The following is a 113,446-nucleotide window of genomic DNA, read 5'->3' on the forward strand; positions in this document are numbered from 1 at the left end:
CGGGATCCTCCTCCACGGTGATTTCGTTCACCAGTTCGGTGACGTCGGGCGTCGACCAGACCAGTTCCGCCGCGCGGATGCTTTCTTCCTGCCGCGGAACTGAGCCCGTCAGAAGGACGCGCCCCTCCACCACCTCGGTCGAAATGTCTGCGAAGAGGCCATAATCCTCGTTGAGGAACTTGTTGTTGATCGTCAGCTGGATTTCGGTGTCTGTCAGCGCCTGTCGCGTCGATCGCTCCTGCGCAACCGACACGCCGGTCGTCGCCAGAGCGCCGCCGACCAAGGTCGCCGCCACGCAGCCGGAGAGACTCGTAGCCGCCAGAAGCGCGACGCCTGCGGCGCGCGCGAACGCAATATCTTTGCCCATTTTCTCGCCTCTAGCCTCTGATGCGGGCGTTTCTGATTATCTCCGCCGACCCGTCCACGCCCACGAGGGCGAGGTCGAAGCGCAGCGGGATGTCGCCCGTTCCACTCTCCACCATATACGTTTCCGCCGCAGCCTCCAAGCGCCGCCATTGTCTTTCGCCGACAGGGTCTTCACCGAGCGACTTCTCGCGACGCTTCACCTCAACGAAAACGATGGTTTCAGGTTCGCGGAAAATCAGGTCGATCTCACCCGCGGCGCAGCGCCAGCGCCGCGCGAGGAGCCCGGCGCCGGCCGCTGCGTAGAGCCGTGCGACGCTGTCCTCCGCCGCCAGCCCGGTGCGGTGGTTCAGCCCGCCCCGCCAAGCGCGGCTCATGTTTCGTCCGTCTCCGTCGTCAGCGCCAGCGCGCGGGCGTAGACCGCGCGGCGCGGCAGGCCGAGCGCGCCGGCGACCGTCGTCGCGGCGTCCCGCACCCCCATCTCGCGAAGCGCGGCGCGAAGCGCGGCGTCGGTTTCATCCGCCCCCGGCGCGCATTCCTCCGGCGGGCCGACGCAGACCACGATCTCACCCTTCGGCGCCGACCCGTCATAGTTCTCCGCGAGCGCGGCGAGCGTTCCGCGCCGCACCTCCTCGTGAAGTTTGGTCAACTCCCGACAGACCGCCGCGCGCCGCTCGCCACCGAAGACGTGCGTCATGTCGGCGAGCAGCGCCCCGAGCCGGCGCGGGCTCTCATAAAAGACCAACGTCGCCGGCACGGCTTTCAGCGCCGCCAGATCGGCCCGCCGCGCCGCCTGCTTCGGGGCTGTGAACCCGGCGAACATGAACCGGTCGGTCGGCAGCCCGGCGACAGACAACGCCGCCAGAACGGCGGACGCCCCCGGCAGAGCGACGACCTTGAGGCCGCGCCCGATCGCCGCCTCGGCCAGCTTCCAGCCCGGATCGGCGATCAGCGGCGTGCCGGCGTCGGTGACGCAGACGACGCTCTCCCCCGCCTCGATCCGCGCCAGAATACCGGGGCGCACAGCTTCGCCGTTATGGTCGTGGTAGGCGATGAGCGGGCGCCCGGCGCGCGGAACGCCGTGGATCGACATCAGCTTCAACGCCCGACGCGTGTCTTCCGCCGCGATGGCGTCGGCGCGCGTCAGCGCGTCGAGCGCGCGCAATGTCACGTCGCCCGCCGCCCCGATCGGCGTCGCCGCCAGATAGAGCCCGGCGGGAAGCCGGTCGCGGCTGTAGATAACCGCCGGGGGCGCGCCCGAACCGGAGGTTTCACCCGCAGGCCCGCGTTTACTTTGTTTTGTCCGGGCCATAGTCTCCTCCCGCGTCGTCGTCTCGCGTCAGGCGGTCGGCCGCCGGACCGCCTGCTGCGAGGAGACCCAGAACATGCGCCAGAGCGCAACCACCGTAGCCGATATTTTCTCACGCGCCGCGCGCACCGCGCTGCGCATCGCCACAGTGACCATCGCCGCCGGCGCCCTCGCCGCCTGCGCCTCCGCGCCGCCTTCGGCGCGCGTCTCTGATGGCGGATCGGGGGGCGGCGGGTCCTCTCGCGCCGCCGACGCGCCGACGCCGCGAGTCGATCCGAACGCACCGATCCGCATCGCGCTTCTCGCGCCGACGACCGCCGCCAGCCGGACGGCGAGCCGGATCGCGCAGGACCTGACCGCAGCGGCGCAGATCGCGCTCTCGCAGCACGGCCCCGCCAATCTCACGATGAAAGTCTACGACACCGACGGCACCACCGCCGGGGCCGCGACCGCCGCCGGCCACGCCGTGCGGGAGGGTGCGACGCTGATTCTCGGTCCGCTGACAGCCGAGTCGACCGCTTCAGCGGCGCCTGTCGCCGCCCGCGCCGGGCTGAACATGATCTCCTTCTCGAGCGACCCCAGCGTCGCTGGCGGCAATGTCTGGGTGCTCGGACAGCTGGTCGGCGACGAGATGCGCCGCGTATTCGGCTACGCCGGATCGCAGGGCGTCGGCGCCATCGCGGTGATCCACCCGAATGACCGCTATGGAAAGGCCGTAGCCGCGGCTTCGGGCGCCGCCGCGAGGGACGCCGGCGTCAGGGTCGGCCCCGTCCTCGGCTATGAGCGCAGCTTCGAAGGCATCGAAGCCGCCACCAAGGCGAACGCCGGCTCGATCCGCAGCTCCGGCGCAGATGGCGTCCTGATCGCGGATCACGGCGACGGGCTGCGCTCCACGGCGTCGTTCCTTAGCTATTACGACGTCTCCCCGCGCAGTTTCCGCTTTCTCGGGCTCAGCCGCTGGGACGACCCGAACAACGCGTCCGAGTCGCCGCTCCAGGGCGGCTGGTTCGCGGCGGCGGACCCGGCGCGACACGCCGCCTTCACGGAAAATTTCGCGATGAAGTTGAGCCGCCAGCCCTCTCCGCTCGCCACGATCGGATATGACGCCGTGGTCGCCGCCTCCGACATCCTCAAGGCGGCGAAGACGGGCGGCCCGCCCGCCTTCACAGCGGCGGCGATCTCCGCCGGCGTCCATGAAGGCGCGACCGGAACATTCCGGCTGACCGAGGACGGCCTGAACCGCCGCGCGCTCGCGGTCATGGAGATGACCGCCGATGGTCCGGCCGTGCTCGATCCGGCCCCCTTCGCCGCGCCCGGCGCCTGATACGCGCGAGGACGGGAACGATGGCGGGCGCGATGGACGCCGGGGGCGCGATACCCGGCCCCGGCGACGGAGAAGCGCCCGTCGTCCCGGCGGCGCGTCCCACACGCGAATCCCTCGCCGCGGCGCTGGAGGCGGCCGCGGGCGCCGAAGATTCCCGCGCCGCTGCGATCGAGGCTCTGAAAGCCGCGCTGAACGATGGGCGCAGCGCCGCGCTGGCGCTCCTCGGCGGGGCCCGCGACGGCGGCCCGCGCACCGCGCGCGCGCTTTGCGAGGCGATCGACCTCGTCGTGACCGGCGCGCTCGACTTCGCGGCGAACGCATTGCATCCGAACCACGCCCGTGGCGCCTCGGAATCCTTCGCCGTCGTCGCCACCGGTGGCTATGGGCGCGGCGAGATGGCGCCGTTCTCCGATGTCGATCTGCTGTTTCTCACGCCCTACAAGAAAACGCCCTGGATCGAACAGGTGATCGAGGCGACGCTCTACATCCTCTGGGATCTGAAGCTAAAGGTCGGCCACGCCACGCGCTCGGTTGCGGAATGCCTGCGCCTGTCGAAGGAAGACATCACAATCCGCACCTCGCTGCTGGAGAAGCGCTATCTCTGGGGCGACAGGACGCTGGCGGAAAAGCTCCGCATCACGCTGCGGAAGGAGGTATTCCTCTCCACCGGAGCCGAGTTCGTCGAGGCGAAGCTCGCCGAGCGCGACGCCCGCCACGCCAAGCACGGCGGCTCGCGCTATCTCGTCGAGCCGAACATCAAGGAGGGCAAGGGCGGGCTTCGCGATCTTCAGACGCTGTTCTGGATCGCGAAATATGTCTACGATGTCGAGGAGGTCTCCGCCCTGATCGAGAAGGGCGTCCTTAAGGCGGACGAGGCGGAAATATTCGCCGCCGCCGCAACCTTCCTCTGGACGGTGCGCTGCCATCTTCATCTCGTCGCCGGGCGGGCGCAGGAGCGGCTGACCTTCGACTTCCAGGTTGAGATCGCCGCGCGCCTCGGCTTCGAGCCGCAGGGCGGCAAGCGCGCGGTCGAGGTGTTCATGCAGCGCTACTACCGCCACGCCAAGGACGTGGGCGACCTCACCCGCTTCTTCTGCGCGGCGCTGGAGGCGGATCAGAAAAAGGCCCGCCCCGGCCTCGGCGCGCTGATCCGCGCCTTCTCGTTCGGGGCGACGCGCTCAGACGCGACCGGCCTGGTGATCCGCGACGGCCGTCTCGACATCAGCGACGAGAGCTGGCTCGACGACGACCGGCTCAACATACTCCGGCTCTTCGAGGAAGGACTGAAGACCGGCGCCCTCATCCACCCGAACGCGCACCGCATGGTGGCGCGCAAGCTCCACCTGATCGATGACGCGTTCCGCGCCGATCCGGAGGCGAACGCGATCTTCCTCAATCTTCTCGTGTCCAGCGGCGATCCGGAGCGCGCCCTCAGACGGATGAACGAGACCGGCGTCCTCGGGGCGTTCATCCCGGAATTCGACCGCATCGTCTCGCTGATGCAGTTCAACATGTATCACCATTACACGGTGGACGAGCACACGATCCTCGCGATCGGCGGGCTCCACAGCCTGGCGAAAGGCGAGTTGGCCAGCGAACTTCCCGTCTCCACCCGCATCGTCGCCCAGGGCGTCGACATGACGGTGCTCACGCTCGCGCTCCTGCTCCACGACATCGGCAAGGGCAGCACCCGCCCGCATGAGGAGGTCGGGGCCGAGATCGCCGCCAGCCTCTGCCCCCGGCTCGGCCTGACGGAGGGGCAGACCGAACTCGTCGAATGGCTTGTCCGCCACCACCTGATCATGTCCGACACCGCGCAAAAGCGCGATATCTCCGACCCCGCGACCGTGCGCGCCTTCGCCGATCAGGTGCGCAGCGTCGAGCGGCTGAAGCTGCTGCTCGTCGTCACCTCGCTCGACATCCGCGCCGTCGGCCCCAATGTCTGGAACAACTGGAAGGCGCAGCTCCTGCGCGCGCTTTACAGGGATACGCTGGGCGAGCTTGGCGTCGGCAACGAACGGCTGAGCCGCGCCGATCTGGTTGAGGAGGCGAAGGACCTGCTTCTCGTGCGTCTCACCACCTGGAAACCCGAGGAGATCGAAGCCTGGTTCGCCCGCCACCAACCACCCTACTGGCTCGGCCTCGACACCGATACGCAGGAGCGGCTGGCGGAGATCGGCCGGAACGCGAAACCCGAACACGTCCATTCCCGCTTCGACAACGACCCGGCGCGCGACGCGACGCGCTGCTGTCTCTATCTCGCCGATCATCCCGGGCTCTTCAGCCGGGTCGCCGGCGCGCTGGCGCTCGCCGGCGCCTCGGTCCGCGACGCGCGCGTCTTCACCGCCTCCGACGGCATGACGACCGCAGTCTTCTGGATGCAGGACCACGACGGCGCCCCGTTCGAACAATCGCGCCACGAACGGCTGAAGAAATCGATCCACCGGGCCCTGCGCGGCGAATTCGTCGCCCGCGACGCGCTGAAGCCGAAACGCGGGATGAAGCGCCGCGAGCGACCATTCGACGTGCCGACGACGATCACCTTCGACAATGACAGCTCCGATCTCTACACCGTGATCGAGGTCGACACCCGCGACCGGGTCGGCCTTCTCTACGATCTCGCGCGCGTTCTCGCGGCGGCGGGCGTCAACACTTCCTCCGCCGTGATCACCACCTTTGGCGAGCAGGTCGTCGACAGCTTCTACGTCAAGGACATTTTCGGCCTGAAGATCCGCTCCGCCGCCAAGCAGAAATCCATCGAGAAAAAGCTTCGCGACGCCATCCGCCGCGCGGCGGACGAGGCCGGGGACGCCGCGTGAGCGAAGCCGGAGCGCGGCCGATCCGTCTCCTGCGCGCTTTCGCCGCCGTCGGCTCCTGGACCATGGCCAGCCGCGTCCTCGGATTCGTGCGCGACGTGATGATCGCCGGCCTCCTCGGCGCCGGGCCGGTGGCGGAAGCGTTCTTCGTCGCCTTTCGTCTGCCCAACATGTTCCGCCGCTTCTTCGCCGAGGGCGCGTTCAACATGGCGTTCGTTCCTCTCTTCGCGAAACGGCTGGAGGGCGGCGAAGACCCGAAGGGCTTCGCGGAGGAAGCGATGGCCGGGTTGATCGCCGTCCTTCTGCTTCTCACCATTTTGGCGCAGATATTCATGCCGACGCTGATCCTCGTCCTCGCCGCGGGCTTCGCGGACGACCCCGAACGCTTCCGCCTCGCCACACTCTACGGGCGCATCCAGTTCCCCTATCTTTTCTGCATGGCGCTCACCGCGCTTTTCTCCGGCGTTCTCAACGCCATGGGCCGCTTCGCCGCGCCCGCCGCGGCGCCGGTCCTGCTCAACATCATCCTGATCGGCGCCATGACGGTCGCGGTCGGGGCGGCGGCGCCGGTCGGATCGGCGCTGGCGCTCGGCGTGCTCGCCGCCGGTTTCGCGCAGGTCTGGCTGGTGGCGCGGGCGGCGCGCATGGCGGGGATGACGCTGGCGTTCCGCCGGCCGCGATGGAGCCCGGCCATGCGCCGGCTGGTCGCGCTCGGCGTTCCCGGCGCGCTCGCCGGCGGGGTGATGCAGATCAATCTCCTGATCGGCACGGCCATCGCCAGCTTCTTCACCGGCGCCATCGCCTGGCTCTCCTATTCCGACCGACTCTACCAGCTGCCGCTCGGCGTCGTCGGCGTCGCGATCGGCGTCGTCCTTCTCCCCGAGCTTTCCCGCCGCGTTCGCGCAGGGGACGATGACGGCGCGCGCAACGCCTTTTGTCGCGCAACCGAATTCTCGATGGCGCTGACGCTTCCCGCCGCCGCCGCGCTCGCCGCCATCGCCGGGCCGCTCGCCTCGGTCCTTTTCGCCCGCGGCGCCTTCACCGCCGCTGACGCCGCCGCGGTCGCCGCGGCCACCGCGATCTTCGCGTTCGGGCTTCCGGCGTTCGTCATGCAGAAGGTCGTCCAACCCGCCTTCTTCGCGCGCGAGGATACGAAATCGCCCCTCCGCTACGCGCTCGCCTCCGTCGCGCTCAACACCGCGATTTCCCTCGCCGGCGCGCCGCTGATCGGCTGGCTGGCGATCCCGATCGGCACGATGCTAGCCGGCTGGCTCAACCTCGCTCTGCTCTGGCGCGGCGCGCGCGCATTCGGCGCCGCCGTGCGGCCGGACGAACGCCTAAGCCGCCGCCTGCCCCGCATTCTCGTCGCGAGCGTCCTGATGGCCGTCGCGGTCCGGTTCGGCGCGGAGATCTTCTCCGGCGCGCTCGCCGCGCCCGGCCTTCGCTACGCCGCGCTCGCCCTGCTCGTCGCTTTCGGCGGCGCGCTTTACAGCGCGCTCGCGCTGGCCTTCGGAGCGGCCTCGATGGCCGATCTGAAGGCCGCCCTTCGCCGCTGACGCCGCCGGGGCTGGCCGCCGCCGCCGCGCACCCTCATAATCCGGCTGGGAACGCCATCGGAGAGGCGGCATGGCGAAAGCTCTGAACATCCTGATCGCAGGCGCCGGCCCGACCGGGCTGACGGCGGCGCTGGAGCTCGCGCGCCGCGGCGTAATCGCGACGGTGATCGAACGGCGCAAGACCCCCTCCCCGTTCAGCCGCGCCGTCGGGATCACCACGCGGTCGCTCCAACTGCTCAACCCGAGCGGCGTCGCCGACCGGCTGATCGCCGAGGGCGTGACCGTCAGGAAAGCCCGGCTCTACCGGGGTGAGCGCCGCCTCCTGACCATTCCCTTCCAGTCGGAGACCGCATTCTTCCCGCATATCCTCGCCCTGCCGCAGGATCGAACCGAACGCGCCCTCGCCGACGCCTTCCGCGCGCTCGGGGGCGAGGTCCGCTACGATCTCGCGCTGGAAAGCGCCGCGCCCGACCCCGAGGGCGTCAACGTCCGCCTCACGGACGGGGTGGAAGCGCGCTTCGACCACCTGATCGGCGCCGACGGCGTCCACAGCCTGACGCGGAAGGCGGCGGAGGTCGCGTATCATGGCCATGACCTCCCCGGAAAATGGGCGATCGCCGATGTCGACGCCGAGGACTGGCCCCACCCGACCGCCTTCACCGCCACGCTCGGCGCGCCGGGCAAGATCGCGGTCGTCGTCCCGATTGGCGTGAAGCGCTACCGTGTCATCTCCAACACGCCGGATGCGCTGAAGGCGCTCGCCATGCCGCTGGAAGTCACGAACATCCGCCGCGCCGCCGCCTTCACCATCTCGGTCCGGCAGGCCGGGCGCTACTCCACCGGCCGCATCCACCTCGCCGGCGATGCGGCGCATTGCCATTCACCGGTCGGCGGGCGCGGCATGAATCTCGGCATCAGCGACGCCGCCGAACTGGCGCGGCGCCTCGTCGAAGGCGGCCTCGACGACTATTCCCCGCTCCGTGAGAAGGAGGGCCGCGAAACCATCGCCGCAACCGAACGCGCCCGAAAACTCGTCACCGCCCCCGGCCCGGCCCGCCGCGCGCTTTTCACAACCGCGGCGTCCCTCATCGACCGGATCGGCCCCCTCAAACGCCGCATCGGACGCTTTGCGGTGGAGGCGTGAGGGGAACAAAGGGTCTGACAGGAAGGTTAGCAGCTTCGACTTGGAGTTGCGTTCGACCATCGGCGTCACATGCTGCGCTATGGGCGGTCAGACCGGGCGGTCGCCGCAGTTGAAAACCACTTGACGGCCGAACTCGTTTTGCGCAGCCGAAGCCGCCTTCACCCTGGTCGAGAAGGATAACTTTCTTGCTCCGCTCGAAGAGCCGCCTGCGTTTCGAAAGGCGATGGCATAATCCATGATCTCGCCATGACGACCGCCGGATTCGACGGGCGAGAGAGGCGCCTCTCAAACCATTACTTTCCGTTTTTCTCAATAAATCAATTGCTTAACCCCCTTATCGCGTGCGATAATGCGTTTTTCTCCGCTTCCAGCGGCGCGGCGCGGGCGAATCCGTCACCTTTCCCTAAACCGTGCCGGAGGCTCCCATGCTCACCGTCTATCACCGGAACAATTCCCGCGCGCAGCGCATCCTCTGGCTCCTTGAAGAACTCGCCGTTCCCTATGGGCTGAAGACCTGCCAGCGCGACGTCGCCACCAGTCTCGCGCCATCGGCGTTGAAAAAGGCTCACCCGCTCGGCAAGGCCCCGATGGCCGAGGACGAAGGCCGCCTGATTGTCGAAAGCGCCGCCATCGTCGGGTATCTCTGCGCCCGCCACGACCCGCATCTGATCCCGCCCGCCGGTTCCGGCGCCCATATCGATCATCTCGCACTGATGCATTTCGCGTAAGGCTCGGCGATGCTCACGATCCTGCTCAACCCCTACACAGGCCGCCTCGGCGACGCGGCCGCGCCGCTGAAACCGTGGATCGATGAGCGACTGGCCAGCCCATTTCGGCTACATGGAGGCGACCCTCAGTCCCTCAGGCCATTTCGTCCTCGATGATCTTCCGGCCGCCGACGTGATGCTGAACTTCACGGCCGAGATCGCGATCAGCCGGGGCACGGGCGAGCGCCTTCCGAAGCTGGCGGCGTTCGTCGCCACGATTCACGAACGTCCGGCGTGGAAGCGCGCGCTGAAGGTCGGCGGCGACTACGCCTTCGCGTGAACGCTCTGCTTCGCGCTTGAACTCCCACCCTCCGGCTGGTCATATCCCGTTCGAGAGCCGCCCGTTCATGATGCGGCGCGTAAAGGGAGAACAAGATGAAATTCACCAGCATGATCGCCGTCGCGGCGCTGGCGGCCGGCGGCGCCGCGGCGCAGGAGCTGCCGGACCAGCTCGCCTGGACCGCCTACGACACCGGCTCGGCCGGCTATAACCAGGCCGTCGCCATCGGCGCCGCGCTTCAGAACGCCACGGGCACCAGTCTGCGGGTGCTGCCAGGCAAGAATGACGTCTCGCGCACCGAACCGCTGCGCCAGGGCAAGGTCGATTTCTCCGCCACCGGCGTCGGCGGCTCCTTCATGGCGCAGGAAGGCGTCTTTGCTTTCGGTGCGAAAAACTGGGGCCCGCAGAAGGTGCGCGTCCTGCTCGCCAACAATGGCGGCACAGTCGGGCTCTCCGTCGGCGTGGCTGGTGATATCGGGGTCGAGAACTACAGTGACCTGAAAGGCAAGCGTGTCGCTTGGGTCAAGGGCGCGCCAGCACTCAACGTCAATTCAACCGCCTATCTCGCCTATGGCGGACTCACCTGGGACGATGTCGAACGGGTGGAGTTCGGTGGATTCGGCGATAGCTGGAAGGGGCTGACCAACAACCAGGTCGACGCCGCCTTCGCCTCCACGAACTCCGGCCTCGCCTATGAGGCCGCCGCCGGCCCGCGCGGCCTTACCTGGCCGCCGATCGATCCGGACAACGCGGAAGGGCTCGCCGCGATGCGGGATGTCGCGCCCTTCTTCACGGCGATGACCGCGACCGTCGGCGCGGCGATCGATGGCGGCCCGGGTGCGCCCACCGCCAGCTACGCCTATCCGGTGCTGACCGCGATGGATACGCAGGACGAGGATCTCGTCTATGCGATGACAAAGGCGATGGTGGAGCTTTTCCCTGAGTACAAGGACAAGGCCCCCGGCATCAACGGCTGGGCGCTGGAGATGCAGAACTTCGAATGGGTCGCGCCCTATCACGCCGGCGCCGTGCGTTATTTCAAGGAAGTCGGCGTCTGGACCGACGCCGCCGAGGCGCACAACACCAAGCTCATCGCCAAGCAGGAAGCGCTCGGCGCCGCCTGGGAAGAGCTGAAGGCCGAGGACCCCGAAGACTGGGAGGCCGCATGGGCCGTCAAGCGCAAGGAGGCTCTGAAGGCCGGGGGCTTCGCCATCGTATTCTGAACGCCCGCTGCTAATCCCGGGCGCGGCGGTTCGACGTCGCGCCCGGTTGTCGCCATTCTGACGGGCGAGGTGAATGGACCATTCAGAGAAACTCGAGGCTGCAGGGGCGCCGCAGGCGCCTCTGCCGCCGGCCGCGCAGATCGCGGTCGGCGCACTGACCCTGGCGGCGGTCGCCGTCTCGATCCATCAGCTCTTCAATATCCAGCTGTTCGGGATCGTACTGATCGAGGGGCGATATCTCTACGTCCTCGCCGGCCTCTTTCTCGCGCTCGCATTCGTCGTCTTTCCCAACCGCGCCGGCGACCGGCCGCAACTCATGGATTGGGCGCTTCCGACGGCGCTCGCAGCGATCGGCGTCATCTTGCCGGTGATCGGGGCGACCTATCTACTCTCCGGCACGATTCTGTCGCTCGGCGCCCTGACAATCCCGCTACGGTCGGCGCAGATGGCGGCGATCCGCGACTGGACGCTCTTCGCCATTTCGTTGGCGGCCAGCGGCTATTTCATCTGGAACGCGGAGACCGCGCTCGACATGGGGTGGGAGTTCGCGGCCCCCGACTCGGCGCGCTGGCTCTCTATCCTGTTCTATCTGCTGATCCTGGAGGGAACGCGTCGCGCCGGCGGTCTTGTCCTCTTCATCATCGTGCTGCTTTTCTCGCTCTACCCGACCGTCGCCGACCAGATGCCCGGGCCGATCTCCGGCTTCGCGTCGCCGTTCTGGGATCTCGCGCCCTATCACATGATTTCGTCCGAAAGCTCCTTCGGCATCCCGATGCGGGCGTTCGGATCGCTCGTTATCGGCTTCATCCTTTTCGGCGCGGTGCTGCAGCAGACCGGCGGCGGCAAGTTCTTCAACGACCTCGCGCTCGCCCTCGTCGGGCGCTATCGGGGTGGGGCCGCGAAGGTCGCAATCTTCGCCTCCGGCTTCATGGGTTCGATGTCCGGATCGGTGATATCCAACGTCCTGACCACCGGCGCCGTCTCGATCCCGGCGATGAAGCGGACCGGATTCTCCGCTCGCCACGCCGCGGCGACTGAGGCCTGCGCGTCGACCGGCGGCGTCCTCATGCCGCCAATCATGGGCGCGACCGCCTTCGTCATGGCTTCGTTCCTGTCACGGCCCTATATCGACATCGCGCTCGCAGCGGCGATTCCGTCGCTCCTGTTCTATTTTGGCCTTTTCGCGCAGATCGACGCCTATGCGGCGCGGCGCGGTCTCAAGGGGCTGGAGCGGGCTGAGGTCCCGTCACTGCGCGGCGCGATGCGCGAGGGCTGGCCCTACATCCTCGTCTTCGCGGTGCTGATCTATCTGATGGTGGCGCTGCGGATGGAGCGGCTGGCGCCGTTCTACGCGACCGGGCTCTTGCTCCTCATCAACCAGTTGCTGCGCCGCCACCGTTTCAGCTGGGCGAGCTTTGGCGCGATGATCGTCGGCGTCGGCAAAGCGCTGGCGGAGCTCACCGCCGTGCTGCTCGGGGTCGGGTTGATCGTCGGTGCGTTCTCCGCCACCGGACTGGCGGGGACGCTGGTCAACGAGTTGATCTTCATCGCCGGCGCCTCGACCATCGCGCTTCTTCTCATGGGCGCCGTCACGGCCTTCATCTTCGGCATGGGGATGACCGTGACCGCCTGCTACATCTTTCTCGCCGTGGTGCTCGCGCCGGCGCTGGAGCAGGCCGGGCTGAACCAGCTCGCGGTTCATCTCTTCATCCTCTACTGGGGCATGGTCAGCTATATCACGCCCCCGGTGGCGCTCGGCGCCTTCGCCGCGGCGACTATGGCGGGCGCCGGGCCGATGCGCACCGGGCTGGAGGCAATGCGGCTGGGCGGCGTGATCTACGTCGCGCCCTTCCTCTTCATCCTCAATCCGGCGCTGGTCGGGGAGGGCTCGGCGCTGGAGATCATGCTGACGCTCTCCACCGCGCTTTGCGGCATCTGGCTGATCTCATCCGCGCTCCAGGGCCATGTCAGCTTGATCGGCGGGCTCGGCTCGGGCGTCCATGGCGTGGCGCTTCGAGCGACGTTGGCGCTCGGCGGGCTGTTGCTGGCGTTGCCGGGCGGCGGCGTACTCGGGATGTCGCAGGGTCTGCTATTCGGGGCCGGGGTGGCGTTCGCCGCGCCGGCGCTCATGTTCGCCGGCCTCAACCGGCCCGCCCGACCCGCCTGAGCCGCCGGTACGTCCAGCCGGGTTCAAAGGGACCCGCGGCCAAACGGGTCCGAGCGTCACAAAGTCGCGCCGTTCAGGCGGCGGCGACCTCGGCCGATATCGCGGAGACGACGGCGCGGATCAGCGACTCGTCTTCACCTTCGGCCATCACGCGGATCAGCGGCTCCGTTCCCGACTTACGGATCAGCAGACGTCCAGTCCCGGCGAGACGCGCTTCAGCTTCGTCGATCGCAGCCCGCACCGCCGGAGCTGAAAGCGGGTCTGCGCCGGAGGCCTCGAAGCGAATATTCTCCAGCACCTGCGGCATCGCCTCGAACATCGCGCAGACATCGGAGGCGGACCGCCCCTCGGTCTGCATCGCCGCCATCACCTGTAGGGCGGCGATCAGGCCGTCGCCGGTGGTCGCGTAATCGGAAAGCACGACATGGCCGGACTGTTCCCCCCCTACATTCATGCCGCGCGCGCGCATTTCGGCAACCACGTGCCGGTCGCCGACCGGCGTGCGGATCAGACCGACGCCGATACCCTCAAGCATCCGCTCTAGGCCCATGTTCGACATCACAGTGGTCACCACCGCGTCGCCGGCCAGTCGCCCGGCCGCGCGCCAGCCCGCCGCGATCAGCCCGATGATTTGGTCGCCATCCACTACTCTGCCGGTCTCGTCGATCAGAATCGCCCGATCAGCGTCGCCATCGAGCGCGACACCGATATCCGCGCCGTTGGCGACGACCCATTCGGCGCAGATTTTCGGATCGGTAGACCCGCAATTGCGATTGATATTCCGGCCATCCGGTTCGACCGCCAGCGGCAGCACGTCGGCGCCAAGCTCCCAGAGCACCGTGGGCGCGGTCCGGTAAGCGGCGCCATTGGCGCAATCGACAACGATCTTCAGCCCGTCAAGCGAAAGCGATTTCGGGAAGCTCGCCTTCGCGATCTCGATATAGCGGCCCGCGGCGTCGTCGATCTGCTTGGCCCGGCCGATATCCGACGCCGCGGCGAGGCGCGGCTCATCCATCATCGCCTCGATCGCCGCCTCGTCCTCGTCCGAAAGCTTGTAGCCGTCCGGCCCGAAGAACTTCACCCCGTTATCGGTGAAAGGATTATGCGAGGCGGAGATCATCACGCCGATATCCGCGCGCATCGACTTGGTCAACATTCCGACCGCCGGCGTCGGAATCGGGCCGGTGAGCAGCACCTCCATGCCGACCGAAGTGAATCCGGCCTCCATCGCCCCCTCGATCATGTAGCCGGAAAGCCGCGTGTCTTTGCCGATCACCACGCGGTGTCGATGTGCGCCCCGCGTGAAATACCGCCCGGCGGCCATGGCGAGCTTCATCGCCGTCTCGGCCGTCATCACGCCGTTATTGGCCTCGCCGCGCACGCCGTCCGTTCCGAAAAACCTGCTCATTCGTCGTCTCCGTCGAACCACGCCGCCGCACGCCAGACGTCGAGCGCCTGGCGCGTCTGCGCGACATCATGAACGCGGAAGACATGCGCGCCCCGCCCCGCCCCGGCCAGCGCCGCGCCGATGGAACCGGCGACGCGATCCGCCGCATTCTCCACTCCAGTCAGCCTGCCGATGAACGCCTTGCGCGAAGCCCCGAGCATCACGGCGCAGCCCAGCCCGTGAAACGCCGCCAATCCGCCGATCAATGTAAGATTATGCGCCAGGGTCTTGCCGAAACCAATGCCGGGGTCGACGACGATACGCCCGCGGGGCACCCCGGCCTTCACGCAGACTGCGACGCGGGACTCCAGCCAGTCATATACCTCGATCAGGACGTTGCGATAGCGCGGCGCGTCCTGCATCGTCTTGGGGTCTCCCTGAGCGTGCATCAGACAGACGGCGCCGCCAAACTCTACCACCGTCCCCAGACTTTCTTCGTCATGGGTCAACGCCGAGACGTCATTCAGCATTGCGGCGCCGGCCTCGAACGCCGCGCGCGCCGTCGCGGCGTTCCTCGTATCGATCGAGATCGGCGCGGACAATCCCGCCTTTTTCAAACCCTCGATCACGGGCAGTACGCGGTCCTGCTCAGCCGCAGGTTCGAGCGGATCAGAACCTGGCCGGGTCGATTCCCCGCCGACATCGATGAAATCGGCGCCCGAAGCCGCCATCTCGAGCCCGCGCTCGACCGCCGCGGCGACGCTTTCGCCGGGCCGCCCGTCGGAGAAGCTGTCTGGCGTGACGTTAAGCACCCCAAGGATTCTTGGCCTGTCCATCGTTACGCCCATCAGCGGCGGGCGCGGTGCGGCGAGCAGTCGAAGCGCCTCCGGCGCCACTGATTTCAGCGGCAGCCGACGCGCCTCGCGATTGAGCCCCACCGTCTCCATCTTGTTGAAACGGATCGGGCCACCCGCAAGCGGTATGCCGTCTTCGCCGCCCCCGGCGTCGCAAATCGGCCGCAAAAGAAAATCGCGCAAATCCTCGCCTCCATCACCGGCGAATCGGGGTAGCCGATTCCGGCGCGGGGGGCAAACGAGCTTATTCTTACAGTCTATTTTCGTTAATTATATTTGTCTTGACTGCGCTGTGTGCTACATATCGGAAATACTGATAAACGCCCTAATCCGCGATCGTCGCCGGGACGGAAATTCACTATCAACGATCAAACCCGAGCGGTGTCGGAAACCAAGGGGGCGACCAGTTATCAACATCTGCGCAAAAGCGTTGTGACGCAGGGTGACGACTGCGGGACACGCGCCGATATCCGGACGCGAGCAGGCGCGCGGCTGGCGGCGCATTCGATCCTGGAGAGCGCGGATGCCGGAAGCGGGGCGCATAGGATGCAATGCGCATCCATTTCGTCGATGGCGCGGCGTGGCGCCCGCGGCTCTTGGGGAGCGACGGTCGCGACGATAGGCGCTGCTGGGTCTGCGGCGGATCACAATATTCGCACCCTCGACGGCCAGCCACCGGGCCGCCGCAAGGCCAAGTCCATCGCAGAGCCCTGTCACGATCACCACTCTTCCTGCAAATGCGAGATCGAAAGTGCGCCACATCCTCCGCCGGTCCGCGCAGCGCCTAACCCGAGCCGATACTACGCGCGACGAAAAAAAACCTGCGGAAGGGAAACCAGCAGCAACCATCGGGTCCGACCGGATAGGCCGCGCCGAGCGCTTCGTCCCAGCCCGCCTCGAAGCGCGCCCGCTCCGCCGCATCGAGCAGGGCGAGGATGGGTCTTGCGCCGGTGGCGGAGACGAAGGCGCGGACCGGATGGCCGCCTCCATCGGCCGGACCCAGTCGCTGGAGATACTCCGTCTCCCAGAGATCGAGCCCGGCGCGAGGCAGGAGTCCTGCATAATCGGGGAGCGGCAACGGGCCGGGAAAGGGCTTCCAGCCGCAAAAGAGGTCGGGGCGTATCGCCGCCGCCGCCCCGATCATCGTGCGGTGCGAGGGTCTGTCGAGTTGGCCCGGCATCTGTACGGCGAGGACTCCGCCGGGCGCGAGCGCGGCGAAAAGCGCCGGTATCAGCGTCGCGTGATCCGGCAGCCAGTGCAGCGCGGCGTTGGAGAAGATCAGCGCCGCCGCCGCCGGACCCCAGTCCGCGATATCGGCCTCGATCGCCTCATCGAGCAGCGGCGCGGCCTTCGCCAGCATCTCCGACGCCCGATCAACACCGATCAGCCGACGGCCCGGAAACCGCGCGCGCAGCGCCGACGCGGCCGCCCCGGAGCCGCAACCAAGATCGACGAGCGCGCCGGCGGGAAGCTCGGGAACCCGCGCGAGAAGATCGAGCGCGGGACGAAGGCGAAGATCGCCGAAGGCCTCGTAGGCGGCTACTTTCCAGCCGCCGAGGCCGTCCCGGTTCAATTCGGCTGCGGCTCCATCCCGCCTTCGGGCTCGCCTCCGCGTTTCTTTCCGGCCTTCGGCACGGAGGCGAGGCGCGGCTTGCCGTCGCTCGGCGGTGGCGGCGCGTCGTCATCGGCGCGATCCAGCGGTTCGCCGGCGATCACCTTGGTGATCTCGTCGCCGGTAAGCGTCTCGTATTCGAGCAGGCCCTGCGCCAGACGCTCCCATTCCTCACCATGTTCGGTGAGGATGCGTTTGGCGGTGTCGTAGCCCTCATCGATGATACGGCGGACCTCCTCCTCGATGATCCGCTGCGTCGGGCCGGAGATTTTCAGATTGCCGCCGAGCGCGCCAAGATAGGTGTCAGTCTGTTCGGCGTAGTCGATATTGCCGAGTTTATCGGAGAAGCCGAACTGGGTCACCATCGCCCGCGCGATCTTCGAGACCTGCTGAATGTCGGAGGTCGCGCCGGAGGTCACGCTGTCCTCGCCGAATTTCAGCTCCTCGGCCACCTTGCCGCCCATCGCCATGGCGATCTTCGAGGTATATTTGCGCTTGGTGACGGAATACTGGTCACGCTCCGGCAGGCTCATCACCAGGCCGAGCGCGCGGCCGCGCGGGATGATCGTCGCCTTGTGGATCGGGTCATGCTCCGGCACATGCAGGCCGACGATGGCGTGGCCGGCCTCGTGATAGGCGGTGAGGGTCTTCTCTTCCTCCGTCATGACCATCGAGCGGCGCTCGGCGCCCATCATGATCTTGTCCTTCGCCTTTTCGAAATCCTCCATCGTCACCAGCCGCTTGCCGGATCGGGCGGCGTGGAGCGCGGCCTCGTTCACGAGGTTGGCGAGATCGGCGCCCGAAAAGCCCGGCGTGCCGCGGGCGATAACCTTCAGCGTAACGTCTGGCGCCAGCGGCACCTGGCGGGCATGAACCTGAAGGATCTTCTCCCGCCCACCGACATCGGGGTTGTTCACCGTGACCTGCCGGTCGAAACGGCCAGGGCGAAGCAGCGCCGGGTCGAGCACGTCGGGCCGGTTGGTGGCGGCGATCAGGATCACGCCCTCGTTCGCCTCGAAGCCGTCCATCTCCACGAGGAGCTGGTTCAGCGTCTGCTCGCGCTCGTCGTTGCCGCCGCCGTAGCCGGCGCCGCGATGGCGGCCGACGGCGTCGATCTCGTCAATGAAGACAATGCAGGGCGCGTTTTTCTTCGCCTGCTCGAACATGTCGCGGACGCGGCTGGCGCCGACGCCGACGAACATCTCGACGAAGTCGGAGCCGGAGATCGTGAAGAACGGCACCCCGGCCTCACCCGCGATGGCGCGCGCCAGAAGAGTCTTACCGGTGCCCGGCGGACCGACAAGCAGCGCGCCCTTCGGAATCTTGCCGCCGAGGCGGGTGTATTTCTGCGGATCCTTCAGGAACTCGACAATTTCCTCAAGTTCCTCCTTCGCCTCGTCGATGCCTGCGACGTCCTGGAAGGTGACCTTGCCGGTCTTCTCGGTCAGCAGCTTGGCCTTCGACTTGCCGAAGCTCATCGCGCCGCGCCCACCGCCCTGCATCCGGTTGAGAAAGAAGATCCAGACAGCGAAGATGATCAGCATCGGCAGCCAGAAGCCGAGCGTGGAAAGCAGACCGCCCTCTTGCTGCGGCTGGACGACGACGCGCACGTCGCCCTGACGCAGTTCAGAGATAATGTCAGTCCCGAGCGGCTGATAGGTCGTGAAGGCGCGGCCGTCATCGGTGCGCCCGGTCAGCTTCTCGCCGTCGATCGAGACTTCGGCGATCTGCTTCTGATCGACCCGATTCAGAAAATCGGAGAAAGCGATCTGATTGCCCGAGGTCCGCGAACCGCTGTCGCTGAACACATTGAAAAGCGCCACAAGAAGCAGAATCGCGACAGCCCAGAAGGCGAAATTTCTGGCGTTACCCACTAGATCGGAACCTCTCATCAAAGGACGGACCGCGCGGCCCGTCGGAACTGTAGATAATGCATAGCACGGTCGGTTCAATCCGTCAGGGTCCGCGCGCGTCGATACGCCCTCACCCTCCCGCGCCGCAGGCCGCCGGCCAGCCATCCCCCGCCGCCATGAAGCGCGCGGTCGCGCCGGCGCCGTATTCCGCCAGCGGCGCCGCCTTGAGCTTCCCCCCGCGCCAGAGCGCCGGCGTCGTCAACCGCGCGGCGCGGGGCGCGGCCGCCCAGTGCTGCGGGGCGCGCCAGAGTCCGGCGCCGGAAAGCTCCGCGAGGCGTCGGGCGCCGGCTTCGCCGAGCGGTGCGACCGCGGCGTCGCATTCGTCGTCCGCAGATGGTGTGATGGCGACAAGAAACCTTCCGTCCCAGATCAAGCCTTCGGCGCCGAGCGGCGCCGGCGCCGCGTCCACCGCCGCTTCTTCACGCGAGATCACCACATGGAGCGGACCGTCCGGACGAATCAGACAACCATGAAGGCTCCGCCCGCCGCCGAGCTTGTAAGCGAACATCGCGTTCATCAGTTGCGCCTCCGCCTCGGCGCGGGGGCCATATTCGGCGCCGGCGGCGCGGGTCAGCCCGGAGCGGAGCAGCCGGCGCGCCAGCTCACGCGGCGCGGCCCGCAACGGCGGTAGCGCCAGGCGCAACTCGCCGCAAGCGCCCCATTGCGCCGCCTTCGCCGCCAACGCGGCCGCGCCGTGATCCAGCGCTTCGCGGGCGCCGCGCATTCGCTCCGCCGTCGCCGAGAGCCCTTCCGCGGTGACGCCAAGTGGCGCGAGCGCGCTCAGCGAGCGCCGGGCGCGCACCCTGTCGAAGCGCATGTCTTCGTTGGAGGGGTCCTCTATCCAGGCGACGCCCCGGCCGCGCAACCAGTCGCGAAGCGCAGCGCGCCGAATCCCGAGCAGCGGCCGGAGCCAGATCGCGCCCGCAGCCTCCGCGCGCGCGGCCATTGCGGAGAGCCCGTCCACCCCCGCGCCACGGCCGAGCCTGAGAAGCACCGTCTCCGCCTGGTCGTCCATCGTGTGGCCAAGCGCGATCGCCGCCAAACCGCGCCGCGCCGCCCAGGCGGAGAGAAGACGCCTGCGCGCCGCGCGCGCCTCCGCCTGTAGATTGCCGCGGCCGGCCCAGCCGCGCCACTCGAGCGCTTCGTGCGGACGTCCGAGCGCGCCGGCGGCGCCGCCGACCAGCCGCGCCTCCGCGGCGCTTTCCGCGCGCAGCCCGTGATCCACGGTCGCGACCTCGAGCGCGCGCCCCCGCGCGGTGGCCCAGGCGTCCGCGAGGTGAAGGAGCGCCATGCTGTCGCCGCCGCCCGAAACCGCGACGCCCAGCGGCGCCGTTTCGCCGCCGAGCGCAGTGTCGAGCGCTGCGAAAACTTCGGAGATGATCGGGTCGACGGCGCGCGTGAGCATCGGCTCAGCCGCAGCCGATCCGGCGCGCCTCGTCCGCCGCGCGCTTGGCGACTTCAGTCTCCTGTGGATAACGTCCGCGCACCTCACGGAGGGTCGAGCAGGCGACATCGGTCTTGCCGAGAAGGCCGAGCGTGACGCCCAGTTTCAGCAGGCTTTCAGGCGCCAGCGGTGAGCCGGGGTTGAGCGTCGCGCCATCGAGATAGCGCTGCGCGGCGGTCTGATAGGCGCCATCGCTGTAATACGCCTCACCGAGCCAGTAATGCGCGTCGCCAGTCAGCGGGCTGCCGGGATAGTCGGTGAGAAACGCTTCGAGAAGCTGTTTCGCCTCGGCCGTGCGGTGCTGACGCGCGGCTTCGGCGCCGGCCTCCAGGGCCGCGCGCTCGTCGCCCGCGACAGGCGCGGATGAGGTGATAACGCCGAGGGTTCCCCCCTTCGGCTCCGGGGCGGCCTGGCCGGTTTGCTGCTGAGTCTGCGGCACGGGGGCGGGCTGCTCCTGGCTCTCGAAGAGAATGCTCGGATCGCCGCCTTCGAGTTCGATGATCCGGTATTCCAGATCGGTCAGCTTCTGCTTCACCGCCGCCTCATGCTGACGCTGCGCGTGTTCGAGCCGCTCGACCTGGCCGATGATGCGCTTCATCTCGTCCTCGACCGCGTCGAGCCTGCTGGAGGCGGCGCCGCCGCCGATCGCGCCGCGAAGCTGAGATACGTCGCCTTCTAGCGCCTGGAGCTGTTCTCGCACCTGTTGGAATTCGTAGCGATCGACGCCCTGCGCCGCCGCGACGCCGCCGAACGCGCCCGCCGCGAGAACGCCTGCAAGCGCGGCGCAAACGCCCGTCCTCGCTCCATGCCGCGCTCCGAGCCGCATCGTCCACCGCATCACGAACCCTCCTTGCGCTTCATTCGTCGCGGCGCGGCGGATGCGCCGCCGCGCCGCTTCTTGTTCAGCTTGTCGGCGCACCTGCGATCACGGTGACCGCGCGGCGGTTCTCGCTCCAGCAGCTTTCGGCGGAGCAGAGCGCCTCCGGCCTCTCCTTGCCGTAGGAGATGGTGCTGAGCCGGCTCGCCGCCACACCCTGCGCCGCGAGATAAGAGCGCGCCGCCTCCGCCCGGCGGGCGCCGAGAGCGAGGTTGTATTCGCGGGTGCCGCGCTCGTCGGCATGGCCCTCGATCACCGCGTTCACGCCCGGGTTCTGCGCCAGCCACTCAGCCTGCCGGATCAGCGTCTGCTGGCCGGCCTGGGTCAGCCGCGTGCTGTCGGTCTCGAAGAACACGCGGTCGCCTACGGTCTGCTGGAAATAGGCTACCGATGCCGGATCCAGCGTCGATGTCGGCGCGCCGCCCGGCGCCGGCGCCTCCGCATCCGGCGGCTCGCCGGTGCACGCCGCCAGCATCAGCGCCGCGCCGAAGGCGATCGTCGTCGTCAGTTTGTTGATCATTCTCATTCTCCGCCTGTCAGGATCGGCGCATGCCGTCCCATGCCTCTCTTCATTCCGGCCCGACCTAGCCGCCTGCTCACGGCAGGATCGGCGACCAGGCCGGATCCGAACCAGCCCCCGGCGCCGCCAACCTTTTCAGGTTCCGGCCGGTGATGTCCACGCTCCAGAGGCTCGCAGCCCCGTTCGCGCCCGCGCTTTCACGAAAAAAAGCCAGAACACGGCCGTTCGGCGCCCATGTCGGCCCTTCGGAAAGAAAGCTCGAGTCAAGGATCCGCTCGTCCGAGCCGTCGGTGCGCATGACGCCGACCGCGAACTGGCCGCCGCCGGACTTCGTGAAGGCAATGAGATCGCCGCGCGGCGACCAGACTGGCGTGCCGTAGCGGCCCTGCCCAAAACTGATCCGCGTCGCCGGCCCGCCCGAGGCGCTCATCACATAGATCTGCTGTCCGCCGCCGCGATCGCTTTCGAACACGATCTGCGAGCCATCGGGGGAATAAGACGGCGCGGTCTCGATCGCGGGCGAGTCGGTCAGCTGCCGAAGCCTGCGCGAAGCCAGATCCATGACGTAGATATCAGTGTTGGCGCCCTTGGTGAGCGACATCAGCACCTGCCGCCCGTCGGGCGAGAAGCGCGGCGCGAAGCTCATGCCGGGGAAGTTTCCCAAGACCTCCTGCTGTCCCGTCGCAAGGTTCATCAGGAAAATCTGCGGCTCGCCCCGTTCGAAGGAGATATAGACCACCTCCTGATCATCGGGCGAGACACGCGGCGTCACGACCAATTGCCGCCCATCGGTCAGGAAGCGGTTATTGGCGCCGTCCTGATCCATGATCGCCAGCCGCTTGACGCGTTTGCCCTTGGTCCCGCTCTCGTGGACATAGACGATGCGGCTGTCGAAATATGGGCCTTCGCCGGTCAGCCGCGTGTAGATCGCGTCGGCGATCTTGTGGCCGATGCGCCGGAAATCCGCCGGATCGCTGAAGAACTGAAGCCCCTCGACCTGGCCGGCGGCAAAACTGTCGAAAAGCCGGAACTGAACGCGAATCCGGCCGTCGGGCTCGATATTCGCGTTGCCGGTCACAAGGGCGTCGGCGTTGATCGCCTGCCAGTCGGCGTATTGCGGCTCGGCGTCGAAATCCTGAAGCTGCTGAATGTAAGCTTCGGGCGGAATGACGCGAAAGAGACCCGAGCCCGCAAGATCGGCCAGCGCAACATCGCGAATCTGCGCGGCGAGATCCGTGGCGTCGCCCGGCGCGGCGAAGAAACCTGGCGCGGCGAGCGAGATGGGCTTGAATTCGCCCCCCGCAACGGTGATCTCCAGCGCGCCGTCGTCACTGGACTGCGCCTGCGCGCCGAAAACGGAGAGCGCAATGATGCTGAGAGCGGCGATGATTCGGTTCATAGGAACTGGATCTCCCTGGGCGTGAAAATGACGTTCATAACGCGCCAGCGCGCGTATCGATCCTTTGGCAGCCTGGCGAAGACGCCAGCCAGCTCCGATTGCTTGAGCGCCCGCACGCCGGCGCGCTTCAGCGCCTCATGCTGCGCGTCCAATCGACCTGACGGCTCCAGCACTTCCGGGCCGGCGATGATCTTTCCCGCTTCGCTCACCTCGATCCGGAGCTTGACGCGAAGCTGCTCCGGATTGGCGCCGCCGGGCGGCGGGTTGAAATAGCTCTTGATGCCGACGCGGAGCGCATCGCGGTCGCGGAAGGACAACTGACCGACGGTCTGCGTCGTCCCGCCGCCCGAGGGGGCCTCCGCCGCTTTCTTCGCGCCCGTCTCCTCCGGCGGTCTGGCCTCGCGCGCCAGCCGCTCGGCCTTTTTCGCCTCGGCGATGTCGCGCGGTTTGGTCGGCGGCGGCGGGCTCAACTTCGGCGCCGGAATATCCGGGTCGTTCAACTTTTCAGGCTCCGTCTCCTCAACCGGCGTCGGCGAGGCTTCGGCGACCTTCGGCTCCGGCTCGGGTTGCGCCTCCGGCTCGGGCGTCGGCGCGGGCTCCTGCTCCGCCGCTTCGACAGGCAGGGACTCGGCCGCTGGCGGCTCTGGCGTCGTCGCCTCGACCTGCGGCGCGGCGGGACGCGGCGCCGGGGCGGGCGCGATCGGCGTCTCGGCGACCGGTGCGATCTCCGGCGCGGAATCGGAGGCCGCGACAAGAGTGTCCGCTTCCGGCGCGGGCGGGCCGGCGGGTTGCGCGCCGACATCGGCGATCGCGGCGCTCGGCGCCTCCTCGGGCGGCGCCTCGACCACCTCGCCGCGCGTCGGCGCCACGTCCGGCGCGGGTTCGGCCTGAGTCGTCGGCGCGGCGTCCTCCTCGGTCACCTTCACATCAGCGCGCTCGTCGCCGGGATTCGGGGCCTCCGGCGCGGCGGGCAAATTGGCGTTGAATTCTGGCGCGGCGGATTGCGCCGCCTCGAACTCCGCGCCGCTCATTAGCGTCACCTCGGCGATGCTCACCGGCCGTTCCGTCCCGTCGGAAAAGAGCGCACCGGATAGGATCGCCATCGCGATCAGCGCCAGATGCGCGCCGCCGGAGACGCCCGCGCCGAGTTTCATCTCAGTTCTCCGCCGGCGGCGCCGGAACCGCGGCGTCGGTGACCAGCGCGATGGAAGTGAAGCCGGCCGCGTTCAGCGCGCCCATCACCTGCGCGACCGCGCCGTAGGCGAGGCCCGCGTCAGCGCGCAAATAGACCTGGCCGTCCTGACGCTCCTCCGCGATCGCCGGCAGGCGGAGCGCGAACTCGGCGTAATCCATCGGCGTTTTCTGGAGATAAATCTTGCCGTCAGCCGCGAGGTTGACCGTCAGCGGCGCCTCCTGCTCCACCGGGAGCGGCTGCGCGTCGGTCTCCGGCAACTTCAGCGGCACGCCGACTGTCAGGAGTGGAGCGGCGACCATGAAGATGATGAGCAGGACCAGCATCACGTCAACAAAGGGCGTGACATTGATCTCCGACATCGGCCGGAGCGCACGCCGTCGCCGTCCGCGTCCCCGCCCGCCCGAGGAAGGAGAGAGGCTGGCGCCCATCAGTCCGGCTTTCGATCGATCTGGCGCGACAGGATCACGCCGAACTCATCGGCGAAATTCTCCATCGAGCCGGAGAGGCGCTCGGCATCGCCGCTGAGCTTGTTGTAGAATATCACCGCAGGAATGGCCGCCAGAAGGCCGAGCGCGGTCGCCACCAACGCCTCGGCGATGCCGGGCGCGACTGTGGCGAGATTGGTGTTCTGCTGGATCGCGATCTCCTCGAACGCGGTCTTGATGCCCCAGACCGTGCCGAAAAGCCCGACAAAGGGCGAAATCGAGCCCACCGTGGCGAGAAAGCCGAGCCGCGCGGCGGTCGACTCCTCCTCGCGCGCGATGGCGACGGAGAGCGCGCGGTCGATGCGCTGCTGCGCGCCGGGGGCCACGCCGCCGCCAGAGGTGAAGGATTTCCGCCATTCGCTCATCCCGGCGAGGAATATCCGCTCCAGCGCCGATCGCGGCGCGCCGCCGAGCCGCTCAAAAAGCTGATCAAGCGGCTGGCCGGACCAGAACGCGTCCTCGAACATCCCCGCATCGCGGCGCTGACGGCGAAAGGCAATCAGCTTGTCGATGATGATCGCCCATGACCAGAATGACGCGAGCAAAAGCACCACCATCACGATCTGGACGACGAATGTGGCGCGCAGGAACAGCGCGGCCAGTGAAAAATCGAGATTGGCGGCCGCCGAACCGGCTGCCGCAATCGCTTCGGTCTCCATATGCTCGCCTCGCTCTCGCCGTCTCATGCGGCGTCTTAACGGCCGACTGGAAGAAAATCTTGCCAGAATTCTGGTGCGAAGATGAGGTTTTTGGCGGGTTTCGTCAATGTGGCGTCTGCGAAGTGAAACGGACCGACAGAAGCGCGTGAGGAGCCCGCGCGGCGGGACGCTCAGAGCGCTTCGAGCGCAGCGCGCGCCGCCGCCGGCATCCGCAGCGGTCGCCCCTCCAGCCCCATGCAGGCGAAGCGCACGACGGAGCGGAAAAGCGGCGTCTTCTCGCGAAAGACCGCCTGCCGGAGCGTGGCGGAGGCGCCGCGCAGCTCCTTCAGCGTCGTCTCCACCCGGATCACGTCATCATAGCGCGCGGGCGAGAGATAATCCGCCTCGACCCGCGTCACCACGAACACCAGCCCGGATTCGCGCATCGCGCGCTGATCGACACCGGCTTCGCGGAGCGCGTCGGAGCGCGCGCGCTCGATGAATTTCAGATAATTGGCGTAATAGACCACGCCGGCCATGTCGGTGTCTTCATAGTGGATGCGGAACTCGGCCTCATGCGTCATCGCCGTCGCCGTCCTCCGCCGCAACCGCGATCCGCGCCGCGAGACGAAGCGCGAGCGATGGGTCCTTCGAGCCCGCCGGTATGCGCGGATCATAGGCCGCGCGCAGAAGCTGCGCGTGCCAGGGCGAGAGCATCGCGCGCGGCTCATCCTCGTCGAAGCGCGCCATCACCACCGGGCGATCCTCCGCGACCCCCGCCTCGTCATAGACCAACATGCCGAGCGCGGCCTCGGTCAGCGCGATGTAATCGACCGGCGCGGCGCGCATCTGCTCATCATAGCGCAAGAGCGTGATCGCGGCCCGGATCGCGCCCTGATCGTCGAAGGCGAAGACCCGATAGCGATTGGCGTTTGCGGCGGTCAGACGCTCGATCAGCGCCGGCAGATCGGGTAGGAAATTCGGCAGGTTCGGCGCCCGCGCGGCGTGGGCCCAATCCTGCATCACGTAGACAAGGAAATTCGCGCCCATTTCCGGATCGATATCCTCAACCTCCCGGCCGGCGATTCCGGCCACCAGTCTGATCGCCTCGCCAAAAAGCCGTGCGCCGCCCTCGTCCAGCCCGATCACCGTCGGAGCGATCGGGCCGCCCCAGCGGGCGAACTTGAAGCCCCCCGCATCGCCCCCACCGAAAAGCCTGCGGATGCGTTCGATATCCTCGTTCATCTGACCCCTCAGTCCGATTTCACCAGCCCGGAGAATCCGGCGACCGCCAGCAGCGAAAGCGCCCAACCAAGGATGATGTTGAGATACACCACGACCTTCGCAATCGCGCCGACCGTCATATCCTCGTTCGGCGTCCAGTAGCTCTGCTGTTCGATATCGACCAGCGGGAAAAGCACGTCCGCCGCATAAATCAGCGCGTTGAACTCGGGGAAGCCCTGCGCCTCGGGTTGGCGAAGAAAGCAATCGAGCTGCGATCTGCTTCCCTGCCCGCCCCTATAGGTCCAGGGCGGCGCGGTTTCGGCGCATCCGACCCACTCCGGCGCGCGGAGGACGAAGGCGTTGTTCGGCTTCATCGCGTCGACACGCCATGCGGCGAGGAAGATAGCGGCGCCAAGGCCCAGAAGCAGAAAAAGCCAGAGAAAGGCGCGCAGAGGTTGATGACCGAAGCGTACAGTCTGGTCCAGAAGCAGGTCGATGAAGCGCGTCGTCCAGCGCCGCCAGCCGGTCCCGATCCTCCTCCGCCGGTCGGCGCGCTGCAAGCGTTCCTTTTCGATCAGAACCGCGCGGGCGTCTTCGGCATGACCCATCTCGCGCAGCACCTTCGCGCAGTGCTCCCAAGGCTGAGGCCAGAAATCCTTGCCGTAGCGCGTCGCATCCTGCAGTCTCAGCCAACGGATGCGCGACGTCGCATCGACCCCGACGCCGGTGAAGGCGCCGTAGCGGCACCGATTCAGCAACAATTCACGCGACGCCGGCCAGCAGGACGGATCGTCATCGATGGCGCCGAGTCGCGCCGCGGTCAGATCGAGGGCGCCTTCAATCGTCGCCGCCCGGCGGAGAAAGAAGACGCCAGTTACATTGGCGCCGCCCAGATTGAGCGCCTTCTTGCCCGGATTCGAAAGCTGCGCACCCGCGCAATCAATATCGCCGCCAAGCTCCACTCCGGGGAGGCGCACCTCTCCCTCAGCTTCGACCTTTCTCAAGAACACACCGCCCTTCGCGTCCAACCTGTCCGCCGAGAGCGCCGCGCCCGTCGCGTTCGACAGCTTCGCGTTCGAGCATTCAAGGTTGCCGCCGATCTTTACGCCAAGGAGACGCATCTCCCCCACCGATTCCGCGTCCCTAAGGAAAATACCGCCCTTCGCCTGCAGACGGTCGGCGAACAGGGCCGCGCCGGCCTTGTTCGACAGCTTCGCGCCGGGAAGCGACAGATCGCCGCCGAGCGCCGCGCCGGAGAGCCGCACCTCCCCCGTCGTTTCGACTTTTCTCAGGAAAACACCGCCCGTCGCGCGAAGCCTGTCGGCGGAAAACCCAGGCAGCGCCGAGTCGTTGAGAAAGAGATTCTGAAGCGAGGCGCTTCTCAGCAGCGGCGCTACGACGAAACGGCACGCATACAGCCCGAGGTCATGGTCCAGCGCGCAGCCTTCGAGATCAAGACGCGTCTTCCAGCCCGTCCGGCCCGCCGCAGCGTCATTCGCGATCAGCGCGCCGCGAATACGCACCCCGGATTCGTGCACCCGGCGCCCCTCCCCGGCGCCGAGCGCGCACCAGCGCAAGAATGCGGGGCGGATGCGCCGGTCCGGTCCGGCGTCGGCCTCCGGCCGCTTGCCGTCCCCCAACCGCGTGATCGCGCCGCTATCAAGCTCGTCGAGCACCTTTTGTTCGGCCGGGGTCAGACCCCCGAAATCGGCGAGTTTGCGCGGCTCGGTCATCAGCCGTCCTCGAAGAGATCGCTCACGCCCGGCGCGCGGGGGGCGGTGAGGCCGAGATGGCTCCAGCCTTTCGCCGCCAGCATCCGGCCGCGCGGGGTGCGCTGGATGAGGCCCTGCTGCAGCAGGAAAGGCTCGATCACATCCTCGATGGCGTCGCGCACCTCGGCCATCGCGGCGGCGATGGTCTCCACGCCGACCGGGCCGCCGCCGTAATTCTCCGCGATGATGGTCAGGTAGCGCAGATCGGCCCCGTCGAGACCGAGCCCGTCGACGCCGAGCCTTGTGAGCGCCATGTCGGCGATGTCGCGGTCGACCCGCCCGTCGCCCTCGATCAGCGCGAAATCGATCACCCGGCGTAGAAGCCTTCCGGCGACGCGGGGGGTGCCGCGCGAGCGTCGGGCGATTTCGCGCGCGCCGTCGGGGGTGGCCGGGGCTTTCAGGAGTTTCGCGCCGCGCTCGACGATCTGGATCAGCTCGGCCTCGTCATAGAATTCGAGCCTTGTCGGAATGCCGAACCGGTCGCGGAGCGGGGTGGTCAGCAGGCCGAGCCGGGTGGTGGCGCCGATCAGGGTGAAGGGCTGCAACTCGATCCGCACGGTGCGCGCCGCCGGCCCTTCGCCGATCACCAGATCCAGTTCGAAATCCTCCATCGCCGGATAGAGCACCTCCTCGACGGCCGGGTTGAGGCGGTGAATCTCGTCGATGAAAAGCACGTCCCGCGCCTCCAGATTGGTCAGGATCGCGGCGAGGTCGCCGGCGCGGGCGATCACCGGGCCGGAAGTCATGCGGAAGCCGACGCCAAGCTCGCGCGCCATGATCTGCGCGAGCGTGGTCTTTCCGAGGCCGGGCGGGCCATAGAACAGGAGATGATCCATCGCCTCTCCGCGCTGGCGCGCGGAACGGGCGAAAACCTCCAGATTGGCGCGGGCGGCGCGCTGACCGACGAACTCGTCGAGGGTGCGCGGCCGGAGCGCGTTCGTCGGCGCATCCTCGGTCAGCGGCGCGGGGCGGAGCGTCGGGTCGGGTTCGGTCATCGCTCAGGCCCTAGCGAAAAGCGCGTCCATGCGCAAAGGCCCGCTCATCGGGAAAGCGTCTTCAGCGTGGCGCGGATCAGCGCGGCGTCGCTCAAGGCCGGGGCGTCGGGCGCGAGCGCCGCCTCGACGGTGGCGATGGCGGCGGCGGCCTCGCCCTCCTGATAGCCGAGATTGACGAGCGCGGAGAGCGCGTCGGCCCGGATTCGCGCCGCGCCTTCGCTCTGGCCGGCGGCGGGCTTCACCTGCGCGGCTCCGGGCGCAGTTCGACCGCCGAGCGCCATCATCGCCGGGACTTTTCCTTTCAACTCCATCACGATGCGCTGCGCGAGCTTCGGGCCGACGCCAGGCGCCGTCTTCACCGCCGCCGCGTCGCCGAGCGCGATGGCTTGGCCCGCCCCTTCCGGCCCGAGCGCGCCGAGGATCGCCAACCCGACCTTCGCGCCGACGCCCTGCACCGACGTGAGAAGCCGGTGCCATTCTCGCTCCTCACGCGTCAGAAAGCCGAAAAGCTGCAGGAGATCCTCGCGCACCAGGAGGGTGGTGTAGAGCGCCGCAACCTCGCCCGGTGGCGGCAGCGCCGCGAGCGTGCGCGCCGAGCACCAGAGTTCGTAACCGACGCCGCCTGTCTCGATCAGCGCGTGATCGGCGGCGACATAATCGACGCGGCCGGTGATACGGCCGATCACGCCCCGACCCTCAGCCCGGCGAAGCCCGCGTGCTGCGCATGACAGATGGCGATGGCGAGCGCATCGGCGGCGTCGGCGCCGCCGGGCGCGGCGCCGGGCAGCAGGATCTTCACCATATGGGCGACCTGCGCCTTCTCGGCGTGGCCGACGCCGACCACGGTCTTCTTCACTTCGTTGGGGGCGTATTCGAAGACCGACAGGCCCGCCTCCGCCGGAACCAGGAGCGCGATCGCACGCGCATGGCCGAGTTTCAGCGCCCCGGCCGGGTCGCGGTTCACGAATGTCTTCTCGACGGAAGCGATCTGCGGCGCATGCGCGGCCAGCACCGCCCGGAGCCCGGCCGCAAGCACCGCCAGCCGGGGCGCGAGGTCGCCCGCCTGAGTCGCAACGACGCCGCTCGCGACATGGCTCAGGCGCCCGCCCTCCCGCCTTTCGATCACGCCCCAACCGGTACGCCGCAACCCGGGGTCGATTCCGATAATTCGCATTCGACGACTCTTTTTCACCACCAGTTTATCGCCGATAGCACGAAGCGTGAACGGAGGACAGGGAAAAGGCCGAAACCGACGCTCGGAACCCGGCTCGCGACAGCGCCGCGCGACCTATGAGCACCGCGCATGACGGGCATGATCGGCAAGCATTTGCGCAAGGGATTCAGGGTAGCTAGATGCCGCCTCAACGATCAACCTGAGGCGCCGCGAGCGCCCTTTTGGAACCGTGACCATGGCCGCATTCGAAATCAACACCCGCAGCGCGCCGTTCGGCGCCGTCACGATCTCCTCCGTCGTCCAGTCTGTCGAGCGCGCCGCCCGCGCGTTCCGCGCGAAGTTCGTCGCGGATCGCACCTATCGCGAACTCAGCAAACTCTCCCAAAGCCAGCTTCGCGACATCGGCCTCGGCGATCAGGACCTCAACGAGTTCTGCCGACGGATCGCCAGCCGCCGCGTCTGAACCGATCGTAGTTCGCCGGAGGGACCGGCCCCGCCGGGGCGGCCCCTCCACGCGTCAGCCCTGCAAGACAAGCGTCGACCAGTCGCCGTCCCGGCCGATCCGGATCCTCGCGAAACCATGCGCGCGATACACCGCTTCGACGCCTGCGCGCTGTTCGTTCAGGATCCCCGAAAGCACGATCACCCCGCCCGGCGCCAGATGCGCCCGCATCGCCCCCGCCATCCGTTTCAGCGGATTGGCGAGAATGTTCGCGAGGATCAGATCGTAGGGGGCGTCGGCGCGCACACGCGGGGCGGCGAAGCCTGCGGCGCGCGCCGTCGCGATCAGCGGGCCAAGCCGGTTCGCCCGCGCGTTCGCCCGCGCCGTCGCCACCGCCACCTCGTCGATATCGGAGGCGAGGCAGCGGCGCTTCCAAACCGAGGCCGCGGCCATCGCCAGCACCGCCGTGCCGGCGCCGATATCGGCGATCCGGCGAGGCCGAAAGCCGGATTTCGCCAGCAGATGCAGCGCCATCAGGCAGCCGCGCGTGGTGCCGTGATGACCGGTGCCGAAAGCCATCGCCGCCTCGATCTCCAGCGGATGGCGGGCGCGCTTCGCCGCGCCGCGATCATGGCTGCCGTGCACCAGAAAGCGCCCAGCAACGACCGGCGTCAGTTCGCGCTGCACTTCGCTGACCCAGTCGCGTTCGCCGATTTCGGAGAGCGTGAAGGCCCGCGCCCCGAACGCCGCCGCGCAAAGCGCAAGCTGACCGGGATCAGGCCGCTCGGTGAAATAGGCCGCGACCTCGAAAAGGCCGGAACCGTCCTCGATCTCCAGATAGCCGACGCCGTAGGGAGCCGGATCCATTCCCTCCGCGGCCACGGTCATCGCCTCCGCCGCAGCGACGCCCTTGAGCGTGGTGATCGCGCTGTATGTGGTCATGGCGCCAGCCCTTCCCGAAAACGCCGTGCGGCGCATCCGCTTCATAGACCGCGGGCGGCCGCCGGGACACCTGTAAACGACCTCGCTTCACCCCTCGCGCGGCTTCCCCCCCGGGAGACGGGCTGATATAGGCGCTCGGACGCTTAACATGCATTCGAGGTGTCGGCGTGGCGGACCTGACGACCTGGCTGCGTTTCCTGCGTGACAATACCGCGTCGATGGCGACGCAGGTCGTGATTTTCTCCATCCTGCTCTTTGGCGCGTCCGGCATGGTGCTGGATTTCGGCCGGGTCTATTCTGAGCATTCGCGGATGCAGGCGTTCACCGATCAGGCGGCGCTTTCGGCCGCCGCCGAACTCGACCTCGACATCGATTCGATCGACCGCGCGATCGCGGCGGTGTTCGGCCCAGGCGGCGGCGCAGTGATTCCGAAGGGCGCGCTGTTCAGCGATGGGACGAGCGACCAGTTCCGTATCTCGCATCTCTTCTTCCTCTCCGATCTTTCCGACGATGTTCCGGACGCCGGCGGCTCGCGCCCGCAATACGATCTCGCCGGCGATATCGCCGGGCCCAACCTCGTCTACACCGCATTCGCCAATGGGGGCGCCGCCGGGGGCGACATCGCCGCCGCGTCCACCCAGGCCCGGTACGTCGTCGCGGTGGCGGAGGAACGGTCAGTTCGCAACACGCTGATGCGACTTATAAATTCAGCTGGAAGCGACGCCGTGCGCGAAAAAAGCGTCCTCAGGACCATCGCAGCGGCGCGGCGCAAACGGCTTTCCTGCGGCGCGCTCTCCAACCTGGTGATCTGCAACCCGTGGGAAGACGATCCCGGGGCATCGTTCCAGTCGGAAATGAGCGGGCCGGGGGCGACGGGCCGGCAATTCCGCCATGTCGCCGACGGGCTGACCCCGGCCGAGGGCGCGTTGAGCGCGCCGAACGCCCTCGCCCGGCGGCTCTCGCTCGAAGCGCCGGCGGCGGTGGCGCGCATCTGCGCGGATCCGCAGACAATGCCGGGCGCGAACCCGGCGATGTCCGAGGCCGAAGCCGCCACCGCCTACGCGATCTGCATGCTCGCCTCCGCCCGCGAGCATGAGTTCTGCGTCGGCGACGAGGTCGCCTTCGTTCCCGCCCCACCGGAAGAGATCGCGACCGCGCTCGGGACCGCTTTCGACCTCTGGGACGCGCCGATATCCGATGTCCTTTATTGGGACCGTGATGCGGATGGCGACCATAGTCAGGCGGTCGACGAAGCCGGCGTCTCGCTCTTCGACGCGGGAACCGCGCATGTGCTGCGCGACCAGTCGCCGCTTTTTCAGCCCGATCTCAACATCATGAAGGGCCGCGTCCGGGATGAATTGAGGACCCGCGTCAACGCCGCGCTCGGCGTTCCGGAATCTTCGCGACTGAACTATCCGCGCGGAGTCGATTACGAGAGCTATGATCTGCTGCTGAATCCCTGCCTGCGCACCGGCGCCACGACGAATTGCGCGACCACGTCCGCCGGCGAAACGATCGACTACATCTCGAACCCGACGACGCATTCCGCAGTCGCGCAGTTTTTCATCGCGAATTTCCCGTTGCTCTACCAACGCGACCTTCAGACGCCGCCGGAAGACATGACGAGCTTCTATCAAGCCTACCGGACAGGGCGCGAGGACTGGCTCCACGCCCGCGAGGCCTTCACCACCGCGCCCACGACCGCCGTCGAGCCGGGACAGACGCTCACGCTGACCGGCGAGGACGGCTCGCTCGACACGCGGCTCGGCCCGCCCGACGAGAACATCGCGCAGATTCAGACGAAACCCGCCTATGATGAGAACGGCGTGCGCGAGGATGTGAACGGCGATGGCGAGATCGACGCGTTCGATGTCGAACCGGCCTACTCAAATTACACCTACAATCCCGTATCGGACCCGATCGACCGCGCACTGGAGCGCCGCGTCTTCGACGCGACAGTGGTGAACTGCGGCGCGGCGCGGGTCGAGACGGAGGCCGGCGTCCCCGCCAGACGCGCGGAGGTCGCCGGATTCGTGAAGATGTTCCTGTTGCAGCCGCCGCGCGCGCGCTGCCCGAACGGAACCGAGAACTGCCTGAACCGGGACCTCAGCAGCGCGACGCTCTTCAGCGAGTTCGTCGGGCTTCCGGACATGAACGAAACCAGCTACGCGGTGCTCGTCCGCTGACGCGCTTCGCGCTCAGACATTCGTTCCCACAGGGCAGGTCACGCCGGTGCCGGCGACGCCGCAATAGCCGCCCGGATTCCGCGCCAGATATTGCTGATGGTAGTCTTCAGCGTAGTAAAACTCCTGCGCCTCCGCGATCTCGGTGGTGATCGGGCCGTAGCCGCGCTCCGCGAGACGCGCCTGGAAGGCCGTGCGCGCCGCTTCCGCCGCCGCCTTCTGCTCGGGTGAGAACGTGTAGATCGCGGAGCGATATTGCGAGCCGACATCATTGCCCTGCCGCATGCCCTGGGTCGGGTCGTGCCCTTCCCAGAACGTCCGCAACAGCGTCTCATAATCGATGACCGACGGGTCGAACGCGACCAGCACCGCTTCGGTATGCCCGGTCGCGCCGCTGCACACCTCCTGATAGGTCGGATTCGGCGTCTCGCCGCCGGCGTAGCCGGCAGCGGTGACCCAGACGCCCTGCAGGTCCCAGAACATCCGCTCGACGCCCCAGAAGCAGCCCATGCCAAAGATCGCCTTCTCCAGATTCGCCGGAATCTCCTTCAGCGGCCGGCCGTTGACGAAATGCGCGTCGGCAGTCGGTATCGGCGTCTCGCGGCCGCGGAGCGCCTCGCCCGGCGCGGGCAGGTCGGCTTTCTTGAACATGCTGAACATCGGCGATCCCCTTTTTTCTCATCTCAGCATATAGCGCGCTTCGCGCCGACGAAAAGCCCCGGAGCGGATCGAACATTTCAGGAACAGCACTTTCCCTCGCATGTTGTTCCGGGTTAACGTCCCGCGCATGAACGACCCCCTCTTCGATGACGCCTTCGACGATTGGGAGCCGCCGACGCGGCTTTCCGAACTCGCCCGCGCGGGTGTTCCCGCGCCTTATCTCGACGGGTTGAACCCGCCGCAGCGCGAGGCGGTGGAGGCGCTGGACGGCCCGGTCCTGATGCTCGCCGGGGCCGGCACTGGCAAGACCCGCGCGCTGACCTGCCGGATCGCACATCTGCTGTCGACCGGCCGCGCGAAGCCGAACGAGATTCTCGCCGTCACCTTCACCAACAAGGCGGCACGCGAAATGAAGGTCCGAATCGGCGGGCTGATCGGCGGGGCGATCGAGGGGATGCCGTGGCTCGGCACCTTCCATTCGCTCTGCGTCAGGATTCTCCGCCGACACGCCGAACTCGCCGGACTGAAGTCCAATTTCACCATTCTCGACACGGACGACCAGATCCGGTTGATGAAACAGCTCATCCGGGACGCGAATATCGACGAGAAACGCTGGCCGGCGCGCCAGCTCGCCGCCGTTATCGACCGCTGGAAGAACCGCGCGGTGACGCCCGAACGCATTCCGGCCGCTGACGCCCGCGCCTATGGCGGCGAAGGCCCGGCGCTCTACGCGCGCTATCAGGAGCGGCTAAAGGTGCTGAACGCCTGCGATTTCGGCGATCTTCTGCTGCATGTCGTGCGGATATTCCAGGAGAACCCGGATGTTCTGGAGCGCTATCAGCGCTGGTTCCGCTACATCCTGGTGGACGAATATCAGGACACGAACGTGGCGCAGTATCTCTGGCTGCGGCTGCTGGCGAAAGCGCATCAGAACATCTGCTGCGTCGGCGATGACGACCAGTCGATCTATGGCTGGCGCGGGGCCGAGGTTGGCAACATCCTGAAATTCGAAACGGATTTTCCCGGCGCGAAGGTGATCCGGCTGGAGCAGAACTACCGTTCCACATCACATATCCTCGCCGCCGCTTCTGCGCTGATCGCCGCCAACGAGGACCGGCTGGGCAAGACCCTCTGGACGCAGGAGAACGAGGGTGAGCGCCTGCGGCTGATGGGGGTCTGGGACGGCGACGAGGAGGCGCGCTGGATCGGCGAGGAGATCGAGAGTTTCGAGCGGGGCGCGCGCGGGCGCGACCCGGTTTCGCCGGACGAAATGGCGGTGCTGGTCCGGGCCTCCTTTCAGATGAGGGCGTTCGAGGACCGCTTCCTCGCCATCGGTCTGCCCTATCGCGTCATCGGCGGGCCGCGCTTCTACGAGCGCATGGAGGTGCGCGACGCGATGGCGTATTTGCGCGTGGTCGCCTCGCCCGATGACGGGCTGGCGTTCGAGCGGATCGTCAACACGCCGAAGCGCGGTCTCGGCGACAAGGCGCAGCAGGAGATCAACCGGACGGCGCGGGAGAACGGCGTCAACTTGCTGGAAGGCGCGCGGATCGCCATCGCCGAAAAGCGGGTGAGCGCCGCCGCGCGCAACTCGCTCGACAAGGTGGTGACGCTTTTCGATACATGGATCGAACGCGCCGGCGCGACGGATTTCGACCATGTCGAAGGCGCGATGCAGATATTGGAGGATTTCGGCTATCTCGATCACTGGCGCAAGGAAAAGACGCCGGACGCGCCGGGGCGGCTGGAGAACGTCAAGGAACTGGTGAAGGCGCTGGAGGAGTTCGAGAACCTTCAGGGGTTTCTGGAGCATGTCTCCCTGGTGATGGAGAACGAACAGGAGGACTCGGTCCCCAAAGTCTCAATCATGACCTATCACGCCGCCAAGGGACTGGAGTTCGATTGCGTCTTCCTGCCCGGGTGGGAGGATGGGCTTTTCCCCTCACAGCGCTCGATGGACGAGAGCGGCAAACGCGGGCTGGAGGAGGAGCGCCGCCTCGCCTATGTCGGCCTCACGCGCGCGCGAAAACACCTGACCGTCAGTTTCGCCGCCAACCGGCGCATGTACAATCAATGGCAGAGCGCGCTGCCGTCACGCTTCATCGACGAGTTGCCGAGAGACCATGTCGAGGTGCTGACGGCGCCGGGCCTCTATGGCGGGGTCTACGGCGCGGCGGCGAGCGTCCCGCAAGGCTCGGTGCTGGAGGCGCGGGCGGCGGAGGCCTCGGCCTACAACTCCCCCGGCTGGGCGCGCATGCAGGCGCGGGCCGGTCGGCGCTCGCTCCGCTCCCCGACGGAGGCCCGCACGGCAGTTGTGGACGCCGAGGTGGCGCACGGGCCGGGTGACCGCGTCTTTCATCAGAAGTTCGGTTACGGCGCCGTCACCGAAGTGGAGGGCGACAAGCTGACCGTCGCGTTCGAGAAGGCCGGCGAGAAACGGGTTGTCGCCAGCTTCGTCACCGCCGCGGACGAAATTCCGTTCTGAGAGCAGCCAGCGTCTGCACGCAGACGCCTGTGGGCATGGGGCGGCGCGCGTGAAGCGTCGCCGCGTTCACGTCACGCCGCGGCGTTCCGGGGTCCGACGGCGGGCCGGAATTGCGAAAGGGCGGGGCGCCGGCCCGCCCTGTGGCGCCGCCTCCTTAACCCCCCGGGTCAGATCGCGTCGCGCGAAACGCGGGCGATTTCACCGCGGGTCAGGCCGATATCGTTAAGCTCCGCGTCGCTAAGCGCGCTGAGCGCCCGATACGTGGCGCGATAGGAGCGCCAGGCGTTGAAACGGGCGACGAGGCGGGTCAGGGCGGCCACGAGCGCGCTTTCGCCGCGGTGAGTGGCGGCCGCGTTGGTGTCTGTTATATAGGCCATGATTGGCTCCTGCTTCAGTCTTGTTGTTGCTGTGCAGCAGATGGTGCAGCGCAGCGAAAACCTCAACATGTGCAAAGGCAATCCCGCCTTGCACGCCACGCAAGGCTCCCTAGCGTCACCCCGGAATTGGCTCCATCGCCAAGGAGATTGGCCCTCGCGCGGCGGGTTTGCTCGTTCCGCCCGCCCATCGAGTGACCCGCCACGCTGGACGCTGAGCGCAGCGCATCGTATCGGAGACCCCATGCGTCTTCCTCCAGCGCTTCAGGATCCTGCATTCCGGTTGTTCATGGCCGGCAATTTCTTTTCGCAGCAGGGCGCGTGGGCGCAGCGCACGATCTTCGGCTGGCTCGCCTGGGAGCTTTCGGGCTCCTCCGGCTGGGTGGGGGTGATCGCGTTCCTGAGCTTCGCGCCGACATTCATCTCCGGTCCAGTCTTCGGCGTCATGGCCGACCGGGCTGATCTTCGCCGCGCGGCGATCAGCGTGCAGCTCGCGCTGATCTCGGTCTCGTTGCTTCTCTTCGCGGCGCTGGCGACCGGTGCGCTGACGCTCACGATCCTCGCCTTGCTGGCGGTCACGCAGGGCGTCACGACGAGCGCACAGAACCCGGTCCGCATGGCGCTGGTTCCCCGGCTCGCGCCACGCGCGGCGCTCGGCAACGCCATCGCGATCTCGGCGCTCAATTTCAACCTGGCGCGGCTGATCGGCCCGGCGGCGGGCGGTTACGCGATCGCCCATTTCGGCGCCGCGGCGGCGCAGGCGGCCGTGGCGGCGCTGCTGGTGCCGATGTTCTTTTCACTCGTCTCGGTCGAGATCCGGCCGAGCACCGCCAACTACGCGGCGCCCGTCCGGATCGCGGCGGCGCTCGGCGAGGGCGCAGCCTACGCCTGGCGGCGGCGATCCATACGCTCCGCGCTGGCGCTCACCGCCGTCTTCGCCATCGTCGTGCGCGGCATGCTGGAGCTGATGCCGGTGATCGCCGACGGCGTCTTCGCGCGCGGCGCGACGGGCCTGGGCGAGTTGATGGCCGCCGCCGGTCTCGGCGCGTTCAGCGGCGCGTTCTGGCTTTCCAGCGGGGACGCGGTGAAATCCCCAGCGCCGGGCGAAGCGGCGGAGCCCCCGCTCAGAACCTTCATCGCGCTCTTTGGTGGGCTTCTCGGCGTCGCGCTCCTCAGCACGACGCCGGGATGGTGGGCGGCGCTCGCCATCGTCGCGGTGATCGGCTTTTGCAGCACGCTCACAGGCGTCACCATGCAATCGGTCGTCCAAATCACCGTCGACGACGCGCATCGCGGCCGGGTCATGAGCCTCTGGGTCATGGTCGGCATCGGCTCGGCCTCGCTCGGCGCTCTGACCATGGGCGCGGCGGCGGAAATCACCGGACTTGAAGCGACGCTGCGCCTTGGGGCCGCGACCGGCGCCGTCGTCATCGCGTTGCTCAGCGTTGTGGAGTTTCAGCGCCGGCGAAGCTCGCGCTCCAGCGCCTCCAGAAACCTGGAGCGGTCGGCTTTGGAAAAGGGCCGCCCGCCGCCGCCCTGACGCAGCGGATTGGCGGCGCGCAGATCGGTCATCAGATCACGCATCGCCAGCGCCTCGCCGATATTGGCCTTGGTGAAGAGCGCGCCGTCATGCTTCATCGCCCGCGCGCCCGCCGTGACGCAGCGATGCGCGAGAGGAATGTCGCCGGTGACGCAGATATCGCCCGGCTCGATCCGTTCCGCGATCCAGTCGTCGGCGGCGTCCGCGCCCTGCGTCACCACCACGACCTCGGCCAGCGGGTGCGGGTTGGGCCTGATCCCGCCATCCGAGACGTAGATCACCCTGACCTTGTGCCGCTCGGCGACGCGCAGCGCCTCCGCCTTTACCGGACAGGCGTCGGCGTCGACATAGACGATGGTCAACGGAGCGCGCTTTCTGCGCTTTCATCCCTGCCCATCGTCTCCCGTGGTTTCATCAGGGGATCCTCCCGCCAGTCTTGCACGCAGACAGTCGGCGGTTTTGTCCCCTGTCGCAAGCCTCAGGCAAGCGCTCGCGGGTTTTGCGGCCCGAGGCGCCGCGACCGCCGCGCCCCGAGCCGCGGATGGAGCCGCCCGGCAAGCGCCCAGCCGAAGACAAGCGCCGCCGCCGTCACCGCGAAGACCCCGGCGAGCGGCGCAACCGTCAGGACCAGCCGCACCGCACCCGGCGTCAGGATGCCGGAGACGTCGCGATAGCTGGAGTAGATCACCGACATCTCCGTGCGCTCATGCGGGCGCACGGCCATCAGAAACGGCAGCCCGCCGGAGACATCGAGCAGGATCAGAAAGACCGCGCCCGCCGCCAGCAGCCCGATGGTCGCCATGGGCGCGCCGATGGCCGCGAGCGAAGCGCCGGAAAAGCAGAGCGCGGAGCCGAAAAACCCGACCCGGACCGCGACCCGGACCGAGCGCCGACGCATCCAGCGGAGCATGAACGGGGTGAGGAAAAGGCAGGCGTTGGTCAGTGAAACGAAACCGGCGCCGACCTCGCGCGCATAGCCCGCCTCGACCACGAAGATCGGCATGTAGACCACATAAGCCCACCAGCCGACCGAGCGGATCACCGCGAAAAGCCAACCGGCGACCAGGCGCGGCTGCGCGAAGAAGCGCGGCAGATAGCGAAGTGGGCTCGGCGGACGACGGCGGCGCGCCGCCGAGATCAGCTTGCCGTCGCCGAGCCGCATCCACCAGAATACGCCGAGCAGCGTCAACGCGGCGGAGGCGGCGACGTAGAACGGCGCCTCCGGCGCCAGCGCCATCAGCCAGACCCCGGTGATCGGCCCCAGCGTCCAGGCGAGACCGCTGTAGAAGAGCCGCAACGTCTCCGAAGAACTCAACTCCGCCCGCTCGACATAGTCGAGCACATAGGCGTTGAAGCAGATGAAGACGCAGACCACCGCTATATTCGTCATGCAAAGCCCGAGCGGCGTCAGGATCGGCCCGCCCTGCGATGCGGTCAGCGCCCCGCCCGCCATCAGGAGGGCGCCGAGGGTGAAGGTCCAGCGCCGCGAGATCAGCCGCGCCAGCGTCGGCACCGCGAGCGAAGCGAAAAGCGAGGCGACTCCGATGAAGAAATAGACCTCTGAGACTCGCTCCGCGTCACCGAGCGCCTGATACATCGCCAGCGGATAGACCGAGATCATCACGCCGCGCGCGGTCGCCTCGATCGCCGCGAGAATCGCGAACCCCCTGATTCCCGGCGCCGGCGCATGACGCAGGAACTCGGGTATCCGCCGCTCATGAGCCACGTCTCACCCTCCACGCTTCGCCCCGCTATGACAGGCGAGAACGCAGGCGTCTGAGCGCAATGCGACGCGGGCGCCGCTTTCAGACGAGGCGCCACCGCCCGTCCGGGATTTCGACGTGGACCGCGATAGCCGCGGCGGCGATCACCGCGTCCGATCCGCCGGAAGGGCCGAGTCCGGCGGCGGCGACCCCGCCCTTCACCACGTTCACCTCGACCGCGCCATAAGGTGGAATCGCGGCGATCGCCGCGCAGTCCACGCTTTCAGGGTCCGGGGCGCCGATGGTGATCTCGATCCGCATCGCGCCCGGATCGAGCGAAAGCGACCTGAAAAGCGATAGCGAGGAGCGCCGCAAGGCATCCTCGACCGCCCGCCTCGCCGCCTTAGTCTGGTCACCGCCATGAAGATCGGCGCCCGATCCCAGTTCGAGAATGATCCGCCTTTCGGTCATGCCTCCTCCATGTCGAATGAGACCGAAACGACGGCGTTGGCGACGATCGTCGCGCCCGAGGCGGTCGCGACGCGCAAGCCGCCCTCGACCGCCTCCACGTTACGCGCGCCATATGGCGCGGCGGCGGCGACGGCGGAAAGATCGACCGAAGCCGGGTCCGGGACCCCGACGCGGATATCGACCAGCATCGCGGACTTCGGAAAGCCGAGCGCGTCCGCCACCGTCAGGCCGTTGCGATGGAGCGCGTCCCCGACCGCGCGCACCGCGGCCTTTGTGGAATCCTCGCCCCGCAAATCCGTCCCCATGCCGATCTCGATCGCCAGTTGCCGTTTCATCCGCTCTCCTTACTTCGCCGTCGCGACATAGACTCCATCCCAATCATCCGGCGGCGGCGCGACGCGATACTCTCTGATCCGTTCCAGAAACACCTCGATGAGCCCATGAGGCGAAAAAGCGTCGAGCTCATATTCGCCGGCGCGCCGATAGGCGGCTTCGGCGCGGTCCCAGTCCTTCGCCTTGTAGGCCGCGAGCCCTTCGTCCACCGCCGCCTTCAGCGCCTGGTACTCGGGGGAGGCGAGTACGTCGGCCTCGCCCGCGACTGTCCATATCGTCTCCGGCTTCGATCGCCCCTTGACCGCCACCTGGTCGATCCGGATCAACGCGAACGTATGGCCGACGCCTTGCGCCGTGTTGTCGCCGATGCAGTTCCAGAGTCCGTATTGCTTGGTGATGCCTTCGAGGCGGGAGGCGAGATTCACCGCATCGCCGATACATGAGTAGTCGAGCCGCGATTTCGACCCCATGGCGCCGACCGCGCACGGCCCGGTGTTGACGCCGATCCCGATATCGATCTCTGGAAAACCGATGGAGGCGAACTTCTGGTTGATCTCTCGCAACGCCTGACGGAACTGGAAAAGCGCCAGCGTCGCCTGCTCCATATGCATCTCGGATTTCCGCGGCGCGTTCCAGAACGCCATGATGCAGTCGCCCATGTATTTGTCGATCGTGCCGCTGTTGCGGATCACCACTTCCGAAAGCGGAGTGAGAAACTCGTTGATGAAGAGGATCGTCTCCTCCGGCGTCATCTTCTCGGTGATGGTGGAGAATTTCCGCACGTCGCAGAACATGATCGAGAGCGGACGAAGATCGCCGCCGGGCGTCAGATAGCGGTCCGGATCATCGGCGATCTCCTCGATCACCTCGGGGCTCATGAAATGCGCGAACTGGCTGCGGACGGCGCGCTTGTCGCGGTCAGCCCGAACGTAATTATAGATGGTCAGCGTCCCCCAAGGGAGAAATACGCCGAGCGCGGGATAGACCGGACCGAGGAGAAACCCCGCAAGATCGAAGGCGAGCCAGCTGGCCGCAACGACCGCCGCCGCCCCGAGCACCGCCGCCAGACCGGCCAGCGCCGTGCGGTTGAACGCGAGAAGAAGCGAGGCCACGGCGCCGACCAGCAAGATGAACAGCCGCTCCACCCCTTCACCCCAATCGGGCTTGGAGATGAACACGGGCTCGGAAAACCGGGCGATGTCCGCCTCCAGTTCGGCGATCTTCGCACGCGCCGCGGCCTTCTCCTCAGCGGCGAGAGTGGGGAGCGCCGCGACAAGTTCGTCGCGATAGGCGATCCTGTCGGTCTGGAAATATTTCGCGATGATCTGCTCGGCGAGTTCGGCGTGGACGTTGACCCCCGCCGCCGCCTTCTCGAACGGCGTCGCCACGAGGTCGAGAAGACCCGGCGCGGAGGTGCCGATGAAAACCACCTTGCCGCCGATCTTCGCCGCCAGCGCCGGGTCCGGCGCGTCCCCGGCCAATATGTCGGCGGCGGATATCACCCGAGACGCGCGTTTCGCGCTGTTTCCGGAATAATAGATATAGAGTCCGCCATCCGGCTCCACCGGGATTTCCATCGGCCCGACCCGCATCGTCGCGATACCGATGCCGGTCGCGCCGTATTCGCGGCTGGCGTCGTTGCTCTTCACCAGAATGGAGCCCGCTTGGAAGCCGACCCTGATCGCCTCCAGCGCGAGCGTGGGCACGATCTGCTCTTCGACGCGCGTCAGCAGCGGCACCCGACGAATGATATCCGCCCGCTCGTTCCCGAGCGAGAAATTGCCGACTCCGGAGGCGGAATGGCTAAGAAGCGGCAGGTTGACGTTGGCGGAGAGGAAATTCGGGATCACCGGGCGCGGATCGGACCCGGAAAAGGAGATGCCGGCCCGCACCGGCGGCCTTCCGCCGTCCGGGTCGTTGTTGAGAACGACGCCGAGCACCGTTGGCGTCTCGGCGATCGCAGCGGCGAAAATTGCGTCATTGTCGCGGTGCGCCCTGTCCATGCTGATCTTCGCGCCAGGGTCGTATTTCCGCCAGCTTTCCAGCACCCGATCGGGCGAGGTGCGATCCGGCTCGGCGAAAACGACGTCATACGCGATCGAAAGCGCGCCAAGCGCCGCCAGCCGCTTCGTCAGCTCGGCCATTTCGGTCCGCGGCCACGGCCACTGACCGAGCGTCTGAAGCGAGCGAACATCGATATCCACGACCGCGACCGGCACCGACGGGTCGACCTGTCGCGGCTTCTGTCGCTGGAGCTGATCGAATGCGGCCTCGTTGATCGCGTGGAGTCCGCCCGGATTGAAGACCTGGAGCCCGAGCACCAGCGCCGTCGCGAACAGTCCGTAAAAGAACGGCCGCCAGCGAAACTCGCTCCGCCGCCGCTTCTCCATCTTCGCGTTGCGGCGCTTCGCCCGCCGCCAGACGCGATAGAGTCGGATTGGATTGCGTAACTTCATACCGCGTGGGCCCCCGTCAGACGCGATGCGCCGCAATCTAACTTCGGCGCGCCTCAGGCGCCAGCATCAGAGCGGTTTCAATTTCCGCGCCCGAAGCCGTTCGAACCCCGGGCGCGCGCGCGCCGCCACCTCAGCGAGATATGGCGCAAGTTTCGGCGTCGAAACGGATGGCGGCGCGAAACCGGTGGAGGCGACGACAGCCTTGTACCAATGCGCCGCCCAGACACCGTCGCTCGCGCGGGGGCCGGATGGCCAGGAAAGCATCCGCGCATCGAACGGAATGTCGAGCGCGGCGCAAAGCGCGCGCAGCATGCCTTCGGGATTGGCGCGCACATCCTCCGCCTCTATCACCGGCGGCGTCCGGCCGGTCGCGCTCTCGATATCGGCGATCACACCGTCCATCTGCGGCGCGCCCAGATCCTCCAGGGTCGGGCGCGGCCGGCCAGCGTCGAAACTGGCCGCCACCCGCTCCGGCGCGCGGATCAGGATCGCATGGCGACACGCGGCGAACCAGTCGCGCGGAAAGCCCGGCAGCATGTGATGCGGCATGTGTTTCTGGTACCAGACCGGCGAGCCGCCGGGAACCGGGCCGAGAAGATTACGCGCCACAACCTCGGGGTCGTACGGCTGCGACGCCAGAACATCCGCCCTCATCGGATGGTCGATACCGCTCTTCGCGAGATACGCGGCGTAGAATGGCTCGTCGAGCACCGCGCAATCGGCGCGCGCGCCGAAACTCCGCATCATCGCGGTCGAAAGATTCCGCGGCCCCGACCACATCGCGATACGGATCGGCACGCTCATCGGCCGCCGCCGCAGGCCGAACGGCGGCGGACCGCCGCGCGCGGAACGCGGCGACAGGCGAAACGCCGGACGCGGCGCCCGCGCTCAGTCATCGCGGCCCTCGGAGGCGCGAGTCTGCAGGTCGGCGTAAAGCGCCCGCATCCTGCGCACCATCGGTCCGGGGATCTCCAGCGGCGCACCAAGCACCGGGCCAAGCCGCCGCCCGTCCACCTCCCGCACCGGCGAAAGGCCGGCGAATGTCCCTGTCACGAAGGCCTCGTCGGCCGTATAGACATCATGTAGCGAGAACGGCTTTTGATGCGCCGCGATCCCGGCCTCGCGCGCGCAGTCGAGAACCGCGCGCCTAGTGACGCCGCTGAGGCAATACATGCCGGTCGAAGTCCATATCTCACCTTCGCGGACGATGAAGAAATGTGTCGAGTTGCAGGTCGCGACGGCGCCCGAAGGATCGAGCATCAGGGCCTCGTCCGCACCCGCCTTCGCGGCCTGGATACAGGCCTGGATGCAGTTCAGCTTGGAATGCGAATTCAGCTTCTGATCCTGCGCGTCGGGCGCGGTGCGCCTTACCGTCGAGGTGAAAAGCGAAAGCCCGCGCTGATCGACCTTCGCGGCCTTGTACTCGGGGATGATGACGACGGTCGGTGGCGTCACGCAGACGCGCGGGTCCTGATAGGGTGTCGCGCGTATTCCACGGCTGACCATCAGCCGGATATGGACGCCATCCCGCATGTCGTTGGCGTCGAGACAGTCGAAGATGCGCGCGCGCATCTCCGCGGGCGCGATCATCTTCTCGAAATCCAGCACCCGCGCGCCGCCATAGAGCCGCTCCAGATGCCGGGTCAGGAAGGGGATGCGTCCGGCTTTCAACCGCAGCCCCTCCCACACCCCGTCGCCGAGCATGAAATTCGAATCGAAGACCGAGACGACCGCCTTCTCGCGTGGAACCATCTCCCCGTTCAGAGAGATCAGCACGTCCGCGTTGCGCGAATCGGCGTCGTAGGCGTGGGCGCCGTAACTCATGCCGCCACCCCGACCGCATCGGGATGCGCCGCCTCGAATGCGTTCAGAAGCGCGCAATGGCCGTCGATCTCGCGAAGCGTCGGATAGGGAGTGAGATCGACCTTCCAGCGCCGGGCGTTGTAAAGCTGCGGGACAAGGCAGCACTCGGCGAGACCGGGCGCGTCGCCATGCACAAAGCCGCCGGTCCGGTCTTTCTTCACCATCTCCTCCACCGCCGCGAGCCCCTTCGGAATGAATCGCCGCATCCAATCGCCCATCGCTTCCACCGCGCCGCCGGTGACGTATCGGGCGACTGAAAGGTTGCAGACCGGATGTATCTCCATCGCGATGGCCGCCGCGATCGCCCGCACCCGCTGACGCGCGCGCGGCTCAGCCGGAACCAGCGGGTGTTCCGGTCGCGTTTCGTCGAGATATTCGATGATCGGCAATGACTGCGTGAGGGACAGCCTGTCAATCTCCAGCGTCGGGACCAGCCCCTGCGGATTGCGCGCCAGATTCGCCGGCCCGGTTTGCTCGCCCTTCAGCAGGTCGACCGGAACCGCGCGATAGGCGATTCCCTTCAGATTGAGCGCGATGCGGACCCGATAGGCCGCTGATGAACGCCAATAGTCATAGAGAATCACGTCATCCATCGCACCCTCCCGTTTCCCGCGTAGAGTGCTGATTTCCTCGCCGCGCGGCAAGCCGCAGGTCGGTCTTTTGGCGCCGATGTCGGAAACCGGACGGGCGGGCGGCCGGCGAATGACGATAGTCGCTCCAGACAGAGGGAGACGCGCATGAAGATCGGATTCATCGGCCTCGGCAATGTCGGCGCGAAGCTTGCCGGATCGCTCGCCCGCAATGGCGTCGATCTCATGGTCCACGATCTCTCGAAAGAGGCGGCGCGGCCGCTTCACGACGCCGGCGCGACATGGGGTGAAAGCCCGGCTTCAATGGCGGCGGTCTGCGACGCTGTCATCACCTGCCTCCCCTCGCCCGCGGCCTCGGCGGCCGTTCTGGAGGGAGCGCACGGGCTCCTGGAAACGCTTGGCCCCGGCAAGATCTGGCTCGAGATGTCGACGACCGACACGGCGGAGGTCACCCGGCTCGGCGCGTTGGTGGCGGCGAGAGGCGCGGCGGCGGCGGATTGCCCGGTCTCCGGCGGCTGCCACCGCGCCGCGACCGGCAACATCGCGATCTTCGCCGGCTGTGAGCGAACTGTGTTCGAGCGCGCCCTGCCGATCCTCACGGTGATGGGCAGGCGCATCCTCCATACCGGCCCGCTCGGTTCGGCCTCGGTCCTGAAGGTGGTCACGAATTATCTCGCGACGGCGCATCTCATCGCCTGCGCCGAGGCGCTGACGGTGTCGAAGGCGGCGGGGATGGACCTCGGCGTCGCCTATGAGGCGATCCGCATCTCATCAGGCAATTCATTCGTCCATGAAACCGAGAGCCAGGTGATCCTGAACGGCAGCCGCGACATTTCATTCACCATGGATCTGGTGAAAAAGGATATTGGGCTCTTTCAGGCGGTGGCGGACCGGGCCGGCGTCCCCCTGGACCTCAATCCGCGGATAATCGAGATCTTCGACGACGGGATCGCGCGATTCGGGCCGCGCGAGTTCAGCCCGAACATCATCCGACGCCTGGAGGAAGCGACCGGATTGTCGATTCTCTCGCCGGGTTTTCCGTCGGAGATCGCGGATGACGAACCCGAGGAAGCGGGATACGAGGTGAGCGCAAGGAGCGGTTGAGATGAGGAGAGTCCGATGACCCCCGAAGAGATCGAACGGTTCCAGGAGGACGGCGCCATCTGCCTGCGCGGCGTCTTCGCCGACTGGGTGGATGTGATGGCCGCCGGGATCGACAGGAACATGGCGGAGCCCGGCGAATACGCCTCGGAAAACGCGGTGACGGAAGGGCGGTTCTTCGACGATTACTGCAACTGGACGCGGATTCCCGAGTTCGAGCGCGTGGTGCGCGAAAGCCCGGCGGCGAAGATCGCGGCCGAGGCGATGAAATCGCGCTCCGCGCAGTTCTTCCACGATCATGTGCTGGTGAAGGAGCCGGGCACCGCCAAGCCGACGCCCTGGCATCAGGACGCGCCGTATTATTTCGTCGAGGGGCGACAGACCGTCAGCTTCTGGATCCCCATCGATCCCGTGCAGGACGCAACGCTGCGGCTGATCGCCGGCTCGCACCGCTGGGAAAAGATGGTGCGCCCGGTAAGCTGGGCAGACAACAGCGACTTCTACCGAGGGAAGGAGGAATGGACGCCGGTCCCTGACCCGGATTCAGACCCCGGCGAGAGCGGTATCCTCGAATGGGCGATGCAGCCGGGCGATTGCGTGATTTTCGATTTCCGCACCGCGCATGGCGCGCGCGGCAATCCGCACGGAAAGCGCCGGCGGGCGCTCTCCCTGCGCTGGGTCGGCGACGACGCGCGCTATGTCGAGCGGCCAGGCCGGACCTCGCCGCCCTTTCCGGGGCACGGGATGAAACCCGGCGAGCGGCTCAGGGAAGATTGGTTCCCGGTGATCGCGGCCTGAACGGCGCGGCGCCTCAGCGCCGGATCTTCGCGATCACCGCAGAGAGCGGCGCGACCTCGACGGAAACGCCGCCCTTCACGCTCAGCCAGCGGCGAACGCCGGCGATCACCGCCGGGCTCGCCTCCCCCACGGCGACAAAGGCGCCCGTGCGGCGCGCGTCGAACGCCGCGCGCTCCAGCGCCTGATAGACCATGTCGCTGTTCGCGACCTCGTCGATCCGCCGCCCTTCAGACGCCGCCGGCAACCCTCTGGAATGCGCCATCCGATACGGCGCCGCGCCGCCCGCGGCGGTGAGATCGACCAGCGCCGCATTCTCGGCCGCGACCGCGTCGAGCAACACGCCGACATCCAACCCGGAACCGACGTCGAGAAGCGCGACGCCGATCACCGGACCCGCATCATCAAGTGGCGCGGCGGCCGTCGCTTCAGTTCGACCCGCGAGCGCCTCGTAGCCCGCAGAATGCAGTTCCTGCGCCAGCGCCGCGGGATCGGCGGCGTCGGGCGCGATGCTGATCGCCACCGGCCCGTCCAGCAACATGACATCACCGGCCGCGTCCGCGCCGCCGACGCCGGTCAGCAGAATCGCCAGCAGAGGCTGCGAGTCATCGCCGTCGAAAGGCGCGGCGTAGACCTCGTAGCGCGGTCCTTCCGGCGCCGGCGCCGCAACCAGAGGCGCGGTCTCGGCCAGTTCCGGGGTCATCGAAAGCGGGTCGGCGGCGGGCTTCTGGTACCCTGGCGTCCCCACGACGGTCGCCTCTTCGTCGGCCGGCGCGGCGGCGCCCTCTTCGGCCGGGGCCGCCAGTTCCGTCACCTCAGCAGATTCGGGCGCGTTGTCGGACGGCTCGGGCATGATTGTCGGCGCGGTGGCGTTTGTCACCTCCGGCGCGGGCGCGGTGTCTGGTTCAGCTGGCGGTGAAGCCGCGGGCGCCGGCGCGGCGGCGACCTGCGCAGACTCCAATTCTGGCGCAGGCGCGATTTCGGTCTTCGCCTCGGGGGCCGGCGCGACCGCCGCCGCCGGTTCGGGCGAGTCGCTGCGCGGCGCCATGATCGAGAGCGCAGCCACGAGCCCGACGGAAAAGATCAAACCGACCAGAGCGCCGAGCCAAAACGCCCCGCGGCCCGAGATTCGACGCGCCATGCCTGTCTCCTTCAGCCTGATCGCCCGCCTGTCCGCAGAATCGCAGCCGCGCTGCTTCGCTTGACCTGCGGGCGACCTCCGGCGCATCTATAGGCGCGAAGGACACCTTGGGGCAAATCGCCCCTCACGCGCGATTTCGGACCATGGCATGATCCTCCTGATCGATAATTACGACAGTTTCACATACAATCTCGTCCACTATCTTGGCGAGATCGGGGCGGAAATCCAGGTGCGCCGAAACGATGCGCTGAGCGCGGCGGAAGCGTTCGGGATGAACCCGGAAGCCATCGTCATCTCACCCGGCCCGGGGGTCCCGGATCAGGCGGGAATCTGCCTCGAACTGGTGAAGAAGGCGCCCGGCGATCTGCCGATCCTCGGCGTCTGCCTCGGCCATCAGACCATCGGCCAGGGCTTTGGCGGCAGGGTGGTGCGCGCGGGTGCCATCATGCACGGCAAGCTCAGCCCGATCCGCCATCAGGGCGCCGGGGTTTTTGAGGGCGCGCCCGACCCGATGGAGGCGACGCGCTATCACAGCCTGATCGTCGAGCGTGAAAGCCTGCCCGATTGTCTGGCGGTCACAGCAGAGACCGAAGACGGGACGATCATGGGACTCGCGCACAAGTCGCGGCCAATCTACGGCGTGCAGTTCCACCCCGAGAGCATCCGCACCGGCGAAGGGAAGCGTCTGCTCGCGAATTTCCTCCACCTCGCCGGGGTCCGGTTGGCGGCGGCGGCCTGATGTCGGACGCGTTGAAGCCGCTGATCTCGAAGGCCGCCGACGGACCGCTGAGCCGGACCGAGGCCGAAACCGCCTTTCACGCGATCATGTCCGGCGACGCCACCCCGGCGCAGATCGGCGGGTTCCTGATGGCGCTGCGCACCCGCGGCGAAACGGTGGAGGAATATGCCGCCGCCGCCGCGGTGATGCGCGCCAAGGCGACGAAAGTGTCGGGCGGCGCGGATGCGATCGACATCGTCGGCACCGGAGGCGACGGCAAGGGCACGCTGAACATATCCACCGCCGCCGCCATCGTGGTCGCCGGGGCCGGTGTGAAGGTGGCGAAACATGGCAACCGCAATCTTTCCTCGCGTTCCGGCTCGTCCGACGCGCTGACCGAGATGGGCGTCAACGTGATGGTCGAGGCGCCGGTGGCGACGCGGGCGCTGAAGGAGGCAGGACTCTGTTTCATGATGGCGCCGATGCATCATCCGGCGATGCGATTCGTCGGTCCCGCGCGGACCGAGCTTGGCGCGCGGACGATCTTCAACATTCTCGGGCCGCTGACCAATCCTGCGGGCGTGAAGCGCCAGCTGACCGGCGCATTTTCGCCGGCGCTGATCCGGCCCATGGCGGAAGTTCTGGCCGCGCTCGGCTCGACCCGCGCTTGGCTCGTGCATGGCGGCGACGGAACGGATGAACTTTCGATCTCGTTTCCCTCGCGCGTCGCCATGTTGGACGCGGGCGAAATCGAGGAGACCGAGATCGCGCCGGAAGACGCCGGACTGAGACGCCATGCGTTCGAAGCGATCATTGGCGGCGGCGCGAAGGAGAACGCGCTGGCCATGCGCCGACTGCTCGCCGGCGAAAAATGCGCCTACCGCGACGCGGTTCTGCTCAACGCCGGCGCGGCGCTGGTGGTGGCGGAGCGCGCGCGCGATCTCAGGGAAGGCGCCGAGATGGCCGCCGAGAGTATCGACACCGGCGCGGCCAAGGCGAAAATCGAGGCGCTGGCGCAGATCACCAGCGCCGCTTGACTCATCGCTTTTTCAGGAAAGATCGGCGGAATGGGCGCGCAGATCGTCAAGGTTCACCACTTCCAGCGCCCGGACATGGGTCGAGGAAAGTCGCACTTTCGGCGCGCATCCCGCCGCCAGCGCCTGCTCCCAGCGCGCCGCGCAGAGGCACCATTGCGCCCCCGGCTTCAGCCCCGAAAAGCCGAATTCCGGTCGTGGCGTGGAGAGATCGTTGCCGACGCGCTTCGAGAAGTCGAGGAACTCGGCCGTCAACACGACGCAGATCGTGTGCGAGCCCCGGTCCGCCGCACTGGTGTCGCAACAGCCGTTGCGGAAGAATCCGGTGATCGGATCCAGCGAGCAGGGTTTGAGCGCGTCGCCCAGGACGTTGACCGACCGGTCGATGGAAGGCGTCGCCATTTCATTCCTCGTTGGAAACTGATCTCTGCGCTAGAGTAACCTATGTTCGGTCGCATGATAAGGAACAGGCCCATGATCCGACTGACCCGCCGCGCCATGATCGCCGGCCTCGCCGCGTTCGCCGTCGCCCCTTCCGCGTCGGCGGAAACGGCGGCCGAGATCGACTCGAATGTCGATTTCGCGCTCGAAAAGCTCTTCGCCACCGTCCAGGGCTCCAGAGAGTTGGCGGCGCGCGCCCGCGGCGTTCTGGTCATGCCCGACGTGATCAAGGGCGGGCTGATCATCGGCGGCTCCTACGGCGAGGGCGCGCTCAGGATCAACGGTCAGACGACCGGCTATTACAGCGTCGCAGCCGCTTCGATCGGTTATCAGATCGGGGTGCAGAAAACCTCGCACGCGCTCTTCTTCATGACCGAAGCGGCGCTGGAAGGTTTCCGGCGCGCGAGCGGCTGGGAGTTGGGCGCGGATGCGGAGTTCACCGTGCCCGGCGACGGCATTTCGCTAGGCATCGATTCGACCACAGCGAAGAGCCCGATCATCGCCTTCGTCTTTGCACAGGATGGACTGTTGGCGGGCGCCAGCCTTGAGGGCGCGAAATACACCCGTATCAAGCGCTGAAACCCGGCCGGGCGGATCGCGGATCATCACGAAAGGTTCAACCCCGATGCGCAATTCGGGGGCGGGCTATCCGGCCGAGCACGTTAGAATGCCGCGGTGAAACGCGGGGCGTCCGGGCTTCGCCACCGAAGCCGGAGCGGCGTTCATGAATCTCGACCGATCGATCACCTCGCCGACGGCGCAGCGTCTCAGTCTCCTTCTGCTGCGAGCGACGACGGGGTTCCTGCTGGTCTGGTCCGGCCTCAACAAGCTTGTAACCGCCAGCACGCCCTTCGCCGTACACCGGCATTTAGAGGTCGACGCGACGACAGGCGCAGTCCTCGGCGTCGCCACCGGGGGCGCGCAGCTCGTCATCGGCGCGCTTTGCGTGATCGGTCTTTGGCGGCGGGCGGCTCTGCCGCTTCAGGCGTTGATCAACGGGTTCACCGCTGCGAGCGTCTGGTGGGCGATCATCGACCCCTGGCGCTGGTACATCACCGGGGTCGATCGGATCGTCTTCAATTCGGCGGTGTTCTACCCGACCAGCATCACCTTCGCGGCCTGCGTCCTGCTCATCGTCTTCCGTCGCCAGGACACGTTGGCTGTGGATCGCTTGCTAAGCGTGGAGCGGGCGCCCGCCTGACCGCCGCCGCGGGGCGCGACGCCCCGCAACCCGAAACCGAGTTCCGTCAGCGCGTCAGGCGGCGCAGCAGGCTTGACGTGTCCCAGCGGCCGCCGCCCATGTCCTGCACTTCACCGTAGAACTGATCGACAAGAGCGGTCACCGGCAGGCGCGCGCCATTCGATTTGGCTTCATCGAGGCAGATTCCGAGATCCTTGCGCATCCAGTCAACGGCGAAACCGAATTCGAACTTGTCCTCGCTCATGGTGACGGCGCGGTTCTCCATCTGCCAGGACCCGGCCGCGCCTTTGGAGATTACGTCGATGACGTCGGGAACCGAAAGCCCGGCGCGGGCGGCGAAATTCACCGCCTCGGACAGCCCTTGAAGCAGCCCGGCGATCGCGATCTGGTTGACCATCTTGGTGATCTGCCCGGAGCCTGAGGGACCGAGCAGTCGGCGCGAGCGGGCGTAAGCGTCCATCACCGGCGCGACGCGGTCGAATTCCGCAGCGTCACCGCCGCACATGATGGTCAGAACTCCGTTCTCCGCCCCGGCCTGACCACCAGAGACCGGCGCGTCGACGAAGCCGAAGCCGGCCTTCTTCGCCGCCGCGTCAAGTTCGCGCGCGACGTTCGCCGAGGCGGTGGTGTGATCCGTGAAGATCGAGCCCTTCGCCATTGTCGAGAATGCGCCCTCCGGCCCAGTTGTGACGGCGCGGACGTCGTCGTCATTGCCTACGCAGGCGAAAACGAACTCCGCGCCTTCGGCCGCCGCCGCCGGCGTCGGCGCGGCGCGCCCGCCGTGATCCTTCAGCCAAGCTTCGGCCTTGGCCGCGTTCCGGTTGTAGACGACCACGTCATGCCCGGCCTTCGCCAAATGGCCCGCCATTGGAAAACCCATTACGCCGAGACCGATGAATGCCGTTTTGGCCATGTTTTCTCTCCGCTCGATCACAGTTAGACTGGCGCGCACAGTCGCCATCCGGCGCGCGTCGGTCAAGGGCGGCGGCGTCGGACAAGCCGGAGAGCGCGTGAATGCGAACCCTGTTCAGAGTACTGCTCTGGCTCACCGGCGGACTGCTTGCTCTGGCGCTCATCGCCGCCGGGCTCGGCTATTACCTCATTTCGCGATCCAAGCCCGATTACGACTCGGTCCAGACGCTCGCCGGGCTCAATGGCGAGGTGGAGATCGTGCGCGACGCGAACGCCGTCCCGCACATCTATGCGCAGACGGACGCGGACGCATATTTCGCGCTCGGCGTCGTTCACGCGCAGGAGCGGCTCTGGCAGATGGAGCTCTCGCGGCGCGGCGCGCAGGGGCGCCTCTCGGAACTGTTCGGCCCCGCCGCTCTTTCGCTCGACCGTCGGCTTCGCGCGCTCGACCTGCATGCGCTCGCGCGCGCGTCGCTTCGCTACCAGTCCGCTGAAACGATCGAGGCGCTCGACGCCTATTCCGCCGGCGTCAACGCCTGGATCGGCGTCGTGAACGAGTCCGCGCTCGGCCGCGGCGCGCCAGAATTCTTCCTGTTCAACGAGGGACTGGCGCCCTGGACGCCCGCCGACAGCATCGCGATCCTCAAGGTGATGGCGCTGCGGCTGACCAACGCCGCCACCATGGAGACCAAGCGCGCCAAGCTGCTGCGGCGCTTGACGCCGGAACAACTCGAAGATCTCTTCCCGGTCTATCCCGATCCCGGCATTCTTTCCCTGCCGACTTTCGCGAAAGGCCATCCGGAGCCAGGAGCGCCAACCGTCACCCGCCGCGCTTCACGCGACGAGGACGACGCGCTCGGCGAACTGGAGGAGCTCTTCTTTCCACCCGCGCGCCGGGCCGGCGCTTCGAATGTCTGGGCGGTCGACGGCGACCGCACCGCCACCGGCGCATCGCTTCTGGCGAACGATCCGCATCTCTGGCTTTCCGCGCCGAGCGTCTGGATGCTTGTCCATGTGGAGTTTCCCGGCGAGGGCGTGATCGGCGGCTCGCTCGCGGGCGTTCCGGCGGTGCTCGTCGGGCGCAACCGTTCGCTCGCATGGGGGCTCACGACCGCGGGCATCGACGATCAGGACGTCTATATCGAGAAGCTCAATCCCGAAAATCCCGACGAATACCTGACGCCCGAGGGCTGGGCCCGCATGACCTCGCGCACCGAGACGATACGTGTGAAGGGCGCCGACGATGTGGCGACGACGCTGCGCTGGACGCGGCACGGCCCGGTCCCGCCCCCGGATCTTTACGATCTCGGGGCGGTGACGCCCGAGGGCCATGTCGCGGCGCTGGCCTGGACGGCGCTGAGCGCCGAGGATCGCTCGCTCGAGGCGGCGTTGAACCTGATGCGTGCGACGACGATCGAAGCGGCGGTGAAAGCCGGCGAGAAAGTCCTCGCCCCCGGGCAAAATGTCGCTGTCGCGGAGAAATCCGGCGTCGGCGTCTTCGTCACCGGCCGCCCCCCGAATCGGCGCATCGGCAGCCGCAGCCACGGCCGGCTTCCGTCGCTCGGCTGGATCGCCGAGAACGACTGGGACGGGCTTGCCGATCCCTCCGCCACGCCGCGTTCGATCCGACCAGCTTCGGGCGTGGTCGCCAACGCCAACAACCGCACAACCAACGCCCCCTTTCCCGATCACCTCTCCTTCGACTGGGAGGCGCCCTATCGCATCCGTCGAATTGAGCAGAAGCTGAACGCGCGCCAATTCCACACTGCGGAAAGTTTCGTCGAGTTACAGAACGACACGGTTTCCGAAATGGCGCGCGCAGTGCTGCCGCTGATCGCCTCCGATCTCTGGTGGACGCGAGACGAAGGCGTCGGCGACGCGCGCGGCGACCGGCGCGACGCAGCGCTGAAAATGCTCGGCGCATGGAACGGCGAGATGAGCGAACATGCGGCTGAGCCGCTGATCTTCGCGGCTTGGATGCGCGCGCTGACGCGGCGCATCGCCGGAGACGAACTGGGAGAGGACCTGTCGGAAATAGAAGGAGCGCGCCCCCTCTTCATCGAGCGGGTCTTTTACGATGTCGACGGCGCCGGACGCTGGTGCGATGTCGACAAGACCGCGCGCGTGGAGACCTGCGCGGAAATTTCCAAGCTCGCACTGGACGATGCGCTCGACGAGCTCGTCGCCGCGCATGGCGCGGACATGTCGACCTGGCGCTGGGGCGAGGTTCACCGCGCGCGCCATCTGGCGACGCCGCTCGGCCTGCGCTGGCCATTCGATCTATTCGTGAATATCGAACATGAGACGTCCGGCGGCGATTATACCGTACAGCGCGCGCAGACGCGTGGGCGCGGGCCTGAGCCCTATCTCAACGTCCATGCGGCGGGCTATCGCGCGGTCTACGATTTCGCCGATCTCGACCGGTCAGTCTACATCATTTCGACCGGAGAATCCGGCCATCTCCTCTCGCGGCATTACGACGATCTGGCGGAACTCTGGCGGGCCGGCGAATATATCCCGATGTCGATGGCCGATAGCGACATCCGCGCCGGCGCGCTCGGGGTGATGAGGCTCCTCCCCGCCGAGGAGTAGCTCTCGGCGCGGCGCGGGGAGCCGGAATCGTGAGCCGGCCCCTTCAGCGCTCGGCGGCGGCGGCGCGGCGATAGCGGCGATGCAGCGTGCGGATCTCATCCGCCAGTTCGGGAACCGGGCCTTCGACCGCGATATCGCGCACGACTTCCTGAATGGACAGGTTGCGCACTGGCGAGGGCGGAACCCCTAGTTCCTCCAGCCAGGCGTGCAACTGTTTCGAGGACGTCGCGTAAACGATCCGCCCCAGCCCCACCCAGCCATGCGCGGCGGCGCACATCGGACAATGCTCGCCCGATGTGAAGACCGTGGCCGCCGTCCGTTCCTCGAGCGTCAAGTTCGCGGCGGCCCAACGCGCCAGTTCGAACTCGGGATGACGGGTGTGATCGCCGCCGGCGACGCGATTGCGATCCTCGGCGAGTATCCTTCCATCCGCGGCGACGAGGACGGATCCGAAGGGCTGATCGCCATGCTCCAGCGCTTCGGCGGCGAGTTCTACGCAGCGGCGCAGATACCGCAATTCGGATTTAGCCAGCATGCGGCCTCCTTGAATTCATCCGACGGCGCGTATCGGCGTCGGACGCTTCCCTCTCATCATGGCGCGCGCGCTCAGCAAGGCCACCCCACGGACCGCCGACAAGGGCGTCCGGAATGCGCGCACCCGGTCTCAGCCAAGGAGTTCGCGACAGAGCCCAAGCGCGTCCACGAGCGCGTCGACTTCCCCGCGCGTGTTGTAAAGGCCGAAGCTGGCGCGGCAGGTCGCGGAGACGCCGAGCGCGTCCATCAGCGGCTGCGCGCAATGGTGGCCGGCCCGGACCGCGACACCCTTCCGATCGATGATCGTCGAGATGTCGTGCGGATGCCCCGCCCCTTCCATCACGAAAGAGAAGATCGCGCCTTTCTCCTTCTGGTGGCCGTGCACGGTCAGCCAGTTCAACGCGCCGAGCCGCTCGGCAGCATAGTCGCGCAGATCCGCCTCATGGGCCGAGATCGCCTCCATGCCAAGACCGGTCATGTAGTCGAGCGCGGCGCCGAGACCGATGATCGGCGCGATGCCGGGGGTGCCGGCCTCAAACCTGAAGGGCGGATCGGCATAGCTGACGCAGTCCTGGCGCACCTCGCGGATCATGTCGCCGCCGCCGAGGAAGGGCCGCATCTCCGCCAGCCGTTCCGGCGCCGCCCAAAGCGCGCCGGAGGCCGAAGGTCCATAGAGCTTGTGCCCCGTGATGGCGTAGAAATCGACGTCCAGATCGTTCAGGTCGACCGGCAGGTGCACCGCCGCCTGGCTGCCGTCGACGCATACCGGGACGCCGCGCTCATGCGCCGCCGCCGCCAGCGTCTTCACGTCGATCACCGCGCCGGTGACGTTGGACATATGGGTGATCGCGACCATCTTCGTTCTCGGCCCGATGGCGTCGATCACCTCGTTCACGTCGACGGACCCATCGGGCGCGAGGCCGACCCATTTCAGCACCGCGCCCTGGCGCTCGCGCAGGAAATGCCAGGGGACGATATTGGCGTGATGCTCCAGAACCGAGAGCACGATCTCGTCGCCAGGCTCGATCCGCGGCGAAAGCCAGCTCGACGCCACCATGTTCAGCCCGAAGGTGGAGCCGGTGGTGAATATCACCCCATCCTCATCAGGCGCGTTCAGAAAGCGGGCGATCTTGCCGCGCACCGCCTCGTAATTGTCGGTCGCGAGATTGGAGAGGAAATGCAGCCCGCGATGCACATTCGCGTATTCCTCGGAATAGGTTTTCGTCACTGAATCGATCACGACCTGCGGTTTCTGGGCCGAAGCGCCATTGTCGAGATATACTAGAGGTTTGCCATGAACCTCGCGCGCGAGAATGGGAAAATCCTTGCGGATCTCCGTGACGTCATAGCGTGGGGCGGCAAGGTGGGTCATGATGTCGATATAAGGTTCGGGAGCAGCAGGGAAAGCACGAAGCCGACGATGAACACGCCGCCGAACAGCCCGCCGGCGACGCGGAGCGCGCTCGCAAAGCCATGCGCCTCGGCGACGAAATTCGCGAGCAGCCAGAGCACGACGCCCACCATGACCAACTGCGCGATGGCGAGAAGGCCGGCGGCGCCGGCGCCGATATCGGGCAACGTCGCCGCCGCGACAAGCGGCGCGAAGATCACCGTCGCGAAACTGTGCCACGCCACTGTGGCGGCGATGTCGCGAAGCGAACCGCGCCCGCCGAGCGCCGCGCCGATCCGGTGAATCAGGATGACCGCGAGCCCGTAGGCGACGAGGCTGAAAGCGAGATTGGAAGCCACGAAGCCAAGCCCCGCCCCACTCTGCCCGCCCGCCACCGCCACGATGACGACAAGGATGGTGTTGAGCGCGAAGGCGAGCCCGAAGATCAACGCCACGGCCTCGTAACTGTTCACCGCGTCTAGTACGCGCCGGATCGCGACGCGGGGCGCGCGATAGCTTTGCAGCAGGAGTTCGATCAGGAGAGTCAGCATCTGGCGCCTGTCAGACGGCGAAAGGCCTGTGCGCCCGGCATGGGCGCGATGGTCAGAACGGCCGTCACGGCCATGACGGGACAGGTGTAGCCGATGGCCCGCGCCGCCGCGACCCCCCGGCGGGCGCAAAGCGGGGTTTCCGCGCCGGCCACCATCGCGCTCACCCGACGAGCGGCAGAAGAAACGCCGCCGCCGCCAGCGCCGCAAACGCCGCGACCACGCGCACGGCGCGAAACCCATGCGCCGCCGCCAGCATCGGCGCGAGCAACGAGACCCAGGCCAGCCCGGCGGCCACCCGCGCCGCGCCACCGAGACCAAGAGCCGCGCCGAAACCGAGCAGAAGCGCCGCAAGCGGGCCGGAGACGAGACCGGACCAAAAAAGCGCGAGCCGGGTTTCACGCCAGCCGCCGACGCCGCCGAAGGCGCGCGCCGCGAGCCGGATCAGCGCCGCTGAGGCGTAGAGCGCCAGAGGAAAGAACGACAGCCCGGCGAAAAGCCGCGCGGCGAACCAGGCCTCGCGCGCCTCACCCACAGCGAGAACCGGGCGGATGGCCTCCGCCGCCATCGCGCCCACGGTAAGGAAGGCGGAGGCGCCGAAAGCATAGGCGAGGAGCCGCGGCTCCCCCGCCCCATCGGCCCATTCCGCGCGCCAGGAAGCGCCCGGCGCCGCCCACGCGGCCGCGATCCGGCCAAAGAGTCCCCGCGCCACGGCGTCAGCCAACGCGGCGGTCGAGCCAGCCGGCGACGCGAGAGCGAATCACATCCGCGATAGCCTCATCGTCGATCTCGGCGACCGCCTCGTCGACGAAGGCGAGAACCATGAGCGCGGTCGCCTCGTCCTCCGGCACGCCGCGCGAACGGAGATAGAAGAGCGCATCCTCATCCACCTCGCCGCAGGTCGAGCCGTGCGAGCAGGCGACGTCGTCGGCGTAAATCTCCAGCTCCGGCTTGGCGTCGAAGCGCGCATCCTCGTCCAGTAGCAGCGCCTGGCTGATCTGGTAGCCGTCGGTCTTCTGCGCATCCTTCTTCACCAGGATCTTGCCCTGAAAGACGCCCTGCGCACCAGATTTCAGAACCTTCTTGAACACCTGCCGGCTCTCGCAGCGTTCGGCGTCATGAGTGACGAAAACCGTATCGTCATGGCGAAAGCCTTCGGCCCCGATGGCCGCTCCGGCGACATGGCCGATCGCCTCGTCACCGGTGAACTCGACCACCGTCTCGTTCCGGGTCAGCCGGCCGTTCACCGTCAGGGTGAAACTCTTGAACAGGCTTCGCTCCGCCAGCCGCGCGAAGATATGCGAGGCCGAAACGCGGTCATGATCGCGCCCCTCGGCGCGCACGTGATGGCAGGTCGCGCCGGCGGCGACATCGATCTCCATCGCCTTGTTTATGCGCGCGGCGGCGGGGCCGTTCTCCAGGATCGTCACCTCCGCGCCGGACTCGACCCGCACGAGATGACGAACGACGGCGTCCGATGTTTCGCTCTCGTGAAGATAGCGGAAATTGATCGGCCGGGCGGACTTCCCGGTGACGCGGACGCAGAAACCTTCGCTCGCGCGCGCCGTGTTGAGCGCGGCGAGCGGGCGCGCGACAGGGTCCTGTCCCGCCGCCTCCAGCGCGCCGAAAAGCCCCTTGGCCCAATGGATATCGGCGCCAAGCGCATCCTGAAGCGGCTGGATCTCCACCCCGTCCAGCGTCGGATCGTCGGAAAGGTCGGCGCGGAATTCACCATCTACAAAGATCAGCCGCAGCGCGTCGACCTCGTCGAAGATCGGGGTTTCGTCCAGAACCAGCGCGGCGGCGCGCGGCGCGCCGTCCACCAGCGGTGCGGGGTCAGTGCGCCGCCAGTATTCGTCACGTCGCCCCGGCCCACCCATGGCGAGCAGGCGCGCGCGCGCCGCATCACGCGCAGATTCGGCCCATGCGGCGCCCTTAGCCGGCGCGGGGTGACGAGCTAGCAGCGTCTCGGCCAACTCGGCCTTCACCGCCTGCGTTCTTGCGCGCGCGTCCATTACGCCACCTGCAACTTGAGATCGGCGTAGCCGTTCGTCTCGACCTCGATCGCCAGTTCCGGACCGCCATTGGCGATCATCCTGCCCTCGGACATGATGTGAACGACATCGGGGCGGATATGGTCCAGAAGCCGCTGATAATGAGTGATGACGAGGAAGGAACGGCCCTTGTCCCGCAACGCGTTCACCCCGTCCGCCACCAGTTTCATCGCATCGACGTCGAGACCTGAATCGGTTTCGTCGAGAATGCACATCTTCGGCTCCAGAAGCGCCATCTGCATGATTTCATTTCGCTTCTTCTCACCGCCGGAGAAGCCGACATTGACCGGCCGCTTCAACATCTCCGCGTCGATCTTCAAATCCTTCGCCGTGGCGCGGATCAGCTTCAGAACGGCGCCGGCGCTCAACTCGGGTTCGCCGCGCGCCTGCCTCTGCGCGTTGAGCGCGGTCCTGAGGAAGGTCATGTTCCCGACGCCCGGAATCTCCACAGGATACTGGAAAGCGAGGAACAGCCCCGCCGCCGCACGCTCCTCCGGCTCCATGCCGAGAATATCCTCGCCGAGCAGCGTCGCGGTCCCGTCCGTCACATCGTAGCCGCTCTTGCCCGCGAGCACATATGAGAGCGTCGACTTGCCGGAGCCGTTCGGCCCCATGATCGCGTGCACCTCTCCTGCGCCGATGTTCAGATCGACGCCTTTCAGGATCGTCTTGTCCTCGTCTGCGAGCTTCACATGCAGGTTTGATATCTCAAGCATAAGTCCCTTCCCGGCGCGTCGCGCGCCACATCATCTGAATACCGGCGCCGCAATCGGCGCGAACCCGGTGAGCACGCCCCAACCGAGGCTTTCCTCTTGGAAGTCCATCGCGTCGACGATGAGAACCGTCCGCGCGACAACCTTCCGCATCGTTTTCGTCCCGGTCGCCGACACGGCATGAGCCTTCATGCCCCATGGATACGACAGCGACCATGTTCCGAACTCTGATCAATCCGGGCCGGAGCGTCGGCCCGGCCCCCGGATCAGAGCCAGCATGCACGCGCTCCACAGCAGGAAGAAGACCAGCCCGAGCGTGATCTCCAGAACCGAAGCCTGCGCCGGAACCAGATGGAGCGGGGCCGCGATCCACTCGACGAACTCGTCCACCATCTGCGAAGCGACGAAGATCACGACATGCGCGAAGATCAGCCACCGCGTCCGCCACGTCACCTCGAGTCGGCCCACATGGCCAACCGAGACGCGCGGCAGCGCGGGCGGCGCGCTCACCTTCTGCGGCGGCGCGCTGGGGGGATCGTCCCGCAGTTCCGCGATCATCCCACCGATCCTTCGAGGCTGATCGCGACCAGTTTCTGCGCTTCGACCGCAAATTCCATCGGTAGCTCCTGCAGCACCTCCTTGCAGAACCCGTTGACGACGAGCGCGACCGCCTCCTCCTCGGTCATGCCGCGCTGGCGGCAGTAGAAGAGCTGATCGTCATCGACCTTGGACGTGGTCGCCTCATGCTCCACCCGGCTCGAGTTGTTGCGGCACTCGATATAGGGAACCGTGTGCGCGCCGCAGTCGCCGCCGATCAGCAGGCTGTCGCACTGCGTGTGGTTGCGACTCGATTTCGCCTTCGGGTGCATCGAGACCAGCCCGCGATAGGTGTTCTGCGCGCGCCCGGCGCTGATTCCCTTCGATACGATCCGCGAGCGGGTGTTCTTGCCGAGATGGATCATCTTGGTGCCGGTGTCGGCCTGCTGGGCGTTGTTGGCGATGGCGATCGAATAGAATTCGCCCTGGCTCTCGTCCCCGCGCAGGATGCAGGAGGGGTATTTCCAGGTGACGGCGGAGCCGGTCTCGACCTGCGTCCACATCACGCGGGAGCGGTCGCCCCTGCAATCGGCGCGCTTGGTGACGAAATTGTAGATGCCGCCGCGCCCCTGTTCGTCGCCCGGATACCAGTTCTGGACAGTCGAATACTTGATCTCCGCGCCCTCGAGCGCGACCAGCTCGACCACCGCCGCATGAAGCTGCGCGGTGTCGCGTTTCGGCGCCGTGCAGCCCTCAAGGTAGCTCACCTTGGCGCCCTTGTCGGCGATGATCAGCGTGCGCTCGAACTGACCGGTGTTCTCCGCGTTGATACGGAAATAGGTCGACAGCTCCATCGGGCAATGCACGCCCTCGGGCACGTAGACGAACGAGCCGTCTGAAAAGACGGCGGAGTTCAGCGTCGCATAGAAATTGTCGGAAATCGGCACGACGGAGCCGAGATATTTCCGCACCAGCTCCGGATAGTCGCGGATCGCCTCCGAGATCGGACAGAAGATCACCCCGGCCTTCGCCAGTTCGTCCTTGAACGTGGTGCCGAGCGAAACGCTATCGAACACCGCATCGACCGCGACCCTGCGCTCCGGCGCCTCTTCGGCGCCCTCGACGCCGGCGAGGATCGCCTGTTCGTTCAGCGGAATGCCCAGTTTCTCATATGTCTTCAGCAGCGCCGGATCGACCTCGTCGAGCGATTTCGGTTTCTCCAGCGCCATGGAGGCCGGGCGGGCGTAGTAATACTGCTTCTGAAAGTCGATCTTCGGATAATCGACCATCGCCCATTTCGGCTCTTCTTTCTCAAGCCAGCGCCGATAGGCGTCGAGACGCCAGTCGGTCATCCATTCCGGCTCGCCGTTCTTCCCGGAGATCAGCCGCACAATGTCCTCGGAAAGGCCCATCGGCGCAAATTCCGTGTCGATCTCGGTCGAGAAGCCGTATTTGTAACGCTCGCCAACCGTGCGGACGGCTTCCACCGTCTCGTCATCGACACCTTCCTTCACACGCAGATCGTCCTTCACACGCATTTCTTCGAGCGCCATCATAACTCCTTCCGGCCTTCAGGCCGCTTTCGCCCGGCGCCGTTGGTAAGCGGCGGTCCAGGCGCCGGCGAAGGCCATGACCTCCGCCTCATCCGTCGTCGGGCCGATCGAGACGCGCAGCGCGCTCGAGGCCGTAATCTTGTCCGCGCCCATCGCCAGGAGGGTGCGGCTCGCGCGGTTGACCTTGCCCGATGAGCAAGCCGATCCGGCGCTGACCGCGAACCCGGCGAGGTCCATCGCCATCACCTGCGTCTCTCCCGGCCAGCCGGGCGCCGCGAAACATGTGGTGTTAGGCAGGCGAGGCGCGCCCCGTCCTATTATGTCGAGCCCCGGCGCCCCGGCTTCAAGGGCATCCTCGAGCCGATCTCTGAGCGCGGCGACATTATCCCATACGCCGGCCTCGAACTCCCCCCGCGCGGCGGCGGCGGCGGCGGCGAAACCGGCGATTCCGATCACATTCTCGGTGCCGGCGCGGCGGCCTTGCTCCTGCCCGCCCCCTTTCAGCAGGGCGCTGGGGGCCGCGGCGGCGATCAGCGCGCCGACGCCTTTCGGCCCGCCGATCTTGTGCGCGGAAAGGAGCGCGAAGCGCGTCTCCGCGCCGAGCCGCCAGCCCGTCCGTCCGACCGCCTGAACCGCATCGACAAGCGCGCCCTGACGGGTCTGCATGACCCCCGTTTCCGGGTTGGCCGCCTGCGCGGCGAGAGGAACGCCGGCGGGCGCCGCCTGCAGCGCGCCCGACGAATCGACAGGAACCGCGCCCGCCAGATGCGCCGCGACGCAATCATGCTCGATGCCGCCGCCGACAAGGCCCGGCAGACTGGCTGCAGCCAACGCCGCCGCCTCGGTGGCGCCGGAGGTGAAGACCACCTGCTCGGCCCCGCACCCGACGAGAGCGGCGATTTCGATTCGCGCCCGTTCGACGATCGCCCACGCGGCGCGGCCCTCCGCATGAACGGATGACGGATTGCCGACCGCGTCCATCGCCGCCAGCATCGCGGCGCGGGCCTCCGGCCGCAGCGGGGCCGAGGCGTTCCAGTCAAGATAGACGCGCGCAGCGGTCACGCCGTCGCCCCCTCCGCGTCTGAATCGCTTTCGAGCATCGTGCCGAAATCCGGCACCGCCGGACAGGGCGCCATGCGATCCTCGATCACATCGGCGATCGTCGTCTGATTCAGGAACACGTAGACATGCGAGGAAAGCTGCTCCCAGAGGTCATGCGTAAGGCAAGTCGCGCGCGACCCGCTGCAACTGTCTTTGCCGCGACTCTCGCATCCCATCGCGTTCAGCCGCTCATCAACCGCCATCATCACCTCGGAGATCCGCGTTCCCGCAGCCCCTTTCGCCAGCCGGTAACCGCCCCCCGGCCCGCGCACGCTGTCGACCACGCCGGCCTTGCGGAGCTTGACGAAAAGCTGCTCGAGATAGGCGAGCGAGATATTCTGCCGCCCGGCGATGTCGGCGAGGCTGACCAGCGCGGCCTCGCCCTGAAGCGCGATGTCGGCGAGCGCGGTGACCGCGTAGCGACCCTTGGTGCTGAGCTTCATATCCGGGCCTCCCAGCCTGCGGCGAATGAGCGCGAATCGTTGACCTTGCAGGCCCGGACCCCCTAATCACAGGGTCGTGCGCGGGGCCTGTCAAACTTTGGAACGGTTCTAAATTGGCTGAGCGCAACAGTCAACGATTCCCCGCCGGTGTTGAACAGGATGCCAGATGCCCGAAGTAATTTTCCCCGGCCCTGATGGGCGTCTCGAAGGCCGCTACCATCCGCAGAAGGAGCGCGACGCGCCGGTGGCGCTGGTGCTGCACCCGCATCCGCAGTTCGGCGGCACCATGAACAACAAGGTCGTCTACAACCTGCATTACATATTTCATCGCCTCGGCTATTCCGTGCTGAGGTTCAATTTCCGCGGCGTCGGGCGCAGCCAGGGGGAGTTCGACCAGGGAATTGGCGAGCTGTCCGACGCGGCAGCCGCGCTCGATTATCTGCAGAGCCTGAAGCCCGACGCCAAGATCACCTTCATCGCCGGATTCTCTTTCGGCGCCTGGATCGGCATGCAGCTTCTGATGCGACGGCCGGAGGCTTCAGGCTTCATCTCGGTCGCGCCGCCGGCGAACATGTATGATTTCACCTTCCTCGCGCCCTGCCCCTCGTCCGGGTTGATCATCAACGGCGAAGCCGACCGAATCGCGCCGCCCGAAGACATCGTGAAACTGGTCGAGAAGCTCCAGTCGCAACGCGGCATCACCGTCACGCACACCACCGTGCCGGGCGCCAATCATTTCTTCGAGGACGGCATGGACGAGATGACCGCCACCGTCGAGCAATATGTCGACCAGCGAACGGCGGAACTGAAGGCGTCGCTGCCGGAATAGACCCGGTGCCGCCCCCGGGCGCGCAAGGCGGCCCGGAAACCGTCTCGGGAACCATCGCTGCGCATCGGGCGTTCCTTCCCGAGAGTGGCGCACGACCGCCCTCGCCGACCGCGACGCCGGGTGACGCACTCGGCTTGCAAGCGTGCGTCTCTCTCGCAAAGAAGGAGACGAGAGATGATCGAACCGGAAGAAAACCCGCTGCACCTGAAGGACAGGCAACCGAAGCAGGGCGACCCGCATGACGAGCCGGCGATCGGCGGCCTCTATCCCCTGGCCGGCGTTTTCGTCTCCGGCGCGCTGCTCGGCGGGATTCTGGTTCTCGTCGCTATGACCTGGACCTGAGCGGGGTTCCGATCCGACCTTGATATCCGTCCGCCGGCGACCGGCGCCGCGCAGCCCGTGGTCGCCGGGGCGGAGATCGGCAGGCCGCGCATGACCCTGACGGCGAGATAGGCGAAAGCCTGCGCCTCGATCAGGTCGCCGTCGAGGCCCACAGCCTCCACCGGATCGACCGGAGCGTCGATCCGTTCCCCCAGCATCCGCATCATCGCGCCGTTCCGCCGCCCGCCGCCGCAGACCAGCCAGCGCGAAGGCGGCGCGGGCATGTGGCGCAGGCTCTCCGCCACGGTTTCGGCGGTGAGCGCGGTCAGCGTCGCCGCACCATCCTCGACTGATAGTCCGTCCACCGCCGCCAGAACCGCCGCAAATTCGTTGCGGTCGAGGGATTTCGGCGGCTTACGGTCGAGATAGGCGGCGGCGGCGTTGGAACGCAGCGCCGCGCGACTCACCCGGCCGGCGCCCGCCGCCGCGCCATCGCGATCCAGCGGCGCGCCGGTTCTTCGCGCCATCCAGTCGTTTATCAGCGCGTTGCCCGGCCCGGTGTCGAAGGCGACAAGCGCGCCCGCAGTCTCGGGCGCCGAAAGCGCCGGATTCACCCAGGTGACGTTGGCGACGCCGCCGATATTCAGAAAGGCGACCGGCACCGCTGCGCCGATATGCTTGGCGAGCGCGAAATGAAAGAACGGCGCGAGCGGCGCGCCCTCACCCCCCGCCTTCATGTCGTCGGAGCGAAAATCCCAGACGACCGGCCGGTTCAGCGCCCGCGCCAGCGCCGCCCCGTCGCCGATCTGCCATGTCCAGCCCTCGTCGGGCGCATGGGCGACGGTCTGACCGTGAAAACCGATCACCGCGGGGGCTTCTGCCGCATCGGCGAGCAGCGCCGCAGCCGCGGCGGCGTGGGCGCGAAGAACGTCGCGCTCGGCTTTCAGCAGCTTGTCCGCGCGCGCCGCGCCGGCGGGTGGGCGAAAGGCGCGCCAGTCCCCCATCACCGCCTCGACATGGCGCATCTCGCCGGCGCGGAACGGGGTTTCGGCGCCCGGCCCGAACGCGGAGATGGTCTCGCCATCGGTGAGGACGAGCGCCGCGTCAATTCCGTCCAGCGAAGTGCCGGACATCATGCCGAGCGCCCAGATCGGTTCCGCCATGCACTTCCCTTTCAGGCCCGCTCCGGTATAGAGCGACGCAACCCGCCCCGCCAGACGCGACCGATCCAGCCGAGACCGAACATGACCTTTTCGCCACGCTCAGACTTCCTCCACACGCTGACTTCGCGTGGGTTCATCCAGGACTGCACCGATCTGCAGGGGCTCGACGACGCGCTGCGCGCCGGGGGCGTTCCCGGTTATGTCGGCTATGACTGCACCGGCGCTTCTCTCCATGTCGGGCATCTGGTGAACATCATGATGCTGCGCTGGTTCCAGAAGACTGGGAACAAGCCGGTCACGCTCATGGGCGGCGGGACGACGCGGATCGGCGACCCGTCCGGCAAGGACGAGGCGCGCCAACTCCTGACCAACGAGCAGATCGGCGCGAACATGGAGGGGATCAAGAAAGTCTTCTCCGCCTACCTGACGTATGGCGGCGGGCCGACCGACGCGATCATGCCCAACAACGCCGACTGGCTGGACGCGCTGAATTATGTCGATTTCCTGCGCGATTTCGGCCGGCATTTCACCATCAACCGGATGCTGACCTTCGACAGCGTGCGCCTCCGGCTCGACCGCGAGCAGCCGCTGACCTTCCTCGAATTCAATTACATGCTGCTTCAGGCCTATGATTTCATGGAGATGAACCGCCGCATGGGCGTCCGGCTCCAGATGGGCGGCTCCGACCAGTGGGGCAACATCGTCAACGGCGTCGATCTCACGCGTCGGGTGAACGGGGCGGAAGTGTTCGGGCTGACCTCGCCGCTCCTGACCAAGGCGGACGGGACGAAGATGGGTAAGACCGCCGGCGGCGCGGTCTGGCTGAACGAGGAGATGCTGCCGGCGTATGATTTCTGGCAATTCTGGCGCAACACCGCGGACGCCGATGTCGGCCGCTTCCTGAAGCTCTTCACCGAATTGCCGCTCGACGAGATCGCCCGGCTCGAAGCGCTCGAAGGGGCGGAGTTGAACGAGGCGAAGGAGATCCTCGCGAACGAAACCACCGCCCTCTCGCGCGGCCGCGAGGCGGCGAAGCGCGCGGCGGCGACGGCGGCGGAGACTTTCGGGGCCGGCGGCGCGGGCGCCGACCTGCCCCGGGTCGATTTCAACGCGGCCGAGATCGCCGCCGGACTCAGCGCCGCGCAGCTTTTCGTCCGCGCCGGGCTCGCCGCCAGCGGCAAGGAGGCGAAACGGCTGATCGCCGAGGGCGGCGCTCGCGTTAACGACGCGCCAGTGACGGATCCGGGACGGCTTTTCGGCGCCGGGGATTTCGAGACCGGGCCGTTGAAGCTCTCCGCCGGCAAGAAGCGCCACGCGCTGGCCGGACGCGCCTGATCCGGATTAGCGCTCCGTGTCGTCCTTGAGCGGCGTGAGGCTGGTGGAGGCGTCGGCCTCCACCTCCGCCGCACCTTCGAATATCCGCCGCAGGATGCCCGGCGCGAGAACGGAAAGCGGGTTGACGTAGACATCCGGCGTCGCGATCGGTCCATTGACGGAAAACGTGAAGGCGAACAGCCCCTGGCCATCGCCGCCGGTCAGAAGTTTGCCGATAAGTGGAATACCGCCAACCGCGCTGTTGATCCGGTAGAGCGGCGTGAAGACGCCGCTCATATCCAGCCTGTCCTCCCCAATCACGTAGTCACCGGAGATATTGACGCCGATCGACGGTCCTTTCGCCACGGCATCGTCGAGCGCAATCCGTTCGTTTTCATAACTGAAGGGCGCGAGAATGCTGTCGAAGACGATTCCGTTGTCGCGCATCTTCTCGCGAAGATCGGAAAGCTCCGCGCCCTCCAGCATCTGCTCCAGCTTGGCGTCCTTGTGAATGACGATATTGCGCACCCGGACATCGCCCGAGAGACGCAGAGGATCGCCCTTGGCGATATCGGCCCGAAGAACCAGAACCCCGCCCGAGCCGTCCTCGAAGGCCTTGGCGTCGCGCAGAAAACGCCCGGCGTCGTCGATGCGGAGCCGCATCCGCCCGCCCTCCGGCCCGCGCATCAGGTTGGCGCTGACCGGCGCGCCCTCGGCGAGTCGCGCATCCGCCGCCGCGACCACCTCATTGACCACGGTGCGACGCAGGAACCCTTCGACATCGTTGAAGGCCCGGTCCTCAGTCACCCGCAGTTCGCCGATTTTCGCGTCGACGCGGAACGGCGCGATCGGACCGGCCTCGGCCTCCGGCGCGTCGAGACCGTCGGAGATCGCTTCGTCGATCAGATCGTCGAGGCTGGTGAGGTCCAGAAAAGGCCCATTTACGGCGATTCGCCAGAAGCGGCCCTCGCGCTCGGCGTTCAGCTTCAGGTCGACGCCGCCACGATATCGGAACTCGGTAAGCTCAACGCGCTCCGGCGCGCCCTCCGCATCGGTCGCGCCGGCGCCGGCCGCGACCAGATCGGCCGAGCGCAGCGCGAACTGGTCGAGCGTGAGCCGGCTTCCCGCAAGCACCCCGGCGGCGGAAAGCGATCCCTTGGCTCCGGCCGGCTTCGACCAGCCGATCTCGGGGATCGAAAGCGTAGCGCCATCGAGCGCCGTCTCGATCGAGAACTGCGTCGAAACGGCGGTGGGGGAAATCGTCGCCACGACCTGCGCGCGCCCGTCGGAGAACCACGCCTGATCGATCCCGAATTCCGCCAGCCGCGCCGGCGTCACATCCGCGCGCGCGGTGATCGACCGCTCGGACGGCGAAAATTCCTCACGCCAAACGATCTCCGCCGGGATCGTCCCGACGATAACGTCGCCGGCAAGCAGGAAGCCCGTCGTGCTCGCGTCCAGCGTCAGCGTATCGGCCGAGGCGAGCCGCTCCAGCCCAGGCGCCGTCAGCGCGACGTCGTGAAAGACGGCGGTGGCCGAGGCCGCGACATCCTCCAGCAACAAGTCCTTCAGCAACGGGATCGTGGTGACCGCTTCGATCTCCGCCGTCCCTGCGACCTCTCCAAACGGCACGCCGAGCGCCGAGGTTAGCTTCAGCGGCTCGCTGTCGATCAGCGCCAGCGCATCCGCAACGGCGCCGGTCGCCCGTATGGTCGCGGTTCCGGGCGTCGCCGGATGGTCGAGATCGGCGATCACGAAGGTCGAACCGGCGAGCTCCAGCACGCCGCCGCCCACGGGCCTCACATGCCCTTCGTCGAGCGACAGCGAGAACCGCTTGAGATCGACCTGGCCAGAGCCGACTCCGCCGCGGATCGGCGGCATCGGCCTGAGCGGATAACCGACCGCGTCGCGAAAGGTGAAATCGATCTTCAACTCCTCCTCGGCGCCGCCACCGAGTCGCACCACGGCGTTCGCGTCGACGATCTCCGCCGCCTCCATGTTCGCGAGCATCCATTCGCGCGCGCCAGGGGCAGCCTGGCGCGGCCAGTGCGCCATCATTTCGTCCAGCGTGAAATCACCGCCATCGATCGTCATGTCGGCGCGCCAGCCGCCGACCTCCGGCCAGAGCCGTCCCGCGGCCGCGAGACGCATTCGCTCACGATCGAGCCGCAATTCGCCGATCTCGATCAAGAGCGGGTCCAGCGTAACCCGTCCGGTCAATCGTCCTTCGCCGTAAGCGAGCGGCGCATCGAAAAACTCAGGCGCGGAGACCCCTATGTCATCAAAATCGAGCTGGGCGACGACGTCGCGCGGCGCAGAATCATCGCCCCGGTTAACCTGCACGAATCCGGCCGCGCGAAACCGGGCGCGCTCGGCGTCGAGCGAAGCTTCATCGATCTGAAACCGGCTGGTTTCCGGCTGATAGGTGAAGTCCAACGCGGCGGCGCTGATCGGCTCCGACGTCTCCTCATCGAACGCGATGCGTCCGACGCCGGCCTCGAACCGCCCGGTGAGGGCGCGCAACGTTCCCTCCATGTCCATCTTCAGATCGATCTCGCCATCGACCGGCGCGTCGAACGCCGCGAGCCAGTCGAGCGCGACGATCTGTCCCGCGATATCGCCCGGCGACGCATTCTCGAACCGAACCGACAGGTCGATTTCGTCCGCGCCGACGCGTCGGCCACGTATATCGCCCGAAACCTGACCATGCCGCCCGCCGTCGAGCGCGACGCGGGCGCGCGCCGCCAGTCCGCGCCGCCCGCTCCAGAAGGTGATCTCCACCCCTTCCGCCCGGTAGACCCGGTCGGCGAACTGGTCGAGATAGAGGATCGAGGCGTCACGCAGCTTCAATCTTCGCCGGCCCGGAGCATCAAACAGATCGTCCCCCTCGCCATCGTCCGCCCCATCCGAATCGGCGCTCGGCTCTGCGGCGGTCGCGGCGAGAAGGATCCTTTCGAACGCCGCCGCGCCATCGCCGGACGCATCGTCCGAGAGGCCCCCAAAGCCGAAACGGAACGCGCCGGAAGGCGCCCGCACCAATCGACCGGATAGCCCGGTCAGGACGACGTCGCTGGGGATGAAACGCCCGGCGATCAGGTCCGATGTACGGAACCGCGCGGAGAGTTCGGGCGCCAGCGCGAATGGCCCGGTCTCATCGTCGATCAGCACGGCGTCGCTAATCGTTATCATCGCGCCGCCGCGTTCGTCCTCCGTCACGAATTCAATCCGCGCCGATCCGATCGAAAGGCGGGCGCCCGGCAGCCGCGCGGAGGCTTCACGCTCAATTAGCGGCAGCAGCGGATCGAGGTCGATCGGCCCCGCGACGAGCCTGAGATAGACTGCGCCGGGCGCGAGAATGGCGACGAGGAGAAGCGCGCTCAGCACCCCACCGACAATTCGTCCGAGTCGCGAGGCGAGACCGCGGCGTTCGCGCGGCGTCCGGGCGCTCTTCTTCTCTTCGCTCATCGTCCGCATCGCGCCATGCGCTCTCCTGTCGCCGATACCCCCCTTGACGCAAGGCCCGGCGAAATCCCTATGGTCGCGATGGGCGCGCCGCGGAGCGGCGTCTCCCGGCGGCGGTCCCGATCAGGTTCCCGGCGCACCTTAACCATGAATCCGATCCGCTTGAAGGAGCGACTGATGCCAAATCTCCAAGGTCCGAAGCCGGGCGACGCGGCCCCCGCGTTCACATTGCCCGCCCCCGGCGGCGAGGTCGCCCTCGGCGCGGGAACGGGCGGCAAAACCGTCCTCTATTTCTATCCGAGGGACGACACGCCCGGCTGCACTACCGAGGCGCTCGACTTCACCACCGAAGCGGCGGCGTTCGCGGCCGCCGGCGTCACGGTGATCGGAGTCTCCAAAGACAGCGTTCAGAAACACGAGAAGTTCATTGCGAAACACGGGCTCGGGGTCGTTCTCGCCTCCGACGAGCACGGGACCACCGCCGAAAATTACGGCGTCTGGGTCGAGAAGAACATGTATGGAAAGGTTCATATGGGGGTGGAGCGCGCCACTTTCCTGATTGACGCCGCAGGCGTCGTCCGGCAGGTCTGGCGCAAGGTGAAGGTGAAGGGCCACGTGGCCGACGTTCTCAGGGCGGCGCAGGCGCTTGACTGATACGCCGCACCTGACCCAGCTCGCGCTTGGCGTCCTGACGGAGAGCGACGCGCGCGAAAAGGCGCGAAAGGCGCGGGCGGCCGCGGCGCTCTGGCGGGACGCCCGCGCCCGGGGCGAGGCGCGGATAGGCGACACTCCGCCACCCGACGCGCCCGCGCGCCCGGCGACGCCCTTGCTGCTTCCGCCACGCGATATGCCGAAGCGGCGCCGGGGCGGGGCGGCTGGCCGCGCGGCGCTGCTCCACGCCATCGCGCATATCGAGTTGAACGCGATCGATCTGCACTGGGACATGGCGGCGCGTTTCGCCGACCGCGACCTGCCCACCGGGTTTTTCGACGACTGGGTCGCCGCCGGCGATGACGAGGCGAAGCATTTCGGCCTGGTCGCCGACCGGCTGGAGGCGATGGGAACGCATTACGGCGCCCTGCCCGCTCACGCCGGCATGTGGCGCGCGGCGAAGGACACGCGGGCGGATATCATGGCGCGGCTCGCGGTCGTGCCGATGGTGCTGGAGGCGCGCGGGCTGGACGTGACGCCGGGGATGATCGCGGCTTTCGAGGCGGCCGGCGACGAGAAAAGCGTCGCCGCGCTTCGCGTGATCTACGCCGAGGAGGTCGCGCATGTCGCCTATGGCGCGAAGTGGTTCAATTTCCTCTGTGGCCGGCGCGACGATGACCCGAAACCCGCATTTCACGCCCTCGTTCGCAAATATTTCCCAGCCGGTCCGAAACCGCCCTTCAACGAAGAAAAGCGCGGGGAGGCGGGCCTGCCGCCCGATTTCTATTGGCCGCTCGTCAATGACGCCGGGTGAGGCGAGTAAATTCTTGATGCTCGCCCGCCGATCGCGTAGGCACATCGGCAACGCGGATCAAAAATCCGCGATAAGAACTAGGCGAGAGAGAGTGGCGGAGGCGGAATGCTCCAGAGACTAAGCGAAGGCGTGAACCGACGTCTTGCGTTCTTGTTTCCGGAACGACGGCTGATTCTGCGCTCGGAGGCCAGCACGCGCTATTTCCGGGTCTCGCCGCTCGCGCAGGTCTGCGCGGCGGCGCTCGTCGTCGCTGGACTCGGCTGGACCGGCTTTGCAAGCCTGAAGCTGGCGCAGACCGCGATCCGGGCTTCGGCCGCGACCGAACGGCTGGCGGCGACAGAAGCCGCCTACGAAGCGCGGATAGCAACCCTGACGCGAAAGACGATCCAAGCCGCCGAAGCGCTCTCGATCGCGAGGAGAGCGGCGCATCTTTCCACCGCGCGTCTGGCGGAAGAGCATGAAACACTGACCAATGCGATGGCGAATGGGCGCGAACTCGCCGCCCGGCTTCAATCCGAGCGCAGTCGTCTCGTCAGCCTCGCCGAAGAGCATGACGCCGCGTTGACGCTCTGCCAGGCGACCGAGAACCGGGTCGCGACGCTGGAGGCCGCGCTCGCCGAAAAGAGTCGCGAGGCCAAGTCGCGCGCCGACATGCTCGCCGCGCTCAACGCGACGCTGGACGACGTCGTCACCGCCCGCGACGACGCCGCCGAGACCACGCAGTCGCTAACCCTTCAGATCGACGAGCTAAGCGAAGAGATATCTGAACGCGCCGCGCGCCAGGACCGGCTGTTCACCCAGCTCGAGGATGCGGCCGCGGCCAGCCTCGGCTCGCTCGAGAGCGTATTCGAGGAGACCGGAGTGAAGCTGGATCCGATCCTCGACGCGGTTCGCCGTGAGCATGGCGGCGCCGGCGGCCCGTTCCTGCCCGCCGATGAGGTAGAGGCGCTGAGCGAAGATGCGGACGACGCGCCGCGCCTGGCGGCGCTGATGTCGAATCTCGAGCGCGTCAATCTGCTCCGCATCGCGGCTGATCGCATGCCGTTCGGACGGCCGGCGACCAGCGTGCGCTATACGTCGCCTTTCGGCGTCAGGCAGGACCCGATCAACGGCCGGCGGGCGCGTCATACCGGCCTCGACATGGCCGGGCGGCGGGGCTCGCCCATCCATGCGACCGCGGCAGGAAAGGTCGCCTATGTCGGCTGGCGTCGCGGTTACGGCAAGGTGGTGGAGATTGAACATGCGTTCGGCTACGAAACCGTATACGCTCATCTCAACCGGACCCGCGTGAAAGTCGGCGCTCACGTCGAGCGCGGCGACCGGATCGGTGATATGGGCAGCACCGGGCGCAGCACCGGCACCCATCTTCACTACGAAGTCCGAATTGACGGCACCCCCGTCAATCCCGTGAAATATATCGAGGCCGCACGAAATGTTCTCTAAGAGCAAGACCAACGAACCCGCTCCGAAACACGAAGCGCACACCATTTCTCCGAAATCGTCGACGCCGGGCGCTCCGCCTGCTTCGTCCGCCGCCCCCTCCGCCACGGCGTCGTCATCCGCGGCGAAACCGAAGGCGGCCCCCTCTGTGATCTCGACCGATCTGAAGATCACCGGCAACCTCACCACGAATGGCGACATTCAGATCGAGGGCACGATCGAGGGCGACATCCACGCGCATCTCGTAACCGTCGGTGAAACAGCGGTGATTTCGGGTGAGGTCGTCGCCGACGACATTGTCGTCAATGGCCATGTGAAGGGACGGGTGCGCGGGCTCAAGGTACGCCTGACATCATCCGCCAAGGTCGAGGGCGATATCATTCACAAGACCATCGCTATCGAGAGCGGCGCCCATTTCGAAGGCTCGGTGCAGCGCGCCGAGGACCCACTCAAGACCGCCGGCGCCGCGCCAGCGGCTACCAAACCGGCGCACGGCGGCAACTGAACCGGATCGCGCCCGCCCGCCGGCCGGCCGGGCGCGTGATGTCGTCGCATGTTCCATGAGCTTGCGACAGCGCGTCGACATCGATCGCATTTTATGTAAGATCTATTCAATCACGATGTGTGTGTAGTGTGTGCGACCGTATCTGTCGCCGTTGTGAATCAATCGAGTGGAAGGGGCAATTCCATGAAGGCACTAATACTGGCAGCCGCGCTTGCGGCTGGCCTTCCGATGGCGGCGAACGCCGTCAGCATCACCGCCAACCAGGGCCTGAACGGCGCCGGCGGCTCCGTCGCGGCTGATCGGTCTGACCTCGGAAAGATCAGCGACGGTATCGCAACGAATCAGTCGATCTTCTCGCTCGGTCTCGGCGGGTTTCTCTCGGCTTCCGTCGACCCGCAGGCGCTGGCGAACCCGATCATGGTGATCGAGATCACCAACAACACGCCGAACCCGCTGTTCCCGGAAGCGGTCAATCTGTTTCTCGGCGGCAGCGTCAGCGGCCCAGGCGGGCTCGACGGCGCCAACAGCTTCGACAGCACAGGCGCCATCCAGATCGGCACGCTGTCGAACGACGGCGCGCCGACCGCGATCGAAATGAACGGCGCCTTGATCACGAAGACGCAGACCAATTCATCGACGAAGTTCACGATCGACATCGCCAATGTCGGCAATGGGATTTTCAGCCGACTGACGCTGGTCGACATCACGTCCGGGACGGGAGCGTCCGTCGACGGGTTCGACATCGGCGAACTGACGGTCAACGCCGTGCCGCTGCCGGCCTCGGCGCTCCTGCTGCTGTCCGGCCTCGCCGGTTTCGGCTTCGTCTCGCGCCGGCGCCGCGCCGCCGCCTGACCTCTTCGAAGCGAATACAAGAAACATGGCGGGAGCGCTCAGGCGCTCCCGTTTTTTTGTGGCGAAGCCACTCCTCACCGCCGCATCAGAGTCCGCGAGTCTCCCCATAGCCAGTTCGGCGCTGGCGACCGAGCAAAGTGACCAGGGCGGGTTTAACCGTCCGTGCAAAGCTTTATCCGGCTGAATAACGGGAGGTCAAACGGCCCATCGGCTAGATGTGCAATCATGCAATCGAAATTAGTGTTTAGATGAAGAGCTTTATTATCGCATAACGCAGTTGTTCATTTCGAATCTGACACGCCACGCCCCCACATTTTCTTTCACGATTTCAGACGTATGAAGAATCAAATGAACCTGACCATCATGACATTTGCCGCCGCAGCCGGCCTCGCGCTCGCCACCGCGGCGCCGGCCGAAGCCGCGACAAAAACCTGGACCCTTCGGGACTGGACCTTCAGCGGCGGCGGCGCCGCGTCCGGCTGCTACGATTACGACGCCGAAACCGATGCCTTCAGCGCGATCAACATCGTCACCACCGCAGGGTCGATCAGGGGCGGCGACACCTATGTAAAGGCGGTAAGCCCGTCGACCGCCAGTCTCCCGGATTTCCTGGGCGCCGACACGGGAGGCCCCGGGTTTTCCGGCGACCCCCGCCTGATCGTCAGTCTCGCGGCGGAAATGACGAATCTGGGAGGATTGATCGCCCTCAACCTCACTGTTGGAGACACGTTCAGATCCGAGGGCATTTGCGCAATCGCGAATTGCGGCGGCGCAGCGTCGCGACGTCTTCTTGTTGCAGGCTCCGTCGTCTCGGCCGTGCCGCTTCCGGCGCCCGCGTTCCTTCTTGTCGCCGCCCTCGCGGGGCTGGGCTTCGCCGCCAGGCGGCGAAGCGCCTGTTGATCAGAGGCAGGAGGTGATCCGGCGGATCGCCTCTTCGATATTCTCCACCGAATTGGCGTAGCTGAAGCGGATGTAATCGTCAGCATGAACGCCGAAGCTCGGCCCCGCCACAGTGGCGACGCCGGCCTCCTCCAGAAACCGCTTCTGAAGGGTCTTCGCGTCCATCCCGGTCCCGCTCACGTTCGGAAAGGCGTAGAACGCCCCCGCGGGATCGAGGCAGGTGAAGCCGGGAAGCTGGTTCAGCCGGCCAACGATCACCTTTCGACGCTCATCGAAGGCGCGCATCATCTCCTCCACCGCGTCCTGCGGTCCTTCCAGCGCGGCGATCCCGGCGAATTGCGTCGCCGCGTTCACGCAGGAATGCGCGTTGACGCAGAGACGGGTCGCCTTTTCCACCAGTCCGTCCGGCCAATATGACCAACCGAGCCGCCAGCCAGTCATCGCATACGTCTTCGACCAGCCGTCGAGCAGGATCAGCCGGTCGCGGATCTCCGTGTAGCTCAGGAAACTGACATGCTCGCGCCCCTCATAGAGCATCCGGCAGTAGATCTCATCGGCCAGCACCGCGACCTGCGGATGGTCCATCAGCCCGGCGACCAGCTTTTCGATCTCCGCGCGCGGCGTCGCGCCGCCCGTCGGGTTACCCGGCGAATTGACGATGATCAGACGAGTCTTTTCGGTGATCCCGGCCAGCACCTCCTCGGCGGAAAATGCGAAGCCGTTCTCCTCGCGCAGGACAATCGGAACCGGGGTCGCGCCGGTGTAGCGGATCATCGACCGGTAGATCGGAAATCCAGGATCGGGATACATGATCTCGGCCCCAGGTTCACCGAAAAGCATCATCGCGAAAAACATCGTCGGCTTGCCGCCCGGCATGATGATGATGTTGCCGGGGTCGATCTCGACCCCCCGCCGCGCGGCCACGTCCGCCGCCACCGCCTCGCGAAGCGGCAGAACGCCGTTCGCCGGGGTGTAACCGTGATGGCCGTCGCGAAGGGCCTTGATCGCCGCGTCGACGACGTGCTCCGGGGTTTTGAAATCCGGCTGACCGATGCCGAGATTGACGATTTCCTTCCCTTGCCGCTCCAGTTCTGCGGCGCGGGCCAGAACCTCGAACGCACTTTCGGTTTCGAGGCGACTGATGCTTTCGGCGAGGATCATCTAAGGGCTCCATTCGGGGTGAGAAGAATCTTGCCGCCGCGTCCGCCGGCGGCGGCGTGGCGAAGCGCGTCCGCGAGTTGATCGAGGCCGTATTCCGCCTCCACCGGGCTGACGATCCGGCCGGCCTCGAACGCCGCGGCCATGTCGGCGAATAGCGCCTCGCGTTCCGGCGCGGAGAGCCTGCCGAGCCCGCGCCCAAGCCAGAAGCCGGTCAGCGTCTGGCCGCGGACGATAAGGTGCGAGGGCTCGATCTCACAAGGCGCGCCGGACAGGTAGCCATAGTTCACTGTCGTCGCACCATCCGTAAGACAATCCGCCATCCAGCGCGTCGCGGGGCCGCCGATTGCGTCGATTCCCAGCGTCGCCGCGGCGTCGCCGATCTCGGTGCGCAAGCGCGCGGCCTGATCCTCGCCGCCGACGAGGACGATATCGGCGCCGTGCGCCTTCAGCGGCGCGACCAACTCCTCGCGCCTGACGAAATTCGCGGTGTGGGCGCCGATCTCCCTGGCGAACCGGATGAGATGCAGGCCAACGGCGGAATTTGCGGCGTTCTGCGCGACCCAGTCGCCGGGTTTCAGCTTCACGTAATCCCGGAGCATCAGATACGCGGTCGGCGGGTTGACCTTCAGTTGCGCCGCATCGCGCCAGGAAAGCGTCTTCGGAATGCGCGCCAGCGCCGCCGCATCGACCTCGACCTTCTCGGCCCAATTGGCGCGGGCGAGCACGATAACATGATCGCCGACGGCGAGATCCCCGCCCTCCCCCACCGCTTCGATCACGCCTGCGCCCTCGATCCCGCACGGGGCCGGGAGCGGGGAGGGACCAGGATAACGCCCCTCGAAACCGAGAAGATCAGCCGGGTTGATCCCGCAGGCCATCATCCTGACGACGGCCCGGCCCGGCCTCGGCGCGCCGGGGTCCGGAACGTCTACGACCTTGCACACCTCGTGCGGCGCACCGTTGGCGATGAGTTGGACCTGTTTCAACGGGTTTCCTTTCAGGCGACGATGGGCGACGGTGCCCATTCATATATCTGTCCGCTCCCCCGCGAGGCGCAGGGCGACATTTGAAATCGCGCGCGCTCTTCTGTCTGGAGAGGCGGCGCGCTTTACGCCATCTCCGGCCAGGCCCGCGTGGCTCTCCGTCCCGGCGGAGAGATGGATACGCCAATTCGGGGCCTAGCGCATTGGTAGCCGCCGGCCCGGCCGCGTCAACGCCCCGCGACCGGCAGGCGAGCGGGTCTCGCTTTCGTGCGTGGCGGGATGGGGCCGAAAGGTCTATGTTGACAGGAGCGGAGGGGCGCAAGCCGTCGCCTCGCTCCTTCGCCCCGTGATGCCCCCTAGGGCCTGAGATGCGGCGGGCTGAGGAGACAAGCGGATGAAAGTCAAAGATGTCTTGAAAGCCAAGCGCGACCGCGGGGTCGTGACGGTGCTGCCAGGTGAGACCGTCGAGATTCTCGCCCATAAGCTCAGGCTGGCTCAGGTCGGCGCGCTGATTGTCAGCGGGGACGGCTCCGCGATGCTCGGCATCGTCTCGGAGCGCGATATCGCCAGATGCCTCGCCGAAAGGGGCGCGGAGGCGCATCGCGCCACGGTCAAGGAGATCATGTCGACCGAGGTCATGACTTGCGCGCCGGAGGACAGCCTCACTTCGGTCGCGCGCCAGATGACGGCGCGGCGCTTTCGCCACATGCCGGTGGTTGAGCGCGGCCGACTCGTCGGCATGGTCAGCATCGGCGATATCGTGAAGCACCGGCTGGCGGAGGTCGAGATGGAGGCGGACGTGCTCCGCGACATCGCGATGGCCGGGCACTGAAACGAACGGCGGCGCTACTCCGCTGCCGCCTCGGCTTCCGCCCGGCTCTTGCCGGTCACTTCCTGCGCTAGCGCCGCCGCCATGAATGCGTCGAGATCGCCGTCGAGCACGCCCTGGCTGTCAGAGGTCTCTACCCCGGTCCGCAGGTCCTTCACCATCTGGTAGGGCTGCAGGACATAGGAGCGGATCTGATTGCCCCAGCCGATATCCCCCTTGGCGTCATGCGCGTCCTGGATCGCCTGATTGCGCCGTCTGAGCTCGAGGTCGTAGAGCCGAGATTTCAATGCCTTCATCGCTATATCGCGGTTCTGATGCTGGGATTTTTCCGAACTCGTCACGACGATATTGGTCGGAATATGGGTGATCCGAACGGCTGAATCGGTGGTGTTCACGTGCTGCCCGCCGGCCCCGGACGACCGGTATGTATCGATCCTGATATCATTCGGCGCGATCTCGATCTCGATCGAGTCATCCACCACCGGATAAACCCAGACCGAGGAGAAGGAGGTATGCCGGCGCGCCGCGCTGTCGAAGGGCGAGATGCGGACGAGCCGGTGAACTCCGCTTTCCGATTTCAGCCAACCAAAGGCGTTCTGTCCCTTGATGAGATAGGTCGCGGATTTGATCCCGGCCTCCTCGCCGGCGTTCATCGCGGTCAGTTCGACCTTGTAGCCGCGACGCTCGGCCCAGCGGACATACATCCGCGCCAGCATCGCGGCCCAGTCGCAGCTTTCAGTGCCGCCGGCGCCGGCGTTGATCTCCAGATAGGTATCGTTGGCGTCGGCCTCGCCATCGAGCAGCGCCTCCAGTTCCTTCTCCGCCGCGCTGTCGCGGAGCTTCGCGAGCGCCGCCTCCGCTTCGGCGACCACCTCGTCGTCATTCTCCGCCTCGCCCAGCGCGATCAGCTCGATATTATCGGCGAGATCGCGCGCCAGCGCGTTGTAGCCATCGATCTTGTCGGCGAGGGTCTGGCGTTCGCGCATCACCTTCTGCGCGTGGGCGGGATCGTTCCAGAGTTCCGGATCTTCGGCGCGCGCGTTCAGCTCGTCCAGGCGGCGCTCGGCGCTCTCCCAGCCGATGCGCTGGCGCAGGAGCGCCATCGATTTCTCGATGGCTTCGACGATGGATTGCGTTTCGGCGCGCATGGGATTGGCTCTCGGTATTGCGTTCCGTCCCCACATATGCCGCTGCGCCGCCCCGGTCAAAGGCGGGGCCACGCCGATGCGCCGCCGGCACGCCCACGCCGACCTCCCAACGCCGCAATGATCCGGTCTCCTACCGAATTGACGCTTCTCCGCATCCATCTTCACGCGAATATCACTCGCCGCTCCGTCGGCTCGTGTTCTGGTTCGGCGATCAGGGCGTACGGCGATCCCGGCCGCCGACGGGCTCCGGGCTCCGGCGTCGACAGTGCGCGGCTTCGCGTCTCGGGCGCGGGCCGCCGCCGGCGAGATGCTCGAAGAGAGCTTCCCCCTCACCAACGCGTTCGAAGCACAACCGCCAGCGCCGAGCGACCAGCCGTCGCCGTTCCCGCTTCTGGCTCCGGCGGACTTCGCCACCGTGTTCGCGACGCGGATCATTTACGCCGGCGGCGGCGATCTGGGCCGGTTCGAGAACAGCACGCCGATCCCCGCTGAAGCGGACGGAAGTGGCGGCGCGGACACGCTCATCGGCGGCTCGGCTGACGATACGCTCTTCGGCGGCTCCGGCGACGATCACCTCTTCCCTGGTGTCGCCTCCAATCTGGCGAGAGGCGGGGACGGGAACGACCTGATCGATGCTTATGGCGCCTCGGGCAACGCGAACGACTTGAACCGTCTCTGCGGCAGCGCCGGCGAAGATACATTCATGGGCGATCCACTCTCGGGCGACAATATCGCCGGCGCGTTCGGCGATCTATCTCTGGGCGATGGCGACCCCGACCAGCTTTTCGGCTTCAACAATGCAGGCTCGGCGCCCATTTATCAATTCGCCACAGGGCAAGATACGATCGTGGATGACGGCGCCGCAATCCCAGAGGGCAGCCCGGAACTGCCACAATCGAGCCCCGAGGTGGATTGCGACTGAGGCGCCCGGCGCCGGGCGCGCATTCAGTAGAGCCCGCCGCTCTCCAGATCCCGGTCCAAACTGCGCGGCGGTTGCGGGCGGGCCGGGCGCTCGATCGCGCCGCCCTCCGCCCCGGTTTCGGCTCCATATTCCGCGCCGCCGGCGGCGTCGCTCTCACCATCGCCGATCGTCGCCGCGTCGCCGCCAAGCGACATCGGCAGATCGCCGCCGCCAAAGAAGGAAGAGGAAAGATCGCCGACAACCGCCGCGGTCTGATACATGTCCGGCGCCTGACCGGCGCGGAACACCTCGCGGATTGCACTGCCGCCGGATCCGTCCGGCACGCGCTCACCAGTGTAGCGGTCGACCATGGCGAACTCGACGCCCTCGGGCGCCTTGAACTCGCCCGCCGGGTGGGTCTTCAGCGCCTCCTCCATGAAGGCTTGGAAAACCGGCGCGCACTGCCCGCCGCCGGTGCCGCCTCTACCCATCGGCGTCGGATTGTCGTAACCGATGAAGCAACCGGCCACGAGGTTTGGCGTGAAGCCGACGAACCAGGCATCCTTGGCGTCGTTGGTCGTGCCAGTCTTGCCGGCGACCGGCACGCCGAGCGCGGAAAGCCGCGCCGCGGTGCCGCGTGAGGCGACGCCCTCCATCAGCGAAACGAGCTGATAGGCGGTGATCCGATCCATGATTCGTTTCGCCACCGGTCGCGGCCACGGCTCGCGCTCGCCCGGTGCGTCGGCGGCGCAGGCGTCGCATTCCCTCCGGTCATGGCGATAGATTGTCTCTCCACGCCGATCTTGAACCCTGTCGACCAGCGTCGGCTCGACCCGCCTGCCGCCATTAGCGAACATTCCGTAAGCCGCGACCATCCGCCAGAGCGTCGTCTCGCCAGCGCCGAGCGCGTAACTGAGATGCGACGGCATGTCGTCATAAACACCGAAGCGTTCCGCGTAATCGGCGACGATATCCATGCCGACATCCTGCGCGAGGCGGACGGTCATCAGGTTGCGCGACATCTCCAGCCCGAGCCGCAGCGGCGAGGGGCCGTAGAACTTGTTGGAGTAATTCTTCGGCTTCCAGTCCCCGCCGGCGAAGGAGACGACGACGGGCGCGTCCAGCACGATGGTCGCCGGCGAATAGCCGTTGTCCAACGCGGCGGCGTAGACGAAGGGTTTGAAGCTCGAGCCGGGCTGCCGGTAAGCCTGCGTCGCTCGATCAAAGACGCTCGCCTCGTACGAAAACCCGCCCTGAAGCGCGAGCACGCGGCCGGTATGCGGGTCCATCGCCATGAAGGCGCCCTGGATGAGAGGCACCTGGCGCAACGACCAGCGCGCGAAGCTGCCGTCATCCTTGTTGATTCGCTTGACGAGAATCACGTCGCCGACCGAGAAAACGTCGGACGGTTTCCTCGGGGCCGCGCCCAGGCGCCCCCCGTCGAGGCGCGGTCGCGCCCACTTCACATCGTCGAACGGGATGTAATGGCCGTCGGAATCCTCCTCGACCTCGTGAATGCCGATCCGCGCACTTTTCTCCCCCACCTCGAGCACCACAGCCTTCGTCCAGCCCTCGATATCGGAGGGCGCCGGCGCGGCGGCGAGCGCTTCGCGCCAGCCCGCCTCGTCATCGGCGCTGATCCCCTCGAGAGTCGAGAGCGGGCCGCGCCAGCCGTCGCGCTCACGGTCCCACCGCTCCAGCTTGTCGCGCAGCGCACGCGCACCGAGCGACTGCAACTCCGGGTCCATCGTCGCGCGCACCGTCAGGCCGCCGCCGAACAGCTCCTTCTTGCCGAGCTTCTGGGAAAGCTGGCGACGAATCTCGTCGGTGAAATAAGTGTAGTTCGGTATTGGCGGCAGATCGCTTTCGATCTCACCGCCGATCACCGTCGCCAGCGGCCGCGCCTTCGCCGCCTCGGCCTCGGCGCGGTCAAGGTAACCGTTCTGCGCCATCTCCTCCAGCACGTAATTCCGCCGCGCTACGGCGGCGTCGCGCTGACGCACAGGATGATAGCTGGACGGCGCCTTGGGCAGCGCCGCGAGATAGGCCGCCTCCTCCGGCGCCAATTCGCCCGGCGTCTTGCCGAAATAGCGCCGCGCGGCGGCGGTTACGCCATAGGCGTTCTGCCCGAGAAAGATTTCGTTCAGGTAGAGTTCGAGGATCTGATCCTTGCTCAGCGCGCTCTCGATTCTGGACGAGAGGATGAACTCCTTGATCTTGCGCTCAACCGCGCTTTCCGAGTTAAGGAGGAAATTCTTGATCACCTGCTGAGTTATCGTGGAGGCGCCGCGCAGCCGCTCACCGGTCTGAACTCGGCGCACATTGTCGACCATCGCTTTCACAACGCCGAGCCCGTCGACGCCGCCGTGATCGTAGAAATTCTTGTCCTCGGCGGAGATGAACGCCTGCTTCACCAGCGCCGGAATTTCGTCGATAGGCGTGAAAATCCGCCGCTCCTCGGCGAATTCGGCTATCACCTCGCCCTCGCCGGAATAGACCCGGCTCAGCGTCGCTGGCTGATAGTTCGTCAGTTCATCGTAATCGGGCAGGTCGCGGTCGTAGATCCAGAGCACGGCGCCGATCACGGCGACGCCGGCTACAACCGCGATCGAGCCCGCGCTGAATAGAAAGCCGAAGAAACGGATCATGGCGCCTGTCATTGCTCTCGCGCCGCGATGGGCGCCTGTCGCCTCCTCCTATATAAGTATCGCGGCGGCGATTTGAGGCCCTTTCGCGAATTTTTCGAGGATTCCGGCGTCATGCGCGCCCCGGCGCCTGCGCCCGATCGGCGCGCCGCGGATTCGAACCCGGTCCGCCTTGCCTAGTCGAGGGTCACGAACCTAAGCTGCGCCGACCCGATGGAGCCGCCCCCAGCATGATGTTCGAATTTCGCCGCATTCTTTCCATCGTGGTCGTCACGGCGCTGGCGCAGCTCGTTTTTGCGGAGGCCCGCGCGGACGCGACGCGCGGCGCGCCGGTCGCGCTGATCGCCGACGAAATCAGTTATTCCAGCGAAACTGGCGTCGTCACCGCGCGGGGCGACGTGCAGGTCTTTCGAGACGGACGGACGCTGACCGCTGACGAGATCAGCTACGATTCGAACGCCGATCGGCTCCGCGCCGCCGGCGCCATGGTGCTCAGGACCGAATCCGGCGAGACGGTATTCGCCGACGCTGCGGATCTCGACGCCGAATTCCGCAATGGCATCATCGATGGGGCGAAGGCGGTGATCGCCGGCGGCGCGGCGAAATTCGCTGCGGCGGAAGCTGAACGCGTCGAGGATCGCTACAATGTCCTCACGAAGGCGGTGTTCAGCCCCTGTGAAGTCTGCGCCGCGTCGCCATCCCCGCTCTGGCGAATCCGGGCGGAACGCATCATCCACGATCAGGAAGAACGGCGGATTCATTACGAGGACGCCTATTTCGACGTTCTCGGCGCGACCGTCGGCTACCTGCCCTATTTCTCTCATCCGAGCCCGGAGGTGGACCGCGCGACGGGTTTCCTCGCTCCCGATATCAGCAATGACGGCGCCTATGGGTTCGGCGTCAAGCTCCCCTATTACATCGTTGTCGACGATTATTCGGACGTCACCCTGACGCCCTTCGTCGCCACCAATGACGGCGCGATCCTGGAGACGGAATACCGCCGCCGTTTCGCGACCGGCTTCATCGACCTCGATCTTAATCTCGGCGTGACCGATTACGACAGCGACGGCAAGGACGCCCGCGCCCGCTTCGGCGGGTTCGGAACCGCGCGCTATGGCCTCGGCGACGGCGTTCATACCGGATTTGATCTCGCCTTCGCGACCGACGATCCGTTTCTGAGGCGCTACGAATACACCGATCTCGACAGGCTGAACTCCGAGGCGTTCATCCGCGCCTATGACGGCCGGAACCGGGCCGGGCTGAATCTCAGCTACACCCAGAGCCTGCGACGTAACGAGCCGCAGGATACGCTGCCGGCGCCGGTTCCGGAGTTTTCGCTTCGGCGGGTCATGAACACGCCGTTTGTCGGCGGCGGCGAGCTTGGCTTTTCTCTCGACGGCGGCGCGCTCTTTCGTGAAGAGGGCCGCGATGCCGGGCGCATCTCCGCCGGCGCCGACTGGTCGCGAAGCGTCATCACCGAGGGCGGGCTGGTGCTTCGCGGATTCGCGGACGCGCGCGGCGACGCCTATCAGACAGGGGACGATCCGGCCCTCGACGGCGCCGCCTACCGGTTCCTGCCGCGCGCCGGCGTCGAGGCGCGGATGCCGTTCATGCGCTCCGAGGAGACGGGGGCCACCCAGATCCTTGAGCCGATCGTCCAGTTCATCGCAACCCCTGGCGACATCAACCAGGGCGACATCCCGAACGAGGACAGCGTTGAGGTCGAGTTCGACGAGATGAACCTCTTCGAGACCGACCGTTTCACCGGCTTCGACCGCGTGGAGACCGGCGTGTTCGCCAATATCGGCGCCCGCTTCACCCGGATCGACCCGGCGGGCTGGGGCGCCACGGCGGCGGGCGGCGCGGTGATCAGGTTCACCGATCAGGACGAGTTCTCGTCCGCGGCCGGTCTGACCGGAGCGACTTCGGATTTCGTCGGATCACTTGGCCTGACCTATAGCGATCAGCTTCAGTTCGGCGCCCGCGCTCGTATATCGGACGAGTTCGAGTTCAACCGCGCGGAAATATACGGCGTGGGGCGCCATGCGCCCGTTTCGCTTTACGGCTCCCTTCTCTACATTGAAGCCGACCCGTCCGCGCTTTCCTTCGACGAGCGGTCCGAGGCGATGCTGGGCGGCGCGCTCGACCTGAACAGGAACTGGCGTCTCGCCGGCGAAGTCGGGCGCGATCTGGAGAGCGACCGCTTCAACACCGCCCGGGCCAGCGTCACCTACACCAACGAATGCGCCGCCGTCGAAGTCTACGCCAACCGGAATTTCAACGAGACCGAGGACGTTCCCGACAGTCTGACGGTCGGTCTGCGTGTCCGGCTCTTCGGCGCGACCGATGACTACCGGCGCCGCTCGCGGGTTTGCGACTATCGCACGAGCCAGTGAGCGCGCCGGGCCGGACCACCACCCTCGCCCGTCACTCCGCCGGTTCCGCGGCCGCCCATTCCGCAACAGCGCCGGCGATGGCGGCGACGACGGCGTCCCGGCTGGCGGGGGAAAGAAGCCGCGCCCGATCCTCCGCATTCGACATGAAGCCGAGTTCGATCAGCGCCGAGGGGATGTCCGGCGACTTGAGAACGCGAAATCCCGCCGATTGCAGCGCCCGCCCCTCCAGCACCGGCGTCGCTTTGCGCAGCGCCGCGACGAGCCGCGTCGCGAGATTGCGCGAGCGCTGGTCGGTGCGCCGCCGGGCGAGATCGATGAGAACCCGCGCGACGTCGCGCTCCGTCGCGTCGAGCGGAACCCCAGCGATGCTTTCGGCGCGATCATGCGCGGCGGCGAGCGCAGCCGCTTCGCGTCCTGACGCCGACCTGCTCAGCACATAGACGGAGGCGCCGGCCGCATCTCCGCTCGCCAGCGCATCGGCGTGAAGCGAAAGAAAGAGCCCGGCGCCAGCTTCGCGCGCGAACGCCACGCGTTCGCGCAGGGAGAGGTATTCGTCGCCCCGCCGCGTCAACAGCGCCCGAAACCCCGGCAAAGCGTCGAGCGCGGCGGCGAGCGCGCGCGCGTAATCGAGCACGAGGTTCTTTTCCTCGACGCCGCGTGAGATGGCGCCGGGATCGAGGCCGCCATGGCCCGGATCGATGACGACGATCAGCGCGCCATCTTCCTCCTCCGTCGCCGGCGGGGCCTGCGCGGAAAGCGGCGGCGGCTTCGCTTCGGGCCAGCCGGCGAGCGCCGCAAAGGCTTCGGCGCCGACCGGCGCGAGGTCGAGAATGAATCTCGCGCCCTTCGTCGCCGCCTCGGTATGAACGCGCGCCACGCGCGCCGGGCGTTTCAGGTCGACGACCAGCCGCGCGCCGTCCCCGCTCCGTCCGAAACGAAGACCGTCGATCAGATGAAGGGCCCCCGCCGCGCGTTCCGACGCGGCCCATGCGGGAAGCGCGGGAAAGTCGACGACGACGCGCGGCGGATCGGTCAGAGTGAAAATGCTGTAGGCGGCGCGGTCAGGAAGGCTCAGCGTCAGCCGCTCGCCGCCGCCAGGACCTGGAACTCTGCTGAAAAGCGCGGTCTCGCCGGCCGTCGCCCATCCTGCGGCCGCAACGAAAAGCGCGACCAGAATCCGCGCCGCGCCGTTACGCGTGACAGTTCCCCGCATTCGCCGAACCCTTGGCCGCCGCCCCGCCAAACCGCCGGGCTTCGGCAGGCTTACACATGACCCCGGCGGGTTGAAAATCCCTTTGGACTTTCGCGAATGCGACGACTATGGTCGCCCTTGACGGCAGGGCGGTGCGCGAAACGCGGCCCCGCCTCGTCATCACCCCGCTGAATTTCAGCTGGGGGCGACTGCGCCGGCGCGACCGCAACAAGCGGCGATGCCGAACAGACGCCTCCTCTGGCGCATCCGGCGCCACCCGAAACACCCGCGGCGCCTTTGCCGTGCAATGGTTGAAAACATGAAGAGACGGACAACCGAGAGGCGTAGGATCGCAAGGCCGGTCACGGCTGCGTCAACGTCTTCGGCTCCGCTATCTCTCTCTCTCACAGGAAAGACGGCGCCGCCGGGCGCGCCTGCGCACCGCGCGCCGCCGAAGAAAGCTCAATGGCGAAGAAAATGCTCATCGACGCCACGCACCCGGAAGAAACCCGGGTCGTGGTCATGGATGGAACCAGGATCGACGAATTCGACTTCGAATCGATCAACAAGCGACAACTTGCTGGCAATATATATCTAGCGAAGGTCACGAGGGTCGAACCGTCGTTACAGGCCGCCTTCATCGAGTATGGCGGCAATCGGCACGGGTTTCTTGCATTCTCGGAAATTCATCCGGACTATTACCAGATTCCCTTCGCCGACCGCGAGGCGATCATCGAAGCCGAGGCGGTGGCTAACGCCGCCGATGAGGAGGAGGAGCCGCGAAAAACGCGCTCCCGCCGCGCGCCGCGTTCACGCTCCCGCCGCCGGAAATCCGGCGACGCGGGCGGGTCCGATACAAATGGCATGGAGACAGCCGACGGCGAAACATCGGCCGAGAACGGTGCGGCTCCAAAACCTGCAACAGTCACTCCCACCAACATGGAGATCGCCGACGCGGACCCCGTGAAAGCGGAAGCTCCTTACCCGACAACTGAAGAGGTCGAGACGCCCGAATCACCGCCCGCGGAAACGCAGGTCGCCGCGGCCGAAACCGAAACCGCCGGAGACGCGACGACCGAATCGGCCGAAGATTCCGATACCGACGAGCGCGGCGACAGCCCAAACTCGATCGCAGAGGATTCCGGCGCTGACGATGGTGAAAGCGTCTCGGAGGCTCCTCGCCACGCTGTCGAACCCAATGATGACGACGACGGCGACGACGATGACGCGAACCGCGATGCGGCGAAGGACGAGGTCGAATCGGTCGGCGCCGAGAAGGTCGAGGACGAGATCCGTCCGCGCCGCGCGCCGACCCGACGTTACAAGATCCAAGAAGTCGTGAAGGTCCGGCAGATCATGCTGGTGCAGGTCGTGAAGGAAGAGCGCGGCAACAAGGGCGCCGCGCTGACGACCTATCTCAGCCTGGCGGGGCGCTATTGCGTGCTGATGCCGAACACGGCGCGCGGCGGCGGCATTTCGCGCAAGATCACCCAGGCCTCCGACCGCCAGAAGCTGAAGGAGATCGCGGGCGAGCTGGAAGTGCCGAAGGGCATGGGGCTGATCGTGCGGACCGCCGGCGCGAAGCGGACCAAGACCGAGATAAAGCGCGATTACGAGTTCCTCCTGCGGCAGTGGGAGCAGATCCGCGACCTCACCCTCGCCTCGATGGCGCCGGCGCTGATCTACGAGGAAGGCAGCCTGATCAAACGCTCGATCCGCGATCTTTACGGGCGCGACATCGATTCCATACTCGTCGAGGGCGAAGAAGCCTATCGCGAGGCCAAGGATTACATGAAGATGCTGATGCCAAGCCACGCGAAGAACGTGCAGGCGCATCGGGAAGCGACGCCGCTTTTCTCCAAGTACCAGGTCGAGAGCCATCTCTCGGCGATGTTCAATCCGACGGTTCAGCTGAAATCCGGCGGCTATATCGTCATCGGCGTGACCGAGGCGCTCGTCGCGATTGATGTGAACTCTGGCCGTTCGACCCGCGAACATTCGATTGAAGAGACCGCGCTCAAGACCAATCTTGAGGCTTCCGACGAAGTCGCGCGCCAGCTCCGGCTCCGCGATCTGGCCGGGCTGATCGTGATCGACTACATCGACATGGACGAGAACCGGAACAACCGGGCGGTCGAAAAGCGGCTGAAAGAACGACTGAAGAACGACCGCGCCCGCATTCAGGTCGGTCGGATCAGCGCTTTCGGGCTGATGGAGATGTCGCGTCAGCGGCTCCGCCCCGGCATGATCGAGGCGACGACCGCGCCCTGCGCGCATTGCCACGGCACCGGCATCGTGCGTTCCGCCGACAATGTCGCGCTGGCGATCCTGCGCGAGGTCGAGGAAGAAGGCGTGCACGCCCGGGTGCGCGAGGTCAAGGTGATCGCGCCCGTCGGCATCGCCAACTTCCTGATGAACCAGAAACGCAAGCATGTCGCACAGATCGAGGCGCGCTACGGCATCGACCTGCTGATCGAGGCCGATCCGACGATGATCAGCCCGGACTACAAGCTGGAGAAAGTGAAGGGAGCGCGGCAAGCGCCGCGCCCGGCGGAGTCCCCTCGCACCATCACCGCAGAGACCGCCTATGACGGCGCCCAGGCGGATAGCGAGGCCGAGGATGATACGCCGGTGAACGACGCCAGCGCGGACTCGCGCGAGAAGCCCGAGCGCAACGAGAACACCGCGCGCTCCGGCGGCGAAGGCGATGGCGAAGGTAAACGCCGCCGACGTGGAAAGCGCGGCGGGCGCAAGCGGCGGCGGTCGGATGACGAGCAGCAGGGCGAGACCCGCCAGGGCCAGGCCCGCGAGGAAAGCGCCGCTCTCGGCGAAGTGATCGAGACCAGCGAATCGGGCGCGCCCGAGGACAACCTTGTCGCGACCGCGGACGAAACGGCGCAAAAGCCGAAACGCGCGCGCCCGGCGTCGCGCCGGAAAGCCGTAGCGGCGGAAACCGCGGGATCCGAAGCGGCGGCCGAGGACTCATCGGAAGCTCCTGCGGAACCCCCTGCGGAAGCCGCCCCGGACACCCCGGCCGAGGCCCCCGAAACCCCTGCGGTTTCTCCTGCGAAAGCGGCTGAAGAGCGCGGCCCGGAAACGGAAACCGTTGGGGAGGAAGCGCCGGCGAAACCGAAGCGAAAGCCAAGGGCGCGCAAGCCAAAGGCGGCGCCTGCCGAGGCGGAGGCGAACACCGCCGAGGCGGCCGGCGCTGCGTCGGTGGCGGATGCGCCGACCCCTCCGCCGGCGGAACCGGTCGTCGCCGCGGAAATCGAGCCTGCGCCTCAGCCGGAGCCTCAACCTCAACCGCGGCCAGCGCCTGAGCCCGAACCCGAGCCCGAGTTGGCTGTCGCCGAGGCGCCGAAACCCGACAAGCCCCGACGACGCGGCTGGTGGTCATGACCACGCTCGCAACGGTGGGTTCGCTCGCCGCTTGATGATTGGGAAAGGGCGCCGCTGATCGCGGCGCCCTTTCCCGCATTTCACCGCCTTGCGGCCCCGCGCGCCGCGTCCTAAACCCGGCGCATGCAGCCTGCCCTCGATCTCCTCAAATCCGTCTTCGGTTTCGACGCCTTCCGCCCCGGCCAGGCGGAAATCATCGAGGCGATCCTGAACGAGGAGGACGTGCTCGCGATTATGCCGACAGGCGGCGGCAAGTCGCTCTGCTATCAGTTGCCGGCGCTCCGGCGCGAGGGGATGACGCTGGTCGTCTCGCCGCTCATCGCGCTGATGCGCGACCAGGTGGAGGCGCTCCGCCGACTCGGCGTGGAGGCCGGGGCGTTGACCTCGGCGAACGACCCGGAGGAGACCGAGCGCGTCTTCGACGCAATCGACCGCGGCGTGCTGAAGCTGCTCTACTTGGCGCCGGAGCGGCTTGGCTCCGCCGCGCCGCTCATCCGGCGCACAGGCGTTTCGCTGCTGGCGGTCGACGAGGCGCATTGCGTCAGTCAGTGGGGCCATGATTTCCGCCCCGATTATCTGAAGATCGGCGCGCTCCGCGCCGCGCTCGGCGGGCCGCAGACCGCCGCCTTCACCGCGACCGCGGACGAGGAGACGCGCGCCGAGATCGCAGCGAAACTCTTCGCCGCGCCGCCGCGGGTGTTCCTGCGCGGCTTCGATCGGCCGAACATCCACCTCGCCTTCGCGGCAAAGGACGGGCCGCGTCGGCAGCTTCTCGATTTCGTCACCGCGCGAAAGGGCCGATCCGGCATCGTCTACGCGTCCTCGCGAAACAAGACCGAAGTGCTGGCCGGGGCGCTGCGCCACGCCGGCCTCCCGGCCCTCCCCTATCACGCGGGGCTGGACCCGGAAACGCGGCGCGACCATCAGGAACGCTTCCAGCTTGAAGACGGCGTGGTGATGTGCGCGACGATCGCCTTCGGCATGGGTGTCGACAAGCCGGATATTCGCTATGTCGTCCACGCCGATCTGCCGAAATCCATGGAGAGCTATTATCAGGAGATCGGCCGCGCCGGGCGCGACGGCGCGCCCGCCGAAACGCTGACGCTCTACGGGCTCGACGACATCCGTCTGCAACGGATGCGGATCGACGAAAGCCCGGCGCCGAATGACAGGAAGCGCGCCGATCACGCGCGGCTGAACGCGCTGCTGGCGCTGGCCGAAGCGCCGCGCTGCCGCCGCCAGATCCTGCTTGGCTATTTCGGCGAACAGTCCGAACCATGCGGCAATTGCGACCTCTGCGACCGGCCGCCGGCGCTCTTCGACGGCACCGAGGCGGCGCAGATGGCGCTCTCCGCGATCTACCGCACCGAAGAGCGCTACGGCCAGGATCACATCATCGCCGTCCTGAGGGGCGAGGCGACGGAGAAGGCGACGCGCGCCGGCCACGACCAGTTGGCGGTATTCGGCAAGGGCGCAGACAAGGCGAAAGGCTGGTGGCGGGGCGTGATGCGGCAGATCTACGCGCTCGGCCTCGTCCGGATCGACGCCGAACGCCACGGCGCCTGGCGGTTGACCGACGCGGCGCGCCCGGTTCTGCGCGGCGAGGAGCGGATCGAGATACGCGAGGACACGCTGCGCGCGAAGGCGAAGCGCGCCGACCGCGCCGTCCCCGCCGCACTGGTCGCCGAAGAGGATGAAGCGCTGTTCAGCCGTCTCCGCGCGCTTCGCGCCCGCTTGGCGCAGGAGCAGGGCGGGCCGGCCTATATCGTCTTTTCCGACCGTTCGCTGATCGATATGACGGCGCGAAAACCACACGATCTCGACCAGTTCGCCGCCTGTCACGGCGTCGGCGCGCAAAAGCTGGCGCGCTACGGCGCGGCGTTTCTCGCCGCGATCAACGAAACTGCGGAGGAACCCGCGCATCCCGCCCGCCGCCGGGCGGCGACAAACGGCGACGGCGCGCTTTTCGCGGCGCTGGAGGAAGCGCAGATCGCGCTCTCGCGGGGCGTCGAGGGCCGGGACAAATTCCTCGCCTGCACAAGGCCGACCCTCGCGAAAATCGCCGAGGCGCGGCCACGCAGCCTTGAGGCGCTGGCGCAAATTTCGGGCGTAGGGCCACAAAAATCCGACCGGTTCGGCGCGGTTTTTCTTTCGATCATCTCAAGCGCGGACGCCTGAATCCCGGCGCGCCTCATCCCGGTTCCAAAACGAGAAACCGTCAGCAAGCCGTCACATCTTCCTGTTACGCACACACCCCGAGGACAACAGCCCTGCGCGGAACGCGGGGCGGTGAGCGGGCGGTCTCGACATGGCGACATATGGCGCCTTCGCGGGTGTGGCGGCGACCTTGCGGACCGCATCGAGCGGCTATTTCTGGGCTCGGCTCTGCTTCGGCGCGTTCAGCCGGATCGCGCCCGGCGCTGCGGCCTGGGCGCTTCATGCGCTCTATCGCCGCCCGGCGCTCACCCGTCGCTACAGTCGGCGTGAGCGCGCGCTTCTGCGTGATGCGGCCACGCTATTGAAGGGCGCGGAGCGGCTCGACACGCCGGTCGTCACCCGAACCGGACGCGGCGTTCTTCGCGCCTATCATTTCCGCTCCGACGGCCAGACGCGCGGCCTCGCGCTGCTCCTTCATGGCTGGACCGCAGACGCCCGCGCCATGGCCGCGTTCATCGGCCCGCTGGTCGCGGCGGGTTATGACGCGCTTGTGGTCGATCTTCCTGCGCATGGCGGATCGTCCGGCGTCGTCACCGACGCAGAGAGCGGGGCCGATGCGGTCGCCTCCATGCTGGCGGCGCGCGGGCTCACGCCGGATCATGTGATCGGCCACAGTTTCGGCGGCGCCGTGTCAAGCGTGCTCGCCGCCGCCGGGGCGACGCCGCGCTCGGTCGTTTCGATCGCCGCGCCATCGGCGATGGCCGCCGCGCTCGACGAACTCGCCCTCGCCTACGCCCTCAGCGACGCCGCGCGCGCCAGGCTCCTGGCGCGGGCCGGGCGGCTCTCCGGGCGGCCGCTCGACGAATATGACGTGCGGCGAATCTGGCGGGCGAGAGATTCCGCAATCCTGGTCATTCATGCCCCGGAGGACGATTCGGTCTCCTACACACATGCGGAGCGGTTTCGCGCATTGCCGAACGCCCGGCTGGCGCCGACGCATGGCGTCGGCCATCGCGAGATCGTGCGTCATCAGGCCTGCATCGAAGCGACGATGGCGCATATCACGTCGGTTGACCGCGTAGCGATCTGAGCGCGCCGAGGCCCGCCCTCTCGCGACAGGACGGCCCCGTCCGCGCCCGCTTGCCGCGCCTTGAGCGCGCCCCTAATGTCGCACGCATGCGGATCGCAAGTTTCAACATCAACGGGGTGAGGGCGCGGCTGCCGGCGCTTCTCGACTGGCTTGGAACCGCGGCGCCCGACGTCGCGCTGCTGCAAGAGATCAAGTGCGTCGATGAGACCTTCCCGCGCGAACCGATCGAGGACCTCGGCTACAATATCGAGACCCACGGGCAGAAAGGGTTCAACGGCGTCGCGATCCTCTCCAAACGCCCTATCGAGGATGTCTCGCGCGGCCTGCCCGGCGACGAAGCGGATGAACAGGCCCGCTGGATCGAGGCGACGATCCCCGGCGATTCAGGCGCGGCGCGGGTCTGCTGCCTCTATCTTCCGAACGGCAACCCGGCGCCGGGGCCAAAGTACGACTACAAGCTCGGCTGGATGCGCCGCCTCGAAACCCGCGCCGCCAAACTGGTCGCAGCGGAGGAGACCGCGATTCTCGCCGGCGACTACAACGTCATCCCGCAGGAGGAGGACGCTCACAATCCCGAGGCCTGGCTCGACGACGCGCTCTATTTGCCGCAGACCCGCGCTGCGTGGCGGCGCCTCCTCGCGCTCGGCATCACCGATGCGTTCCGAGCGCTGAACGCCGCGCCGATGAATTATACGTTTTGGGATTATCAGGCCGGCGCCTGGGCGAAGAACAACGGCATCCGGATCGATCACCTGCTGTTGACGCCGGAGGCCGCGGACCGACTGACGGCCTGCGAAATCGACCGCCGACCACGCGGCGGCGAGAAACCGTCCGATCACACACCGATCTGGGCGGATATCGACATATGACAGCGCCCACCCGGCGCGTCCCGGCCGCAATCGCCTACCTGCTCCCGGTCTCCAACACCGCCGCCGGCGTCTATGACGCGCGCGCAGTCGCCGCCTCGTCGTGGAGTTGGCGGCGTGGCTACGAAAGCTATATGCGGGCTGGAAACGCCACTGCGTCCGCACGGCCGGACACGCCCGCGCGCCGGCGCGCCTCCCACCCCCACGCCTATCTGATCGGCGCGCGCCGCGCCCTCGTCCCGGCGCAGAGGATTCGCGAGGTCTCGCCCATCCTCGCCCCGCTCGGACGACCGGGGGACGACGCGGCGTTCTGGACTCAGGCGTTGCCAGCGTGAAGCGCGGCGACGATCTCGGCAAGCTTCGCGCGCATTCCCGCGGCCTCCTGCCGCTCGCCGCGCCGGCTGATCAACGTCACGACGGTCATCCGGTCGTCGATTTCTGTGAAGGCGCGGCAAATCAGATCGCCCGCGAACGCCGGGCCGAACTCGCTCCGGTCCTCGACAACGGCGTAGAGCGCGCGCGGCCCTGTCATCGTCTCCACCATAGAGACGTCGGCCCTATCGCCGCCGTAGCCGAGCCCGATCACCCCTTTCGGGGAGTCGAAGAACCTCTCGAGGGCGGGCAATCCACCGGCGAGCGGCATCCTGGAGACCGAGATGCTCAGAACGCCGCCCAGCCCGGCCCGGGGCGCGCCGGGGCATTCGGCGAAGATCATGAAGACCGACTCCGGCCCGGTCTGAATCGAATCGAGCGGAATGCAGAGCCCGTCCGGCGGCGTCACGCGCACGACGTTTCCGGCGGCGTCGACCTCCACCAGATCCGGCGCGACCGAGACGATCTGAAGATAGTCCGGCGAGAGCGGCTGCTGGAGGCGCGAGATATCAGGCGCCCCCGGCGCCGGCTCGGGCGCGCAGGCGGCGAGCGCCGCGAGAAGGGCCCCGGCGAAGGCCGCCCGCCTCGCCCGCTTCCATATTGTGTTCATGCGCCCTGCGTTTCGCTGCCCCGCCGAAGATCGCAGGCAAGAGGGCGCGGCGCAAGCGCCCTGGACGCGCGATGAAGGCCGCGCTCGACGCGTTCATCGCGCCCGCCAAGCCCCGCGCGGCGCTCTGGCGGCTGGCTGCGGGGCTTTGTCTCATCGCCGCGCTCCTGATCGGCGGGGCGCTGGCGTTCGGCTTGGCGCTGAGCCGGCTCGACTATCCGCCCCCGGCGAACCCGGTCGCCGCGCTGAACACGCAGGCTGGCGCGCTTTTCGCGCTCTCGACCTTCGTGCTCTGGTGGCTGGCGCTTGTCATTGCGCTGCGGCTTTTCCACCGGCGCGGGCTCGGCACGCTCCTTGGCCCGGCTCGAAGCGGTCGGGGCCGGCGGTTCGCTTACGGGCTGCTCGCGGCGGGTCTGTTCTCCGGCCTCGGGCTACTGGCGGGCGCGTTTCTCGTCGGCGCGCCAATGGCGGGTGCAGCGGATCCCGGCGTCTGGGCGCTCGGCGCCGCAGCGGGTATTCCGCTCATTCTGATCCAGACCGGGGCGGAAGAAGCGCTGTTTCGCGGCTACGTCCTGCAGCAACTGGCGGCGCGGTATCGGTCTCCGCTGATCTGGGCGGGCGCACCCTCACTCCTCTTCGGGCTCCTGCATTGGAATCCGGCCGCGCCGGGCGGCGCAGTTCTGACGGTTCTGGCGACCGGGATCTCGGGCGTAATCCTCGCTCTTGTCACCGCGCGCACGGGCGATCTCTTCGCCGCCTGGGGGCTGCATTTCGGCGTCAACCTTGCCGCGATCCTGCTGGTATCGCCGCCGGATTATTTCGCCGGCCTCGCGCTTTTTCGCTGGCCGGAGGGCGGAAGCGCCGGCGACCTCGCCTGGCTCGACATCGCGCTGATGGCGGCGCTCGCGCTACTCGCGCTCAGGCTCAGCCGATCTCGGCGAGACGGCTGAGCGCCGCTTCGAGCTTCGCCGCGGCGCCCTCCGCCGCCTCGAGGCGCTCGCGCTGCTCCTCGATCACCTCTTCCGGCGCGTTGGCGAGGAATTTCTGGTTGCCGAGCTTGCCCTTCAGCCCACCGATCTCCTTGGCGGCCTTCGCGGAAGCCTTCTCAAGCCGCGCGCGCTCCGTGGCGATGTCGATCACCCCCGCGAGCGGCAGCGCCAGGACCGCGCCCGCCAGCGTCAGCGTGACCGCTCCCTTGGGCGCCGGGCCCGCGTCCATGCGCTCAATCCGCGCGAGCCGCCGGATCAGCGCCGCGTTGCGGGCGAGGCGCTCCTCGGCCGCCGCGTCAGCCTCGACGATCACGAGCGGCAGCTTGGCTCCGGGGCTGACATTCATCTCCGCGCGCACGGAGCGCACCTGCTCGATCAGCCCGATCACCCAGTCGATCTCCGCCGAAGCCGCGGCGTCCATCAGCTCCGTGCCGTAAACCGGCCAGTCGCCATGCACGAGCGGCTTCTCACGCGGCGCGATGGCGGACCAGAGCGCCTCGGTCACGAAAGGCGCGATCGGATGCAGCATCAGCAGGATCTGGTCGAGCGCCCAGGCCATCACCGCGCGGGTCTCGCCCTGTGCCGCCTCGTCCTCGCCCTGCAGAAGCGGCTTCGAAAACTCGACATACCAGTCGCAGAACACCCGCCAGGTGTGCGCGTAGAGCCCGTTGGCGGCGTCGTTGAAGCGATATTCCTCCAGCGCCCTGTCGACCACCAGCCGGGTCTTCGCCGTCTCGCCGACAATCCATCGGTTGAGCGCCTGCGTCGCGCCGGCAGGGTCGAAATCCGGATCGGGGACGCATTGGTTCATTTCGGCGAAGCGGGCGGCGTTCCAGAGCTTGGTGACGAAGTTCCGCCCGCCCTCGACGGTGGATTCCGCCAGCCGGATTTGCCGGCGCCCCTGCGCCTCCTGGCTCGCCAGCGTGAAGCGCACCGCGTCGGCGCCATAGCGGTCGATCAGGTCGAGCGGGTCGATGACGTTGCCGATCGACTTCGACATCTTCTTGCCCTTGGCGTCGGTGACGATGGAGTTGATGTAGACGGTGTGGAACGGCACCTCGTCCAGAAACTCCAGCCCCATCATCATCATCCGGGCGACCCAGAAGAAGATGATGTCATTGCCGGTGATGAGGACGTCGGTCTTGTAATAGCGGGCGAGCTCCGGCGTTTCCTCGGGCCAGCCAAGGGTCGAGAAGGGCCAGAGCGCGGAGGAGAACCAGGTGTCGAGCACGTCGGGGTCGCGACCGACAAATACGTTGATCGTTTCACCACCTTCGACCTGCCCCGTCGCCGCCAGATTCTGTCCGCCGGGCGCTGCATGGGCGATCCCAAGCGGTGTGCTTTGAACGATGATCTTTTTTCCGGGATGCGTTTCTTCCCAGCGAGATTGCACTTTTTTGAACGCTTCGTCTTCCGACATCGCGCAGTACATCTCGCCGCTATCGTCATACCAGACCGGGATCTGATGCCCCCACCAGAGCTGGCGGGAGATGCACCACGGCTCGATATTCTCCATCCAGTGGAAATAGGTCTTTTCCCAGTTCTCCGGCGCAAACCGCGTCCGCCCGTCCTTCACCGCCTCCAGCGCCGGACCGGCCAGTTTTTCGGCGTCCACGAACCATTGATCGGTCAGCATCGGCTCGATCACGACCTTGGAGCGATCGCCGAACGGTTGCATGATCTTCTTCGCCTCGACGAGGGGGATCGCGTTTCCATCCCCATCCTCGACCGTGACCGCCAGTCCTTCGGCGGTGATGTCGGCGATGACGCGCCTGCGCGCCTCGAACCTATCGAGCCCGCGATACTCGTCGGGAACGAGATTGATCGCGTCGATCTCCGCCTCGGAAAGCTGGGCGCCGGCGACGATCCCCTGCGCCTTCGCCGTCTCCTCGACGTAAGGCGCGCCATCGGCGCGAAGCGCGCCCTTCGTGTCCATCAGCCGATAACAGGGAATGCCGTTCCGTTTGGCGACGCCGTAATCGTTGAAATCATGCGCGCCGGTGATCTTCACCGCGCCGGAGCCGAATTCCGGATCGGGATATTCGTCGGTGATGATCGGAATCAGGCGTCGATGCGCCTTCGGCCCGACCGGGATCTCGCAGAGCTTGCCGACGATGGGCGCGTACCGCTCATCCGACGGGTGGACCGCGACGGCGCCGTCGCCGAGCATCGTCTCCGGGCGCGTGGTGGCGATGGAGATATAATCGCGCGTCTCACGCAGGGTGACGTTTCCCTCCTCGTCCTTCTCGACATATTCATAGGTCTCGCCACCGGCGAGCGGGTATTTGAAATGCCACATGTGGCCGTCAACTTCGACATTCTCGACCTCGAGATCGGAGATCGCGGTCTCGAAATGCGGATCCCAGTTCACCAGCCGCTTGCCGCGATAGATCAGGCCCTTGTCGTAGAGCGTGACGAAGACCTTGAGCACCGCGTCAGACAGCCCCTCGTCCATCGTGAAACGATTGCGCGACCAGTCGCAGGAGGCGCCGAGGCGTTTCAACTGGCCGATGATCGTGTCGCCGGATTCGGCCTTCCACTCCCAGACCTTCCCGACGAACTCCTCCCGAGAGAAATCGGTGCGTCGCTGGCCGGCCTCGCCCAGCTTGCGCTCCACCACCATCTGTGTCGCGATGCCGGCATGGTCCTGCCCCGGCTGCCAGAGCACGTCGAACCCCTGCATCCGCTTCCAGCGAACGAGTATGTCTTGCAGAGTGTTGTTCAGCGCATGCCCGATATGGAGCGAACCAGTGACATTCGGCGGCGGGATGACGATGCAGAAGCTCTCCGCTCCCGCGCGGGCGTTGGCGCCGGCGGCGAAGGCGCCGGTGGCGTCCCAGGCCGCGTTGATACGGGGCTCGGCCGTGGCCGGGTCGAAGGATTTCTCAAGTGTCATGTCGGTTTCCGCGATCGGATCGTCATTCGGGTCGCGGGGTGCATAGCGCGACGGCGGGCGCGTGAAAAGCGCCGGACCGCGCGGGAGGTCGGATTCAGATCAGCGGCTCGTCATCCGCAAGCGCGCGGCGCACCTCTTCGCGGATCGACGCCTTAACCTTGCGGCTGATTTCAATACCGACCGGCCCCTTCAGTTCTTCCCGCACCACGCGGCGAACGATCGCTTCGATTTCTTCGAGGTCGGGCCGCGACGGCCGGCCCGCAGGCGCGGGCGCGGGCGCGGGCGCGGGCGCGGGCGCGGGCGCGGGCGCGGGCGCGGGCGCGGGCGCGGAGATCAGCACCGCCTCCCGGCCCAGATCAAGTGGCGCTTCGTCCGGGCCGGAGGCCGCTTCGCCCGCCGCCGCCTTATCGTCCGGACCTGTTCCGGGTTTGACGCGCATGGCGTCGGTCAGGACCAGCACCGGCGCGGCGCTTTCCCCTTCGTCCTGGTCCCGCTGACGCTCCGCGGCGCGGCGGGTTCGCTCTTCCTCCGTGACGATCTTGCGGATGGAAGCAAGAATCTCGCTCATTGAGCGCTCGTCGCCGGTCTTTCCTTCGGTCATGGCTTCATCTTCCGCCGGCAAGCGCCCTTCAGGGGGCGATCGGAGATCTCCACTCCGTCAATTCGTCCGCGTCGAATCCGAAACGCCTGTCATTCACATCGGCGTAATTCACGTTCGGATCGTAGATCGCGACATCGACACCAAGGCCGCTCACCGTAAGCCGGCCCATCGCCGCAAGGACAGAATAAGCCGCGACATATTCGTCTCGCTCGGAAGCGACGAGGTTGGTCCGCGCGTTCAGCAATTCCTGCTCCGCGTCGAGCACGTCGAGAGTGGTGCGCGCGCCGAGCTTCGCCTCCTCGGTGACGCCCTCATAGGCGAGTTGGGAGGCCTCGACCTGTTCGCGCCCGGCCTGAATGGTGATCCGCGCGGTCATCAGACTGGTCCAGGCGTTCTCCACGTTTTCCTGAACGGCGCGCGTGATCTCATGAATCTGCGAAACGCGCTGGCTCTGCACCGCCTGCGCGCGGCGAATGTCGGAATAGGCCGCGCCGCTCTGATAAAGCGGGATCGAAGCCCGAAGCTGCACGGTCGCCGTGCTCTGACCATTGGAGAAACTGGCGCTCAAATTCTCGCCATAACTGACGGACCCGGTAAGCGCGACCGTCGGCAGAAGCGCGCCCTGGGCGGTCGCGATGTCGCTGCGGGACTGTTCCTCGTCATAGCGTGCGGCGCGCACGGCGGGATGGCGATCCAGCGCTTCCGCGACGGCCTCCGCCAGCGTCGCTGGCAGGGGCGGATACGGCGGCGGCGCCGACAGATCGCCCGGGGGCGCGCCGACAACGCGCGCATAGGACTGAAAGGACTGCGCGAGATTTCCTTCACGCGCTGCGAGCGAGGCGCGCGACTGGGCGAGGCGCGCGCTCGCCTGGCTCACGTCGGTCCGCGTGACCTCACCGACAGCGAAACGGTCGTTGGCGGCGCGGAGTTGCTCGCTGATGACGCGAACATTATTCCGCCCCAGCGCGACGAATTGCTGGTCACGGCGCACATTCATGTAGCTGGTGACGACCTGCAAAAGCACGTTCTGTTCCGTATCGATCAACCGCGAGCGGGCGGCGTCTACTCCGGAAACCGCCGCGTCCACGGAATTCCAGGTTCGCCCGCCATCGTAAAGAACCTGCGCCGCGTTCAACGAGACAGAGCGCGGCTGATTGCTGTCGGCGGGAGTCGATCCGTTGATCTCGGTATAGCTGGCCCCGACCGTCGCCGTCGCGTTGACATTCGGCAGCATGCCGGCGCGGGCGCTCGGCACGCCTTCGTCCACCGCCTTCACGCCGGCGCGCGCCGCAATCAGCGTCGGATTGGTTGCGTAAGCCGTCGCGAACGCCTGCTCCAACGTCTCCGCTCCGGCGCCCGTGGCTGCGAACGCTATCGCCGCCGCAGTCACTATTTTAGTTGAATGTCGGCCCATAAACCTATCGCCTCTCACGATTTCTCGCAGTCACAAATTACCTGAAATCGGCGCAAAGGCAATCTTTTTCGTGCTAGAGGGCGAATTCCTCGGCCACCTCGAACCCCGGCAGCACGGGCGCTGTCGCGTTGAAGAGCGGTCGAGAGTAGAGTTGATCGCCGTTGCGGATATAGGCGACCGCCTTCCCATTCGCGCCTTCCATCTCGATCGCAACGATCTTTCCGCCCTCTTTCAGTTGCGAAAGCAGCGACTTCGGCGTCCCCCCGACCGCGCCGTTGATGAAAATCGCGTCGTATGGTCCGTGCGCCGGATCGCCCGCAGCCGGCTCGCCCTCGCTCACAATGGCGTTATCGACCTCCTCGGCGTTCAGGATCTCGGTCGCGGCTGCGGCCATCTCGGACGACGGCTCGATCGCGATCACCGCCGCCGCCATCCGCGCGATGACGGCGGTGGAATAGCCGTAGCCCGGCGCGAGATCGAGCACCAGATCGTCCGGCCCGATATCGGCGCCATCCAGCATCTTCGCGAACGTGCGCGGGTCCAGCATCTCCCGTCCCGGCCCGAGAGCCAGCGGCGCATCGGCGTAGGCGACGGCGCGAAGCGCGGCCGGCGCATAACGCTCACGCGGAATTTTCAGCATCGCTTCAATGATCGGATAACTGGTGACGTCGGAAGGTCGGACCTGCCGGTCGACCATCGCGACGCGGGATTTCGCGAAATCGCTCATCGCCTGCTATCGCCTCCTTGGCGCCCGAGCGGCGCGGTTGCATTCGACGGCCCTATTGCCACAGGGCGCCGGCGCCCGCAACGCCGCGCCGGCGCCGCGGGAGGGCGCGGCGTCGCACAAATTACACTCTCATCAGATCACGTGATTTCTACGATCACCATATCCGGGCTTTCCGCCGCCCGCCGCCATGCTAAAGGAAGTTCCGAACTCTCGTATCGGAGCACTTCGCATGCCTCTCGCCAACGGTCGCCATTTCCTTTCCATTCCCGGGCCTTCGGTCATGCCCGACGAGGTGCTGCGCGCTATGCACCGGCCGGCGACGAATATCTACGAGGGCGCCCTGATCGAGATGACCCACGGGATCGTCCCCGATCTGAAACGCGTCGCCCGGACCGAAAGCCGCGCGATGACCTTCATCGGCAACGGGCACGCCGTCTGGGAGGCGGTGATCGTCAACACGCTCGATGCGGGCGAAAAGGCGCTGGTGCTCGAGTCCGGCCGTTTCGCCGTCGGTTGGGGCGAAGTGGCGAAGGCGCTCGGCGTCGAGATCGAGGTTCTGAACGCTCCAGACCGCGGGGGCGTCGACCCGCAAATGGTCGAGGATCGGCTTCGCACCGATACGAAACACGAGATCAAGGCCGTGCTGGTTGTACAGATCGACACCGCTTCCGGCGTCTGGAACGACATCGCCGCGATCCGCCGCGCCATCGACGCCGCCGGCCATCCGGCGCTCTACATGGTCGATTGCATGGCCTCGATCGGCTGCGTTCCCTACGAGATGGACGCCTGGGGCGTCGACGTCACCACCGCCGGCTCGCAGAAAGGGCTGATGACCCCGCCGGGGCTGGGCTTCGCCTGGGCGTCGCAGAAAGCCTGGGACAAGACAAAGACGCTGACGCGCGGCCGCGCTCATTGGGCGTGGGAGTTGCGGGCGGAGCCGGAGGTATTCTACCAGCTCTTTCACGGCACCGCGCCGGTCCAGCACCTCTACGCGCTCCGCCAGGCGCTCGACATGATCTTCGCCGAAGGGCTGGAGGCGGTCTGGGCGCGCCACGCCGCCATCGGCCGGGGCGTGCGTGCGGCGGTGTCGCGTTGGGGCGAAAACGGTCCGCTGGAGCTGAATATCCTTGATCCGGACGCCTGTTCGGACTCGGTGACGACGATACGCACCGGCGCGATCGACGCGCAGGCGTTGCGCGCATGCACGGAGACAAAGCTGAACGTGACTCTCGGCACCGGTCTCGGCGAGTTGCAGGGCATCACGTTCCGGATCGGGCATATGGGTCACGTGAACGCGCCGATGATCCTCGGCACGCTCGGCTCCATCGAACTCGCGCTCGCCCATATGGGCGCGCCCTACGCGCCCGGCGGCGTCGAGGCGGCGATCGCGGCGATGAAGGACGACGTGGCCTAGCGATCCGGTCGGAACGGAAGCGTTCGGCCCCGACCCCGGCTTCCCTCGAGGCGGGGTGAAGCGTCACAAGGACGCGGCCCGCTAAGAGGCTCGACATTGACCGTCCGGAATGATGGAGTCGATCCACGGTGGACGCCGCGCGCTTCCGACCGCCGCGCTCTTCGGACGCGCTCGCATCGGACGCCAAGGAACCGAAGCGCGCCTGAGGGCGTTGCGTTCTCCGACACCGTCGCGACCGGTGCGCACCTCAGCGCCCGGAGAAGCAATGGAGAACCGGACCGGATGATCAGCAGAACCAGCATTTCGAACGGCGCAGGCAGCCCGTCAGTCACCGGCTTTTATGAAGCGGACACCGGCAGCATACAGTATGTCGTCGCGGATGAGGACACCGGCAAGGTGGCGCTCATCGACGTGGTGAAAGGCTTCGATCCCGCCTCCGCATCGACGAATGAGGATGCAGCGGAGGAGATTCTCGGCTTTGTCGCCCGGAAGGGCTACGAGGTGGAGTGGATACTCGACACCCACCCCCATGCCGATCATCTCATGGCCTCGGCCTCGCTCCGCGACCGGCTCGGAGCGCCGAACGCGATCGGCGCGCATGTCGAGGATGTCGCGAAACTCTGGCGGGAGATCTACAATGAGCCCGACGCGTTCGCGCCAGAGCGCGACTTCAACCGGCTGTTTCGCGACGGCGACGAGTTCCGGATCGGAAATCTCCCCGCGCGCGTCATCCACTCGCCCGGCCACACCCTTGCGTCGATCACCTATGTCGTCGGCGACGCCGCCTTTGTTCACGACACGTTAATGCAACCGGATTTCGGCACCGCGCGCGCGGATTTTCCAGGCGGCTCCGCGCATGAGCTCTATCGCACGATCCAGACCATTCTCGCGCTGCCGGAGGAGACCCGTCTCTTCATCGGTCATGATTACGGAACCGAGGCGCGCAAGGAGCCGGCCTGGGAGGCGACCGTCGCCGAACATCGCGAAAAGAACGTCCATGTCGGCGGCGGCGTCGGCGAGGAGGAATACGTCAAGCTGCGCGAGAAGCGCGACGCGGGACTCGGGCTTCCCGATCGCATGCTCTTCGCACTGCAATTCAACCTGCGGGGCGGCCGCCTGCCGCCGGCCGACTCAAACGGATCAAGCTATTTCCGTATCCCGGCGAACCATTTCTGAAAGAGAGACGACATGGCCGACAGCGACCTTGAAGACTGGAGCCCCGAAGAGGTGAAGGCTGCGCTCGACCGGGGCGAGATCGTTCTGATCGATGTGCGCACGCCGCAGGAATTCCTGCTGGAGCGCATTGAAGGCGCGCTTCTCGCGCCGATGGCGGACTTCACCGCGACGAGTCTTCCGACCCAGACCGACAAGCGCATCGTGCTGCATTGCGGGTCGGGCGTCAGATCGAAAAAAGTCGGCGACAGCTGCATCGCCGCGGGGGTCGCGCCTATGGCGCACATGGCGGGCGGCTTCGCCGCATGGAAGGCGCGCAAACTCCCCTATATCGGGACCGACATGGCGACCGGCGCGCCGAAAAAAGTGACGCCCTGAGCAGTTTGCGGCGCTTCGGGCGTCAGAAGGCCGCCCGGCACAGGCGTGCGGCCTTCTGAAGTTCGCAGGATATTCAGCCGACGAGTTCGAGCCCCGAAAAGAAATAGGCGATCTCGACCGCCGCCGTCTCCGGCGCGTCGGAGCCATGGACGGAATTCTCGCCGATCGAAAGCGCGAATTCCTTACGGATGGTGCCTTCGGCCGCTTCCGCCGGGTTCGTCGCGCCCATCACTTCGCGGTTCTTCGCGATCGCGTCCTCGCCCTCAAGCACCTGTGCGACGATCGGCGCGGAGGACATGAACGAGCAGAGTTCGTCATAGAACGGGCGCGCCTCGTGCACCTTGTAAAATTCGCCGGCCTGGGCCTTGGTCAGGTGGATGCGTTTCTGCGCGACGATGCGCAGGCCCGCTTCCTCGAATTTCGCGTTGATCGCACCGGTGAGGTTGCGCGCCGTCGCGTCCGGCTTGATGATGGAGAAAGTGCGCTGGATCGCCATTTGGGTCCGTCCTTGATTTCTGGGCCTCACGCCCGTTCCGGTTCGGCGCGTCGCCTAGCATGGGAGACGGCACCGTGAAAGCGCATTTCGAGATGTTCGCGGCCTATAACGCTTGGGCGAACAGACGGCTTTACGCTGCGGCGGCCGGATTGCCCGAGGCCGCGCGCAACGCCCCCGCCGGCGCGTTTTTCGGCTCGCTCCACGCGACGCTGAACCATCTCCTTGTCGCGGACCGGATCTGGATGCGCCGATTTACCGGCGAAGGCGAGACGCATGAGCGGCTGGACGAGGTCCCGTTCGACGGGTTCGCGGCGCTCCGCGAAGCGCGCGGGGCGATGGATGCGCGTATCGAAAACTACGTCACCGGACTTTCCGAAGCCGGCATCGCGGCGGATTTCTCCTATGTCCGGGTGACGGCGCCGGAGCCGATCACCCAGAAGCTGGCCCCAGCGCTGGCGCATTTCTTCAACCATCAGACCCATCACCGCGGCCAGTGCCATCAGATGCTGACCGCGGCGGGCGCGACCGCGCCGCCGCTCGATCTGCTGTTCTTTCAACGCGAGGCGGCATGAAACCGGGCGCCATCCTTGAAGCCGCGCTCTACGCCGACGACCTCGACGCGGCGGAGGCGTTCTATGGCGGCGTTCTGGGGCTGGAGCGCATTCTTCGGGCCGGGAATCGCCACGTCTTCTATCGCTGCGGCGGCGTGATCCTCCTGATCTTCAATCCAGACAAGACTGAAGAGCCGGGTTCCGGCCCGCTCCCGGTCCCCGCCCATGGCGCGCGCGGGCCGGGGCATCTCTGCTTCAGCGCGACGGCGACGGAGATTGACGCATGGCGCGCGGCGCTCGAAGCGGCGAATGTCGCGATCGAAGCGGATTTCAGATGGCCGAACCGGGCGCGGTCGATCTATTTTCGCGACCCGGCCGGCAATTCTCTGGAATTCGCCGAGCGAGCGCTCTGGTTTGAAGACGCGGATCCGCAAGACTGCTGAACGGGAACCCCGCGCGGCGAAGACCCGTCATTCTGACGGCGCCGGACCGCGCCGGAACGGAAGGAAGAATGGCATGGCGAAAGGTTACATCATCGTCCGGGTGAACGTCACCGACCCGGAGCAATACGCGAAGTATCGCGCCGTGAGCGGAGACGCGATCGCCGCATTCGACGGCAAGTTCATCATTCGCGCCGGGCGGAGCGAGGTGATCGAGGGGGAGCCGGACGGACTCCGCCTCGTCGTGATCGAGTTTCCTTCCTACGAAGCCGCCGTCGAATGCTATCATTCGGACGTCTACCAGGCCGCGAAGAAGCTCCGCGATGGCGCCGGCGACGCGCAGTTCACGGTGATCGAGGGTTACGACCCATGAGCGAACGGGCTGTGGTGGTCATCGGGGCGGGCGACGCGACCGGCGGCGCCGTCGCCAGGCGTTTCGCGCGCGAAGACTACATCGCCTGTCCGGTGCGGCGCAGCGAGGAAGCGCTGGCGCCGCTCATCGCCGACATCGAGGCCGCCGGCGGGCGCGCCCACCCCTTCGGTTGCGACGCGCGCGTCGAATCGGAGGTCGTCGCGCTTTTCGAGACCATCGAGCGCGAGGTCGCGCCGATCGAGGTCTGCGTCTTCAACATCGGCGCCAACGCCCGCTTTCCCTTCCTCGAACTGGAGGAAAAGAAATTCCGCAAGATCTGGGAGATGGCGGCCTATGCCGGCTATCTGACCTGCCGGCAGGCGGCGCTGCGGATGGCGGCGCGCGGCCAGGGGACGATTCTCGTCACCGGCGCTTCGGCCAGCGTCAAAGGCTACGCCAACGGCGCCGCATTCGCCTCCGCCAAGTTCGCGCTCCGCGGCATGACTCAGGCGATGGCGCGCGAGCTTGGACCACTGGGCGTTCATGTCGCGCATGTGGTGATTGACGGCGCGATCGACACCGCCTTCATTCGCGACATGTTTCCCGAACGCTATGCGCTGAAGGCCGACGATGGCATCCTGAACCCCGATAGCATCGCGGAAACCTACTGGATGCTGCACAATCAGCCACGCGACGCCTGGACGCTCGAGATGGATATTCGCCCCTGGAGAGAGGAGTTCTGAGATGCGGATCGAGTTTTTTTTCGACTTCGGCAGCCCCGCTTCCTATCTCGCCTGGACCCAGCTTGCGAAGCTGGAGGCGGCCGGCGAGGTCGCGCTGCGCCCCTTCCTGCTTGGCGGCGTCTTCAAGGCGACCGGCAACAATTCTCCCGTCACCGTCCCCGCCAAGGGAAAATGGATGACGGAGGATCTGCATCGCTGGGCCGACGCCTATGGCGTTCCGCTGAAGTTTCCCCGGAGTTTCCCCCTCAACACCATCGCGCCGATGCGCGGCGCCGCCGCACTGGAGGGGGACGCGCGCTTCCCGACCTATGTGCAGGCCGTCTACGAGGCGATGTTCGGCCGGGGCGAAGACATATCCGATCCTGAAACCCTACGCGCCGCGCTGAAGGGCGCCGGGCTCGACGCGAAGGCGATTCTCGGCTCGATGACCGAGGAGCCGGTGAAAGCGAAGCTGAAAGCGACGACCGAAGAAGCCATCGCTCGCGGCGCCTTCGGCGCGCCGACCTTCTTCGTCGCCGATCAGATGCATTTCGGAAATGACCGCATCGACTGGGTGATCAGGGCGGCGAAGCCCGCCTGAGGGGACGCCATGCCCGCGGAACGCTGGGGGGCCTATTCCGTCGTCGATCACAAGGACGCGCTGAAGATCGCGCGCGACCTGATCCTCTTTGACCGCCTGCTTCTTCCCAGTCCCGAAAGCGGCGCGCCCTGGAAGCCGGAATGGGACCAGCAGGGAATGCTCAACCGGCTTGCGCAGCTTGGAGAGCGGGCGATTCACGCGCGCTGGACGCCGGAGCGCCGCGCCGACTGGGCGGCGACCTTCGCCGACCTCCAGCGCGACGCCGAGGACGTGAACGACCCGGACCTGGCCTACGCCGCCACCCGCCGCGTGCTGATCGAGCAGGCGCGGGCGTTCCGCCCCGCCGGCGTGCCGCTCGTGGAGACCTATGAGGGCTTCCAGTCCGAGGCCGCCTTTGTCGCCCATTCCTCCGCCGCCAACGCGGAGCCGCGTGCTACGGGGCGGGAGGAGACGGTCCTCCTCGTGATCGCGCAGCGGCTCGCCGTCCCGGTGGCGGAGGCTCCGGAAGAGGCGTTGAAACGCACGCTCGAGATGACCGATGCGGATTCATTCCGCCAGTCCCGCGCCGCGCTCTACGACTGGCAGCGCGATCTTGTCGCTCGCGGCCATCGCCCGCGCGATATCGTTGAAGCGACGCGCGGCCTCGCCGCGGAAGCGGAGCGGGCGGCGGGCGCCCGTGGCCGCGAATTCGGCCTGATGACGGCCGCCACGGCGATCTCGATCACCATCGAGACCACAGCGCAGTTCGCCGATCTCGGCGACGCCGCCGGCGCTTTCGGGCTCGGCGTCTTCGCGTTCGGAACCTTCATGACGCTCAGGGACTGGTTCGCCGCGCGAGAGGCGGCCGGCGCGCCGTCCGGGCCGACGCCGGAGGCCGCAGTCGGCGCGATGTTCCATGAAGTGAAGACGCGGCTCGGCTGGGAGATCGGCTGACCGGCGCCAAAGTCTTCGCCCGCAAGGGGCGAACCTCTTGCTATTCTCGTCGCCTGAAAAGCGAGTCGGCGCAAAGCTGACCCGAAGAGGAGGAGACCGCCCATGGACGCCCATTCCCCGACAGGAAAGATCACAGCCTGGCTCGCCCAACTCGACGCTGCGCTCACCGCGGGCGACGGGGCGGCGGCGGCGAAGCTTTTCGCTCCAACCAGTTTCTGGCGCGATTTCGTCAGCTTCACCTGGAACCTCAAGACGATGGAGGGACCAGAAGAGATCGAGGCGATGCTGAAGGCCACGCTCCCGGCGGTGAAGCCGCGAAACTGGCGGCTGGAGGGCGACGCCACCGAAGCCGATGGCGTGACCGAGGGCTGGATCGCCTTCGAGACCGAGGCGGGGCGCGGCGAGGGGCATCTGCGGATCAACGCCGATGGCGGCTTCACGCTTCTCACCACGCTGCGCGAACTCAAGGGTTTCGAGGAAAAGAAGGGCGCGAGCCGCGAAAAGGGCGTCCTCCACGGTGCCGATCCGAACCGGCGGACATGGAAGGAACGGCGCGAAGACGAAGCGGCGACGCTCGGTTACACCGAACAGCCCTATGTGGTGATCGTAGGCGGCGGTCAAGGCGGGATCGGGCTTGGCGCGCGCCTCCGTCGGCTCGGCGTACCGACGATCATCGTCGAGAAGAACCCGCGCCCCGGCGACAGCTGGCGCAACCGTTACAAGTCGCTCTGCCTGCATGATCCGGTCTGGTACGACCACATGCCCTACCTGCCCTATCCCGAGCACTGGCCGGTCTTCGCCCCGAAGGACAAGATCGGCGACTGGCTGGAAAGTTACACGAAGATCATGGAGCTGAACTACTGGGGCGCCACGACCTGTGAAAGCGCCAGCTACGACGCGGCGAAAGGCGAATGGACGGTGAAGGTGGTGCGGGAGGGGAAACCCGTCACCCTCCGCCCGAAACAACTCATCCTCGCCACCGGCATGTCCTCGGTGCCGAACATCCCGGACATTCCCGGCGCGCAGGATTTCAAGGGAACCCTGCACCATTCCTCCAAACACAAGGGCGGCGACGGCTGGGAGGGCAAGCGCTGCGTCGTCATCGGCTCCAACAACTCGGCGCACGACATCTGCGCCGATCTCTGGGAGCATGGCGCCGACGTCACCATGGTCCAGCGCTCCTCGACCCATATCGCCAGATCGGACTCGCTGATGGATCTGGCGCTTGGCGCGCTTTATTCGGAGGAGGCGCTGGCGAACGGAATCACGACGCACAAGGCGGACATGATCTTCGCCTCGCTCCCCTACCGAATTCTTCCCGGCACGCAGATCCCCGTCTACGCCGAGATGAAAGAACGCGACAAGGATCTCTACGAGCGCCTTGAGGAGCGGGGGTTCCTTCTCGATTTCGGCGAGGACGGCTCGGGGCTTTTCTGCAAGTATCTCCGGAGGGGCTCGGGCTATTACATCGATGTCGGCGCATCCGAACTGGTCGCCGACGGCAAGATCAAGCTGAAGGTCGGCGCGACGGAGCGCATCACGCCGAACGGCGTCGTAGTGGCGGGGGAGGAGATCCCCGCCGACCTGATCGTCCTCGCGACCGGCTACGCATCGATGAACGGATGGGCCGCCCAGCTGATCAGCCAGGAGGTCGCCGACAAGGTCGGCAAATGCTGGGGCATGGGGTCGGGCACCACGAAGGACCCGGGTCCGTGGGAAGGCGAGTTGCGCAACATGTGGAAGCCCACGCAGCAGGAGGGGCTCTGGTTCCACGGCGGAAACCTCCACCAGTCGAGGCATTACTCGATCTATCTCTCGCTGCAGATCAAGGCGCGGATGGAAGGATTGGCGACCCCCGTCTACGCGCTGCAGGAGACGCATCACAAATCGTGACCGCGCCCGCGCGCGCCCCCGGCGATCTGGATTCAGTCGCCGGGTTCGGCGCGATAGACTGCGCGCCCCTCGTCGCGGCCAAACCGCAGGTAGTGAACGAGCGCGTTCATGCCCGACGCCCTGACATCGGCGTTCGCGGCGTAGTATTTGGCGGTGGAGAACGCCGCGCTCGGATCGCGCCCCTCCGCGCAGCCGTGACGAAGGTAATGCAGACGGGGCGAAGCGCCGGCGGCCGCAACATCCGGATAACGCGCCAGGTAGTACGCGTCGTCAAACAGATCGCTACGCCGCAACAGCCATTCATCCTTCCTTAGAGCGATGAAGGATTCCAGCCCGCCGGCGTTCTCCGGGGCGGAAGAAGCGCCCGAATCCGCAGGTTCGGGCGTCTCGACCTCTGCGATCGGCGCGACCGGCCGGTTCCGCTCCACGAATTCGAGCGCGTCCGCCAGTTCGACCGGGGAGTCGCCGCCCGGAAGATGGTAGATCGGATACCAGACGCAGAATGCGTCGAAGAGTTCTTCGAGCGTGCGCGTCCGGCGCCGATGAGGAACGGGCTGACGGTCATCGGTCAGCCCCCATCC

105 protein-coding genes (2 of these 105 running past the window's edge) are annotated in these 113,446 nt (G+C 67.0%); 47 read left to right on the top strand and 58 right to left on the bottom strand.

Annotated features, from left to right (window positions below; all coding sequences use genetic code 11):
- The 3 genes in view from G5B40_RS07370 to rsmI are tightly spaced (at most 10 nt apart) and all read right to left on the bottom strand, a layout consistent with a single transcriptional unit that may run on beyond the window.
- Positions 1 to 367 carry the 5' portion of a BON domain-containing protein gene (locus G5B40_RS07370; protein WP_165096972.1) on the bottom strand. Its footprint begins 248 nt before the window's first position, so 367 of the gene's 615 nt are visible here — the first part of the coding sequence; its start codon is at positions 365 to 367; its stop codon lies off the left edge, out of view.
- 10 nt (positions 368 to 377) lie between these two features.
- The gene (locus tag G5B40_RS07375; RefSeq protein ID WP_165096975.1) at positions 378 to 740 is read right to left on the bottom strand and encodes a YraN family protein; all 363 of its coding nucleotides are present in this window, start codon (positions 738 to 740) and stop codon (positions 378 to 380) included.
- On the bottom strand, positions 737 to 1,675 hold the full coding sequence (gene rsmI / locus G5B40_RS07380; RefSeq protein ID WP_165096978.1) for a 16S rRNA (cytidine(1402)-2'-O)-methyltransferase: 939 nt from the start codon (positions 1,673 to 1,675) through the stop codon (positions 737 to 739). Before rsmI ends, G5B40_RS07375 begins: the two co-directional genes overlap by 4 nt.
- A 73-nt stretch (positions 1,676 to 1,748) precedes the next feature.
- Between rsmI and G5B40_RS07385 the strand changes: the two genes are divergently transcribed.
- The 8 genes from G5B40_RS07385 to G5B40_RS07415 all read left to right on the top strand — a co-directional run bounded on the left by G5B40_RS07385 (position 1,749) and on the right by G5B40_RS07415 (position 12,949).
- Positions 1,749 to 2,996 (top strand): penicillin-binding protein activator, encoded by a 1,248-nt coding sequence (locus tag G5B40_RS07385; RefSeq protein WP_165096981.1) that lies wholly within the window; start codon positions 1,749 to 1,751, stop codon positions 2,994 to 2,996.
- A 20-nt stretch (positions 2,997 to 3,016) separates the two neighbouring features.
- Positions 3,017 to 5,815, top strand: a complete 2,799-nt coding sequence (locus tag G5B40_RS07390) for a [protein-PII] uridylyltransferase (RefSeq protein ID WP_246209743.1) — start codon at positions 3,017 to 3,019, stop codon at positions 5,813 to 5,815.
- A complete protein-coding gene (murJ, locus tag G5B40_RS07395; RefSeq protein ID WP_343040739.1) occupies positions 5,812 to 7,368 on the top strand; it encodes a murein biosynthesis integral membrane protein MurJ in 1,557 nt (518 codons plus the stop codon). Before G5B40_RS07390 ends, murJ begins: the two co-directional genes overlap by 4 nt.
- 70 nt (positions 7,369 to 7,438) lie before the next feature.
- Entirely contained in the window at positions 7,439 to 8,512 is a 1,074-nt protein-coding gene (locus G5B40_RS07400; protein ID WP_165096984.1) for an FAD-dependent oxidoreductase, read from the top strand.
- 425 nt (positions 8,513 to 8,937) lie between these two features.
- Positions 8,938 to 9,240 (top strand): glutathione S-transferase N-terminal domain-containing protein, encoded by a 303-nt coding sequence (locus G5B40_RS21150; protein WP_246209744.1) that lies wholly within the window; start codon positions 8,938 to 8,940, stop codon positions 9,238 to 9,240.
- An 82-nt stretch (positions 9,241 to 9,322) separates the two neighbouring features.
- The gene (locus G5B40_RS21155) at positions 9,323 to 9,559 is read left to right on the top strand and encodes a glutathione S-transferase family protein (protein WP_246209745.1); all 237 of its coding nucleotides are present in this window, start codon (positions 9,323 to 9,325) and stop codon (positions 9,557 to 9,559) included.
- 95 nt (positions 9,560 to 9,654) lie between these two features.
- Positions 9,655 to 10,782: a TAXI family TRAP transporter solute-binding subunit gene (locus G5B40_RS07410; protein WP_165096987.1), complete on the top strand. Its 1,128-nt coding sequence runs from the start codon at positions 9,655 to 9,657 to the stop codon at positions 10,780 to 10,782.
- 73 nt (positions 10,783 to 10,855) lie between these two features.
- Entirely contained in the window at positions 10,856 to 12,949 is a 2,094-nt protein-coding gene (locus tag G5B40_RS07415) for a TRAP transporter permease (protein ID WP_246209747.1), read from the top strand.
- A gap of 73 nt (positions 12,950 to 13,022) precedes the next feature.
- On the opposite strand, the gene glmM is transcribed toward G5B40_RS07415, so the two are convergent.
- The 17 genes from glmM to ruvC form a co-directional block, all read right to left on the bottom strand.
- Complete coding sequence (glmM, locus tag G5B40_RS07420; RefSeq protein WP_165096989.1) at positions 13,023 to 14,357, bottom strand: phosphoglucosamine mutase; 1,335 nt, start codon at positions 14,355 to 14,357, stop codon at positions 13,023 to 13,025.
- Positions 14,354 to 15,373: a dihydropteroate synthase gene (folP, locus tag G5B40_RS07425; RefSeq protein WP_246209749.1), complete on the bottom strand. Its 1,020-nt coding sequence runs from the start codon at positions 15,371 to 15,373 to the stop codon at positions 14,354 to 14,356. The genes glmM and folP overlap by 4 nt, the downstream gene beginning before the upstream one ends.
- A 601-nt stretch (positions 15,374 to 15,974) precedes the next feature.
- Positions 15,975 to 16,763 carry a methyltransferase domain-containing protein gene (locus G5B40_RS07430; protein WP_165096992.1) on the bottom strand — a complete coding sequence of 263 codons (789 nt, stop codon included), beginning with the start codon at positions 16,761 to 16,763 and terminating at the stop codon, positions 15,975 to 15,977.
- Positions 16,760 to 18,676, bottom strand: coding sequence for an ATP-dependent zinc metalloprotease FtsH (gene ftsH, locus G5B40_RS07435; protein WP_165096995.1), 1,917 nt, complete (start codon positions 18,674 to 18,676; stop codon positions 16,760 to 16,762). Before ftsH ends, G5B40_RS07430 begins: the two co-directional genes overlap by 4 nt.
- A gap of 109 nt (positions 18,677 to 18,785) precedes the next feature.
- On the bottom strand, positions 18,786 to 20,120 hold the full coding sequence (tilS, locus tag G5B40_RS07440) for a tRNA lysidine(34) synthetase TilS (RefSeq protein WP_165096998.1): 1,335 nt from the start codon (positions 20,118 to 20,120) through the stop codon (positions 18,786 to 18,788).
- Positions 20,121 to 20,124: 4 nt separating this feature from the next.
- Entirely contained in the window at positions 20,125 to 20,997 is an 873-nt protein-coding gene (gene ybgF / locus G5B40_RS07445) for a tol-pal system protein YbgF (protein ID WP_165097001.1), read from the bottom strand.
- Between the two features lie 64 nt (positions 20,998 to 21,061).
- A complete protein-coding gene (pal, locus tag G5B40_RS07450; RefSeq protein WP_246209751.1) occupies positions 21,062 to 21,556 on the bottom strand; it encodes a peptidoglycan-associated lipoprotein Pal in 495 nt (164 codons plus the stop codon).
- A 76-nt stretch (positions 21,557 to 21,632) separates the two neighbouring features.
- Positions 21,633 to 22,955: a Tol-Pal system beta propeller repeat protein TolB gene (gene tolB, locus G5B40_RS07455; RefSeq protein ID WP_165097006.1), complete on the bottom strand. Its 1,323-nt coding sequence runs from the start codon at positions 22,953 to 22,955 to the stop codon at positions 21,633 to 21,635.
- A complete protein-coding gene (locus G5B40_RS07460; protein WP_165097008.1) occupies positions 22,952 to 24,109 on the bottom strand; it encodes a hypothetical protein in 1,158 nt (385 codons plus the stop codon). The genes tolB and G5B40_RS07460 overlap by 4 nt, the downstream gene beginning before the upstream one ends.
- A gap of 1 nt (position 24,110) precedes the next feature.
- Entirely contained in the window at positions 24,111 to 24,578 is a 468-nt protein-coding gene (locus G5B40_RS07465; RefSeq protein WP_165097011.1) for an ExbD/TolR family protein, read from the bottom strand.
- Positions 24,578 to 25,294: a protein TolQ gene (tolQ, locus tag G5B40_RS07470; RefSeq protein ID WP_165097014.1), complete on the bottom strand. Its 717-nt coding sequence runs from the start codon at positions 25,292 to 25,294 to the stop codon at positions 24,578 to 24,580. The genes G5B40_RS07465 and tolQ overlap by 1 nt, the downstream gene beginning before the upstream one ends.
- 170 nt (positions 25,295 to 25,464) lie before the next feature.
- Positions 25,465 to 25,857: a tol-pal system-associated acyl-CoA thioesterase gene (gene ybgC / locus G5B40_RS07475; RefSeq protein WP_165097017.1), complete on the bottom strand. Its 393-nt coding sequence runs from the start codon at positions 25,855 to 25,857 to the stop codon at positions 25,465 to 25,467.
- Positions 25,847 to 26,518 (bottom strand): hypothetical protein, encoded by a 672-nt coding sequence (locus tag G5B40_RS07480; RefSeq protein WP_165097021.1) that lies wholly within the window; start codon positions 26,516 to 26,518, stop codon positions 25,847 to 25,849. Before G5B40_RS07480 ends, ybgC begins: the two co-directional genes overlap by 11 nt.
- A gap of 8 nt (positions 26,519 to 26,526) precedes the next feature.
- On the bottom strand, positions 26,527 to 28,230 hold the full coding sequence (locus G5B40_RS07485; protein WP_165097023.1) for a hypothetical protein: 1,704 nt from the start codon (positions 28,228 to 28,230) through the stop codon (positions 26,527 to 26,529).
- On the bottom strand, positions 28,230 to 29,264 hold the full coding sequence (gene ruvB / locus G5B40_RS07490) for a Holliday junction branch migration DNA helicase RuvB (protein WP_165097026.1): 1,035 nt from the start codon (positions 29,262 to 29,264) through the stop codon (positions 28,230 to 28,232). Before ruvB ends, G5B40_RS07485 begins: the two co-directional genes overlap by 1 nt.
- 44 nt (positions 29,265 to 29,308) lie before the next feature.
- Complete coding sequence (ruvA, locus tag G5B40_RS07495; RefSeq protein WP_165097028.1) at positions 29,309 to 29,950, bottom strand: Holliday junction branch migration protein RuvA; 642 nt, start codon at positions 29,948 to 29,950, stop codon at positions 29,309 to 29,311.
- Positions 29,947 to 30,438, bottom strand: coding sequence for a crossover junction endodeoxyribonuclease RuvC (gene ruvC, locus G5B40_RS07500; RefSeq protein ID WP_165097031.1), 492 nt, complete (start codon positions 30,436 to 30,438; stop codon positions 29,947 to 29,949). Before ruvC ends, ruvA begins: the two co-directional genes overlap by 4 nt.
- Before the next feature lie 235 nt (positions 30,439 to 30,673).
- Here ruvC and G5B40_RS07505 point away from each other — a divergent pair, with 235 nt between their 5' ends.
- Positions 30,674 to 30,901 carry a YjiS-like domain-containing protein gene (locus tag G5B40_RS07505; protein ID WP_165097034.1) on the top strand — a complete coding sequence of 76 codons (228 nt, stop codon included), beginning with the start codon at positions 30,674 to 30,676 and terminating at the stop codon, positions 30,899 to 30,901.
- Between the two features lie 54 nt (positions 30,902 to 30,955).
- Here the strand turns inward: G5B40_RS07505 and G5B40_RS07510 are convergent, their stop codons facing one another.
- On the bottom strand, positions 30,956 to 31,822 hold the full coding sequence (locus G5B40_RS07510) for a 50S ribosomal protein L11 methyltransferase (RefSeq protein ID WP_165097036.1): 867 nt from the start codon (positions 31,820 to 31,822) through the stop codon (positions 30,956 to 30,958).
- Positions 31,823 to 31,989: 167 nt separating this feature from the next.
- Here G5B40_RS07510 and G5B40_RS07515 point away from each other — a divergent pair, with 167 nt between their 5' ends.
- Positions 31,990 to 34,008 carry a TadE/TadG family type IV pilus assembly protein gene (locus tag G5B40_RS07515; protein ID WP_165097039.1) on the top strand — a complete coding sequence of 673 codons (2,019 nt, stop codon included), beginning with the start codon at positions 31,990 to 31,992 and terminating at the stop codon, positions 34,006 to 34,008.
- 12 nt (positions 34,009 to 34,020) lie between these two features.
- Here the strand turns inward: G5B40_RS07515 and msrA are convergent, their stop codons facing one another.
- Entirely contained in the window at positions 34,021 to 34,665 is a 645-nt protein-coding gene (msrA, locus tag G5B40_RS07520) for a peptide-methionine (S)-S-oxide reductase MsrA (protein ID WP_165097042.1), read from the bottom strand.
- Positions 34,666 to 34,792: 127 nt separating this feature from the next.
- Between msrA and G5B40_RS07525 the strand changes: the two genes are divergently transcribed.
- Positions 34,793 to 37,150, top strand: a complete 2,358-nt coding sequence (locus G5B40_RS07525; RefSeq protein ID WP_165097045.1) for an ATP-dependent helicase — start codon at positions 34,793 to 34,795, stop codon at positions 37,148 to 37,150.
- Between the two features lie 167 nt (positions 37,151 to 37,317).
- Here the strand turns inward: G5B40_RS07525 and G5B40_RS07530 are convergent, their stop codons facing one another.
- The gene (locus G5B40_RS07530) at positions 37,318 to 37,527 is read right to left on the bottom strand and encodes a DUF1127 domain-containing protein (protein WP_165097047.1); all 210 of its coding nucleotides are present in this window, start codon (positions 37,525 to 37,527) and stop codon (positions 37,318 to 37,320) included.
- Between the two features lie 241 nt (positions 37,528 to 37,768).
- On the opposite strand from G5B40_RS07530, the gene G5B40_RS07535 reads away from it, so the two are divergent.
- Positions 37,769 to 39,064, top strand: coding sequence for an MFS transporter (locus G5B40_RS07535; protein ID WP_165097050.1), 1,296 nt, complete (start codon positions 37,769 to 37,771; stop codon positions 39,062 to 39,064).
- On the opposite strand, the gene G5B40_RS07540 is transcribed toward G5B40_RS07535, so the two are convergent.
- The 8 genes from G5B40_RS07540 to maiA form a co-directional block, all read right to left on the bottom strand.
- Positions 38,980 to 39,426: a YaiI/YqxD family protein gene (locus G5B40_RS07540; protein WP_165097053.1), complete on the bottom strand. Its 447-nt coding sequence runs from the start codon at positions 39,424 to 39,426 to the stop codon at positions 38,980 to 38,982. The two genes, G5B40_RS07535 and G5B40_RS07540, sit on opposite strands and share 85 nt — an antisense overlap.
- Before the next feature lie 116 nt (positions 39,427 to 39,542).
- Positions 39,543 to 40,790, bottom strand: coding sequence for an MFS transporter (locus tag G5B40_RS07545; protein ID WP_165097056.1), 1,248 nt, complete (start codon positions 40,788 to 40,790; stop codon positions 39,543 to 39,545).
- Positions 40,791 to 40,869: 79 nt separating this feature from the next.
- A complete protein-coding gene (locus G5B40_RS07550; protein ID WP_165097058.1) occupies positions 40,870 to 41,238 on the bottom strand; it encodes a Lin0512 family protein in 369 nt (122 codons plus the stop codon).
- On the bottom strand, positions 41,235 to 41,573 hold the full coding sequence (locus G5B40_RS07555) for a Lin0512 family protein (RefSeq protein WP_165097061.1): 339 nt from the start codon (positions 41,571 to 41,573) through the stop codon (positions 41,235 to 41,237). The genes G5B40_RS07550 and G5B40_RS07555 overlap by 4 nt, the downstream gene beginning before the upstream one ends.
- Positions 41,574 to 41,582: 9 nt before the next feature.
- Entirely contained in the window at positions 41,583 to 44,027 is a 2,445-nt protein-coding gene (locus tag G5B40_RS07560) for a CHASE2 domain-containing protein (RefSeq protein WP_165097064.1), read from the bottom strand.
- A 66-nt stretch (positions 44,028 to 44,093) separates the two neighbouring features.
- Entirely contained in the window at positions 44,094 to 44,819 is a 726-nt protein-coding gene (locus G5B40_RS07565) for a sulfotransferase-like domain-containing protein (RefSeq protein ID WP_165103377.1), read from the bottom strand.
- A 96-nt stretch (positions 44,820 to 44,915) separates the two neighbouring features.
- On the bottom strand, positions 44,916 to 45,851 hold the full coding sequence (locus G5B40_RS07570; RefSeq protein ID WP_165097067.1) for an aminotransferase class IV: 936 nt from the start codon (positions 45,849 to 45,851) through the stop codon (positions 44,916 to 44,918).
- Positions 45,848 to 46,483 (bottom strand): maleylacetoacetate isomerase, encoded by a 636-nt coding sequence (gene maiA / locus G5B40_RS07575; protein ID WP_165097070.1) that lies wholly within the window; start codon positions 46,481 to 46,483, stop codon positions 45,848 to 45,850. Before maiA ends, G5B40_RS07570 begins: the two co-directional genes overlap by 4 nt.
- A gap of 144 nt (positions 46,484 to 46,627) precedes the next feature.
- On the opposite strand from maiA, the gene G5B40_RS07580 reads away from it, so the two are divergent.
- Complete coding sequence (locus G5B40_RS07580) at positions 46,628 to 47,584, top strand: NAD(P)-dependent oxidoreductase (RefSeq protein WP_165097073.1); 957 nt, start codon at positions 46,628 to 46,630, stop codon at positions 47,582 to 47,584.
- A gap of 15 nt (positions 47,585 to 47,599) precedes the next feature.
- Positions 47,600 to 48,379, top strand: a complete 780-nt coding sequence (locus G5B40_RS07585) for a phytanoyl-CoA dioxygenase family protein (RefSeq protein WP_165097076.1) — start codon at positions 47,600 to 47,602, stop codon at positions 48,377 to 48,379.
- Between the two features lie 13 nt (positions 48,380 to 48,392).
- Here the strand turns inward: G5B40_RS07585 and G5B40_RS07590 are convergent, their stop codons facing one another.
- Positions 48,393 to 49,517, bottom strand: a complete 1,125-nt coding sequence (locus G5B40_RS07590) for a divergent polysaccharide deacetylase family protein (RefSeq protein WP_165097079.1) — start codon at positions 49,515 to 49,517, stop codon at positions 48,393 to 48,395.
- Positions 49,518 to 49,665: 148 nt separating this feature from the next.
- On the opposite strand from G5B40_RS07590, the gene G5B40_RS07595 reads away from it, so the two are divergent.
- Both G5B40_RS07595 and trpD read left to right on the top strand, forming a co-directional pair.
- Entirely contained in the window at positions 49,666 to 50,256 is a 591-nt protein-coding gene (locus G5B40_RS07595; protein WP_165097082.1) for an anthranilate synthase component II, read from the top strand.
- A complete protein-coding gene (gene trpD / locus G5B40_RS07600) occupies positions 50,256 to 51,272 on the top strand; it encodes an anthranilate phosphoribosyltransferase (RefSeq protein ID WP_165097084.1) in 1,017 nt (338 codons plus the stop codon). The genes G5B40_RS07595 and trpD overlap by 1 nt, the downstream gene beginning before the upstream one ends.
- Before the next feature lie 12 nt (positions 51,273 to 51,284).
- On the opposite strand, the gene G5B40_RS07605 is transcribed toward trpD, so the two are convergent.
- Positions 51,285 to 51,671 carry a DUF2237 family protein gene (locus tag G5B40_RS07605; protein WP_165097087.1) on the bottom strand — a complete coding sequence of 129 codons (387 nt, stop codon included), beginning with the start codon at positions 51,669 to 51,671 and terminating at the stop codon, positions 51,285 to 51,287.
- A 72-nt stretch (positions 51,672 to 51,743) separates the two neighbouring features.
- Here G5B40_RS07605 and G5B40_RS07610 point away from each other — a divergent pair, with 72 nt between their 5' ends.
- Entirely contained in the window at positions 51,744 to 52,289 is a 546-nt protein-coding gene (locus G5B40_RS07610) for a lipid-binding SYLF domain-containing protein (protein ID WP_246209753.1), read from the top strand.
- Between the two features lie 145 nt (positions 52,290 to 52,434).
- A complete protein-coding gene (locus G5B40_RS07615) occupies positions 52,435 to 52,911 on the top strand; it encodes a DoxX family membrane protein (protein WP_165097090.1) in 477 nt (158 codons plus the stop codon).
- A 46-nt stretch (positions 52,912 to 52,957) separates the two neighbouring features.
- Here the strand turns inward: G5B40_RS07615 and G5B40_RS07620 are convergent, their stop codons facing one another.
- Positions 52,958 to 53,824: an NAD(P)-dependent oxidoreductase gene (locus G5B40_RS07620; RefSeq protein WP_165097093.1), complete on the bottom strand. Its 867-nt coding sequence runs from the start codon at positions 53,822 to 53,824 to the stop codon at positions 52,958 to 52,960.
- 101 nt (positions 53,825 to 53,925) lie between these two features.
- On the opposite strand from G5B40_RS07620, the gene G5B40_RS07625 reads away from it, so the two are divergent.
- The gene (locus G5B40_RS07625) at positions 53,926 to 56,415 is read left to right on the top strand and encodes a penicillin acylase family protein (RefSeq protein WP_165097095.1); all 2,490 of its coding nucleotides are present in this window, start codon (positions 53,926 to 53,928) and stop codon (positions 56,413 to 56,415) included.
- A gap of 43 nt (positions 56,416 to 56,458) precedes the next feature.
- Here G5B40_RS07625 and G5B40_RS07630 read toward each other — a convergent pair whose 3' ends face one another.
- The 10 genes from G5B40_RS07630 to G5B40_RS07675 form a co-directional block, all read right to left on the bottom strand.
- On the bottom strand, positions 56,459 to 56,950 hold the full coding sequence (locus G5B40_RS07630) for a nucleoside deaminase (RefSeq protein ID WP_165097098.1): 492 nt from the start codon (positions 56,948 to 56,950) through the stop codon (positions 56,459 to 56,461).
- A 129-nt stretch (positions 56,951 to 57,079) separates the two neighbouring features.
- Entirely contained in the window at positions 57,080 to 58,321 is a 1,242-nt protein-coding gene (locus tag G5B40_RS07635; RefSeq protein WP_165097101.1) for a cysteine desulfurase, read from the bottom strand.
- Positions 58,318 to 58,890 carry a YIP1 family protein gene (locus G5B40_RS07640; protein ID WP_165097104.1) on the bottom strand — a complete coding sequence of 191 codons (573 nt, stop codon included), beginning with the start codon at positions 58,888 to 58,890 and terminating at the stop codon, positions 58,318 to 58,320. Before G5B40_RS07640 ends, G5B40_RS07635 begins: the two co-directional genes overlap by 4 nt.
- 160 nt (positions 58,891 to 59,050) lie before the next feature.
- A complete protein-coding gene (locus G5B40_RS07645) occupies positions 59,051 to 59,611 on the bottom strand; it encodes a hypothetical protein (protein ID WP_165097107.1) in 561 nt (186 codons plus the stop codon).
- Entirely contained in the window at positions 59,604 to 60,902 is a 1,299-nt protein-coding gene (gene sufD / locus G5B40_RS07650) for a Fe-S cluster assembly protein SufD (RefSeq protein ID WP_165097110.1), read from the bottom strand. The genes G5B40_RS07645 and sufD overlap by 8 nt, the downstream gene beginning before the upstream one ends.
- Entirely contained in the window at positions 60,902 to 61,657 is a 756-nt protein-coding gene (gene sufC, locus G5B40_RS07655) for a Fe-S cluster assembly ATPase SufC (protein WP_165097113.1), read from the bottom strand. The genes sufD and sufC overlap by 1 nt, the downstream gene beginning before the upstream one ends.
- Before the next feature lie 228 nt (positions 61,658 to 61,885).
- Entirely contained in the window at positions 61,886 to 62,212 is a 327-nt protein-coding gene (locus G5B40_RS07660) for a hypothetical protein (protein WP_165097116.1), read from the bottom strand.
- Positions 62,209 to 63,747 carry a Fe-S cluster assembly protein SufB gene (gene sufB, locus G5B40_RS07665; RefSeq protein ID WP_425500077.1) on the bottom strand — a complete coding sequence of 513 codons (1,539 nt, stop codon included), beginning with the start codon at positions 63,745 to 63,747 and terminating at the stop codon, positions 62,209 to 62,211. Before sufB ends, G5B40_RS07660 begins: the two co-directional genes overlap by 4 nt.
- Before the next feature lie 15 nt (positions 63,748 to 63,762).
- On the bottom strand, positions 63,763 to 64,806 hold the full coding sequence (locus G5B40_RS07670; protein WP_425500078.1) for a cysteine desulfurase family protein: 1,044 nt from the start codon (positions 64,804 to 64,806) through the stop codon (positions 63,763 to 63,765).
- The gene (locus tag G5B40_RS07675; RefSeq protein ID WP_165097119.1) at positions 64,803 to 65,288 is read right to left on the bottom strand and encodes an Rrf2 family transcriptional regulator; all 486 of its coding nucleotides are present in this window, start codon (positions 65,286 to 65,288) and stop codon (positions 64,803 to 64,805) included. Before G5B40_RS07675 ends, G5B40_RS07670 begins: the two co-directional genes overlap by 4 nt.
- Before the next feature lie 166 nt (positions 65,289 to 65,454).
- On the opposite strand from G5B40_RS07675, the gene G5B40_RS07680 reads away from it, so the two are divergent.
- Both G5B40_RS07680 and G5B40_RS07685 read left to right on the top strand, forming a co-directional pair.
- Entirely contained in the window at positions 65,455 to 66,117 is a 663-nt protein-coding gene (locus G5B40_RS07680; protein ID WP_165097121.1) for an alpha/beta hydrolase, read from the top strand.
- A 174-nt stretch (positions 66,118 to 66,291) separates the two neighbouring features.
- Positions 66,292 to 66,459: a hypothetical protein gene (locus tag G5B40_RS07685; RefSeq protein WP_165097124.1), complete on the top strand. Its 168-nt coding sequence runs from the start codon at positions 66,292 to 66,294 to the stop codon at positions 66,457 to 66,459.
- Here G5B40_RS07685 and G5B40_RS07690 read toward each other — a convergent pair.
- The gene (locus G5B40_RS07690) at positions 66,381 to 67,601 is read right to left on the bottom strand and encodes an anhydro-N-acetylmuramic acid kinase (RefSeq protein WP_165097127.1); all 1,221 of its coding nucleotides are present in this window, start codon (positions 67,599 to 67,601) and stop codon (positions 66,381 to 66,383) included. The genes G5B40_RS07685 and G5B40_RS07690 overlap by 79 nt on opposite strands.
- 81 nt (positions 67,602 to 67,682) lie before the next feature.
- Here G5B40_RS07690 and tyrS point away from each other — a divergent pair, with 81 nt between their 5' ends.
- Positions 67,683 to 68,936 (top strand): tyrosine--tRNA ligase, encoded by a 1,254-nt coding sequence (tyrS, locus tag G5B40_RS07695; protein ID WP_165097129.1) that lies wholly within the window; start codon positions 67,683 to 67,685, stop codon positions 68,934 to 68,936.
- Between the two features lie 6 nt (positions 68,937 to 68,942).
- Here tyrS and G5B40_RS07700 read toward each other — a convergent pair whose 3' ends face one another.
- Positions 68,943 to 72,380, bottom strand: a complete 3,438-nt coding sequence (locus tag G5B40_RS07700; RefSeq protein WP_165097132.1) for an AsmA-like C-terminal region-containing protein — start codon at positions 72,378 to 72,380, stop codon at positions 68,943 to 68,945.
- A 174-nt stretch (positions 72,381 to 72,554) separates the two neighbouring features.
- Here G5B40_RS07700 and G5B40_RS07705 point away from each other — a divergent pair, with 174 nt between their 5' ends.
- From G5B40_RS07705 to G5B40_RS07730, 6 genes are all read left to right on the top strand, one after another.
- Positions 72,555 to 73,031, top strand: coding sequence for a peroxiredoxin (locus G5B40_RS07705; RefSeq protein WP_165097135.1), 477 nt, complete (start codon positions 72,555 to 72,557; stop codon positions 73,029 to 73,031).
- Positions 73,024 to 73,842: a ferritin-like domain-containing protein gene (locus G5B40_RS07710; protein ID WP_246209754.1), complete on the top strand. Its 819-nt coding sequence runs from the start codon at positions 73,024 to 73,026 to the stop codon at positions 73,840 to 73,842. Before G5B40_RS07705 ends, G5B40_RS07710 begins: the two co-directional genes overlap by 8 nt.
- Before the next feature lie 105 nt (positions 73,843 to 73,947).
- Positions 73,948 to 75,285, top strand: a complete 1,338-nt coding sequence (locus G5B40_RS07715; protein ID WP_165097138.1) for a DUF5930 domain-containing protein — start codon at positions 73,948 to 73,950, stop codon at positions 75,283 to 75,285.
- Positions 75,275 to 75,787 carry a bactofilin family protein gene (locus G5B40_RS07720; protein WP_165097141.1) on the top strand — a complete coding sequence of 171 codons (513 nt, stop codon included), beginning with the start codon at positions 75,275 to 75,277 and terminating at the stop codon, positions 75,785 to 75,787. Before G5B40_RS07715 ends, G5B40_RS07720 begins: the two co-directional genes overlap by 11 nt.
- Before the next feature lie 183 nt (positions 75,788 to 75,970).
- A complete protein-coding gene (locus G5B40_RS07725) occupies positions 75,971 to 76,639 on the top strand; it encodes a VPLPA-CTERM sorting domain-containing protein (RefSeq protein WP_165097144.1) in 669 nt (222 codons plus the stop codon).
- A 348-nt stretch (positions 76,640 to 76,987) separates the two neighbouring features.
- Positions 76,988 to 77,539 (top strand): hypothetical protein, encoded by a 552-nt coding sequence (locus G5B40_RS07730; RefSeq protein ID WP_165097146.1) that lies wholly within the window; start codon positions 76,988 to 76,990, stop codon positions 77,537 to 77,539.
- On the opposite strand, the gene G5B40_RS07735 is transcribed toward G5B40_RS07730, so the two are convergent.
- Together G5B40_RS07735 and G5B40_RS07740 are read right to left on the bottom strand one after the other, a co-directional pair.
- Entirely contained in the window at positions 77,540 to 78,700 is a 1,161-nt protein-coding gene (locus G5B40_RS07735; protein ID WP_165097149.1) for a pyridoxal phosphate-dependent aminotransferase, read from the bottom strand. It abuts the gene before it with no gap.
- On the bottom strand, positions 78,697 to 79,686 hold the full coding sequence (locus tag G5B40_RS07740; protein WP_165097152.1) for a zinc-dependent alcohol dehydrogenase family protein: 990 nt from the start codon (positions 79,684 to 79,686) through the stop codon (positions 78,697 to 78,699). Before G5B40_RS07740 ends, G5B40_RS07735 begins: the two co-directional genes overlap by 4 nt.
- A gap of 391 nt (positions 79,687 to 80,077) precedes the next feature.
- Here G5B40_RS07740 and G5B40_RS07745 point away from each other — a divergent pair, with 391 nt between their 5' ends.
- Complete coding sequence (locus G5B40_RS07745) at positions 80,078 to 80,515, top strand: CBS domain-containing protein (RefSeq protein ID WP_165097154.1); 438 nt, start codon at positions 80,078 to 80,080, stop codon at positions 80,513 to 80,515.
- Between the two features lie 14 nt (positions 80,516 to 80,529).
- On the opposite strand, the gene prfB is transcribed toward G5B40_RS07745, so the two are convergent.
- Positions 80,530 to 81,660, bottom strand: coding sequence for a peptide chain release factor 2 (gene prfB / locus G5B40_RS07750; RefSeq protein WP_165097157.1), 1,131 nt, complete (start codon positions 81,658 to 81,660; stop codon positions 80,530 to 80,532).
- Positions 81,661 to 81,925: 265 nt separating this feature from the next.
- Between prfB and G5B40_RS07755 the strand changes: the two genes are divergently transcribed.
- Positions 81,926 to 82,582, top strand: coding sequence for a calcium-binding protein (locus G5B40_RS07755; protein ID WP_165097159.1), 657 nt, complete (start codon positions 81,926 to 81,928; stop codon positions 82,580 to 82,582).
- A gap of 23 nt (positions 82,583 to 82,605) precedes the next feature.
- Here G5B40_RS07755 and G5B40_RS07760 read toward each other — a convergent pair whose 3' ends face one another.
- Positions 82,606 to 85,209: a penicillin-binding protein 1A gene (locus G5B40_RS07760; RefSeq protein ID WP_165097162.1), complete on the bottom strand. Its 2,604-nt coding sequence runs from the start codon at positions 85,207 to 85,209 to the stop codon at positions 82,606 to 82,608.
- Positions 85,210 to 85,436: 227 nt separating this feature from the next.
- On the opposite strand from G5B40_RS07760, the gene G5B40_RS07765 reads away from it, so the two are divergent.
- Positions 85,437 to 87,602 (top strand): LPS-assembly protein LptD, encoded by a 2,166-nt coding sequence (locus G5B40_RS07765; protein WP_165097165.1) that lies wholly within the window; start codon positions 85,437 to 85,439, stop codon positions 87,600 to 87,602.
- A gap of 31 nt (positions 87,603 to 87,633) precedes the next feature.
- Here the strand turns inward: G5B40_RS07765 and G5B40_RS07770 are convergent, their stop codons facing one another.
- A complete protein-coding gene (locus G5B40_RS07770; RefSeq protein WP_165097168.1) occupies positions 87,634 to 88,815 on the bottom strand; it encodes an N-acetylmuramoyl-L-alanine amidase in 1,182 nt (393 codons plus the stop codon).
- Between the two features lie 444 nt (positions 88,816 to 89,259).
- On the opposite strand from G5B40_RS07770, the gene G5B40_RS07775 reads away from it, so the two are divergent.
- The 5 genes from G5B40_RS07775 (at position 89,260) to G5B40_RS07795 (ending at position 96,641) form a co-directional block, all read left to right on the top strand.
- Entirely contained in the window at positions 89,260 to 92,193 is a 2,934-nt protein-coding gene (locus G5B40_RS07775; RefSeq protein WP_165097170.1) for a ribonuclease E/G, read from the top strand.
- A gap of 123 nt (positions 92,194 to 92,316) precedes the next feature.
- A complete protein-coding gene (recQ, locus tag G5B40_RS07780; protein ID WP_165097173.1) occupies positions 92,317 to 94,371 on the top strand; it encodes a DNA helicase RecQ in 2,055 nt (684 codons plus the stop codon).
- Between the two features lie 130 nt (positions 94,372 to 94,501).
- Entirely contained in the window at positions 94,502 to 95,440 is a 939-nt protein-coding gene (locus G5B40_RS07785) for an alpha/beta fold hydrolase (RefSeq protein ID WP_165097175.1), read from the top strand.
- 86 nt (positions 95,441 to 95,526) lie between these two features.
- Positions 95,527 to 96,309, top strand: a complete 783-nt coding sequence (gene xth, locus G5B40_RS07790) for an exodeoxyribonuclease III (RefSeq protein ID WP_165097178.1) — start codon at positions 95,527 to 95,529, stop codon at positions 96,307 to 96,309.
- Positions 96,306 to 96,641, top strand: coding sequence for a hypothetical protein (locus G5B40_RS07795; protein WP_165097182.1), 336 nt, complete (start codon positions 96,306 to 96,308; stop codon positions 96,639 to 96,641). The genes xth and G5B40_RS07795 overlap by 4 nt, the downstream gene beginning before the upstream one ends.
- On the opposite strand, the gene G5B40_RS07800 is transcribed toward G5B40_RS07795, so the two are convergent.
- Complete coding sequence (locus tag G5B40_RS07800; RefSeq protein ID WP_165097185.1) at positions 96,623 to 97,288, bottom strand: cupin domain-containing protein; 666 nt, start codon at positions 97,286 to 97,288, stop codon at positions 96,623 to 96,625. The genes G5B40_RS07795 and G5B40_RS07800 overlap by 19 nt on opposite strands.
- Before the next feature lie 71 nt (positions 97,289 to 97,359).
- Between G5B40_RS07800 and G5B40_RS07805 the strand changes: the two genes are divergently transcribed.
- Positions 97,360 to 98,235 carry a CPBP family intramembrane glutamic endopeptidase gene (locus G5B40_RS07805; RefSeq protein WP_165097188.1) on the top strand — a complete coding sequence of 292 codons (876 nt, stop codon included), beginning with the start codon at positions 97,360 to 97,362 and terminating at the stop codon, positions 98,233 to 98,235.
- On the opposite strand, the gene G5B40_RS07810 is transcribed toward G5B40_RS07805, so the two are convergent.
- The 4 genes from G5B40_RS07810 to G5B40_RS07825 all read right to left on the bottom strand — a co-directional run bounded on the left by G5B40_RS07810 (position 98,210) and on the right by G5B40_RS07825 (position 103,912).
- Positions 98,210 to 101,170 (bottom strand): valine--tRNA ligase, encoded by a 2,961-nt coding sequence (locus tag G5B40_RS07810; protein ID WP_165097191.1) that lies wholly within the window; start codon positions 101,168 to 101,170, stop codon positions 98,210 to 98,212. The genes G5B40_RS07805 and G5B40_RS07810 overlap by 26 nt on opposite strands.
- Positions 101,171 to 101,264: 94 nt before the next feature.
- Entirely contained in the window at positions 101,265 to 101,738 is a 474-nt protein-coding gene (locus tag G5B40_RS20895; RefSeq protein ID WP_179961605.1) for a hypothetical protein, read from the bottom strand.
- Positions 101,739 to 101,799: 61 nt separating this feature from the next.
- Complete coding sequence (locus G5B40_RS07820) at positions 101,800 to 103,110, bottom strand: TolC family outer membrane protein (protein ID WP_165097194.1); 1,311 nt, start codon at positions 103,108 to 103,110, stop codon at positions 101,800 to 101,802.
- Between the two features lie 148 nt (positions 103,111 to 103,258).
- Positions 103,259 to 103,912, bottom strand: coding sequence for a protein-L-isoaspartate O-methyltransferase family protein (locus G5B40_RS07825; protein ID WP_165097196.1), 654 nt, complete (start codon positions 103,910 to 103,912; stop codon positions 103,259 to 103,261).
- Positions 103,913 to 104,141: 229 nt separating this feature from the next.
- Between G5B40_RS07825 and G5B40_RS07830 the strand changes: the two genes are divergently transcribed.
- The 3 genes from G5B40_RS07830 to G5B40_RS07840 all read left to right on the top strand — a co-directional run bounded on the left by G5B40_RS07830 (position 104,142) and on the right by G5B40_RS07840 (position 106,877).
- The gene (locus tag G5B40_RS07830) at positions 104,142 to 105,326 is read left to right on the top strand and encodes a pyridoxal-phosphate-dependent aminotransferase family protein (RefSeq protein WP_165097199.1); all 1,185 of its coding nucleotides are present in this window, start codon (positions 104,142 to 104,144) and stop codon (positions 105,324 to 105,326) included.
- A gap of 282 nt (positions 105,327 to 105,608) precedes the next feature.
- Positions 105,609 to 106,502 carry an MBL fold metallo-hydrolase gene (locus G5B40_RS07835; RefSeq protein ID WP_165097202.1) on the top strand — a complete coding sequence of 298 codons (894 nt, stop codon included), beginning with the start codon at positions 105,609 to 105,611 and terminating at the stop codon, positions 106,500 to 106,502.
- A 12-nt stretch (positions 106,503 to 106,514) separates the two neighbouring features.
- On the top strand, positions 106,515 to 106,877 hold the full coding sequence (locus G5B40_RS07840; RefSeq protein ID WP_165097205.1) for a rhodanese-like domain-containing protein: 363 nt from the start codon (positions 106,515 to 106,517) through the stop codon (positions 106,875 to 106,877).
- Positions 106,878 to 106,950: 73 nt separating this feature from the next.
- Here G5B40_RS07840 and ndk read toward each other — a convergent pair whose 3' ends face one another.
- On the bottom strand, positions 106,951 to 107,373 hold the full coding sequence (gene ndk / locus G5B40_RS07845) for a nucleoside-diphosphate kinase (protein ID WP_165097207.1): 423 nt from the start codon (positions 107,371 to 107,373) through the stop codon (positions 106,951 to 106,953).
- Between the two features lie 74 nt (positions 107,374 to 107,447).
- Between ndk and G5B40_RS07850 the strand changes: the two genes are divergently transcribed.
- The 7 genes from G5B40_RS07850 to G5B40_RS07880 all read left to right on the top strand — a co-directional run bounded on the left by G5B40_RS07850 (position 107,448) and on the right by G5B40_RS07880 (position 112,865).
- A complete protein-coding gene (locus tag G5B40_RS07850; RefSeq protein WP_165097209.1) occupies positions 107,448 to 107,945 on the top strand; it encodes a DinB family protein in 498 nt (165 codons plus the stop codon).
- Positions 107,942 to 108,367, top strand: a complete 426-nt coding sequence (locus G5B40_RS07855) for a VOC family protein (RefSeq protein WP_165097211.1) — start codon at positions 107,942 to 107,944, stop codon at positions 108,365 to 108,367. The genes G5B40_RS07850 and G5B40_RS07855 overlap by 4 nt, the downstream gene beginning before the upstream one ends.
- Positions 108,368 to 108,440: 73 nt before the next feature.
- Positions 108,441 to 108,737 carry a DUF1330 domain-containing protein gene (locus G5B40_RS07860; protein WP_165097213.1) on the top strand — a complete coding sequence of 99 codons (297 nt, stop codon included), beginning with the start codon at positions 108,441 to 108,443 and terminating at the stop codon, positions 108,735 to 108,737.
- The gene (locus tag G5B40_RS07865) at positions 108,734 to 109,459 is read left to right on the top strand and encodes an SDR family oxidoreductase (protein ID WP_165097215.1); all 726 of its coding nucleotides are present in this window, start codon (positions 108,734 to 108,736) and stop codon (positions 109,457 to 109,459) included. Before G5B40_RS07860 ends, G5B40_RS07865 begins: the two co-directional genes overlap by 4 nt.
- Before the next feature lies 1 nt (position 109,460).
- Complete coding sequence (locus G5B40_RS07870; RefSeq protein ID WP_165097217.1) at positions 109,461 to 110,039, top strand: 2-hydroxychromene-2-carboxylate isomerase; 579 nt, start codon at positions 109,461 to 109,463, stop codon at positions 110,037 to 110,039.
- Positions 110,040 to 110,048: 9 nt separating this feature from the next.
- A complete protein-coding gene (locus G5B40_RS07875; protein ID WP_165097219.1) occupies positions 110,049 to 110,972 on the top strand; it encodes a hypothetical protein in 924 nt (307 codons plus the stop codon).
- Positions 110,973 to 111,074: 102 nt separating this feature from the next.
- On the top strand, positions 111,075 to 112,865 hold the full coding sequence (locus G5B40_RS07880; protein WP_165097221.1) for an NAD(P)/FAD-dependent oxidoreductase: 1,791 nt from the start codon (positions 111,075 to 111,077) through the stop codon (positions 112,863 to 112,865).
- 32 nt (positions 112,866 to 112,897) lie between these two features.
- Here G5B40_RS07880 and G5B40_RS07885 read toward each other — a convergent pair whose 3' ends face one another.
- Positions 112,898 to 113,446, bottom strand: the final stretch of a protein-coding gene (locus tag G5B40_RS07885) for a capsular polysaccharide export protein, LipB/KpsS family (protein WP_165097223.1). The gene runs 960 nt beyond the window's last position; the window shows 549 of its 1,509 coding nt (coding positions 961–1,509); its start codon lies beyond the right edge, outside the window; the stop codon is at positions 112,898 to 112,900.

The sequence above is a fragment of the Pikeienuella piscinae genome, from assembly GCF_011044155.1.
Classification (GTDB): domain Bacteria; phylum Pseudomonadota; class Alphaproteobacteria; order Rhodobacterales; family Rhodobacteraceae; genus Pikeienuella; species Pikeienuella piscinae.

Excerpts from the sequence above, each read along its gene's own strand:
- G5B40_RS07375 (WP_165096975.1), bottom strand. The coding sequence starts at position 740 with ATGAGCCGCGCTTGGCGGGGCGGGCTGAACCACCGCACCGGGCTGGCG.
- rsmI (WP_165096978.1), bottom strand. The coding sequence starts at position 1,675 with ATGGCCCGGACAAAACAAAGTAAACGCGGGCCTGCGGGTGAAACCTCC.
- G5B40_RS07385 (WP_165096981.1), top strand. The coding sequence starts at position 1,749 with ATGCGCCAGAGCGCAACCACCGTAGCCGATATTTTCTCACGCGCCGCG.
- G5B40_RS07390 (WP_246209743.1), top strand. The coding sequence starts at position 3,017 with ATGGCGGGCGCGATGGACGCCGGGGGCGCGATACCCGGCCCCGGCGAC.
- G5B40_RS07400 (WP_165096984.1), top strand. The coding sequence starts at position 7,439 with ATGGCGAAAGCTCTGAACATCCTGATCGCAGGCGCCGGCCCGACCGGG.
- G5B40_RS21150 (WP_246209744.1), top strand. The coding sequence starts at position 8,938 with ATGCTCACCGTCTATCACCGGAACAATTCCCGCGCGCAGCGCATCCTC.
- G5B40_RS21155 (WP_246209745.1), top strand. The coding sequence starts at position 9,323 with ATGAGCGACTGGCCAGCCCATTTCGGCTACATGGAGGCGACCCTCAGT.
- G5B40_RS07410 (WP_165096987.1), top strand. The coding sequence starts at position 9,655 with ATGAAATTCACCAGCATGATCGCCGTCGCGGCGCTGGCGGCCGGCGGC.
- G5B40_RS07415 (WP_246209747.1), top strand. The coding sequence starts at position 10,856 with ATGGACCATTCAGAGAAACTCGAGGCTGCAGGGGCGCCGCAGGCGCCT.
- glmM (WP_165096989.1), bottom strand. The coding sequence starts at position 14,357 with ATGAGCAGGTTTTTCGGAACGGACGGCGTGCGCGGCGAGGCCAATAAC.
- tilS (WP_165096998.1), bottom strand. The coding sequence starts at position 20,120 with ATGCTCACGCGCGCCGTCGACCCGATCATCTCCGAAGTTTTCGCAGCG.
- ybgF (WP_165097001.1), bottom strand. The coding sequence starts at position 20,997 with ATGCGGTGGACGATGCGGCTCGGAGCGCGGCATGGAGCGAGGACGGGC.
- pal (WP_246209751.1), bottom strand. The coding sequence starts at position 21,556 with ATGATCAACAAACTGACGACGACGATCGCCTTCGGCGCGGCGCTGATG.
- tolB (WP_165097006.1), bottom strand. The coding sequence starts at position 22,955 with ATGAACCGAATCATCGCCGCTCTCAGCATCATTGCGCTCTCCGTTTTC.
- G5B40_RS07460 (WP_165097008.1), bottom strand. The coding sequence starts at position 24,109 with ATGAAACTCGGCGCGGGCGTCTCCGGCGGCGCGCATCTGGCGCTGATC.
- G5B40_RS07465 (WP_165097011.1), bottom strand. The coding sequence starts at position 24,578 with ATGGGCGCCAGCCTCTCTCCTTCCTCGGGCGGGCGGGGACGCGGACGG.
- tolQ (WP_165097014.1), bottom strand. The coding sequence starts at position 25,294 with ATGGAGACCGAAGCGATTGCGGCAGCCGGTTCGGCGGCCGCCAATCTC.
- ybgC (WP_165097017.1), bottom strand. The coding sequence starts at position 25,857 with ATGACGCATGAGGCCGAGTTCCGCATCCACTATGAAGACACCGACATG.
- G5B40_RS07480 (WP_165097021.1), bottom strand. The coding sequence starts at position 26,518 with ATGAACGAGGATATCGAACGCATCCGCAGGCTTTTCGGTGGGGGCGAT.
- G5B40_RS07485 (WP_165097023.1), bottom strand. The coding sequence starts at position 28,230 with ATGACCGAGCCGCGCAAACTCGCCGATTTCGGGGGTCTGACCCCGGCC.
- ruvB (WP_165097026.1), bottom strand. The coding sequence starts at position 29,264 with ATGACCGAACCCGACCCGACGCTCCGCCCCGCGCCGCTGACCGAGGAT.
- ruvC (WP_165097031.1), bottom strand. The coding sequence starts at position 30,438 with ATGCGAATTATCGGAATCGACCCCGGGTTGCGGCGTACCGGTTGGGGC.
- G5B40_RS07505 (WP_165097034.1), top strand. The coding sequence starts at position 30,674 with ATGGCCGCATTCGAAATCAACACCCGCAGCGCGCCGTTCGGCGCCGTC.
- G5B40_RS07510 (WP_165097036.1), bottom strand. The coding sequence starts at position 31,822 with ATGACCACATACAGCGCGATCACCACGCTCAAGGGCGTCGCTGCGGCG.
- msrA (WP_165097042.1), bottom strand. The coding sequence starts at position 34,665 with ATGTTCAGCATGTTCAAGAAAGCCGACCTGCCCGCGCCGGGCGAGGCG.
- G5B40_RS07525 (WP_165097045.1), top strand. The coding sequence starts at position 34,793 with ATGAACGACCCCCTCTTCGATGACGCCTTCGACGATTGGGAGCCGCCG.
- G5B40_RS07530 (WP_165097047.1), bottom strand. The coding sequence starts at position 37,527 with ATGGCCTATATAACAGACACCAACGCGGCCGCCACTCACCGCGGCGAA.
- G5B40_RS07535 (WP_165097050.1), top strand. The coding sequence starts at position 37,769 with ATGCGTCTTCCTCCAGCGCTTCAGGATCCTGCATTCCGGTTGTTCATG.
- G5B40_RS07550 (WP_165097058.1), bottom strand. The coding sequence starts at position 41,238 with ATGACCGAAAGGCGGATCATTCTCGAACTGGGATCGGGCGCCGATCTT.
- G5B40_RS07555 (WP_165097061.1), bottom strand. The coding sequence starts at position 41,573 with ATGAAACGGCAACTGGCGATCGAGATCGGCATGGGGACGGATTTGCGG.
- G5B40_RS07560 (WP_165097064.1), bottom strand. The coding sequence starts at position 44,027 with ATGAAGTTACGCAATCCAATCCGACTCTATCGCGTCTGGCGGCGGGCG.
- G5B40_RS07570 (WP_165097067.1), bottom strand. The coding sequence starts at position 45,851 with ATGAGTTACGGCGCCCACGCCTACGACGCCGATTCGCGCAACGCGGAC.
- maiA (WP_165097070.1), bottom strand. The coding sequence starts at position 46,483 with ATGGATGACGTGATTCTCTATGACTATTGGCGTTCATCAGCGGCCTAT.
- G5B40_RS07580 (WP_165097073.1), top strand. The coding sequence starts at position 46,628 with ATGAAGATCGGATTCATCGGCCTCGGCAATGTCGGCGCGAAGCTTGCC.
- G5B40_RS07585 (WP_165097076.1), top strand. The coding sequence starts at position 47,600 with ATGACCCCCGAAGAGATCGAACGGTTCCAGGAGGACGGCGCCATCTGC.
- G5B40_RS07590 (WP_165097079.1), bottom strand. The coding sequence starts at position 49,517 with ATGGCGCGTCGAATCTCGGGCCGCGGGGCGTTTTGGCTCGGCGCTCTG.
- G5B40_RS07595 (WP_165097082.1), top strand. The coding sequence starts at position 49,666 with ATGATCCTCCTGATCGATAATTACGACAGTTTCACATACAATCTCGTC.
- trpD (WP_165097084.1), top strand. The coding sequence starts at position 50,256 with ATGTCGGACGCGTTGAAGCCGCTGATCTCGAAGGCCGCCGACGGACCG.
- G5B40_RS07605 (WP_165097087.1), bottom strand. The coding sequence starts at position 51,671 with ATGGCGACGCCTTCCATCGACCGGTCGGTCAACGTCCTGGGCGACGCG.
- G5B40_RS07610 (WP_246209753.1), top strand. The coding sequence starts at position 51,744 with ATGATCCGACTGACCCGCCGCGCCATGATCGCCGGCCTCGCCGCGTTC.
- G5B40_RS07615 (WP_165097090.1), top strand. The coding sequence starts at position 52,435 with ATGAATCTCGACCGATCGATCACCTCGCCGACGGCGCAGCGTCTCAGT.
- G5B40_RS07620 (WP_165097093.1), bottom strand. The coding sequence starts at position 53,824 with ATGGCCAAAACGGCATTCATCGGTCTCGGCGTAATGGGTTTTCCAATG.
- G5B40_RS07625 (WP_165097095.1), top strand. The coding sequence starts at position 53,926 with ATGCGAACCCTGTTCAGAGTACTGCTCTGGCTCACCGGCGGACTGCTT.
- G5B40_RS07630 (WP_165097098.1), bottom strand. The coding sequence starts at position 56,950 with ATGCTGGCTAAATCCGAATTGCGGTATCTGCGCCGCTGCGTAGAACTC.
- G5B40_RS07635 (WP_165097101.1), bottom strand. The coding sequence starts at position 58,321 with ATGACCCACCTTGCCGCCCCACGCTATGACGTCACGGAGATCCGCAAG.
- G5B40_RS07640 (WP_165097104.1), bottom strand. The coding sequence starts at position 58,890 with ATGCTGACTCTCCTGATCGAACTCCTGCTGCAAAGCTATCGCGCGCCC.
- sufD (WP_165097110.1), bottom strand. The coding sequence starts at position 60,902 with ATGGACGCGCGCGCAAGAACGCAGGCGGTGAAGGCCGAGTTGGCCGAG.
- sufC (WP_165097113.1), bottom strand. The coding sequence starts at position 61,657 with ATGCTTGAGATATCAAACCTGCATGTGAAGCTCGCAGACGAGGACAAG.
- G5B40_RS07660 (WP_165097116.1), bottom strand. The coding sequence starts at position 62,212 with ATGATCGCGGAACTGCGGGACGATCCCCCCAGCGCGCCGCCGCAGAAG.
- sufB (WP_425500077.1), bottom strand. The coding sequence starts at position 63,747 with ATGATGGCGCTCGAAGAAATGCGTGTGAAGGACGATCTGCGTGTGAAG.
- G5B40_RS07675 (WP_165097119.1), bottom strand. The coding sequence starts at position 65,288 with ATGAAGCTCAGCACCAAGGGTCGCTACGCGGTCACCGCGCTCGCCGAC.
- G5B40_RS07680 (WP_165097121.1), top strand. The coding sequence starts at position 65,455 with ATGCCCGAAGTAATTTTCCCCGGCCCTGATGGGCGTCTCGAAGGCCGC.
- G5B40_RS07685 (WP_165097124.1), top strand. The coding sequence starts at position 66,292 with ATGATCGAACCGGAAGAAAACCCGCTGCACCTGAAGGACAGGCAACCG.
- G5B40_RS07690 (WP_165097127.1), bottom strand. The coding sequence starts at position 67,601 with ATGGCGGAACCGATCTGGGCGCTCGGCATGATGTCCGGCACTTCGCTG.
- tyrS (WP_165097129.1), top strand. The coding sequence starts at position 67,683 with ATGACCTTTTCGCCACGCTCAGACTTCCTCCACACGCTGACTTCGCGT.
- G5B40_RS07700 (WP_165097132.1), bottom strand. The coding sequence starts at position 72,380 with ATGAGCGAAGAGAAGAAGAGCGCCCGGACGCCGCGCGAACGCCGCGGT.
- G5B40_RS07705 (WP_165097135.1), top strand. The coding sequence starts at position 72,555 with ATGCCAAATCTCCAAGGTCCGAAGCCGGGCGACGCGGCCCCCGCGTTC.
- G5B40_RS07715 (WP_165097138.1), top strand. The coding sequence starts at position 73,948 with ATGCTCCAGAGACTAAGCGAAGGCGTGAACCGACGTCTTGCGTTCTTG.
- G5B40_RS07720 (WP_165097141.1), top strand. The coding sequence starts at position 75,275 with ATGTTCTCTAAGAGCAAGACCAACGAACCCGCTCCGAAACACGAAGCG.
- G5B40_RS07725 (WP_165097144.1), top strand. The coding sequence starts at position 75,971 with ATGAAGGCACTAATACTGGCAGCCGCGCTTGCGGCTGGCCTTCCGATG.
- G5B40_RS07730 (WP_165097146.1), top strand. The coding sequence starts at position 76,988 with ATGAACCTGACCATCATGACATTTGCCGCCGCAGCCGGCCTCGCGCTC.
- G5B40_RS07735 (WP_165097149.1), bottom strand. The coding sequence starts at position 78,700 with ATGATCCTCGCCGAAAGCATCAGTCGCCTCGAAACCGAAAGTGCGTTC.
- G5B40_RS07745 (WP_165097154.1), top strand. The coding sequence starts at position 80,078 with ATGAAAGTCAAAGATGTCTTGAAAGCCAAGCGCGACCGCGGGGTCGTG.
- prfB (WP_165097157.1), bottom strand. The coding sequence starts at position 81,660 with ATGCGCGCCGAAACGCAATCCATCGTCGAAGCCATCGAGAAATCGATG.
- G5B40_RS07760 (WP_165097162.1), bottom strand. The coding sequence starts at position 85,209 with ATGATCCGTTTCTTCGGCTTTCTATTCAGCGCGGGCTCGATCGCGGTT.
- G5B40_RS07765 (WP_165097165.1), top strand. The coding sequence starts at position 85,437 with ATGATGTTCGAATTTCGCCGCATTCTTTCCATCGTGGTCGTCACGGCG.
- G5B40_RS07770 (WP_165097168.1), bottom strand. The coding sequence starts at position 88,815 with ATGCGGGGAACTGTCACGCGTAACGGCGCGGCGCGGATTCTGGTCGCG.
- G5B40_RS07775 (WP_165097170.1), top strand. The coding sequence starts at position 89,260 with ATGGCGAAGAAAATGCTCATCGACGCCACGCACCCGGAAGAAACCCGG.
- recQ (WP_165097173.1), top strand. The coding sequence starts at position 92,317 with ATGCAGCCTGCCCTCGATCTCCTCAAATCCGTCTTCGGTTTCGACGCC.
- G5B40_RS07785 (WP_165097175.1), top strand. The coding sequence starts at position 94,502 with ATGGCGACATATGGCGCCTTCGCGGGTGTGGCGGCGACCTTGCGGACC.
- xth (WP_165097178.1), top strand. The coding sequence starts at position 95,527 with ATGCGGATCGCAAGTTTCAACATCAACGGGGTGAGGGCGCGGCTGCCG.
- G5B40_RS07795 (WP_165097182.1), top strand. The coding sequence starts at position 96,306 with ATGACAGCGCCCACCCGGCGCGTCCCGGCCGCAATCGCCTACCTGCTC.
- G5B40_RS07800 (WP_165097185.1), bottom strand. The coding sequence starts at position 97,288 with ATGAACACAATATGGAAGCGGGCGAGGCGGGCGGCCTTCGCCGGGGCC.
- G5B40_RS07805 (WP_165097188.1), top strand. The coding sequence starts at position 97,360 with ATGAAGGCCGCGCTCGACGCGTTCATCGCGCCCGCCAAGCCCCGCGCG.
- G5B40_RS07810 (WP_165097191.1), bottom strand. The coding sequence starts at position 101,170 with ATGACACTTGAGAAATCCTTCGACCCGGCCACGGCCGAGCCCCGTATC.
- G5B40_RS20895 (WP_179961605.1), bottom strand. The coding sequence starts at position 101,738 with ATGAGCGAGATTCTTGCTTCCATCCGCAAGATCGTCACGGAGGAAGAG.
- G5B40_RS07825 (WP_165097196.1), bottom strand. The coding sequence starts at position 103,912 with ATGAGCGATTTCGCGAAATCCCGCGTCGCGATGGTCGACCGGCAGGTC.
- G5B40_RS07830 (WP_165097199.1), top strand. The coding sequence starts at position 104,142 with ATGCCTCTCGCCAACGGTCGCCATTTCCTTTCCATTCCCGGGCCTTCG.
- G5B40_RS07835 (WP_165097202.1), top strand. The coding sequence starts at position 105,609 with ATGATCAGCAGAACCAGCATTTCGAACGGCGCAGGCAGCCCGTCAGTC.
- G5B40_RS07840 (WP_165097205.1), top strand. The coding sequence starts at position 106,515 with ATGGCCGACAGCGACCTTGAAGACTGGAGCCCCGAAGAGGTGAAGGCT.
- ndk (WP_165097207.1), bottom strand. The coding sequence starts at position 107,373 with ATGGCGATCCAGCGCACTTTCTCCATCATCAAGCCGGACGCGACGGCG.
- G5B40_RS07855 (WP_165097211.1), top strand. The coding sequence starts at position 107,942 with ATGAAACCGGGCGCCATCCTTGAAGCCGCGCTCTACGCCGACGACCTC.
- G5B40_RS07860 (WP_165097213.1), top strand. The coding sequence starts at position 108,441 with ATGGCGAAAGGTTACATCATCGTCCGGGTGAACGTCACCGACCCGGAG.
- G5B40_RS07865 (WP_165097215.1), top strand. The coding sequence starts at position 108,734 with ATGAGCGAACGGGCTGTGGTGGTCATCGGGGCGGGCGACGCGACCGGC.
- G5B40_RS07870 (WP_165097217.1), top strand. The coding sequence starts at position 109,461 with ATGCGGATCGAGTTTTTTTTCGACTTCGGCAGCCCCGCTTCCTATCTC.
- G5B40_RS07875 (WP_165097219.1), top strand. The coding sequence starts at position 110,049 with ATGCCCGCGGAACGCTGGGGGGCCTATTCCGTCGTCGATCACAAGGAC.
- G5B40_RS07880 (WP_165097221.1), top strand. The coding sequence starts at position 111,075 with ATGGACGCCCATTCCCCGACAGGAAAGATCACAGCCTGGCTCGCCCAA.